92 protein-coding genes and 1 pseudogene (2 of these 93 running past the window's edge) are annotated in these 115,343 nt (G+C 72.8%); 47 read left to right on the forward strand and 46 right to left on the reverse strand.

From position 1 onward, the window contains the following. The 4 genes from Plo01_RS23975 to Plo01_RS23990 form a co-directional block, all read left to right on the forward strand. On the forward strand, nucleotides 1–212 hold the 3' portion of the coding sequence (locus Plo01_RS23975; protein WP_203892922.1) for a hypothetical protein. The gene continues 160 nt to the left of window position 1, outside the view; only the last 212 of its 372 coding nucleotides appear in the window; its start codon lies off the left edge, out of view; it ends in the stop codon at nucleotides 210–212. Nucleotides 213–323: 111 nt separating this feature from the next. Beyond that, entirely contained in the window at nucleotides 324–2,756 is a 2,433-nt protein-coding gene (gene secD / locus Plo01_RS23980) for a protein translocase subunit SecD (RefSeq protein ID WP_203892923.1), read from the forward strand. A gap of 185 nt (nucleotides 2,757–2,941) precedes the next feature. Beyond that, complete coding sequence (locus Plo01_RS23985) at nucleotides 2,942–3,142, forward strand: EF-hand domain-containing protein (RefSeq protein ID WP_203892924.1); 201 nt, start codon at nucleotides 2,942–2,944, stop codon at nucleotides 3,140–3,142. A gap of 117 nt (nucleotides 3,143–3,259) precedes the next feature. After that, entirely contained in the window at nucleotides 3,260–4,513 is a 1,254-nt protein-coding gene (locus tag Plo01_RS23990) for a PucR family transcriptional regulator (RefSeq protein ID WP_203892925.1), read from the forward strand. Here Plo01_RS23990 and ccrA read toward each other — a convergent pair. After that, nucleotides 4,494–5,804 carry a crotonyl-CoA carboxylase/reductase gene (ccrA, locus tag Plo01_RS23995; protein ID WP_203892926.1) on the reverse strand — a complete coding sequence of 437 codons (1,311 nt, stop codon included), beginning with the start codon at nucleotides 5,802–5,804 and terminating at the stop codon, nucleotides 4,494–4,496. The two genes, Plo01_RS23990 and ccrA, sit on opposite strands and share 20 nt — an antisense overlap. Then, nucleotides 5,801–12,529: a type I polyketide synthase gene (locus Plo01_RS24000; protein WP_203892927.1), complete on the reverse strand. Its 6,729-nt coding sequence runs from the start codon at nucleotides 12,527–12,529 to the stop codon at nucleotides 5,801–5,803. The genes ccrA and Plo01_RS24000 overlap by 4 nt, the downstream gene beginning before the upstream one ends. Before the next feature lie 256 nt (nucleotides 12,530–12,785). On the opposite strand from Plo01_RS24000, the gene Plo01_RS24005 reads away from it, so the two are divergent. After that, nucleotides 12,786–13,949 carry an alpha/beta hydrolase gene (locus Plo01_RS24005; protein WP_203892928.1) on the forward strand — a complete coding sequence of 388 codons (1,164 nt, stop codon included), beginning with the start codon at nucleotides 12,786–12,788 and terminating at the stop codon, nucleotides 13,947–13,949. Between the two features lie 74 nt (nucleotides 13,950–14,023). On the opposite strand, the gene Plo01_RS24010 is transcribed toward Plo01_RS24005, so the two are convergent. From Plo01_RS24010 to Plo01_RS24030, 5 genes are all read right to left on the reverse strand, one after another. Further along, entirely contained in the window at nucleotides 14,024–15,397 is a 1,374-nt protein-coding gene (locus Plo01_RS24010; RefSeq protein ID WP_203892929.1) for a hypothetical protein, read from the reverse strand. 95 nt (nucleotides 15,398–15,492) lie between these two features. Further along, on the reverse strand, nucleotides 15,493–16,710 hold the full coding sequence (locus tag Plo01_RS24015; protein ID WP_203892930.1) for a glycosyltransferase: 1,218 nt from the start codon (nucleotides 16,708–16,710) through the stop codon (nucleotides 15,493–15,495). After that, entirely contained in the window at nucleotides 16,707–18,227 is a 1,521-nt protein-coding gene (locus Plo01_RS24020) for an MFS transporter (RefSeq protein WP_239316926.1), read from the reverse strand. Before Plo01_RS24020 ends, Plo01_RS24015 begins: the two co-directional genes overlap by 4 nt. Continuing rightward, nucleotides 18,224–22,531: an MMPL family transporter gene (locus tag Plo01_RS40505; protein WP_239316928.1), complete on the reverse strand. Its 4,308-nt coding sequence runs from the start codon at nucleotides 22,529–22,531 to the stop codon at nucleotides 18,224–18,226. Before Plo01_RS40505 ends, Plo01_RS24020 begins: the two co-directional genes overlap by 4 nt. After that, complete coding sequence (locus tag Plo01_RS24030; protein ID WP_203892931.1) at nucleotides 22,531–24,285, reverse strand: fatty acyl-AMP ligase; 1,755 nt, start codon at nucleotides 24,283–24,285, stop codon at nucleotides 22,531–22,533. Before Plo01_RS24030 ends, Plo01_RS40505 begins: the two co-directional genes overlap by 1 nt. Before the next feature lie 226 nt (nucleotides 24,286–24,511). On the opposite strand from Plo01_RS24030, the gene Plo01_RS24035 reads away from it, so the two are divergent. After that, nucleotides 24,512–25,156, forward strand: a complete 645-nt coding sequence (locus Plo01_RS24035) for an IclR family transcriptional regulator (protein WP_239316930.1) — start codon at nucleotides 24,512–24,514, stop codon at nucleotides 25,154–25,156. A 67-nt stretch (nucleotides 25,157–25,223) separates the two neighbouring features. Here Plo01_RS24035 and Plo01_RS24040 read toward each other — a convergent pair whose 3' ends face one another. The 4 genes from Plo01_RS24040 to Plo01_RS24055 are packed head-to-tail and all read right to left on the reverse strand — an operon-like array spanning nucleotide 25,224 to nucleotide 28,856. Next, the gene (locus Plo01_RS24040) at nucleotides 25,224–26,507 is read right to left on the reverse strand and encodes an ABC transporter permease (RefSeq protein ID WP_203892932.1); all 1,284 of its coding nucleotides are present in this window, start codon (nucleotides 26,505–26,507) and stop codon (nucleotides 25,224–25,226) included. Beyond that, entirely contained in the window at nucleotides 26,504–27,265 is a 762-nt protein-coding gene (locus tag Plo01_RS24045) for an ABC transporter ATP-binding protein (protein WP_203892933.1), read from the reverse strand. Before Plo01_RS24045 ends, Plo01_RS24040 begins: the two co-directional genes overlap by 4 nt. Further along, on the reverse strand, nucleotides 27,262–28,326 hold the full coding sequence (locus Plo01_RS24050) for an efflux RND transporter periplasmic adaptor subunit (protein ID WP_203892934.1): 1,065 nt from the start codon (nucleotides 28,324–28,326) through the stop codon (nucleotides 27,262–27,264). Before Plo01_RS24050 ends, Plo01_RS24045 begins: the two co-directional genes overlap by 4 nt. Next, on the reverse strand, nucleotides 28,323–28,856 hold the full coding sequence (locus Plo01_RS24055) for a hypothetical protein (protein ID WP_203892935.1): 534 nt from the start codon (nucleotides 28,854–28,856) through the stop codon (nucleotides 28,323–28,325). The genes Plo01_RS24050 and Plo01_RS24055 overlap by 4 nt, the downstream gene beginning before the upstream one ends. Nucleotides 28,857–29,003: 147 nt before the next feature. Here Plo01_RS24055 and Plo01_RS24060 point away from each other — a divergent pair, with 147 nt between their 5' ends. Both Plo01_RS24060 and Plo01_RS24065 read left to right on the forward strand, forming a co-directional pair. Continuing rightward, nucleotides 29,004–29,657 carry a response regulator transcription factor gene (locus Plo01_RS24060; protein WP_203892936.1) on the forward strand — a complete coding sequence of 218 codons (654 nt, stop codon included), beginning with the start codon at nucleotides 29,004–29,006 and terminating at the stop codon, nucleotides 29,655–29,657. An 80-nt stretch (nucleotides 29,658–29,737) separates the two neighbouring features. Beyond that, nucleotides 29,738–30,910 carry a sensor histidine kinase gene (locus Plo01_RS24065; protein ID WP_239316932.1) on the forward strand — a complete coding sequence of 391 codons (1,173 nt, stop codon included), beginning with the start codon at nucleotides 29,738–29,740 and terminating at the stop codon, nucleotides 30,908–30,910. A 15-nt stretch (nucleotides 30,911–30,925) separates the two neighbouring features. Here the strand turns inward: Plo01_RS24065 and Plo01_RS24070 are convergent, their stop codons facing one another. Next, complete coding sequence (locus tag Plo01_RS24070) at nucleotides 30,926–31,102, reverse strand: hypothetical protein (RefSeq protein ID WP_203892937.1); 177 nt, start codon at nucleotides 31,100–31,102, stop codon at nucleotides 30,926–30,928. A 102-nt stretch (nucleotides 31,103–31,204) separates the two neighbouring features. Here Plo01_RS24070 and Plo01_RS24075 point away from each other — a divergent pair, with 102 nt between their 5' ends. Together Plo01_RS24075 and Plo01_RS24080 are read left to right on the forward strand one after the other, a co-directional pair. Next, the gene (locus Plo01_RS24075) at nucleotides 31,205–31,792 is read left to right on the forward strand and encodes a TetR/AcrR family transcriptional regulator (RefSeq protein ID WP_203892938.1); all 588 of its coding nucleotides are present in this window, start codon (nucleotides 31,205–31,207) and stop codon (nucleotides 31,790–31,792) included. 74 nt (nucleotides 31,793–31,866) lie between these two features. Further along, nucleotides 31,867–32,007, forward strand: a complete 141-nt coding sequence (locus tag Plo01_RS24080; RefSeq protein WP_203892939.1) for a hypothetical protein — start codon at nucleotides 31,867–31,869, stop codon at nucleotides 32,005–32,007. A gap of 41 nt (nucleotides 32,008–32,048) precedes the next feature. On the opposite strand, the pseudogene Plo01_RS41390 reads toward Plo01_RS24080, so the two are convergent. Further along, nucleotides 32,049–32,372: pseudogene (locus tag Plo01_RS41390) on the reverse strand (VOC family protein); the annotation flags it as partial. A 257-nt stretch (nucleotides 32,373–32,629) separates the two neighbouring features. Here Plo01_RS41390 and Plo01_RS24085 point away from each other — a divergent pair. Then, nucleotides 32,630–33,874, forward strand: coding sequence for an ATP-binding protein (locus tag Plo01_RS24085; protein ID WP_203892940.1), 1,245 nt, complete (start codon nucleotides 32,630–32,632; stop codon nucleotides 33,872–33,874). Nucleotides 33,875–33,920: 46 nt separating this feature from the next. On the opposite strand, the gene erm is transcribed toward Plo01_RS24085, so the two are convergent. Continuing rightward, nucleotides 33,921–34,757: an ErmE/ErmH/ErmO/ErmR family 23S rRNA (adenine(2058)-N(6))-methyltransferase gene (erm, locus tag Plo01_RS24090; protein WP_203892941.1), complete on the reverse strand. Its 837-nt coding sequence runs from the start codon at nucleotides 34,755–34,757 to the stop codon at nucleotides 33,921–33,923. Nucleotides 34,758–35,072: 315 nt separating this feature from the next. On the opposite strand from erm, the gene Plo01_RS24095 reads away from it, so the two are divergent. After that, nucleotides 35,073–35,936 (forward strand): alpha/beta fold hydrolase, encoded by an 864-nt coding sequence (locus Plo01_RS24095; protein ID WP_203892942.1) that lies wholly within the window; start codon nucleotides 35,073–35,075, stop codon nucleotides 35,934–35,936. A gap of 162 nt (nucleotides 35,937–36,098) precedes the next feature. Further along, nucleotides 36,099–38,639, forward strand: coding sequence for an ATP-binding protein (locus Plo01_RS24100; protein ID WP_203892943.1), 2,541 nt, complete (start codon nucleotides 36,099–36,101; stop codon nucleotides 38,637–38,639). Between the two features lie 62 nt (nucleotides 38,640–38,701). On the opposite strand, the gene Plo01_RS24105 is transcribed toward Plo01_RS24100, so the two are convergent. Further along, complete coding sequence (locus tag Plo01_RS24105; RefSeq protein ID WP_203892944.1) at nucleotides 38,702–40,333, reverse strand: histidine kinase N-terminal 7TM domain-containing diguanylate cyclase; 1,632 nt, start codon at nucleotides 40,331–40,333, stop codon at nucleotides 38,702–38,704. Between the two features lie 172 nt (nucleotides 40,334–40,505). On the opposite strand from Plo01_RS24105, the gene Plo01_RS24110 reads away from it, so the two are divergent. The 13 genes from Plo01_RS24110 to Plo01_RS24170 all read left to right on the forward strand — a co-directional run bounded on the left by Plo01_RS24110 (nucleotide 40,506) and on the right by Plo01_RS24170 (nucleotide 54,542). Beyond that, nucleotides 40,506–41,483: an aldo/keto reductase gene (locus Plo01_RS24110; protein WP_203892945.1), complete on the forward strand. Its 978-nt coding sequence runs from the start codon at nucleotides 40,506–40,508 to the stop codon at nucleotides 41,481–41,483. A gap of 186 nt (nucleotides 41,484–41,669) precedes the next feature. After that, nucleotides 41,670–42,839, forward strand: a complete 1,170-nt coding sequence (locus tag Plo01_RS24115; protein ID WP_203893039.1) for a homogentisate 1,2-dioxygenase — start codon at nucleotides 41,670–41,672, stop codon at nucleotides 42,837–42,839. Nucleotides 42,840–42,850: 11 nt separating this feature from the next. Continuing rightward, entirely contained in the window at nucleotides 42,851–43,630 is a 780-nt protein-coding gene (locus tag Plo01_RS24120) for a hypothetical protein (protein WP_203892946.1), read from the forward strand. After that, nucleotides 43,630–44,775 carry a fumarylacetoacetase gene (gene fahA / locus Plo01_RS24125; protein ID WP_203892947.1) on the forward strand — a complete coding sequence of 382 codons (1,146 nt, stop codon included), beginning with the start codon at nucleotides 43,630–43,632 and terminating at the stop codon, nucleotides 44,773–44,775. The genes Plo01_RS24120 and fahA overlap by 1 nt, the downstream gene beginning before the upstream one ends. An 88-nt stretch (nucleotides 44,776–44,863) precedes the next feature. Further along, nucleotides 44,864–46,030, forward strand: a complete 1,167-nt coding sequence (locus tag Plo01_RS24130) for a L,D-transpeptidase (protein ID WP_203892948.1) — start codon at nucleotides 44,864–44,866, stop codon at nucleotides 46,028–46,030. Between the two features lie 189 nt (nucleotides 46,031–46,219). Then, on the forward strand, nucleotides 46,220–46,654 hold the full coding sequence (locus Plo01_RS24135) for an NfeD family protein (protein ID WP_203892949.1): 435 nt from the start codon (nucleotides 46,220–46,222) through the stop codon (nucleotides 46,652–46,654). 6 nt (nucleotides 46,655–46,660) lie between these two features. Then, a complete protein-coding gene (locus tag Plo01_RS24140; RefSeq protein ID WP_203892950.1) occupies nucleotides 46,661–47,770 on the forward strand; it encodes an SPFH domain-containing protein in 1,110 nt (369 codons plus the stop codon). Nucleotides 47,771–47,940: 170 nt separating this feature from the next. Further along, nucleotides 47,941–48,969: an L-threonine 3-dehydrogenase gene (gene tdh / locus Plo01_RS24145; RefSeq protein ID WP_203892951.1), complete on the forward strand. Its 1,029-nt coding sequence runs from the start codon at nucleotides 47,941–47,943 to the stop codon at nucleotides 48,967–48,969. Beyond that, entirely contained in the window at nucleotides 48,969–50,150 is a 1,182-nt protein-coding gene (locus Plo01_RS24150; RefSeq protein ID WP_203893040.1) for a glycine C-acetyltransferase, read from the forward strand. Before tdh ends, Plo01_RS24150 begins: the two co-directional genes overlap by 1 nt. Nucleotides 50,151–50,272: 122 nt before the next feature. Continuing rightward, nucleotides 50,273–51,295, forward strand: coding sequence for a LysR family transcriptional regulator (locus Plo01_RS24155; protein WP_203892952.1), 1,023 nt, complete (start codon nucleotides 50,273–50,275; stop codon nucleotides 51,293–51,295). Between the two features lie 123 nt (nucleotides 51,296–51,418). Beyond that, nucleotides 51,419–51,967: a SigE family RNA polymerase sigma factor gene (locus tag Plo01_RS24160; protein WP_203892953.1), complete on the forward strand. Its 549-nt coding sequence runs from the start codon at nucleotides 51,419–51,421 to the stop codon at nucleotides 51,965–51,967. Next, complete coding sequence (locus Plo01_RS24165; RefSeq protein WP_203892954.1) at nucleotides 51,964–53,217, forward strand: hypothetical protein; 1,254 nt, start codon at nucleotides 51,964–51,966, stop codon at nucleotides 53,215–53,217. Before Plo01_RS24160 ends, Plo01_RS24165 begins: the two co-directional genes overlap by 4 nt. Nucleotides 53,218–53,336: 119 nt before the next feature. Then, a complete protein-coding gene (locus tag Plo01_RS24170) occupies nucleotides 53,337–54,542 on the forward strand; it encodes a cytochrome P450 (protein ID WP_203892955.1) in 1,206 nt (401 codons plus the stop codon). A 68-nt stretch (nucleotides 54,543–54,610) separates the two neighbouring features. Here Plo01_RS24170 and Plo01_RS24175 read toward each other — a convergent pair whose 3' ends face one another. Next, the gene (locus tag Plo01_RS24175) at nucleotides 54,611–55,177 is read right to left on the reverse strand and encodes a cysteine hydrolase family protein (protein WP_203892956.1); all 567 of its coding nucleotides are present in this window, start codon (nucleotides 55,175–55,177) and stop codon (nucleotides 54,611–54,613) included. Between the two features lie 163 nt (nucleotides 55,178–55,340). Here Plo01_RS24175 and Plo01_RS24180 point away from each other — a divergent pair, with 163 nt between their 5' ends. The 3 genes from Plo01_RS24180 (at nucleotide 55,341) to Plo01_RS24190 (ending at nucleotide 58,385) form a co-directional block, all read left to right on the forward strand. After that, the gene (locus tag Plo01_RS24180; RefSeq protein ID WP_203892957.1) at nucleotides 55,341–56,432 is read left to right on the forward strand and encodes a hypothetical protein; all 1,092 of its coding nucleotides are present in this window, start codon (nucleotides 55,341–55,343) and stop codon (nucleotides 56,430–56,432) included. A gap of 51 nt (nucleotides 56,433–56,483) precedes the next feature. Beyond that, nucleotides 56,484–57,071 (forward strand): TetR/AcrR family transcriptional regulator, encoded by a 588-nt coding sequence (locus Plo01_RS24185; RefSeq protein WP_203892958.1) that lies wholly within the window; start codon nucleotides 56,484–56,486, stop codon nucleotides 57,069–57,071. A gap of 108 nt (nucleotides 57,072–57,179) precedes the next feature. After that, nucleotides 57,180–58,385 (forward strand): cytochrome P450, encoded by a 1,206-nt coding sequence (locus Plo01_RS24190; protein WP_203892959.1) that lies wholly within the window; start codon nucleotides 57,180–57,182, stop codon nucleotides 58,383–58,385. Between the two features lie 8 nt (nucleotides 58,386–58,393). On the opposite strand, the gene Plo01_RS24195 is transcribed toward Plo01_RS24190, so the two are convergent. After that, entirely contained in the window at nucleotides 58,394–58,993 is a 600-nt protein-coding gene (locus Plo01_RS24195) for a TetR/AcrR family transcriptional regulator (RefSeq protein WP_203892960.1), read from the reverse strand. 90 nt (nucleotides 58,994–59,083) lie between these two features. Between Plo01_RS24195 and Plo01_RS24200 the strand changes: the two genes are divergently transcribed. After that, a complete protein-coding gene (locus Plo01_RS24200) occupies nucleotides 59,084–59,449 on the forward strand; it encodes a DUF4267 domain-containing protein (protein ID WP_203892961.1) in 366 nt (121 codons plus the stop codon). Between the two features lie 59 nt (nucleotides 59,450–59,508). Here the strand turns inward: Plo01_RS24200 and Plo01_RS24205 are convergent, their stop codons facing one another. The 5 genes from Plo01_RS24205 to Plo01_RS24225 all read right to left on the reverse strand — a co-directional run bounded on the left by Plo01_RS24205 (nucleotide 59,509) and on the right by Plo01_RS24225 (nucleotide 65,359). After that, nucleotides 59,509–60,252: a hypothetical protein gene (locus Plo01_RS24205; protein WP_203892962.1), complete on the reverse strand. Its 744-nt coding sequence runs from the start codon at nucleotides 60,250–60,252 to the stop codon at nucleotides 59,509–59,511. Between the two features lie 92 nt (nucleotides 60,253–60,344). After that, a complete protein-coding gene (locus Plo01_RS24210) occupies nucleotides 60,345–62,186 on the reverse strand; it encodes a GTPase family protein (protein ID WP_203892963.1) in 1,842 nt (613 codons plus the stop codon). Then, a complete protein-coding gene (locus Plo01_RS24215) occupies nucleotides 62,183–64,036 on the reverse strand; it encodes a GTPase family protein (protein ID WP_239316934.1) in 1,854 nt (617 codons plus the stop codon). Before Plo01_RS24215 ends, Plo01_RS24210 begins: the two co-directional genes overlap by 4 nt. A gap of 326 nt (nucleotides 64,037–64,362) precedes the next feature. Next, nucleotides 64,363–65,067: a response regulator transcription factor gene (locus tag Plo01_RS24220; RefSeq protein ID WP_203892964.1), complete on the reverse strand. Its 705-nt coding sequence runs from the start codon at nucleotides 65,065–65,067 to the stop codon at nucleotides 64,363–64,365. A 61-nt stretch (nucleotides 65,068–65,128) separates the two neighbouring features. Then, the gene (locus Plo01_RS24225) at nucleotides 65,129–65,359 is read right to left on the reverse strand and encodes a hypothetical protein (protein WP_203892965.1); all 231 of its coding nucleotides are present in this window, start codon (nucleotides 65,357–65,359) and stop codon (nucleotides 65,129–65,131) included. A 177-nt stretch (nucleotides 65,360–65,536) separates the two neighbouring features. Between Plo01_RS24225 and Plo01_RS24230 the strand changes: the two genes are divergently transcribed. Further along, on the forward strand, nucleotides 65,537–65,710 hold the full coding sequence (locus tag Plo01_RS24230; protein WP_203892966.1) for a hypothetical protein: 174 nt from the start codon (nucleotides 65,537–65,539) through the stop codon (nucleotides 65,708–65,710). Nucleotides 65,711–65,753: 43 nt separating this feature from the next. Here Plo01_RS24230 and Plo01_RS24235 read toward each other — a convergent pair whose 3' ends face one another. The 8 genes from Plo01_RS24235 to Plo01_RS24270 all read right to left on the reverse strand — a co-directional run bounded on the left by Plo01_RS24235 (nucleotide 65,754) and on the right by Plo01_RS24270 (nucleotide 75,865). Beyond that, on the reverse strand, nucleotides 65,754–66,638 hold the full coding sequence (locus tag Plo01_RS24235) for a bifunctional 5,10-methylenetetrahydrofolate dehydrogenase/5,10-methenyltetrahydrofolate cyclohydrolase (protein ID WP_203892967.1): 885 nt from the start codon (nucleotides 66,636–66,638) through the stop codon (nucleotides 65,754–65,756). A 182-nt stretch (nucleotides 66,639–66,820) separates the two neighbouring features. Then, complete coding sequence (locus Plo01_RS24240) at nucleotides 66,821–67,441, reverse strand: cyclodeaminase/cyclohydrolase family protein (protein WP_203892968.1); 621 nt, start codon at nucleotides 67,439–67,441, stop codon at nucleotides 66,821–66,823. A 105-nt stretch (nucleotides 67,442–67,546) separates the two neighbouring features. After that, on the reverse strand, nucleotides 67,547–68,938 hold the full coding sequence (locus Plo01_RS24245) for a sensor histidine kinase (protein ID WP_203892969.1): 1,392 nt from the start codon (nucleotides 68,936–68,938) through the stop codon (nucleotides 67,547–67,549). After that, a complete protein-coding gene (locus Plo01_RS24250) occupies nucleotides 68,938–69,660 on the reverse strand; it encodes a response regulator transcription factor (protein ID WP_275415417.1) in 723 nt (240 codons plus the stop codon). Before Plo01_RS24250 ends, Plo01_RS24245 begins: the two co-directional genes overlap by 1 nt. Before the next feature lie 20 nt (nucleotides 69,661–69,680). Further along, a complete protein-coding gene (gene lhgD / locus Plo01_RS24255) occupies nucleotides 69,681–70,883 on the reverse strand; it encodes an L-2-hydroxyglutarate dehydrogenase (protein WP_203892970.1) in 1,203 nt (400 codons plus the stop codon). Nucleotides 70,884–71,061: 178 nt separating this feature from the next. Further along, entirely contained in the window at nucleotides 71,062–71,268 is a 207-nt protein-coding gene (locus tag Plo01_RS24260; protein ID WP_203892971.1) for a cold-shock protein, read from the reverse strand. 321 nt (nucleotides 71,269–71,589) lie between these two features. Beyond that, nucleotides 71,590–74,409 (reverse strand): SCO7613 C-terminal domain-containing membrane protein, encoded by a 2,820-nt coding sequence (locus tag Plo01_RS24265; RefSeq protein WP_203892972.1) that lies wholly within the window; start codon nucleotides 74,407–74,409, stop codon nucleotides 71,590–71,592. 292 nt (nucleotides 74,410–74,701) lie between these two features. Next, entirely contained in the window at nucleotides 74,702–75,865 is a 1,164-nt protein-coding gene (locus tag Plo01_RS24270; protein ID WP_203892973.1) for a hypothetical protein, read from the reverse strand. Nucleotides 75,866–76,141: 276 nt separating this feature from the next. On the opposite strand from Plo01_RS24270, the gene Plo01_RS24275 reads away from it, so the two are divergent. The 4 genes from Plo01_RS24275 (at nucleotide 76,142) to Plo01_RS24290 (ending at nucleotide 79,736) form a co-directional block, all read left to right on the forward strand. Then, nucleotides 76,142–76,681 (forward strand): RNA polymerase sigma factor, encoded by a 540-nt coding sequence (locus tag Plo01_RS24275; protein WP_203892974.1) that lies wholly within the window; start codon nucleotides 76,142–76,144, stop codon nucleotides 76,679–76,681. Further along, nucleotides 76,681–77,832, forward strand: coding sequence for a CU044_5270 family protein (locus tag Plo01_RS24280; RefSeq protein WP_203892975.1), 1,152 nt, complete (start codon nucleotides 76,681–76,683; stop codon nucleotides 77,830–77,832). Before Plo01_RS24275 ends, Plo01_RS24280 begins: the two co-directional genes overlap by 1 nt. 77 nt (nucleotides 77,833–77,909) lie before the next feature. Next, nucleotides 77,910–78,614 (forward strand): class I SAM-dependent methyltransferase, encoded by a 705-nt coding sequence (locus tag Plo01_RS24285; RefSeq protein ID WP_203892976.1) that lies wholly within the window; start codon nucleotides 77,910–77,912, stop codon nucleotides 78,612–78,614. Nucleotides 78,615–78,767: 153 nt separating this feature from the next. Beyond that, nucleotides 78,768–79,736 carry an aldo/keto reductase gene (locus Plo01_RS24290; protein WP_203892977.1) on the forward strand — a complete coding sequence of 323 codons (969 nt, stop codon included), beginning with the start codon at nucleotides 78,768–78,770 and terminating at the stop codon, nucleotides 79,734–79,736. Between the two features lie 157 nt (nucleotides 79,737–79,893). Here the strand turns inward: Plo01_RS24290 and thpR are convergent, their stop codons facing one another. The 8 genes from thpR to Plo01_RS41070 form a co-directional block, all read right to left on the reverse strand. Further along, complete coding sequence (thpR, locus tag Plo01_RS24295; protein WP_203892978.1) at nucleotides 79,894–80,559, reverse strand: RNA 2',3'-cyclic phosphodiesterase; 666 nt, start codon at nucleotides 80,557–80,559, stop codon at nucleotides 79,894–79,896. Continuing rightward, on the reverse strand, nucleotides 80,513–81,790 hold the full coding sequence (locus tag Plo01_RS24300) for an MFS transporter (protein ID WP_203893042.1): 1,278 nt from the start codon (nucleotides 81,788–81,790) through the stop codon (nucleotides 80,513–80,515). Before Plo01_RS24300 ends, thpR begins: the two co-directional genes overlap by 47 nt. 350 nt (nucleotides 81,791–82,140) lie before the next feature. After that, nucleotides 82,141–82,596, reverse strand: a complete 456-nt coding sequence (locus Plo01_RS24305) for a MarR family winged helix-turn-helix transcriptional regulator (RefSeq protein ID WP_068927688.1) — start codon at nucleotides 82,594–82,596, stop codon at nucleotides 82,141–82,143. A gap of 176 nt (nucleotides 82,597–82,772) precedes the next feature. Further along, the gene (locus Plo01_RS24310) at nucleotides 82,773–83,234 is read right to left on the reverse strand and encodes a hypothetical protein (RefSeq protein ID WP_203892979.1); all 462 of its coding nucleotides are present in this window, start codon (nucleotides 83,232–83,234) and stop codon (nucleotides 82,773–82,775) included. Nucleotides 83,235–83,429: 195 nt separating this feature from the next. After that, nucleotides 83,430–83,624 (reverse strand): hypothetical protein, encoded by a 195-nt coding sequence (locus Plo01_RS24315; RefSeq protein ID WP_203892980.1) that lies wholly within the window; start codon nucleotides 83,622–83,624, stop codon nucleotides 83,430–83,432. Nucleotides 83,625–83,896: 272 nt separating this feature from the next. After that, on the reverse strand, nucleotides 83,897–84,814 hold the full coding sequence (locus Plo01_RS24320) for a nucleotidyl transferase AbiEii/AbiGii toxin family protein (protein WP_203892981.1): 918 nt from the start codon (nucleotides 84,812–84,814) through the stop codon (nucleotides 83,897–83,899). Between the two features lie 15 nt (nucleotides 84,815–84,829). Beyond that, nucleotides 84,830–85,456 (reverse strand): type IV toxin-antitoxin system AbiEi family antitoxin domain-containing protein, encoded by a 627-nt coding sequence (locus Plo01_RS24325; RefSeq protein WP_203892982.1) that lies wholly within the window; start codon nucleotides 85,454–85,456, stop codon nucleotides 84,830–84,832. A gap of 132 nt (nucleotides 85,457–85,588) precedes the next feature. Continuing rightward, nucleotides 85,589–89,575 carry a CHAT domain-containing protein gene (locus tag Plo01_RS41070; RefSeq protein ID WP_203892983.1) on the reverse strand — a complete coding sequence of 1,329 codons (3,987 nt, stop codon included), beginning with the start codon at nucleotides 89,573–89,575 and terminating at the stop codon, nucleotides 85,589–85,591. Nucleotides 89,576–89,854: 279 nt separating this feature from the next. Between Plo01_RS41070 and Plo01_RS24335 the strand changes: the two genes are divergently transcribed. Both Plo01_RS24335 and Plo01_RS24340 read left to right on the forward strand, forming a co-directional pair. Beyond that, nucleotides 89,855–91,285, forward strand: a complete 1,431-nt coding sequence (locus Plo01_RS24335; RefSeq protein WP_203892984.1) for a PP2C family protein-serine/threonine phosphatase — start codon at nucleotides 89,855–89,857, stop codon at nucleotides 91,283–91,285. Then, nucleotides 91,282–92,304: a cobalamin B12-binding domain-containing protein gene (locus Plo01_RS24340; protein ID WP_203892985.1), complete on the forward strand. Its 1,023-nt coding sequence runs from the start codon at nucleotides 91,282–91,284 to the stop codon at nucleotides 92,302–92,304. Before Plo01_RS24335 ends, Plo01_RS24340 begins: the two co-directional genes overlap by 4 nt. 102 nt (nucleotides 92,305–92,406) lie before the next feature. On the opposite strand, the gene cutA is transcribed toward Plo01_RS24340, so the two are convergent. Then, nucleotides 92,407–92,742: a divalent-cation tolerance protein CutA gene (gene cutA / locus Plo01_RS24345; protein WP_203892986.1), complete on the reverse strand. Its 336-nt coding sequence runs from the start codon at nucleotides 92,740–92,742 to the stop codon at nucleotides 92,407–92,409. Between the two features lie 152 nt (nucleotides 92,743–92,894). Between cutA and Plo01_RS24350 the strand changes: the two genes are divergently transcribed. Continuing rightward, complete coding sequence (locus tag Plo01_RS24350) at nucleotides 92,895–94,472, forward strand: ATP-binding protein (RefSeq protein WP_239316936.1); 1,578 nt, start codon at nucleotides 92,895–92,897, stop codon at nucleotides 94,470–94,472. Between the two features lie 74 nt (nucleotides 94,473–94,546). Here the strand turns inward: Plo01_RS24350 and Plo01_RS24355 are convergent, their stop codons facing one another. Next, on the reverse strand, nucleotides 94,547–95,938 hold the full coding sequence (locus Plo01_RS24355; RefSeq protein ID WP_275415418.1) for an NCS2 family permease: 1,392 nt from the start codon (nucleotides 95,936–95,938) through the stop codon (nucleotides 94,547–94,549). A gap of 222 nt (nucleotides 95,939–96,160) precedes the next feature. On the opposite strand from Plo01_RS24355, the gene Plo01_RS24360 reads away from it, so the two are divergent. Further along, complete coding sequence (locus tag Plo01_RS24360; RefSeq protein WP_239316940.1) at nucleotides 96,161–96,538, forward strand: DUF2530 domain-containing protein; 378 nt, start codon at nucleotides 96,161–96,163, stop codon at nucleotides 96,536–96,538. Nucleotides 96,539–96,606: 68 nt separating this feature from the next. Here the strand turns inward: Plo01_RS24360 and Plo01_RS24365 are convergent, their stop codons facing one another. Both Plo01_RS24365 and Plo01_RS24370 read right to left on the reverse strand, forming a co-directional pair. Further along, the gene (locus Plo01_RS24365; protein WP_203892987.1) at nucleotides 96,607–99,762 is read right to left on the reverse strand and encodes a sacsin N-terminal ATP-binding-like domain-containing protein; all 3,156 of its coding nucleotides are present in this window, start codon (nucleotides 99,760–99,762) and stop codon (nucleotides 96,607–96,609) included. 83 nt (nucleotides 99,763–99,845) lie between these two features. Further along, nucleotides 99,846–100,661 carry a DUF3027 domain-containing protein gene (locus tag Plo01_RS24370; RefSeq protein ID WP_203892988.1) on the reverse strand — a complete coding sequence of 272 codons (816 nt, stop codon included), beginning with the start codon at nucleotides 100,659–100,661 and terminating at the stop codon, nucleotides 99,846–99,848. A gap of 291 nt (nucleotides 100,662–100,952) precedes the next feature. Between Plo01_RS24370 and Plo01_RS24375 the strand changes: the two genes are divergently transcribed. Next, the gene (locus Plo01_RS24375) at nucleotides 100,953–102,659 is read left to right on the forward strand and encodes an MFS transporter (protein WP_239316942.1); all 1,707 of its coding nucleotides are present in this window, start codon (nucleotides 100,953–100,955) and stop codon (nucleotides 102,657–102,659) included. Between the two features lie 39 nt (nucleotides 102,660–102,698). Here Plo01_RS24375 and Plo01_RS24380 read toward each other — a convergent pair whose 3' ends face one another. Both Plo01_RS24380 and Plo01_RS24385 read right to left on the reverse strand, forming a co-directional pair. Beyond that, nucleotides 102,699–103,097 carry a cold-shock protein gene (locus Plo01_RS24380; protein WP_203892989.1) on the reverse strand — a complete coding sequence of 133 codons (399 nt, stop codon included), beginning with the start codon at nucleotides 103,095–103,097 and terminating at the stop codon, nucleotides 102,699–102,701. Nucleotides 103,098–103,207: 110 nt separating this feature from the next. Continuing rightward, nucleotides 103,208–103,825 carry an HAD family hydrolase gene (locus tag Plo01_RS24385; RefSeq protein ID WP_203892990.1) on the reverse strand — a complete coding sequence of 206 codons (618 nt, stop codon included), beginning with the start codon at nucleotides 103,823–103,825 and terminating at the stop codon, nucleotides 103,208–103,210. Nucleotides 103,826–104,098: 273 nt separating this feature from the next. On the opposite strand from Plo01_RS24385, the gene Plo01_RS24390 reads away from it, so the two are divergent. Further along, nucleotides 104,099–104,722 (forward strand): TetR/AcrR family transcriptional regulator, encoded by a 624-nt coding sequence (locus Plo01_RS24390; protein ID WP_203892991.1) that lies wholly within the window; start codon nucleotides 104,099–104,101, stop codon nucleotides 104,720–104,722. 74 nt (nucleotides 104,723–104,796) lie between these two features. Here the strand turns inward: Plo01_RS24390 and Plo01_RS24395 are convergent, their stop codons facing one another. Further along, the gene (locus Plo01_RS24395; protein WP_203892992.1) at nucleotides 104,797–105,882 is read right to left on the reverse strand and encodes a hypothetical protein; all 1,086 of its coding nucleotides are present in this window, start codon (nucleotides 105,880–105,882) and stop codon (nucleotides 104,797–104,799) included. A gap of 132 nt (nucleotides 105,883–106,014) precedes the next feature. On the opposite strand from Plo01_RS24395, the gene Plo01_RS24400 reads away from it, so the two are divergent. The 5 genes from Plo01_RS24400 to Plo01_RS24420 all read left to right on the forward strand — a co-directional run bounded on the left by Plo01_RS24400 (nucleotide 106,015) and on the right by Plo01_RS24420 (nucleotide 112,796). After that, nucleotides 106,015–108,519: a helicase-associated domain-containing protein gene (locus Plo01_RS24400; RefSeq protein WP_203892993.1), complete on the forward strand. Its 2,505-nt coding sequence runs from the start codon at nucleotides 106,015–106,017 to the stop codon at nucleotides 108,517–108,519. Between the two features lie 73 nt (nucleotides 108,520–108,592). Next, entirely contained in the window at nucleotides 108,593–110,170 is a 1,578-nt protein-coding gene (locus Plo01_RS24405) for a class I adenylate-forming enzyme family protein (protein WP_203892994.1), read from the forward strand. Between the two features lie 49 nt (nucleotides 110,171–110,219). Next, the gene (locus Plo01_RS24410) at nucleotides 110,220–110,771 is read left to right on the forward strand and encodes a hypothetical protein (protein ID WP_203892995.1); all 552 of its coding nucleotides are present in this window, start codon (nucleotides 110,220–110,222) and stop codon (nucleotides 110,769–110,771) included. 152 nt (nucleotides 110,772–110,923) lie between these two features. After that, nucleotides 110,924–112,570: a DNA repair helicase XPB gene (locus Plo01_RS24415; protein WP_203892996.1), complete on the forward strand. Its 1,647-nt coding sequence runs from the start codon at nucleotides 110,924–110,926 to the stop codon at nucleotides 112,568–112,570. 19 nt (nucleotides 112,571–112,589) lie between these two features. After that, the gene (locus tag Plo01_RS24420) at nucleotides 112,590–112,796 is read left to right on the forward strand and encodes a hypothetical protein (protein ID WP_203892997.1); all 207 of its coding nucleotides are present in this window, start codon (nucleotides 112,590–112,592) and stop codon (nucleotides 112,794–112,796) included. Between the two features lie 71 nt (nucleotides 112,797–112,867). Here Plo01_RS24420 and Plo01_RS24425 read toward each other — a convergent pair whose 3' ends face one another. Beyond that, a complete protein-coding gene (locus Plo01_RS24425; protein WP_203892998.1) occupies nucleotides 112,868–113,149 on the reverse strand; it encodes a hypothetical protein in 282 nt (93 codons plus the stop codon). A gap of 161 nt (nucleotides 113,150–113,310) precedes the next feature. Between Plo01_RS24425 and Plo01_RS24430 the strand changes: the two genes are divergently transcribed. Then, nucleotides 113,311–115,343 carry the 5' portion of a HelD family protein gene (locus tag Plo01_RS24430; RefSeq protein WP_239316944.1) on the forward strand. Its footprint extends 118 nt past the window's final position, so the window shows 2,033 of its 2,151 coding nt (coding positions 1–2,033); its start codon is at nucleotides 113,311–113,313; its stop codon lies off the right edge, out of view.

Below are 115,343 nucleotides of genomic sequence, written 5' to 3' on the forward strand. Positions count from 1 at the left end.
CCCCTCTCGGCGACCGGCACCACGTCCTGGCCGGCTCCGTCACCGGGATCGGATCCGGCGGCGGCCATCCCGTCGCGGCCCTCCCGCCGGACGCCCGCCACCTGTCGGTCTCCCCCGGCCACGGCACCGGTCCCGCCCGGGACGACGACCCCCGCCCGCTGGCGGCCCTGCTCGTCAGGCCGGGCCGCGCCCCTCCCTCCGCAGGCGCCTGAAGCCCCGGATCCCCTCCGGGCGCTTCACCGCGCGCCGAAGACCGTCTCCCGCTCCGGACTCCGGTCCGGCCGGACCTGCCGGAGCATCTCTTCGAGCCTGTGGAGGCTTTCATGACGCGTGCCCCCGTGGTGCGCGCGATAGCGGCGTTGGCCGTGATCGCGACCTCTCTCTACATCGCATTGACCATGACCCCGCGCCTCGGCCTCGACCTGCGCGGCGGCACCCAGATCGTGCTGGAGACCAAGGACTCCGCCACCGTCAAGGCCACCGCCGAGACCACCGACCGCGCCCTGGAGGTGCTCCGCCGCCGTGCCGACGGGCTGGGCGTGGCGGACGCGCCGCTGTCCCGCTCGGGCGAGCGGCGGATCATCGTGGAACTGCCCGGCGTCCTCGACCCGACCAAGGCGGCCGAGGTCATCGGCAGGACCGCCCAGCTGACCTTCCACCCGGTCGTCTCCCTCGCCGACCAGAACACCGAGCCCGGGCAGGGTGAGCGGATCATCGCCGACGAGGACGGCGGCCGGCTCCTCATCGGCCCGGCCCGGCTCACCGGGGACGGCGTCGGCGGCGCCCAGGCCGGGATGGACCCCGCCTCCGGCGGCGGCTGGTTCGTCACCGTCGACTTCCGCGACCGGGGCCGCCAGGAGTGGGCGAAGCTGACCGGCGAAGCGGCCTGCAACCAGCCGGGCGACCCCAAGCGCCGGGTCGCGATCGTGCTCGACGACAAGGTCATCATCTCGCCGCAGGTCAACGAGGGAGTGGCCTGCAACGTCGGGCTGCCGGGCGACTCCACCCAGATCACCGGCTCCTTCACCTTCGAGGAGGCCGAGAACCTGGCCGTTCTGATCAAGGGCGGCGCGCTGCCGGTGCCCGTCGAGATCATCGAGCAGCGGACCGTCGGCCCGACCCTGGGCGCCGCCGCCATCGCCGCCAGCGCCCAGGCCGCCGTCATCGGCGTCACGCTGACCGCGCTGTTCATCGTCATCGTCTACCGGCTGGTGGGGTTCATCGCCGCCTTCGCGCTGGCCTGCTACGCGCTGATCTCGTACGCGGCGCTGGTGGCCCTGGGCGCCACGCTCACGCTCCCGGGCCTGGCGGGCTTCGTGCTCGCGATCGGCATGGCGGTGGACGCCAACGTGCTCGTCTTCGAACGGGCCCGTGAGGAGTACGCCGCGGAGCAGTCACCCGGGGACGCGGGCAAGCGCCCGCGATCCGGCACGGCGGGCAAGGCCGCGGGAACGCGCGGCGGCGCGGCGACCTCGTCCGGGCACCCGGGCTCCGGCACGGCGAGCGGGTCCGGGAGCTCGCGCGGCGGTGCGGGGGCGAAGCTCCGCCCGGCGCTGGAGAAGGGCTTCCGCAACGCCTGGAGCGCGGTGGCCGACTCCAACGTCACCACGCTGCTCGCCGCCGGGCTGCTGTTCTTCCTGGCCTCCGGCCCGGTGCGCGGCTTCGGCGTGACGCTGTCCATCGGCGTGATCGCCTCGCTCGTCACCGCGATGGTCATCACCCGCGTCCTGGCCCAGTGGGCGGTGAACCGGCCCGCCGTGACGGCCCGGCCGCGGGTCACCGGCCTGTCCGACATCGGACGGGTCCGCCGGTGGCTCACCGAGCGCTCCCCCGACCTGATGCGCCGCCGCACGCTCTACCTCGTGGTCACCGCCGTGCTGGTGGTCACGGCCCTGGCCGGGATCGCGGTGCGCGGGCTGAACTTCGGGGTGGAGTTCACCGGCGGGCGGACGGTCGACTACTCGACGAGCCGGCCGATCACCGCGGACGCGGCCCGCGACCTGGTCAGCGAGGCCGGATTCCCCAACGCCGTGGTGCAGACCTCGGATGCCGGCGGCCCCGGCGGCTCGGTCATCTCCGTACGGACCGGTCAGGTCGGCAACGCCGAGGTGGCGCGGATCGAGGCGGCGCTGGAGCGCGGGGCCGGGGAGGCCACCAAGATCCGCGACGAGCTCATCGGCCCCAGCCTCGGCGACGAACTGCGGCGCAACGCCCTGATCGCGCTGGCCGTCGCGCTCGCCGCGCAGCTGGCCTACCTGGCCTTCCGCTTCCGCTGGACGTTCGGGCTGGCGACCGTGGCGGCCCTGGCGGCCGACGCGTCGATCGTGATCGGCGCGTTCGCGTGGCTGGGCAAGCCGATCGACGGGGTCTTCCTGGCCTCGATGCTCACCGTGATCGGTTACTCGGTCAACGACAAGGTCGTGGTCTTCGACCGGATCCGCGAGCTGTGGGGGGCCCGGCACAGGGAGCCGTTCGCCTCGGTGGCCAACGGCGCGGTCCTGCAGACCGTGCCCCGTACCGTCAACACCGGTCTGGGCGCGCTGTTCATCCTCGCCGCGCTGGCGGTGCTGGGCGGTTCCTCGCTGACCGACTTCGCGGTGGCGTTGCTGCTCGGCATCGTCGTCGGCACGTTCTCCTCGGCGTTCGTCGCGGCGCCGCTGGCGATCGTGTTCGAGAAGCGCAACCCCGCCCCGCCGCCGCGGCCCAAGCAGAAGCGCGTCGCGCGCCCTCGCGAGGGCTCCGGGGCCGTGGTCTGACCTGCTCCTCGGGACATGCCGACATATCCATATATGTCGGCATGTCCCGCCGGTCCACGGCGATGATCTCCCACTAGGGTGTGTCCGGCGGCCCCCGACGCGACGACCGCGGCGGGCCATCCGCCCGGCGCACCCCCGGTGCGCTCCGCGTTTGATCTCTCCGCATCAGGAAGGCGGACCCAGCCATGGCGAACGACTACGCACTGACCTTCAAGATCGTCGATGTCGACGACGACGGTCTGATCTCGGCCACCGAGCTGACGCGCCTGATGGAGGTGCTCGGCCAGCCCATCACCCCGGAGGGGGCCGCCGCGGCGATCACCAAGATGGACCACGACGGCGACGGCCTCATCTCCCTGGAGGAGTTCGCCGCTTATCTCGGATAGGTCTCAATCCCTCCCGTCGCGTGCGCGAGGTGTTGCCTTTGAGACAAGAACAAGCGTTTGCTTACTAACTCAGGTGTCAACACGTCAGAAACAGGACGCGCTCCGACGGGAGGGTCTATGCCGACGAAGGAACACACACGGGTGGCGGCCGCGGGTCTCAACGGCCGCAGGGGAAGGTCCCGGGATTTCTCCGATCAGCGCCTGTGGAGCTCCACGCCGACAGACACGGCCCGGCGGCTCCGGCCCGGGCTGGCCGCGGTCGCCGACCAGGTGATCGACGAGATCACACTTCGCATCCCCGAGTACGCCCGTCCCGCCGACTCCGTCTACATCAAAGTCATCAAGCTGGCCGTGGACGAGGCGTTGCGCCAGTTCGTCGACCGGATAGAGAACCCGAGCAGACCCTGGGAACCCGACGTGTTCCGCACGATCGGGCGGGGCGAGGCCAACGAGGGCCGCAACCTCGAACCGCTCCAGACCGCGCTCCGGCTCGGCGCGCGGGTGGCCTGGCGGCGGCTGACCGAGCAGTCCGAGACGCTCGGGCTCACCCCGCAGCACCTCTACGACCTGGGCGAGGCCATCTTCGTCTACCTCGACCAGCTCGCCGACGCGGCCGCGGAGGGCTTCGACGAGGCCCGGGCGCACGCGGCCGGGGAGATCGAGCGCCGCCGTCACCGCCTGATGGACCTCCTCCTCAGCCAGCCCCCCGCCTCTCCCGACGCCATCGCCGACCTGGCCAAGACCGCCGGCTGGCGGCTGCCCAAGACCGTCGCCGGGGTGGCGCTGGAGGATCACTCCGGCGGCTACCGCCCGCCGTCGCTCCCGCCGGACGTGCTCTCCGGCATCGACCGGCCCCACCCCTGCCTGATCGTCCCCGACCCCAACGGCCCCGGCCAGGCCCAGACGCTGGAGGCCGGGCTGCGGGGCTGGAAGGCGGCCATCGGCCCCGCCGTGCCGCTGTCGGCCGCCGCCACCTCGCTGCGCTGGGCCCGCGAGGCGCTGGAGCTGCGCAAGCGCGGCGTCCTCACCGAGGAGCGGGGCCTGCTGCGCTGCTCCGACCACATGGCCACGCTGATCGTGTTCAAGGACGAGGAACTGGTCAACGCCCTGGCGGAGGTACGGCTCGCGCCCCTGGCCCACCTGCGTCCCAGCCAGCAGGACCGGCTGGCCGAGACGCTGCTGGCGTGGCTGCGGCACGGCCGGGGCGCCGGCGAGGTCGCCGCCCGGCTCCACGTGCACCCGCAGACGGTCCGCTACCGGCTGCGCCAGCTGGAGGAGCTCTACGGCGACCAGCTCGCCGACCCCGACATCCGGTTCGAGCTGGAGATCGTCCTGCGCGCCCGGCGTCCTGTCACGCCCGGAACATCCTGATCTGATCCTCACCGACGCGCTCCCGCAGGGCGTGGTCCTCGATCCCGAGGTCCTCCGCGGGAGCCAGGCACAGCACGCCGACCTTGCCGACGTGCTCGTTGCGCTGCACGGCGCGGGCCGCGTCGCCGGTGCGGTCCAGCGGGTAGACCGTCGACAGGGTCGGCTGCAGCATGCCCAGCGAGAGCAGCCGGTTGACCTCGTGGCACTCCTGGTAGTTCGCCCCGTGCGAGCCGATGATGCTCTTGAGCTTCATCCACAGGTGCCGGTTGTCGTAGGTGTGGGCGTAGCCGCTGGAGGACCCGCAGGTCACCACCGAGCCGCCGCGCCGGGCCAGGTAGACCGACGCGCCGAAGGTGTCCTTGCCGGTGTGCTCGAAGACGATGTTCGGGTCCTCGCCCACCTGGCGGCGGATCTCCGCGCCGAACCTGCGCCAGGCCTTCTCGTCGTCGAGGTGGTCGAACTGCGAGCGGTCCACGATGTGCTCGCAGCCCATCCGGCGCAGCAGGTCCGCCTTCTCCGGGGAGCTGACCACCCCGACCGGGATGCCGCCGCCGTTCTTCACCAGCTGCACGCCGTACCCGCCGAGCCCGCCGGTCGCGCCCCAGACCAGCACCACGTCGCCCTGCTTCATCCGGGAGCCGTTCTCGCCGACGAGCATCCGGTAGGCGGTGGAGGCGCACAACATGTTGCAGGCCGCCTCCTCCCAGGTCAGGTGCTTGGGCTTGGGCAGCAGCTGGGTGGCCTTGACCACGGCGAACTCGGCCAGCCCGCCGTAGTTCGTCTCGAACCCCCAGGCGCGCAGGTCGGAGCCGAGCATGGAGTCGGCGTGGCTGACCGGGTCCTGCGAGTCGACGTAGGCGGGCGAGGTGACGACCCGGTCGCCGATCTTCCAGTGCCTCACGCCCTCGCCCATGCGGACGATCACCCCGGAGGCGTCCGAGCCGACGACGTGGAAGTCCTGGTCGTGGCGGGGGTCGGTACGGCCGAAGCGCTCCAGGAAGGCGAAGGTGGGGATCGGCTCGAACATGGCCGTCCACACGGTGTTGAAGTTGATGGCGCTGGCCATGACGGCGACCAGCACCTCGTCGGGCGCGAGCTCCGGCATCGGCACCTCGCCCACGTGGATGGACTTGGTGATGTCCTTGTCCACGCCGTCGACTCCGTGCGGGACGCGGCCGAACATGCCGACCTCTTCCTTGCGGGTGTGCGCGGCCCGGAAGGAAGAGGGGATCTCCAGCCGGGCGAGCTCTTCGGGATCGGCACCGTCGACGACGGCCTGGGCGAGGGTCATAGCTGGCCTCCTAGATCAGCTGCGATGACTTCGACGTACGGCGGGTCGAGCAGATTGAGGTGGTGCGATCCGGGAACGGTGACGATCTCCAGTCCCGGGGCGTGCGGGCCGAATCCCCTGGCGGGGTCGTCGGCGTGGGCGTACCGGGAGTCCTCGACCGCCCACGGCGTCGGTTCCGTGGAGCGGTAGAGCACCACCCGGCCCGCATAGGCCCCCGCCCGGTATCCCTCAAGGGCCCGGGTGTCCTCGTGCGAGGTGATCTGGTGACGCAGGATCGCCTCGCCCAGCAGTTCCAGCACCCCCGACTCGGTGATCCGGAGCCCGGCCAGGGCGAGCTGGCCGGGCTCGTCCAGCGCCGCCAGCTCCTCGTAGCCGAGCTCGACCCGCACCCCGTAGGTCTCCCGCAGGTAGGCGGCGAAGTCGGCGTACCTGCGGGCGGTGATCTCCGCCCGCTCCGCCGCCGCGGTCTCGTCCGGCAGCCCAGAGTCGATCATCGCGACCAGCTCGACGTTCTCCGCCCCGAGCTGCCGGGCGATCTCGAAGGCCAGGATCCCCCCGAACGACCATCCCCCCAGCCGGTACGGCCCCTCGGGCTGCACCTTCCTGATCTCCTGCACGTACCGGGCGGCGCGCTCCGCCACCCCCAGCTCCGATCCGAGCTCCCCCACCTCTCCCAGCCGCTCCAGCCCGAACACCACCCGGCCGGCCCCCAGCAACCCCGCCAGCGGCACGTAGACCCCGGTCGTCCCGCCCGCCGGATGTCCCAGGAACAGCGGCGTCTCCCCCGGCGCCCCGGCGGACGACGCCCTCGCGCCGTTCGGGCTCCCCCCGCCGGCGACCGCCGCGCCGTTCACGCCCGCCCTCTCGAGCGGCGTCGCGGCACGGCGGGCGGCCAGGTAGGCGCGGGCGGCCCCGGTCAGGGGACGGATGACGCCCTGGGCGGCCTCCTCCTCGTCGACCGCGCGGACCAGGTCGGCGATCCGGGCCCCGGTCAGCGTTCCCCCGGCCGCCGTCCCACCACCGATCTCCCGGCCGACCTCCCTGCCCAGCACGTCCAGCACGATCGGCACGACGTCCGCCGGGATCTCCTCGTTCACCCCGGGCTCGCGCCCCAGGACCCGGGCCAGCGCGGCCACGACCCGGCGCTCCGCCGCGTCCCTCGGCCCCACCGGCCGGACCCCGGCGGCGTCCGCGTGGATGCCCAGCTCCGCCGCCACCGCCACGGCCACGTCGCCGAGGGTCGCCCCCTGCAGCAGCAGCGCCGCCGGGACGCTCACCCCGAAGTCGTGCTCGATCGTCCCGCGCACCCGGGTCGCCGCCAGCGAGTCGAGTCCCGCCCCGGTCAGCACCGTGTCGTCCTGGAGCCAGTCCTCCTCGAATCCCAGCACGACGGCCGTCCGCTCCCGGATCTTGGCCGTGACCGCCGCCAGCGCCTGGCCGGCCTCCATCGCGCCGAGGGCCTCGACCCCCGTCCACGCGCTCCCCGCGCCCGCCGAGCCCGCCCGTCCGGCGGGATCCGCGAGGTCACGGAGTTCGGCGAAGTACGGCATGCGCGCGATGCCGGGGAAGATCGCCACCGCCGCCCCCGCGTCCAGCCGGACCACTCCCGCCGCCGTCACGCCGCCGCCCAGCAGCGCCTCCAGCGCCTCGACGCCCTCGCCCGGGGTGATCGGCGAGACCGCGGGCAGCACGGCCTGGCTCGCGCCTCCGACCTCGGCCCAGGTCCCCCAGTTGATCGTCGTGGCCGGCAGCCCTTCCGCCCGGCGCAGGTCGCACAGCGCGTCCAGCCAGGCGTTCGCCGCCGCGTAGGCCGCCTGACCCGGCGAGCCGAGCAGCGCGGCGGCCGAGGAGAACGCCACCCACCAGTCCAGCTCCGCGCCTCGCGTCGCCTCGTGCAGCGCCAGGCCCCCGTGGACCTTCGCCGACCAGACACGGCGCAGATCCTCGGCTCCGACCTCGGTGAACAGCCGGTCGTCCAGCACGCCCGCGGCGTGCACCACCCCGCGCAGCGGCAGACCGCCCTCGGTGACCGCGTCCACCAGCCGCCCGGCCACTCCCGGTGCGGCCAGGTCGCCGGTGACCACGCGGACGTCCGTCCCGGCCGTCCGGAGCCACTCGATGGTCGCGGCCCCCTCGGCGGAGGGACCGGAGCGCCCGCCCAGCACGATCCGCCCGGCGCCCCGCTCGGCCAGCCAGCGCGCCACCACCAGTCCCAGCCCGCCGTACCCGCCGGTGATCAGGTATCCCCCGCCGCGCCGCACCACCGCCCTGCCCGGCCGCGCGCCGGGCGGCGGGTGGACGGCGAGGCGGGCGGCGTGCCGCACCCCGTCACGCCAGGCGACTTCGTCGTCGAGCTCCGCGAGCTCCGCGAGCTCCGCGAGGCCGTCGGGCCCCACGAGGCCGTCGGGTCCGCCGGGTCCCCGGAGCTCGGTCATGATCGCCTCGGGGTCGTCCACGTCGACCAGGCGGGCGCGCAGGCCGGGGTGCTCGAAGACCAGCACCCGGAGCAGCCCGCGCAGGGCCGCGGCGCCGGGATCGCCCCGTTCCCCGTCCCGTACGGCCTGCGCCCGCTCGGTGACCAGATACAGGCGCGTCCCGGTCCCGCTCCCGTTCCCCGGCTCGGCGGCGAGGTCGCGGACGATGGCGGTGACGGTGAGGACCAGCGTCTCGGCCCCGGCCGGGTCCAGCCCGCCCGGCACGAGGACCACGACGACGTCGTCGCCGGCCCGGACGATGCGCCCGGCCTCGGGAGCGGTCGCCACGGCGTCGTGCAGGGCCGGGCGCTGGGCCGGGACCAGGAGGGACGTGCCGGGGCGGGCCGGGGCGACCCGGGGCAGGGAGGCCCTGCGGGCGTCGTGCCCGGCGGCGGTGAGGCCGGAGATGAGGCGCTCGGCTCGTGGGTCCCCCTCACCAGCCACGATCAGCCAACCACGAGCCGAGCGCAGAACTGATCCATTCCCGTCCGGCGCACTGCCGACACCTGAACCGGCCGATGTCGCGGCGACCGGGTGTCCCGCGTCCCCGGCCGGATCCTCGTCCCTGTCCCCGGCCGGGTCCGTGATCCTGTCCCCGGCCGGGTTCCCAGCCGGATCGCGGGCCGGGTTCCCGGCGGCGGCCGGGGCGACCGGCGTCTCCTTCCACACCCGCGCCACCAGCTTGTCCGCGAGCGGCACCGGCACCGCCGCGGCGGGGATGCGCTGGGTCAGCACGCCGGTGGGCGTGCCGTCCGCGGCGAGGTGCTCGATCTCGACCGGGATCTCGGCGGGATCGTCCGGGGCGTGGCCGTTCAGGCGCGCGGCCAGCTCCGCCGGGGTCGGGAGCCCGTCCACCGGGGCCGCGTCCACGGCGACGGTCGCGGTGCCGTACCGGGTCCAGGCTCCCGCGGCGTTCTTCGCGTCGATCACGACCTCTCCGGACGGGGTGAGGGTGACGGTGACCGTGGCGGGCAGCGGCAGAAGCGCGTCCAGGACGACGTCGGTCAGCTCGGCCCCGCCGTACACCTCGGCCGCCGCCGCCTGCGCCAGCGCGGCCATCGCGGCGAGCGGCAGGACCGGCAGGCCGTGCAGGAGCCGGCTCGCGGCGTCCAGCCGCCAGGGGGCGTCCGCGAGGTCGTCGACGGTCGTGGTCCACACGTGCCCGGCCGGGCTCTCGACGTGCACGCCGAGCAGCGGGTGGGCGCCCGGCGGCAGGGCGGGGCGCCGGGACGCGGACGCCCAGTGGCGCTCGTGCCGCCACGGGGACGGCGGCAGGTCGGTGACCGAGCCGTGCGGCGCGAGGGCCGGGGAGGGCAGCGCGACGGCGACCGCGGCCAGCTGGAGGGCGAACTCCTCGTCGTGGCCCCGGCGCAGGGAGTGGGTGACGACCGTGCCCCGGGGGAGCGTGTCGCGCAGCGGCGCGGCCAGGACGGGATGCGGGCTGATCTCGGTGAAGACGGTGTGCCCGTCCTCGGCGGCGGCCCGCAGGGCGGACAGCAGCCGGACCGGGCGGCGGACCCCGGCGGCCCAGTAGGCGGGCTCGAAGGTGGGGATCTCGCGGGGCTCGTCGAACACGGTGGAGTAGAACGGGATCTCGGGCTTGCCGCCCGCGATGCCGTCGAGCGCCTCGCGGAGCTTCGGCAGGAGCGGCCTGACCTGCGGCGAGTGCCCCGCGCCCTCGGCGGTCAGCAGCCGGGAGAGCAGGCCCCGCGCCGCCACCTCGGCGGCGAAGGCCGCGACCCGGTCCGGGTCGCCGGTGACGACGCACTGCCGCGGCGAGGCGTAGACCGCCACGTGCAGGTCGGCGGGGACCTCCTCGGCGCTCACCTCCAGCACGGCCATCGCGCCGCCGCCGCCCAGCGTGCCGAGCAGCCGGGCCCGGCGGCAGATCACCCGCACCGCGTCCGCCAGGCCGATCCCGCCCGCGACCACGGCCGCCGCGACCTCGCCCATGGAGTGCCCGATCACGGCGGCGGGCCGTACCCCGCAGGCCGTCCAGAGCCGGGCCAGCGCCACCTGCACCGCGAAGATCACCGGTTGCGCCGCGGCCACGCCGGCGGCCTCGCGCCCCTCGGCGACGATCTCCCGCAGCGGGATGCCCGCCTCCTCCCGGAACAGCGGATCCAGCTCGTCGATCGCCGCGGCGAAGACCGGCTCCCCGGCGTACAGCCGGGCGCCCATCCCGGCCCACTGCGAGCCGTACCCGGAGAACACCCAGACCGGCCCCGGCCCGCCCGTCACGGCCACGCCGGTAGGCGCTTTCCCCTCCTGTACGGCCCGCAGCCCGGCGACCAGCCCGCCCGCGTCCCGCGCCACCACGGCGGCGCCGACCCGCCCCCGCCCGGCGCGCCGGGCCAGCGTGTGCGCGACGTCCTCCAGCGGCACGCCCCCGTCCCCGTCCGCCGCCCAGTCCGCCAGCACTCCGGCGTACGTCCGAACCCGCTCGGCCGACGCGTCCGTCAGCAGGAACACCCGGGTGCGACCCCGCTCCGCGTCGCCGGTGGCCCCGCCGTCGGGGGACGACGTCCCGGCTTGCGCCCCGCCGCCGGCGGATGTTCCGGACCCGGCGGACACCCCGGACCCGATGGAGGCCCGAGATCCGGCGGACACCCCGGATCCGGCGGATGTTCCGGATCCGAGCGGAGCGAGGGCGCTGTGCCCGGCGCCGTCCAGCACGATGTGGGCGTTGGTGCCGCCGAAGCCGAAGGAGGAGACGCCCGCCCGGGGGTTCGCCCCCGGCCAGGGGGTGGGCGCGGTGACGACCTCCAGCCGCTCCCAGGGGATGTGCGGGTTGGGCTCGCGGAAGTGGACGCTCGGCGGGATCACTCCGTGGTGGAGCGCGAGCACGGTCTTGATCAGGCCGGTGATCCCGGCGGCCGCCTCCAGGTGGCCGAGGTTGCTCTTGGCCGAGCCGAGCAGCACCCGGTGGTCCGGGGACAGGGCCGCGTCGATCGCGCGGGCCTCGATGGGGTCGCCGAGGAAGGTCCCGGTGCCGTGGGCCTCGATGTAGTCCGGCGGTTCCAGACCGGCGTAGGCGGTGCGCAGCAGCTCTTCCTGCGCCTCCGGGTTGGGCGCGACCAGCCCGTTGGAGCGGCCGTCCTGGTTGACCGCCGTGGCGCGTACGACCGCCAGCACCCGGTCCCCGTCGCGGCGCGCGTCCGCCAGCCGTTTGAGCACCACGACGCCGCAGCCCTCGGCCCGGACCATCCCGTCGGCCGAGGCGTCGAAGGCCTTGCACCGCCCGTCGGGCGCCGTCCCCCCGCCCTGGTCGAAGGCCATGGTGACGACCGGCGAGAGCAGCAGGTTGACCCCGGCCGCCAGCGCCAGGTCGCTGTCTCCGGCCCGCAGGCTCCGCACCGCCAGGTCCGTGGCCACCAGCGACGACGAGCAGGCGGTGTCCACCGCCAGGCTGGGCCCGCGCAGGTCCAGCACGTAGGACAGCCGGTTGGCGGCGATGCTGAAGGCCGCCCCGGTCGCCGTCCAGGCGTCCACCCTGCTCGCGTCGGCGGTGGTCAGGTAGGCGTACTCGTTGCCGGAGATGCCGACGAACGCCCCGGTACGGCTGCCGCGCAGCGAGCGGGGCGCGATCCCGGCGTGCTCCAGCGCCTCCCAGGCCGTCTCCAGCAGCAGCCGCTGCTGCGGGTCCATGGTCTCGGCCTCTCCGGGGACGATCCCGAAGAAGTCGGCGTCGAATCCGGCCACGTCGCCGAGGAAGCCGCCGTGGCGGGTGGTCCTGGCCAGGGCCTCGGCCGTGCGCGGGGAGCCGTCGTCGAAGGCCTCCCACCGCCCCTCGGGCACCTGCCCGACCCCGTCCCCGCCGGTCATGAGCAGCCGCCAGAACTCCTCCGGGCCGTGAACGGGCCCGGGCAGGCGGCAGCCGACGCCGATGACCGCGATCGGCTCGTCGTGGCGGGCGGGCCGTACGGCCGGCGGGGCGGGCGCCGTACCGGACGGCAGGTCCCCCCGGCCGCGGGCCGCGCCGGATCCCGTGCCCTCCGCGGCGCGGGCCGCCCCGGCCGCCAGACCGCGGGCGAGGCGGTTGATCGTCGGATACTCCCAGACCAGCGTCGGTCCCAGTTCCCGGCCCAGCAGCGCCTCCAGCTCCCCCGCCACGGCGACCGCGTCACGCGAGGACAGCCCGAACTCCTCCAGGGGGCGGTCCGGGTCGACGGCGGAAAGGGGGGTCCGGCACCGGGTGGCGATCCGGTCCGTGAGGAAGCGACGGATCTCGTCTTCGCCGAGCAGATCCACGGGCGTCTCCCAACGACAGCCGAAGTGATCGGTCAAACTACCGAGACCGAAAGGCGTAAAGGAGACCTGACAACCCACAATCCACCAGGGCGTTTTGTCACGATTGTGATAACGGCCACACATGCGCAGTGATTTGTCCGCGAGGCTCAAGCGACCCCGGTTCTTTCGTTGCGGACACGCATAGCCACCTGCCGATCACCGGTCTACCCTCGCCTGCCACGGCCTTCTGTCGTCAGGCCGGATGGAGGGGAAAAGCATGCGATCTGTCCGGCATGGACTCCTGGCGCTCGCGACCGCGGGAGCCGTCGGCCTCCCCGCGACGGCGGCGCAGGCGACCCCGGTCCGGCCCATGGGCCCGGCGGGCACGACAGGCGCCGCCCAGCAGGCGCAGGACCCGGTCCCCTCCACCGGGAAGAGTCCCTCGGGTCCCTGGCGGGCCGCGATGCCCGGCGGCGCGCGCGTGGTCGCCGAGAAGTGGCTCGGCCCGCGCACGCTGGACATCCTGATCTCCTCGCCGTCGGTCAACGCGATGTTGCCGGTCCGGCTGCTGCTGCCCCCGGGCTGGTCGAAGAAGGCCGAGCGCACCTGGCCGGTGCTCTATCTGCTCCACGGCGGTGCGGACAACTACACGTCGTGGACGAGGATGACCGGCGTCGAGGAGCTCACCGAGAACGTCGGCGCGATCGTCGTGATGCCCGAGGCGGGTCGCGCCGGCAACTACAGCAACTGGTTCAACAAGGGTAAGGGCGGCCCTCCCGCCTGGGAGACCTTTCACACCTACGAGGTGCGCCGACTGCTGGAGGTCGGCTACCGGGCCGGGACCCGCAGGGCCGTCGCGGGCCTGTCCATGGGGGCGTACGGATCCATCAAGTACGCCGCGCGCCACCCCGGCATGTTCCGCTTCGCCGGCGCCTACAGCGGAGTCATGTCCACCCGCCTGCCCGGCATCCCCGACGTCATCATGAACGCCCAGGCGTCCGAGGGACAGGATCCCAAGGCCCTGTGGGGCGACCCGATCAGGAACGCCTCCGTCTGGCGGGCCAACGACCCCGCCCACCTGGCCAGGAACCTGCGCGGCGTGAGCATCTACATCTCCAGCGGCACCACCAGCCTGAACGGCGAACTCGACCCGCCCGGGACCCCCTGGCACCCGGCCCACCTGGGCGAGCCGGTCTCGGCCTACACCGCCAGGCACCTGATCGCCAAGCTCCGGCTGTACGGCATCAAGCCGGTGGTGAACCTCTACAAGAACGGCACCCACAGCTGGCCGTACTGGGAGCGCGAGTTCAAGCGCTCCTTCCCCATGATCCTGAAGGCCCTCGGCGCGAAGCGCTCCTCCCCGGAGAGCGAGGCGCAGGACGAGCAGGATCCCCCGTCCTCGTCCGAGCCCGAGGGCCGGGAGTGGAGCCCGCTGGACTAGGGCGCGCCTTCCGGGCCGCCCGGCCGGGACGCGTCGCCCCGAAGCGCCTCAGGCGGTCTTCGGGGCGGCGGTCCTCAGGCCGTGGTGAGATACACGTGGCCGAAGACCTCGGCGAACTTCTTGAGGTCGGCGGCGGTGTCCGTCTCGGGCGTGGCCGGGTTGTAGACGGCGGCCATCCGGCGCTGGATCGGGCCGAGCTTCTTCAGGGCGTCCCAGGCGGTCAGGTGCTTGACGCCGCCCTGGGCGTCCTGGACCCGGGTCCAGAGGTTGACCTGCTGGGCCCCGCCGTCCATGACCGGGGCGGAGACTCCGGCGGCGACCTCGTCGGTGGCGACGTCGCCGACCAGGCCGGTCTCCTCGGCGGCGATCTGAGCCAGCACGTCCCAGGCGCGGGCGCGGACCTGGATCCACTGGTTGCGCTGGGCCGCCTCGGCGTCGATCTTCCAGGTCTCGTAGCCGCCGCGGAACAGGCCGCTGTCCAGGGAGATCTGGTCGACGCCCCCGCCGGCCAGGTAGAGCTCGATCTTCTCGGGGGCGAGCAGCGGGTACCGCTTGGCCATCTCTGCCTTGCACGCCTCCTCGGCGCCGCACGCGAACTCGGGCACGACCGTGTGCACGCCCAGCTGCTTGCCGGGGGCCGCCTGGCGGAGCGCGCCGGACGCGCCCGCGACGAAGGCGGTTATCTCCTCCTGCGTCGTGAACGTCGTGTTGTAGCCGAGCTGCGCGGTGAACCGGATGCCGGCCACCTCGGGCCGCGCGGCCAGCGCGCCGATCCGCTTGACGGCCGCGGCGAAGGCCGCCGGGCCCGCCTTCCAGTCGTCGGCCAGCTCGGTGTCGATCCAGACGCGCAGGCCGGTGGCCCGCGCGGCGGTGACGGCCTGCCCCGCCGGGGTCTGCGCCGCGGCGGCGACCTCCTGCGCGGTGGGCGGCCGCGTCCCGGTCGCCACGGAGGGCTGGGTCACGGTGGAGGACCGGTTCGCCGTCGATCCCGGCCCGGTGAAGCTGCCGTCGTCGGGCACCGGGGACCCGCTCTCCCCGCCCTGGTCGTGCCCGTCGACCGAGCACCGCTGACCGGCCTCGCACTCGGGCGTGCCGCCGTCCTCGGCGCCCTCCGGCGCGGGAGAGCCGTCGTCCCCGACGGTCCCGTCGCCTCCCGGATCCTCGGGGCAGGAGACCCCGGGGTCGGAGCAGTTGGAGAACAGCCCGGGGTACGGGGTCGACTCCTTCATGTTGGCGCCGTCGTCGGCCAGCCAGAACAGCGCGGTGCCGAGTGCCTCTTCGGGCCGGTGCATCCAGGTGCACTGGACGAAGGCCGGGGTGTCCGCACCCAGCAGATCACGGCAGTCGTCGGCGTTGTCCTGGGAGTAGGCCGCCCCGACGGGAGCCACGACGCCGATCAGCGCGAACACGGAGCCGACGGCGGCGACTCGCCGCAGATTCAGTCGCATCACGGAACTCCCCGGTAAAGCCGGTCAAAATCCGACTCGACCTTACCCAGCGCACCACTGTCCGAACAGGTTCGGTAAGGAATTCGTCAAAAACGTCACGCCTCCAGGGCCTCGCACGCCCGGGCCACCCCGTCCTCGGCCCGCAGCCGCTCGCCCAGGCGCGCCGCCGTCGCCCGCATCCCCTCATCCCGCACGGCCCGCGCCACCCGCCAGGTCAGCGCCGCCGCCGTGAGCCTGCGCACCGGCAACGGCGCCGGCCCGGCTCCCAGCGCCGCCACCCGGGCGCCCCAGAACGGCTGATCGGAGAAGAACGGGCAGACCACTCCCGGCACCCCGGCCCGCAGCGCCGTCCCGGTCGTCCCGGCGCCCCCGTGGTGCACCACGGCCGCCGTCCTGGGGAACAGCCACGCGTGATCCGTGTCGCCGGCCGCGAACATGTCATCCGCCCCGCCGTACGGCAGGCCCTGGAGCACGCCGCGCACCCCGGCCGCGCGCAGGGCCGCCACCACGGTCCCGGCGGTCGCCGCCGGATCGCCCGGGACCATGCTGCCGAAGCCCACGTAGACCGGGGGCGGCCCGGCCGCGAGGAACGCCTCCAGCTCCGGCGGCGGACTCCACCCGCGCCGCAGGAACCAGTAGCCGGTCAGATGCACGTGCCCCGGCCAGTCCCCGGGACGGCCCACGACCGACGGGCTCACCCCGCACAACACCGGCACGCCGCCGGACCGCGCCCGCCGGAAGGGGTCCCCCCGCATCGGGCCGAGCCCGAAGACCCGGCCCCGCAGGCGGTTCACCATCCGGCCCAGCAGCAGCCAGCTCAGCCGCTCGACGAGCGCGTAACTGCCCCGGTTGCCCCAGCCGCCGAGCGTGCGCAGGGGGACCAGCGGGTTGGGGAAGGCCCGGGTGGGCTCGCTGGGCTGGAAGTGCAGCAGCGCGTACGGCATGCCGTACCGCTCGGAGAGGTGATGCCCGAGCCCGCCCAGCGCCGGGGCGAGCACCAGGTCCGCATCGGCGCAGGCCGCGTCCACCTCGGTGACGAGCCGCTCGGCGAGCGGCTCCACGACTCTGCGGAAGCCCCGGACGAACCCGGCGGGCCCGCTCCGCAGCCACGCCTGCCCCTCCTCGGACTCCACGATCTTCAACGGGTCCACGCTGATCGGGGCGTGCTCCAGGCCCGCCTCCCCGACCAGTCCGCCGTACCGCCCGGCCGCGACGACCGTCACCCGATGACCGCGCGCCACGAGCCCGGCCCCCAGCGCCACGCACGGCTGGGTGTCGCCTCGCGAGCCGAACGCCAGGATCGCGATCCTCATCGGAGGCTCACCAGGCTGACGGCGGCTCCGGCCGCGACGAGCGCGGCGGCGGTGAGCAGGCCGGTGGAGTAACCGGCGGTGAAAGTCGCGGAGCCGCTGACGATCACCCCGATGAGCGCGATGCCGAACAGCCCCGAGACCTCACGCGCGACGCTGAACACGCCGCCCGCGACGCCCGCCCGCGTCTCCGGCACCGCGCCCAGCACGGCCGAGCCCAGCGGCATGGTCAGCGCCGAGCCGATCCCGATCACGCACACGGCGGGAAGCAGCTCCGCCCAGCCGTCCCCCGGCCGCAGGAACGCCACCGCGACCATGCCCGCCGCCACCAGGACCAGTCCCAGGGCGACCGTGCGGCTCGCGCCGAGACGGCCCTCCAGCGCCGGGACCAGCGGCGTGACCACGACGACGAGCAGGGCCAGCGGCACGAAGGCCAGGCCCGAGGCCGTCGGGCTGAAACCGAGGACCCCCTGGAGGAACAGTGCCGTGAAGAAGAACACGCCGTTGACGCCGAGACCCCAGAGCACCTGGGCGACCACCCCGCCGGTGAACGCCCGCGCCCGGAACAGCTCCAGATCGACCATCGGATCGCGGCCGAGCCGCTCCACCGCGACGAAGACGACCGCCGTGACCGCGCTGACCGCCAGCGCGGCCAGGATCACCGGCGAGGTCCAGCCCAGCTCGGCCCCGAAGGTCAGCCCGAACGTCCCGGCCGAGAGCACGACGACCGAGGCCGCGACCCCGGGGACGTCCACGCGGGCGGCCGTGTCGTCACGGGATTCAGGTACGGCGACGGCCGCGAGGGCGATCACCGCGGCGCCGAGGGGAACGTTGAGCAGGAAGACCCAGCTCCAGTGGGCGTGCTGGGTGAGGTAGCCGCCGACCACCGGGCCGAGGGCGAGCGCGCCCGCGCCGGAGGCCATCCAGACGGCGACGCCGACCGACCGTCGCCGGTCGTCGTTGCCGACGGAGACGACGGCCAGCATCGCGGGCAGGATCAGCGCGGCCCCGCATCCCTGGACCAGACGCGCCGCGACCAGGGCGCCCGCCGAACCGGCCAGCCCCGCGGCGAGGGACGCCAGCGTGAAGACCACGAGCCCGGCGAGGAGCACCTTGCGGCGGCCGTACACGTCGGCCAGGCGGCCCCCGGCGAGCATCAGCCCGGCGAAGGTCAGGACGTACCCGGTGACGACCCATTCGAGGGTCGCCAGCGACGCGCCCAGCTCGGTCTGGATGGTGGGCAGAGCGACCGTGACGACCGTGTTGTCCAGGGTCGTCACGAACCCCGCCAGCCCGACGACCAGCAACAACAACGCACGCCGGACCGGCGGCGGGCCCGCGCGGGTTCGCCCGGCGGGGACCTGCCCCGCGCCGTTCGGCTCGACGGGGACCTGCCCCGCGTGAGTTTGCTCGGTGGGGACCTGCCCCGTGTGGGTTCGCCCAGCGGGGACCTGTCCCACGCGATTCGGCTTGGCGGGAACCGATACCGGGTCGGCCGGTCCCGCGGCGAGGTCGCTCACTCGTCCACCTCGACCCACATCCATCCGGATCCATCCGGCTTGGGCCGTACGACCCGGGTGGTCCGCCGTTCCACGGCCGCCCAGCCACCGGCCCGCTCCGGTCGACGGGACGCGGGTTCGGGTTGCGGCGCGGGCCCCGGCCGGGCGGCGGGCGCGGGCGCCGGTACCGGTTGCGGAGCAGCCTGCGGTATGGCCGCGGGGTGCTCTTCGACCACCGGCGCGGCGACCGGCTGCGGGACGACCGCCGCGTCGGCCGAGGGCTGGAACACCGGCGGCGGCGCGACCGGGGGCTGAACGACCGGGGGCCGGGTGGGCGGAGGTTGAGTGACCAACGGCGGGACGACCGGGGGCGGGACGACCGGAGGCTGAACGGGTGGGGGTGGCGCAGCCGGAAGCCGGGTGACCGGGGGCGGCACGACCGGAGGCGGGGCAGGTGGAGGTGGCGCAGCCGGAAGCTGGACGGGCTGCGCGTAGGCGACGGGCTGCGAGGCTTCCGGCTGAGCGACGACCGGGGGCAGCGCGATGGCCCGTACTTCTTCGACCGGTTCCGGATCGACTCCGGGGGGTCCGGTGATCGGAACGATCCGCTTGCCGCGCTGCGGCCGCACCGGCGGCTCCAGCTGGTCGATGAGGTGGTTGCTGATCCCCGGCCTGCTCCGCGCATGGCGTGCGTCCTCGGCATCCGCCTCGGAGCCGCTCGCGCGCGACACCGGAGCGGGAAGCGCGGGGCGCGCCTCGGGGGCGGGACGCGAAGGCGCCTCAGGGGCCGGGACCGGGGGCGGGGCGGGAAGCGGGTGGACCGCGGGCACATTCGGCGGTTGCGGCGGCGCCGCAGGCACAACAGGCGGCTGCGCGTGAACGACAGGCGCGGCTGGCGGTGGTGAGGGCGCAGCGGGCGGTTGCGGCGGCGCCGCAGGTGCTACAGGCGGCTGCGCGTGGATGACAGGTACGGCTGGCGGGGGCGCAGCGGGCGGGGCCGGTGGTCGTGGTTGGGCCGGGGGTGCAGTGGGGGGGTGGCCGTGTTCCCGCGGCGTCAGGTTCTGGGGGGCGGGGTGGGACGGTGGGACGGGGTCCTCCTCGTCCACCTCGGCCCAGTGCCAGCCGGGGGCGTTCACGTTCGGCTTGACGACCTTCTTCTTCCGGCCGCGCGCCGGACCGGCCGGAGCCGTCGGGGCGGCATGCTCCGCGGCCGTGGGACGGGGCTCGGGCTGGGGGGACGGAACCGGCGGCGTGGGTTCGGGACTGTAAGCCTGTGACATGAGCTCCGAGGCAGGGTGGAGGGAAGCCGAGGCGTCGGACGGCGCGACGGTGTAGGGGTCCGGCTGCTGCCGGGACGGAGGTCTGGGACCGGTGTAGGGCTGAAGCCCGTTGGCGGGCACGAGCCCCGCGGAGCCGTTGGCGGGAAACGGACCGGGAACGCCGTTGGAAAAACCGGGGTCGGCTGCCGCGGGAACACCGGTGGACGCGAGGTCGGACATGAGGTCGGACGCGGCATCCGGTGCGGGACGGGGTGCGGCGCCGGGTTCGGGATCGATTCCGGGATCGGACGCGTGATCGGGCATCCCACTGGTCGCCGCCACGGGCACGCCGTTACGACCGGGTCTGTACGGATCGTGATGAGCGGATCCGGACAGACCGCCGCGAGCGAGGCCGGGCAGATCATCGTGAACGAGTTCGGGCAGACCGCTGTGGGCGTGTCCTGGCAGATCATCGTGAACGAGGCCGGGCAGACCGCTGTGGGCGGGTCCAGGCAGACCGCCTTGAGCGGGAACGGGCAGGTCACCGGGGGCATGTCCGGGCGGACCGTCGTGAGCCGGGGTGGGCGGGTCACCCGGGGTGGGAGCGGGCTGACCGTCGGGGGTGTTGTGAACACCGTTGGAAGCGGCCGGGAGGGGGATGGCGGGGGTCCGGGGCGGCGGGAGGGACGCCTCCGGGCGGCGGGACCGGACGGCGCGGTGCGCGCCGGTTCCGGCGCCGATGCCGCGGCCGCGGCCCGTGCCGGCGGCGACCTCGCGCTCCACCGTCATGGAGGCCCCACCGGGAGGGAGCGCTCCAATGGGAAGGGCGTGCTCGCGGGGCTCACGGAGTTCGATCCGCCGGTGGAAGCTCCGCAGGCCGGCCGGCAGCCACCAGTTGGCGTTGCCCATCAGCCGCATCGTCGCGGGCACCAGCAGCGCCCGGACCAGCGTCGCGTCCACGACGATGGCCACGAACATGCCGACGCCGAGCATCTTCACCACGGTGATCCCGGCGGTGGAGAAGGCGGCGATGACCACCAGCAGCAGCAGGGCGGCGCTGGTGATCAGGCCGCCGGTCCGTTCCAGGCCGGCCGCCACGGCGGCGGTGTTGTCCCCGGTCCGCAGCCACTCCGCCCGCACCCTGCTGAGCAGGAACAGCTCGTAGTCCATCGACAGGCCGAACACCACCGCCAGGATCAGGACGGTGACGGTCGCCTCGATGGCTCCGGTCGGGGTGAACCCCAGCGGGCCCGCGAGGTTGCCGTCCTGGAACGCCCACACGATCACACCGAAGGACGCCCCCAGGGACAGGACGTTCATCAGGATCGCCTTGATCGGCAGCAGGATCGAGCCGAACGCGGCGAACAGCAGCAGGCCGATCATCAGGCAGACGACCAGGGCGGTCCACGGCAGCGTGGCGGTCAGGCTGGCCTGGAGGTCGAGCTGCGCGGCGGTGGGCCCGCCGACGACCACGTCCCGGAAGTCGGGGTCGCGGGGCAGGTCGCGGATCTCTTCGACCAGCGCGCGGGCCTCGTCCGACATGGGGTCCTCGTCGTAGCGGACCGCGAGCCGTACCGCGCCGTTGTTCTGCGAGATGCCCGTGACGGCGACCCCGGTGACGTGGTCGAGCCCCTTGAGCCGGTCGGCGAAGGCCTTCACGTCCAGCGGGCCGATCTCGGTGACGGGGCTGATCCCGGAGTTGCCGACCCCGACCGGGCCGACGCGCCCGCCCACCTCCGAGGGGAGCGCGCCCGGCGCGGCGGCGGTCATCGGCCCGACCAGGGTGCGTTCGACGAGCACGACGACCTCGATGGGCGACATCGCGTTCCTGGCGAAGTCCCGGTCGATCCGCTCGGCGACCTGGCGGCTCTCGAACCGCTCGGGCAGCACCCGGTGGTCCACGTTGCCGAAGCGCACGTGCAGGAACGGCGCGGCCAGCGCGAGCAGCACCACGCTGACGCCGACCAGGTAGAGCACGGGCCGCTTCATCACGCTGGAGGCGATCGCGTGCCAGGTCCCCCCGCTCCGGCGCATGCCGAAGTCAGGCATGATCTTGATGGCGTCGACCTTCGGACCGAGCACGGCCAGCAGCGCGGGCAGCACGATCAGCGCCGCCGCCATCGCGACCAGCACCACCGCCGCCGCGCCCAGCCCGAGCGAGCGCAGGAACATCTGCGGGAACAGCAGCAGCCCGCACAGCGAGGTCGCCACGGTCAGGCCGGAGAAGGCGACCGTCCGCCCGGCCGTCGCCATGGTCCGCACGACCGCCGTCTCCACCGGGGAGCCCCGGTGGACCTCCTCGCGGAAGGCGTTCAGGACGAACAGGGAGTAGTCGATGGCCAGGCCGAGGCCGAGCATCGTGACGACGTTCAGCGAGAAGACCGAGACGTCGGTGATCTCGGTGAGCAGCCGGAGCAGCGCGAGCGCGCCGATCACCGAGAGCAGCCCGACGACGAGCGGGAGCCCGGCGGCGACCAGGCTGCCGAAGACGACGGCGAGCAGGACCAGCAGGACCGGCATCGAGATCGCCTCGGCCTGCTGCAGGTCGAGGCTGGTCTGCGTGTTGAGGTCCTTCAGCAGCGGGATCCGGCCGCCGACCTGGACGGTGTACCCGGCCGGGGCCGCCCGGAGCCGCTTCTCGATCGCGGTGTAGCCGTTCTGCTTGGTCAGTTCGCCGCCGCGCAGGCTGACCAGCGCGTAGGTGGAGTGCCTGTCGGTGGAGACGAGCTCCCCGGCCTTGCTCGTCCAGTAGGTGGTCAGCTTGGTGACGTGCCCGGCGGGAAGCCCCTTCAGGGCCGTGTGCACGGCCTCCTTGAACCGGTCGTCGTCGGCGTCGATCTCCGGGTTCGTGTAGAGCACGACCACGTCGGGCGAGCTGCCGCCGAACCACTTCCCGCTCCACTGCGCGGCCATGGTGGACTCGGCCCCGGGGTCGTCGAACCCGCCGTCGGTCATCCGGCCGAACAGCCCCAGCCCGAGGTACCCGGCCACGACGGCGAACACCGTCCCCAGCGCCAGCAGGGACCAGCGCCCTCGGTAGACGGCCCGTCCAAGCGACTCGAACATCAGGCTCCGGCATCCTCTGCGGCGGGGTCCGGGGCCGCTCCGAAGACGCCGTCGAGGTAAGCCCGCGCGCACGCGCGCCGGGCGATCTTCCCGCTCGACGTGCGCGGTACGGCGCCCGCCTCGACCAGCACGAAATCGTGCAGCCGCAGGTCGTGGTTGCGGGCGACGGCGGCCCGGATGGTGGCCGCGATCTCGGCGGGGTCCCGGCCCTCGGCCTTGCGGGAGCGCTCGGCCACCACCACCAGCCGCTCGGTCTCCTCCCCCGGCACCGCGAACGCCGCCACGTGGTCCCGGCGGACGGCGGGGTCGGCCTCCTGCACGGTGACTTCCACATCCTGTGGATAGTGGTTGCGCCCGTCCACGATGATCAGGTCCTTGATCCGTCCGGTGATGTAGAGCTCACCCTCGTGGATCACGCCCAGGTCCCCGGTCCGCAGCCAGGTCCCCTCCGCGCCCCCGAGCACGTTGCCGAAGGTCTCCGCGGTGCGCTCCTCGTCGCGCCAGTAGGCTCTCGCCACGTTCGGCCCGCGCACCCAGATCTCGCCGACCTCGCCGTCGGGCCCGGCCGTGCCGTCCTCGGCCACGATCACCACGTCCTGGCCGGTCGGCACCCCGCAGGAGACCAGCTCGCTGACCCGCCCGGCGGGCGCCTGCCCGGATCCGCCGGACGGCGCCGCGACCGGCACGGCCCGCCCGGCGGTGAGCGCGTCCCGGTCGAACGCGGTCACCCGGACCGGCAGGCCCCGGTCCATCGCCGTGACGAACACGGTCGCCTCCGCCAGGCCGTACCCGGGGGTGTGCGCCTCGGGACGGAGCCCGCAGGCGGCGAACGCCTCGGAGAACCGGTGGATCGTGCTGCCCCGGAGCGGTTCGGCGCCGTTGAGCATGACCGCGACCCCGGACAGGTCGAGCGTGGCCTTCTCCGCCTCGGTGACCCGGCTCGCGGTGTACTCGTAGGCGAAGTTGGGGCCGCCGGTGAACACGTCGTCGTACTCGCTGAGCAGGCGCAGCCACCGGACCGGGTGCATGATGAACGCCACCGGGTCCATGAAGACCGCCTGGTTCCCGCCGACGATCGGCGCGGCGATCGTCGCGATCAGGCCCATGTCGTGGAAGAGCGGCAGCCACAGCACCGCCGTGGACGTGCGGGGCGCGGCGCGGAACGCCTCCCAGAGCTGCTCGGCGTTGGCGGTGAAGTTGCCGTGGCTGATCTCGACCCCGGCCGGGACGCGCGTGGAGCCCGAGGTGTACTGCAGGTAGGCCAGGTCGCCCCGGGTGATCGGCTCCGGCTCCCACTCGTCGGCGAGCAGGTCGGAGACCGTGTCCATGGTGATGATCGCCTTGGGCCGGGGCGCGGCCTGCCCGTCGATGAAGGCCTTGACGCTCTCCGTGGCGGGGGTCGTGGTGAGCACGCAGACGGGGTCGGCGTCGGAGTAGGCCCGGACCAGACGGTCGGCGTGACCGGGCAGGTCGGGGGCGAACAGCGGTACCGCGATCACCCGCGCGTACATCGTGGCGAGCATCGCGACCACGTACTCCAGCCCCTGCGGCGCCAGGATCGCCGCCCGGTCCCCGGGGCTGGCCACCTCGCGCAGCCGTACGGCCAGCGCCCTCGCCCGCAGGTCCGCCTCGGCCCAGGAGAGCGTGTGCCGGGTCCCCTCGGCGGAGTCCGCGTAGTCCACGAAGGTGTAGGCCGGTGCGTCCGGGATCTCCCTCGCCCACCGCGCGACTCGGAGGATCAGCGGCTCGCTCATGCTCAGTCCCCTCGCCGGAGTACAGGGAGTTAGCAACTTACGGCAGTGACCCACGCACTTCTTGCCAAAGCGCTGCACATTCCTCGTGGCCGCTTGTTACCGCCATGACAACCCGCGACCAACCGGGCGAACCACCGGCCGGGAGGCTCGTTTCCCGGGTTCGCCGCCCCTCTCCCCGGGCCCCGGATCCTCCCTTCCTCGATAATCGGGACATGCACCGCACTTCGTGGACGCCCTGATGGCGGCCGAGTCCTCGCAGACCCTCGACCGCGGCCTGCGCCTGCTCCGACTGCTCGCCGACGGCCACCGCGGTCGCACCCCCACCGAGCTCGCGACCGAGCTGGAGCTGAGCCGCCCGGCCGTCTACCGTCTGCTCACGACCCTGCAGAAGGAGGGCTTCGTCCGCCGCGACGGCGACGGCCGCGTCCACCTCGGCTTCGCCGTGCTCGTCCTGGCGCGCGCCGTGCAGCCCCTGCTGCGCGAGGGGGCCCTGCCCACCCTGCGCCGGCTGGCCGAGGAGGTCGGCGCCACCGCCCACCTGACCGTGTCCGAGGGCGAGGACGGCCTGGCGGTGGCGGTCGTGGAGCCGTCCTGGACCGACATGCACGTCGCCTACCGCGAGGGTTCCCGCCATCCCCTGTCCCGGGGCGCGGCGGGCCTGGCCATCCTCGCCCTGCGCGGGGGCCGGACCGGTTACGTCGCCACCGAGGGCCAGCTCCAGGAGGGCGCCCACGGCGTCGCCGCCCCCGTCCCCGGCCTCCCCTGGCTGGAGGCCTCCGTCGGCGTCGTCTCCTTCACCTCCCTCGATCCCGCCGTCATCGGCCCCCGCGTCGCCACCGCCGCCGAGTCCCTCTCCCGCTCCCTGGCCTGACCCGCTCCCCGGCCCGCCCCTCCCTCCGGCCCGGTCGCCGCGCCGCGCCCTCGCGCGCCGCGGCGGTTCAGCTCGTGGACAGGGCCGCGGTCGGGGACATGCGGGCGGCGCGCATGGCGGGGTAGATCCCGGCGACGGTGCCGATGAGCAGGGTGGCGCCGACCGCGCCGCCGACCGCCCACGGCGGCACGACGGGAGGCCAGTCGCGGGACACGGCGTAGCCGGCGGTGGCGAGGGCGCCCAGGGCCGTCCCGGCGACGCCGCCCAGGGCCGACAGCAGCAGCGACTCCGCCAGGAACTGGACGCGGACCTGGCCCCGGGTCGCGCCGAGCGAGCGGCGCAGGCCGATCTCCCGGCGGCGCTCCAGCACCGAGATCACCATGGTGTTCGCCACGCCCACCCCGCCGACCAGCAGCGCGACCGCGCCGAGCCCGAGCAGCAGGTTGGTGAAGGCGCCCGCCGCCGCGGCCCTGGCGGCCAGCGCGTCGGAGGGCCTGCTGACCTCGACCTCATTCGGGTTCTCCGGGTTGACCGTGCGGGGCAGCACCGCCCGTACGGCCTCCACCGCCTCCTCCGCCGAACGCTCGTAGATCGTCGTCGGGTGCCCGTCGAATCCCAGGAGCCTCTCGGCGACCGGGAACCCGACGAGGGCCGAGCGTTCGATCTCCGGGGCCAGCGGCATCGGCTCCAGGATGCCGATGACGGTGAACCACCGGTCGCCCATCCACACCCGGACGCCGGTCCTGGTGACGCCGAGCCGTTCGGCGGCCTTGGAGCCGAGGACGACGGCGGGCTGCCGTTCGGTCGCGGCGTTCAGCCAGGTCCCCTTCGCCACGCCGCCCTCCAGCGTGGTCAGCAACCCGCCGGTCGCGGCCTGGACGGAGATGCCGCCGGTCACGGCCTCGGGGATGCGGTCGGTGCGCCGGACGCTGGTGTCGACGTCGCCGGTGGCGGAGGCCGTGCGGACGGGACCGATGCGTTCGACCATGTCCAGCGCGGTGGTGGGCAGCCGGGCCTCCTCGCCGAACACGGTCTGCCCCGGGGACACCGTGAGCAGGTTGGTGCCGAGCCTGTCGAGCTGGCGCAGGAGCTGCTCGCGCGAGGAGGACGAGATGCCGATCACCGCGATCATGGTGGCGATCCCGATCGCGATCCCCAGCGCCGACAGGATCACCCGGGTCGGGCGGGCCCGCAGCCCGGACGCGCCCGCGCGCAGCACGTCGGAGGGGCTGAGCCGGGCGGGGGCCGGCCTCCGGGCCGGGGCCGGTCTCCGGGTGGGATCCGGTCGCCGGCCCGATCCCCGCCGCCGTCCGCGCGTCGTCTCCGGACCTCCCTTGTGACCTGCCGTCATGTCCGGACCTCCTTCATGGTCTCCGCGGGCCGGTCGGTGCCGTCGCCGTGGTCGCCGACGATCCGGCCGTCGCGGACGCGCACCCGGCGCGGGCACCATTCGGCGATCTCCATGTCGTGAGTGATGATCGCGATCGTCGTGCCCGCGGCGTGCAGGTCGCGGAGCACCCCCAGCACCTCGGTCCCGGCGGCGGAGTCCAGGTTCCCGGTGGGCTCGTCGGCCAGGAGCAGGGGCGGGTCGCCGGCCACCGCGCGGGCCACCGCGACGCGCTGCTGCTCCCCGCCCGACAGCTGGTTCGGCCGGTGTCCCAGCCGGTGGCCGAGCCCCACCCGCTCCAGTGCCGCGGCGGCCCGCTCTCTCCGCTCCCGCCGGGCGACACCGGTGTAGAGCAGGCCGTCGGCCACGTTGTCCAGGGCGTTCAGGCCGGGGTCCAGGTGGAACTGCTGGAAGACGAATCCGAGAGTGCGCCCGCGCAGGGCCGACAGCTCGCGGTCGGACAGGTCGGCGATGTCGTACCCGCCGATGCGCACGGTGCCGCCGGTGGGCCGGTCCAGGGTCCCGATGACGTGGAGCATGGTGGACTTGCCGGAGCCGGACGGGCCGACGATGGCCAGCAGCTCGCCGCCGGCCACCGTCAGGTCCACCCCGCGCAGCGCGTGCACGCCGCCGGGGTAGACCTTCGTGACGTCGCGGAGGTCCACGACGTGCGGCGCACCCGGGTCACGGGCGTCCCCGCCCCCGGTGTGAGGGACGCTCATGTCGCGGGCACCCCGACCTCCATGCCCTCCGCCAGCCCGGTGCCGCTGACCTCCACCATGCCGCCGCCGAACGCGCCGGTCTCCACCGCCACGACGCGGGTCGAGCCGCCCTCGACCACCTCGACGCCGAACCCGCCCTCGCGCAGCGCCAGCAGCGCCTCCACGGGTACGGCCAGCACGTTCTCGTGCCGCTCGCTCTCCATCTCCACCTCGACGGGAGCCTGGTCCAGCTTGGTCTTGGGCGTCTTGTCCAGCGCGATGTCGACGTCGATGGTGGTGGTGCCGTCCTCTCCCTGGCCGGAGGAGCCGCGCTCGGCCACCGCGCCCACCGAGATGATCTTCCCCGTGACGCGCTCGCCGCCGGGCAGCTCGACCGTCACCTCGGCGCCCTTGCGGGCCAGGGACTGGTCGGCGGTGTCGAGATCCACGTGCACCAGCCGGCGGACGCCGCTGACCGTGAAGGTCTCCCGTCCGGGGCCGATCCGGTCGCCGACCGCGACCTTGGCGTCGGTGACGCGGACCGCCGAGGGCAGGAACACCACCTGGGAGGCGTCCACCCGGCCGGTCTCCGGCAGCCCCCGGTCGTCCTGCCATTCCTCGACGGCCAGGCGGGTGGCGTAGCTGAAGTGGTCGTCCACGGTCAGGTCGTCGCCGTACCCGAGCGCCTTGAGGTTGCGCTCCAGCTGCTCCACGTCCGGCCCGTCCGAGACGCCCTGCCGCAGCTCCCGGTAGAGCGGGAGCTTGCCGTACATGAGCACGACCGGCTCGCGGTCGGCCTTGAGCAGCGGGCGGCCGCGACGGATCACCGCGCCCTCCTCCGCCACCCAGGTCACCGTGCCGGAGGCGCCGGTGCTCAGGCGGCGCTCGTCGGAGTAGGTGAGCACGCCGTCGACGCTCTTGGTGTCCACCAGGTCCTGCCGGGTGATCGGCGCCGTGGCCGGGACGGGCGTCGTGGCGGGCGTCGCCGCGTCGGTGCCGCCGTCCCCGAGGACGGTGATCACCGCCCAGGCGGCGGCCACCGCGAGCAGGCCCCCGCCGGCGAGGGTGAGCCCCTTCCTCATGACGGGCCACCGCCGGGCTGGAACTCCTTGCACGCCTCCTGGGCTTCCTCGACCTTCTCCTCCGACGTCCCCTGCGGGATCTGGATCATCATCTTGCCGTCGGCGCCGGGATCCTTCATGGGGATGCCGTGCTCGCGCATGCACTGGGCGAACTTGATCCCCTGGTCCAGCGTCTTCTGGTCGGGCTTCCCCGCCCGGTCGCCGACCGCGGCGTCCATGAAGTGCTTGCACGCCTCCTGGGCCTCCTGGATCTTCTCGCCCTTCCCCTTCGCCTTGATCCTGATCGCGCCGTCGGCGCCGGGGTCCTCCATGTCGACGCCGTGCTCGCGCATGCACTGGGCGAACTTCAGCGCCGCCTCCCTCGGGTCGGTGGAGGCGGAGGCCGAGGCCGAGGCCGACGGTGACGCCGCGGACGTGGCCGTGCCGCCGTCCGCGCTGGCCACCCCGCTGCTCTCGGCCGGGGCCCCGCACCCGGCCAGGGGCAGCGCGAGGGCCAGAGGGACGGCGGCCATCAGTAGCCGAACTTTCATGACTGTCGCTCCTTGACGCCGCGGGTCGTTCGCCCCCGGCGCGAACTCACTTCAGCGACTCCGGTGCTAAACGCGGATAAGCCAGTGCCTTATCTGCGGTTAACACCTGATCCGTCACTCTCGGGGGGCGGAGGAAGGGGGCGCGGGATGAGGGTGCTCGTCGTGGAGGACGAGGAGGAACTGGCCGACGCCATCGCGCGCGGCCTGCGGCTGCACGCGATCGCCGTCGACGTGGCCTACGACGGGCGGGAGGCGCTGGAGATGGCGGCCTACACGCCCTACGACGTCGTCGTCCTGGACCGGGACCTGCCCGAGGTGCACGGCGACGACGTCTGCCGCGAGCTGAGGGCCGGGAGCGCGGGCGGGCGGGTCCTCATGCTGACGGCGGCCGGGCAGGTCCGCGACCGGGTCGACGGCCTCTCCCTCGGCGCGGACGACTACCTGGTCAAGCCGTTCACGTTCGCCGAGCTGGTGGCCCGGGTCCGGGCGCTCTCCCGCCGCGCGTCGCGGGCGGCGCCGTCCACGCTGGAGCGGGCCGGGGTGAGGCTCGATCCCGCGCGCCGTACGGTCACCCGCGACGGGCGGGACATCACGCTGAACCGCAAGGAGTTCGACGTGCTGCACGAGCTGATGCGCGCCTGCGGGCGCCTGGTCACCTCGACTGAGCTGCGCAAGAGCGTCTGGGACGAGTACGCCGACGCGGGCAGCGGGGTGCTGCGCGTCACGCTCACCTCGCTGCGCAGGAAGCTCGGCGCCCCCTCCATGATCGAGAACGTGCCCGGCCGGGGGTACCGGCTGTGAGGGCCGCGCGCCGCGTCCTCCCCCGGCCCCTCCCACGGCCCCTGCCGCGCGTCCGCCCGTGGCACCGGCTGGGCCTGCGGATGCGGCTCACGCTCCTGTACGGCGGGCTGTTCTTCCTGGCCGGGTCGCTGCTGCTCTGGTCGACCTACCTGCTGACCGCCAGGGCTCTGGACCAGAAGTTCTCCCTGAAAATCATCGACCGGGGTCCGGCCGCTCCGACCGCGGAGCCCCTGCCCACGGAACCGGCCCCGAGTGACGTGCTCTTCCACCGAGTGGTGGGGGACGTCCAGCAGCGGGCCGGCGGCGTGCTCGACGAGCTGCTGCGCTCCTCGCTGGTCATCATGATCCTGATCGGGATCGTCGCGCTGGTCCTCGGCTACCTGGTGGCCGACCGGGCGCTGCGCCCGCTGGACCGGGTGACCGAGACCGCGCAGCGGCTCTCGGAGAGCACACTGCACGAGCGGATCGCGCTACGCGGCCCGCACGACGAGGTCAAGCGGCTGGCCGACACGTTCGACGCGATGCTCGACCGCCTGCACCGGGTCTTCGACGGCCAGCGGCGGTTCATCGCCAACGCCTCCCACGAGCTGCGCACCCCCCTGGCGATCAACCGTACGGTCCTGGAGGTGTCGCTGGAGGAACCCGACGCCTCGCCCGACCTCAAGGCGCTGGCCCGCGCGCTGCTGGCCACCAACGCCCGCTACGAGCGGCTCATCGAGGGGCTGCTCCTGCTGGCCCAGTCGGAGCAGGAACTGACCGCGCGCAAGTCCCTCGGCCTCGACCAGGTCGTGCGCGCCGCCCTCGACCAGCTCGACCTGCACGCTCCGAGCTCCCGGAGACGGCCCGTCACCGTCCACCGGGACCTGAGCCCGGTGACGGTCGAGGGCGACCCCCTCTTCCTGGAACGCGCCGTCTTCAACCTGGTGGAGAACGCGATCAAGTACAACGTGCGGGACGGGCAGGTGTGGATCTCCTGCGGGGAGGACGGCCTGGTGGTGGAGAACACCGGGGCGCCCGTCCCGCCGTACGAGGTGGACGATCTCTTCGAGCCCTTCAGGCGGCTGCAGGGCGACCGGGTGCGCTCGGCCCGCGGATCGGGTCTCGGGTTGTCGATCGTCCGCGCCATCGTGGACGCCCACGGCGGCACGGTCACCGCCGCCGCGCGCCCCGAGGGGGGCCTGCGCGTCGTCGTCGGCCTGCCCTCCTCCCCCGCCGTGACGGCCGGGGAGGAGGACACGCGCCGAGCCCCGTAGCCCTTTCACCGCGGGTCACCGGTTGCCGCCGGGCTTCGGCAGGGGCCTGGGCCGCGGGACGGAGCGCGGCCGCGGGGCCTGCCGCCGGGGCGCCGGCTTGGCCTGGGGGAAGGGGCGGGAGTGCGGCGCCGCGGCCCGCGACGTGACGGGCGGCAGCGCGAAGGTGATCTGGACGTTGAGCTGGTCTCGCATCGTTGCCCTCTCTGGCACTCTATTTGTAGTACTCCGGTTGGAGTGGTTAAAACGTAGTACTACGCTTAGAGTGGTGTCAACACCGACTCAGGAGAGATTGCGATGCGGCAGAATCCGGCACGACGGGCGGCGCTCCTCGACGCGGCCATCGAGGTCCTCGCCCGCGAAGGGGCACGCGGACTGACCTTCCGCGCCGTCGACGTCGAGGCCCAGGTGCCCAACGGCACCGCCTCCAACTACTTCAGCAACCGCGACGACCTGCTCACCCAGGTCGGCCACCGCTTCTACGAGCGGGTGGTGCCCGACCCCGGCGTGATGGCCGCCGGACTGGAAGGCCCCCGCGACCGCGCCAAGGTCACCGAGCTGATGCACGAGCTGGTGGACCGCGTCAGCCACTTCCGCTCCGGATACCTGGCCCTGCTGGAGCTGCGACTGGAGGCCACCCGCCGCCCGGAGTTGCGCCGCCTGCTCACCGAGCGCATCCGCGCCGACGTCGACGCCAACATCGACTACCACCTGAAGTCGGGCCTGCCCGGCGACGCGACCACCGTGGTCCTGCTCTACCTGGCGCTGAACTGGCTGATCGTGGAGCGGCTCACGCTGCCCGACGTCTTCCCCGAAGAGCAGATCCACGCCCTGGTCACCGACGTGGTCGAACGCGTCCTCCCCGACCCCGCCCGCTCATCCTGACGCCTGCCACGACCAGAAGTCCTCCGTCCGATCTCCTGACTTCCCCGGGCAGCAGGCGCGATTGTTCACGGATCGTGTTCGAAGGCCGACTCGCGGAATCCTCCGACGCCCCGCACAGAAAGGAGGACCTCGACGACGGTCTGGGACAGCCGCCCCCGCAGGCGCTTGCGCCGATCGAGGAGAACCTGTTCGCCTGCTCGGGTCTCTCCGACTGACCTACGACCTCCGCGGGGAGCGGCTCGAGGAACTCCAGGCGGTTGCCGTGGCAGTCCTCGCTGTGGAAGCGGCGCATGCCGGGGAAGTCATCGTCGTAGGTGACGGGATATCCGGCCTCGGAGAGGCGGCGGGCCCAGGCGTCGAGATCCTGGACCAGGAGGGCGGGGTGGGCCTTGCGGGCGGGACGGAAGTCGGCCTCGACTCCGAGATGCAGCTCGACGCCGTACCCCCGGAACCAGCACCCGCCCCGCGCGGCGAGCACCGGGGGCTTGGGGATCTCGGCCAGGCCGAGCACACCCGCATAGAACTCTCGGAGTGCGGCCTCACTCCCGGCCGGACAGGACAGTTGGACGTGGTGCAACATCGCAACCTCCGAAGATATCTCCACACCAAGATTCTTTAAGTCAAAGTATCAAGGAATCAGGCGCCAAGCCTGGGCACGACTGGGCTACCACATAGCACGGCGACCACTAGGCGATCTTGAAAGAGCGGCCGGGCACGTCGACAGGGCACTCATCCACCTCGGCAGATTGCATATTGATCTTCGGCAGATTGCAACTCATCGTCCGGCAGATTGCACATAAATCTTCGGCAGATTGCACATATCAGTAGGATGAGACGATGCGGAAAGCCGTCGACTATCGTCCTCGCCGGGCCTTCGACCTCGTCTCAGAGGCACTCCTCGATACCCGTGTCGTCGTCATCAACGGCGCCCGTCAGGTAGGGAAGAGCACCCTCGCAGAGCGCGTCGTGCATGAGCATGCCGACGGTATCTCGCGGTTCCTGGACCACCCACTGACGCGCAGTGCCGCAGAGGAGGATCCGATCCGGTTCATCGACCACGACGGGTTGATGCTCATCGATGAGGTTCAGCGGGTTCCAGACCTCTGGCTCGCCATCAAATACCTGGTAGATCGAGAACCTCGCCCAGGGCGGTTCCTTCTGACGGGATCAGCACGACTACTCAGCTTGAGCAGTCTTCCGGACAGCCTCCCAGGAAGATCCGAGACGATCGAACTCTGGCCGCTCTCTCAAGGGGAGATCGACGACGAGCCGGATGGTTTCATCGACGCGGTGTTCACGTACGGTGCCGCTCTCCAAACCGGACCGCGAGATCTACGCCGGAAGGACTACCTCGAGCGCGCGATCCGCGGGGGCTTTCCCGAAGCGGTCAAGCGAGAGACATCCCGGCGGCGTCAGCGGTTCTTCCAGAGCTACGTCGATGATCTGATCTCACGTGACGTCAAGCAGGTGGCGGACATCCAGAAGGCAGGAGACATGCGGCGTCTGATCTCCCTGCTCGCCGCACAGACCGGAGGACTGTTGAACGTCAACAGACTCGCCAGTGAGCTTGGCGTCTCCCGTCCGACCGTCCAGAGATATGTGGAAATCCTGGAGACCGTCTACCTGATCCGTCTCATCCCCGCGTGGTCGGCCAACACCACAACCCGCGCAGTGGCGACTCCGAAGGTGACCTTCGTGGACGCAGGACTCGCCGCATACCTCATGGGGCCGTTGACGGATCTCTCCGTCGGAGGGCTGATGGAGAACTTCGTCCTGGCCGAGATCGCCCGGCAGCTGTCCTGGTCCGATACGGACGCGAGAATCCACCACTACCGCGACCGTGACCAGAACGAAGTCGACGGCGTCATCGAGGACAACGCCGGCCGGGTCGTCGGCATCGAGGTGAAAGCAGCGGAGACCGTACGGTCGGCGGATTTCAAGGGATTGCGCCTACTCCAGGAGCGGCTCGGCCCACGGTTCCTCGCGGGGTTCGTCCTGTACTGCGGGTCACAATCGCTGAGCTTCGGGGACGGCCTCGCCTGCCTTCCCGTCTCCGCTCTCTGGACCACTCCCTCTCCGTAGCCCACTCGGCGGGGGACCGCGGGGGGGGCGGTCCCCCGCCGAGTGGTCAGCCGGCGGGGTGGAGGTGGTCGAAGATGATCCGCCACCGGTCGGGGTGGACGTACGCGACGACCGTCCCGGCATCGACCCCCGCCTCGGCGAAGGCGGCGTCGACACGCGCCTGCGGATAGCGCGGCAGCAGGGTCGCGTGCAGCGAGCCGCCCAGGCCGGTGAAGCCGTGGGCCACGAACTCCTCGTAGCCGGGCAGGTCGGGCCCGTGCGGGAGGCGGTCGATCCGCAGGATGGCGGAGTCGACCGCGGGCACGGGCCGGAACGCCTCGGCGTCGATGCGGTCCAGCAGCCGCCAGCCGTACCAGGGCCACGTCTGCACGGTCAGCATGCTCCAGCGGCCGAAGTCGCCGGTGCGCTTGCGGGCGTATTCCAGCTGGGTGAGCAGCGTGGCCGAGGTGAGGGACGGCGCCCGCAGGCACCAGTCGACGATCTTCGAGGTGATCCCGTACGGGATGTTCCCGGCGACCGCGAACGGCTCGCGCGGCGCGCGGGCGGCCAGGAAGTCGCCCCGGACGACGCGGATGCGAGGGTCGGTCCGGGTGCGGGAGGCCAGTTTCCCGGCCAGCAGCGGATCGACCTCGTAACCGACGACCTGCCCGCAGATCTCGGCGAGCGCCCGGGTCAGGACGCCCTCTCCGGCACCCGGTTCCAGGACCAGGTCATGCGGGCCGGCGGCCTTGACGAGCCGGGCGACGGCGTCCGGGTCGACGAGGAAGTTCTGCGACAGGACGCGCCGGGTCCGGTCACGATCGGTCCGGCCGGAGCCGGCACGGGCCTTCTGGGTGCGCTTCTGCGTGTGGGAGTAGTTGCCATGAGCGAAGGACTGCGCCATGGGTGTCGCCCTTTCGGGTCCGAGAGGAAGTGGTCTCGGAAGGCCCGGGGCACGTGTGGAGAAGGGGTGGATTCCCCGATGGGCACGGGTTCCCGTGGGGCGGGTTCCCGGACGGGGCGGATTCGCTCCGCCGATTCCCTCTCTACCGGCCCAGGACCGGGCCGCGACGGAGGCGGATCGAGAAGAAATGAGGCGCGTGGCACATCGTGGACATGCGGCTCAGGCCAGGAAACGCCGCATCCGGGGCACAACAGGTTTTCCCGCCGGGAGCGAACGTTCACTCCCGGCGGGGACGCCCCGGCGTAGGTTGCGAACATGACCATGATCGACTGCAACGGGGCACGGCTGGCGTACGACGAGGCCGGGCGGGGATCCGCCGAGACGCCCGCCGTGGTGTTCGTGCACGCGGGGATCGCCGACCGGCGGATGTGGGAGCACCAGTTCCGGGCGCTGTCCGCGAACCACCGGGTGATCCGCTACGACTGGCGCGGGTACGGCGAGTCCGGCGACGCCGAGGGCGAGTTCGCCCACCACGAGGACCTGCTGGCGCTGCTCGACGCGCTGGAGGTGGCGCGGGCCGTGCTGGTGGGCTGCTCGATGGGCGGGTCGTACGCCGTGGAGGCCGCCCTGACCGCCCCGGAGCGGGTGACCGGTCTGGTGCCGATCTGCTCCGGACTGGGCGGCCACGAGTGGCCGCCGGAGATGGTCGCGCAGGCCCGCGAGCGGGTGCACGGCTCCGTCCCGGCCGACCGGCTGGGCGCCTACCGCGCCCGGAGCGGCCCGGTCGATCCCGCCGACGTGGAGGCGATGGCCAGGGCCCAGGTGCTCTGGCAGGTCGCCGGTCCCGACCGGGGGCGGGAGGATCTCGCACCCGAGGTGTGGGAGGCGGCGGTGGAGATGTGCCGGGGCGTCTTCGCCCGGCTCTGGAGCGGCCCGGCCTCCGCCGAGCGGCATCTCGACCCGCCCGCCGGGGACCGCCTGGGCGAGGTCCGGCAGCCGACGCTGGTGATCAACGGGCTGGCCGACGTGCCGGGCATCCAGGAGGTGTCGGACCTGCTGTCGGCGGGCATCCCGGGGGCCCGCCGGATCGACCTGCCGGAGACCGGCCACCTGCCGCCCCTGGAGCGCCCGGCCGAGGTCACCGCCGCCCTGACCGGTTTCCTCTCCGCCCTCCGCTGACCTCCGCTGACCTCCGCCGGCCGGGACGCCGGGCGCACCGGCTCATCCGCCCGGAATGGATTGCTCGATCCCCTGGTGGGCAGACCGACAGGGCGGCCGGTCTCACGGGGGAGATCAGGGGGAGATCAGGGGGGAGCTGGGGCCGTGACGGCGGTGAATTCCGTGCGTGGCTCGCAATGGCTGGGGACGTTGCACGCCACCGGCCTGCTGGGCGCTCCCGAGACGCCCTCGCTGGACCGGCTGGTCCGGCTCGCGGCCCGGCTGCTGGACGCTGCCGTCGTGTCGGTCTCCCTGATCGACCACGACCACTGGCTGCTGATCAGCGCGGCGGGGCGCGCCGGACGGCCGGTTCTCCGGCGGCAGGACTTCCCGCCGTCCCCCCTCTGTCAGCACCTCGTCACCACAGGCGTCCCGCTGATCATCGCCGATGCGCGCGGCGACCGGCGCTGGAAGGGCGATCCCGCCGCCCAGGCGGTGGACCGGGAAGCGGAGGTGACGGCCTACGCCGCCTTCCCGCTCCGTACGGCCGACGGCGAGATGCTGGGCGCCATGTCCGTGATCGACACAGCGGCCGGCGCACCCGGCGGGTGGGACCGGGAGCGGACCGAGACCGCCGAGGGCTTCGCCGCGGCGGCGGAGTCACAGGCCACCCTCTGGCTGGCACACGCGGAGGCCCTGCTGGCCGGGGCGCGGCTGCAGATGATCCTCGAACGCACCCCCTACGCCTTCGTCTCGATCGACGCCACCGGCACGGTGACGGCGTGGAACGCCGCCGCCGAGCGGTTGTTCGGCTGGTCGTCGGAGGAGGCCGTCGGGCAGGACGTGGCCGATCTGATCATTCCCCCGTCGCTCCGGCAGGCGCACTACGAGGGCCTGCGCCGGGTGCGGGAGAGCGGCAGGTCGATCCTCGCGGGCCAGCGGCTGGAGCTGACCGCCGTCGACCGGAAGGGCCGGGAGTTCCCCATCGAGATGGTCCTGCAGGTCAACACCGAGCACGGCGAGTCGGTCTTCCACGCGTTCCTGAACGACATCAGCATGCGGCGCCGGGCGGAGACGCTGCGCGAGGCCCAGCACGCCGTGGCCCGGGTCCTGGCCGACGCCGCCTCCACCGCCCAGGCCGCCGTCGGCACGGTCACCGCGGTCACCGGGGCGCTCGGCTGGGCGTGCGGCGAATACTGGCGGGTCGAGCCCGACGAGACCGGCATCACCCGTGTCTGCTCCTGGACGAGGCCCGGCCTGGACCTGTCGGGCTTCACCGGCGATCAGCCGGTGTCGCTGCCGCCGGGACAGGGTCTTCCCGGGCTGGTCTGGGTCACCGGCCGCGACGCCTGGATCCGTGACCTGCCGACCGACCCCAAGAACTTCACCCGCAGGCACTCCGCCCTCCAGGCCGGTCTGCACACGGCCATCGGGCTGCCCGTGCACAGCGGCCGCCAGGTCGTGGGAGTGCTGACCTTCTTCGCGGAGACGGTCGAGGAGCCCGACGAGGACCTCGTGGCCACGCTCGACGGCATCTCCGCGCATCTCGGGCGTTACAAGGAACGCCGCCGCGCCGAGGAGCTCACCCTGGCCCTGACCGCCAGCCGCCGCCATCTCGACCGGGTCATCGGCCAGCTCAGCGACTTCGTCTGGACCATCGAGGTGACCGCCGAGCACCGGATCCTGCCGGTCTACACCAGCCCGGACAGCACCGGGGTGTTCGGCGGGGCGATCCCCCGCGGCGCCGACATACTCCAGCTCATCGGCGAGCACATCCACCCCGACGACATCCCGGCCTTCGAGACCTACCGGGCCACGCTCGCGGCCGGGGAACCGGCGGAGGTCGAGTTCCGCATCACCGGCGCCGACGGGATCGTGCGCTGGATCTGGACGAGGGCGATGCCCCGCCGTGAGGACGAGCGGCTGTTCATCGACGGCATCAGCACCAACGTCACCGAGCGCCACCAGCTCCTCGAAGAGCGCGAGCGCCTGCTCGCCCAGGAGCAGGAGCAGGTGCGCCGGCTGCGGGAACTCGACCGGATGAAGGACGAGCTCGTCGCCATGGTCAGCCACGAGCTGCGCAGCCCCATCGGCGCCATCCGCGGTTACGCCGAGATGCTCTTGGACGAGCCCGGCCTCCCGGACGAGCACCGCATGTTCGTCGACGTCATCGACCGCAAGAGCGCCCACCTGCAGCGCCTCGTCGACGACCTGCTGGACCTCGCGCGTTTCGACGCCGGACACATCAACCTCGACTCCCGGCCGATGTCCCTGAGCGAGCTGGCCTGCCAGGCCGCCGACGACCACCGGCCCTCGGCCGAGGCCAAAAACCTCGTCCTCGACACCGACCTGGTCGCCGGGGTGACCCTGCGCGCCGATCCGGTACGGCTGCGCCAGGTGCTCGACAACCTGCTGTCCAACGCGATCAGATACACGCCCCCCGGAGGCACCGTCTTCCTGACCGTCGGGTGCGACGACGAGGCGGTCGTCACCGTCGCGGACACCGGCATCGGCGTCCCCGCCGAGCAGTATCCGCAGTTGTTCGACCGCTTCTTCCGCGCCTCCACCGCCCTGGCGTCCGGGGTCAAGGGCACCGGGCTCGGCCTGGCGATCACCCGTGCGATCGTCGAGGCGCACGGCGGCACCGTCACGGCCCAGCCCCGGGAGGGGGGCGGCACCGTCTTCACGGTCCGCCTGCCGGCCGCCTCTCCGGAGGAGACGTAGGCGATCCCCGGAGCGGGCCGGGCCGGGTCAGGTCAGGCCGGGTCAGGTCGGATCGGAGCGGGTCAGGCCGCCGCCCCGGATCCGGCTCCGGCGGCTCCCGGCGGCCGGGGCACGCCCCGTTCGACGCGGTCCCGGCCCAGCCGCTTGGCCTCGTACAGCGCCTCGTCGGCGATCCGCAGCAGGTCGGCGGGGCTCCACGCCTCCAGGGAGAGGGTGGCCACACCGGCGCTGAACGTCACCGACAGCAGACCGCCCTCGACGCTGACCGGGGTCTCCTTGATGCGTTCGCGCAGCGCGTCGACCCGTTCCCAGGCGGCCTCCGCCGTGGCGCCGGGCAGGACGAGCACGAACTCCTCCCCGCCGTAGCGGGCCACCACGTCGTCGTGACGGACCTCGCCGACCAGCATCCTCGCGATCTGGACCAGGACGGTGTCGCCGTCGCCGTGCCCGTAGGTGTCGTTGATCTGCTTGAAGTGGTCGACGTCGATGAGCGCGAGGCTGAGCGGCGTGTACGCCTCCGTGGCCCGCCGGGTCTCCTCGGTCAGCACCTCCATGAGGCGCCGGCGGTTGTACAGCCCGGTCAGCGGGTCCCGTACGGCCTGCTCGGCCAGGCCCGCGCGGAGCGCCTCGATCGTCTCCAGCTGCTCGCGGAGCCGTACGTTGGCCTCCTCCGCCTCGTCCCGCCGCCGCCTGGCCTCGGTGACGTCGCGGGCCACGAGCACCCAGCCGATGCACTCGTCCCGACGGTCACGGAGGACGTTGGTGCGCACGTGCAGGTCGACGCCCCGGCCCATCACGTCGGTCACCTCCTGCTCGGTGCCGGCGTCCTCCGCCAGGAAGAAGCCGAAGCCCGGGATCTCGGCCAGCGACATCCCCTGGACCTGGTCGGGCAGCCCCGCCCTGCGCAGCAGGGTGCGGGCGGAGGCGTTGACGTTGAGGATCCGGCCGGACCGGTCGACCACGCCGACCGCGTCGCTGATCGTGTCGAACACCTGCTCAAGCGCCACCTGGATCTGCTGCTGCGGCAGCGAGCGGGTCAGCGCCCCGTAGGCGATGACCATGGTGACGGCGAGCCCGACCGAGGTCAGGTCCACAGTGGGGTCGGGCAGGGCCAGGGCCGCGATGTTGGCCGCGATCGGCGGGGCGAAGGCCGCGATCGTCCAGTCGTGGATCTCCCGCCGGTCCGGGGGCGCCTGCCGCCGGGCGCGCACCACCAGGACGAAACTGACCGTGAGAAGGCTGTAGATGTAGGCGCTGTGCAGCCAGAAGGCCCAGCCCAGGACGGGGAGGAGCCCTCCCTCCGGCCCTGCCGGGTGGAACCCGGTGAAGAAGTGGTGGTGCCACGGGTTGGTCAGCATCGCGACCGCCGTCGCGGCGGGTTCGATCGACAGCAGCGCGAGGGCCCGGGGGGTCACCCGCCAGGCGCGGTCCGCCACGGTGCGGGACAGGCAGAAGACCGAGGCCGTGACGGCGGTCGACGCCAGGCCGCCGGCGGTCGCGACCAGCCAGGCCGTCACCGGGTCGGACAGCAGGAGCTGGACCGTGTTCAGCAGGGCCAGCACGGCGGTGCCCGCCCCCATGAACGTGTTCACGCCGGAGAGCGGGGACTGCCACCGCCGGAGCCGGTGGACGACCGTCACCGCACCCGCCACGGCAGCCGACATCGCGAACGCGATGACGAGGAACACCGCCATGGACTCCCCTTCTTCTTTCCGTGACCGGTCCGGTGCGTATCGTGGTCCCCCATCGGCACGGACCCCTCCCGGATGAGCAGAAGCCGGGAGGAGTCCGCGCAGGTCCGGGCGGGCAGGCGGGCGGCGGGCCCGCCTCCGGTCCCGCGCGGGCGCCGGAGTTACGATCGTGCTCGTGAAACAGCACACATTGGGCAAAACGGGCAAGAAGATCGGTGTCGTGGGACTCGGCGCCTGGCAGCTGGGCGCCGACTGGGGCGAGGTCGGCGAGGACGAGGCGCTGTCCGTCCTCGCCGCCGCCGTGGACGCGGGCACGACGTTCATCGACACCGCCGACGTGTACGGCGACGGCCGCAGCGAGCGGATCATCGGGCAGTTCGCCAAGGACAGGCCCGGCCTGACCGTGGCCACGAAGATGGGCCGCCGGGTGGCCCAGGAGCCGTCGGCGTACACCCTCGACAACTTCCGCGCCTGGACCGACCGGTCCCGCGCCAACCTCGGCGTGGACACCCTCGACCTGGTGCAGCTGCACTGCCCGCCCACCCCGGTCTACTCCGCCGGCGCCGTCTTCGACGCCCTGGACACCCTCGTCCAGGAGCGGCGCGTGGCCGCCTACGGGGTGAGCGTGGAGACCTGCGAGGAGGCGCTGACCGCCATCGCCCGGCCGGGCGTGGCCACCGTGCAGATCATCCTCAACGCCTTCCGGCTCAAGCCGCTGGAGAGGGTGCTCCCGGCGGCGGCCGAGGCCGGGGTGGGCGTCATCGCCCGCGTCCCGCTGGCCAGCGGCCTGCTGTCGGGCAAGTACAACGAGTCCACCGTCTTCGCCGAGGACGACCACCGCACCTACAACCGGCACGGCGAGGCCTTCGACGTGGGCGAGACCTTCTCCGGCGTCGACTACGCCACCGGCCTGGCCGCGGTGCGCCGCCTGGCCCCGCTGGTGCCCGAGGGCCTGACCATGGCGCAGTTCGCGCTGCGCTGGATCCTCGACCAGCCGGGCGTGTCGGTGGTCATCCCCGGCGCCCGCAACGCCGCCCAGGCCCGCGCCAACGCGGCGGCGGACGCGGCGGCGCCCCTGCCGGAGGAGTCGCTGCGCGCCGTGCGGGAAATCTACGACGAGCTGATCCGGCCGCAGGTGCACGACCGCTGGTGACGGGAGGGAGGCGGCGGGCGCTCCGGGGGAAGGGGCGGTCCCGGCGGGCGGCGACGTCCCCGCGGACCGGCGGATCCGGCTCGATGTTTGACATCTCCCCCCGACGTGACGGATGGTTGTTCGTATAGAGGACGCTATTGTCCGATAAACGGACACCCTCAGGTGAACAGGGCGGGAGAGAAGCAGATGCCGTACTACCGCGTCGTGGGTGACGTACCCCGCAAGCGACACGTTCAGTTCCGGCGACCGGACGGCGGGCTGTACGCCGAGGAGCTGATGGGCGAGGAGGGCTTCTCCAGCGACTCCTCCCTCCTCTACCACCGCCACCTGCCCACCGCGATCATCAAGGCCGAGCCGGTCGAACCCTTCGCCGGCTCGGTCCTGACCCCCAACCTGCCGCTCTCCCCCCGCCACTTCCGCACCCAGGACCTCCCCTCGGGCGGTGACCTGGTCACCGGGCGCGGCCTGCTGGCGGGCAACGCCGACGTCCGCATGTCGTACGTCGCGACCGAGGCGCCCAGCGAGCTCTACCGCAACTCCATGGGCGACGAGTGCGTCTACATCGCGAGCGGCCGCGTCGTCTTCGAGTCCACCTACGGCGCCATGGAAGCCGCCGAGGGCGACTACGTCGTCGTCCCGACCGGCACGATCCACCGCTGGGTGCCCGACGGCCGGGTGACGGCCTTCGTCATCGAGGCCGCCGGGCACATCCGCCCGCCCAAGCGCTACCTGTCGAAGTACGGCCAGTTCCTGGAGCACGCCCCCTACTGCGAGCGCGACCTGCGCAGCCCGCAGGAGACGCTGGTCGTCGAGGGCGAGGAGGTGCCGGTGCTGGTCCGCACCCGCGGCGGCCTGACCCGGCTGGTCTACCGCAACCACCCCTTCGACGTGGTCGGCTGGGACGGCTGCCTGTACCCCTACGCGTTCAACATCAACGACTTCGAGCCCATCGTGAAGGGCATCCACGCCCCGCCCCCGGTCCACCAGACCTTCGAGGGCCCGAACTTCGTGATCTGCTCCTTCTGCCCCCGGCCGCTGGACTTCCACCCGGAGGCCGTGCCGATCCCGTACAACCACCACAACGTCGACTCCGACGAGCTGATGTTCTACGCCGGCGGCGACTACAGCGCGCGCAAGGGTTCCGGCATCGACGTCGGCTCGATCTCGCTGCACCCGGCCGGGTTCACCCACGGCCCGCAGCCCGGCGCGGTCGAGGCGGTCATCGAGGCGGTGCGGCAGGGGCACACCCGCACCAACGAGCTGGCCGTCATGGTCGACACCTTCCGCCCGCTGGACCTGGGCCCCGCCGCGCTGTCGGTGGAGGATCCCGCCTACGCGTGGACCTGGGCGCGGTGACGAGGCCGACGATGAGGCTCTTCCACGATCTCGTCGACGACGCGGGCCTGTTCCCGCCCACCGCCCTGCCGATGGACGAGGCGCTGGCCCGGCACCGCGGCGACCTGGAGGCGGGCCACCCGGTGCTCACCCACCGCTTCCTGTGCCCGGCGAGCCGCCTGCCCGCGCTCCGCGCCGGGCTGTCCTTCCCGATCCGGCTCGGGCTGATCCTCGACACCCCGGACCTGCCCCCGCTCGACGGCCTGGACGTCGAGCTCGTCGAGATCCCCGGCGCCCGGTTCACCACCCCGTCCGGGCGGGTCGAGCTCCCCGCCGGCCTGGGACTGCCCGAGACGAAGGCGCGCCGCTTCGTCGAGGTCACCGCGGCCCAGCTGCCGGTCCGCCTCCCCGCCGGCGCCGGCCTGAAGATCCGGTGCGGCGGGCTCTCCGCGGAGGCCTTCCCCAGCCCGCACGACCTGGGCGCCTTCATCTCCCACTGCGCGGAGCACGGCATCCCCTTCAAGGCCACCGCCGGGCTGCACCACGCCGTCCGGCACTTCGACCCGGCGCTCGGCGCCGACCGGCACGGCTTCCTCAACCTGGTCCTGGCGGTCTGCGCGGCCGCGGGGGGAGGCGACCCGGTGCCGGTGTTGAAGCTGACCGACGTGGGCGAGCTGGTGCGGCTGGCGCGGGCCGTACCGGACGAGACCGTGCGGCGGGCCAGGGAGCTGCTGGTGTCGTACGGCTCGTGCAGCACGGGCACCCCGATAGAAGACCTGCGCGCCCTCGGGCTGACAGAGGAGGACGACTGATGACCGCGAGCCCCTGGGGTCTCGACAACCTGCCCTACGGGGTGTTCTCCCGCGTCGGCGGCGAGACCCCCCGGGTCGGCGTCCGGTACGGCGACCACGTGCTCGACCTGGCCGGCGCGCTGCACGACGAGGTGTTCGCCACCGGCTCGCTCAACGCCTTCATGGCCCGGGGCTCCGCCGCCTGGCGCGACACCCGCGCGCTGATCCGCAACAAGCTGGCCACCGACCGGGCCGCCGTCGAGCCGCACCTGATCCCGCTGGACCAGGTCAGGCTGCACCTGCCCGTCGAGGTGGGCGACTACGTCGACTTCTACTGCTCGCTGGAGCACGCCTCCAACCTCGGCCGGATGTTCCGCCCCGACGAGGAGCCGCTGAAGCCCAACTGGCGGCACCTCCCGGTCGGCTACCACGGCAGGTCCGGGACCGTCGTGGTCTCCGGCACCCCGGTCGTCCGCCCGTCCGGGCAGCGCGGCGCCGGGGTCTTCGGGCCCTCCGCGAAGCTGGACATCGAGGCGGAGCTGGGCTTCGTCGTGGGCGGGCCGACCGCGCTGGGCGGGCGACCGGGCCGGTTCGAGGACCACGTGTTCGGTGTGACGCTGGTCAACGACTGGAGCGCGCGGGACATCCAGGCGTGGGAGTACGTTCCGCTCGGGCCCTTTCTCGGTAAATCCTTCGCGACCTCGATCTCCCCGTGGATCACCCCGCTGGAGGCGCTCGCCTCCGCCCGCGTCCCGGGGCGCGCGCAGGACCCCGAGCCCCTGGACTACCTGCGCCGCGCCGAGCCGTGGGGGCTCGACCTGGTCATGGAGGTCAGGTTGAACGGCGAGGTGGTCTCGCGCCCGCCGTACCGGGAGATGTACTGGACGCCCGACCAGATGCTCGCCCACATGACCGTCAACGGCGCCTCCCTGAGGGTCGGCGACCTGTACGCCAGCGGCACGGTCTCCGGCTCCGAGGCGGGTCAGCGGGGCTCGTTCATCGAGCTGACCTGGAACGGGAGCGAACCGATCAAGCTGTCCGACGGGTCGGTGCGGACCTTCCTGGAGGACGGCGACACCGTCACGATCACCGCGACCGCGCCGGGACCGGACGGGAGCGCGATCACGCTGGGGGAGGTGTCGGGAACCGTCCAGCCTGCGAGGTAAGTCCACGATGTGACTCGGCGTGCTTAAGAGCTCACGGAGCGCTAGCCTTGGCGCCGACTGTTCGTGAACTCCCCGAAGGCAGGAATCGATGCGGCGCGCCGCCGGCCCTCTCCCGATCCTTCTCCTCCTGCTCGCCCTGGCAGGCTGCTCCCCGACCGCCGACGGCGGCGGGGAACAGGGAGGGAGGGCGGCCGCGCCCGCGGTGCGGATCTATCCGAGCCCGGGTTCGGAGCGCGCCCCGACCGGCCGGGGCCTGACCGTCCAGGCCAGCGAGGGCACGCTGACCGGGGTGGTCGTCTACGCGGGCGGCGTGCCGGTGCCGGGCAGCTTCGACGCCACCCGGACCGTCTGGCGCTCCGACCGGCCGCTGGCCCCCGGCCAGGACTACGCGGTGAGCGCGATCGCGGCGGCCCCCGACGGCACCTCCTCGAGCGCCACGGGCAGGTTCCGCACCCTCGTCCCCGAAGAGACCTTCCGCATCGTGTCCGTCATCCCCTCACCCGGCGAGACCGTGGGCGTCGGCATGCCGATCATCGTCGACTTCGACGTGCCCATCCAGAACAAGGCCGCCGTCGAGAAGGCCCTGACGGTGCGCTCCGCCACGCCGGTCGAGGGCGCCTGGCGCTGGGCCGGGGACACCCGGGCGATCTACCGTCCCCGCCACTACTGGCCGGCCGGGCAGGAGGTCGGCTTCACCGCCCACCTGACCGGCGTCCGCGCCGGCAAGGGGATGTACGGCACCGCCGACCACGTCACCCGCTTCACCGTCGGACGCGCGCAGATCAGCACCATCGACACCCGGACCCACCAGATGGTGGTCCGGCGCGACGGCGACGTCGTCCAGCGCATGGCCATCAGCGCGGGCATGGCCACCACCGTGGAATACACCACGACCAGCGGCGCGCACCTGACCATGGACAAGAGCAACCCGGTCCGGATGGTCTCCCCCAACCGGAGCAAGGGCGACCCCGGCTACTACGACGTCATGATCAGTCATGCCGTGCGCATCTCCAACAGCGGCGAGTACGTGCACGCCAAGGGGAACGTCTGGGCCCAGGGCCGGGTCAACGTCAGCCACGGCTGCATCAACGCCCGACCCGACCAGGCCGCCTGGTTCTACACCACCTCCCTGCGCGGCGACCCCGTGATCATCCGCGGCACCGACCGCGAGCTCGAGTGGGACAACGGCTGGGGCTACTGGCAGCTCTCCTGGCCCGAATGGCTGCAGGGAAGCGCTCTGCGCCCCGGCTCCTGACCAGCCGCCTCCCGGGGATCCCCGGCTCCTGAGCGGCGAGGCGTCGCACCGGCGTGCCCGGCTCCGCCGTACGGCGAGAGCCGGTCCGTCGCCCCCCTGACAGCCGCGTCGATGGCGACATACCGTGGGAACAGGAGACATCGGAACCTTCCGGACGCCGGACCCGTTGCACTGGTAGGAGGGCGGAGCATGGATGACTGGATCATCTGGTTGATCCTCGCGGTGATTCTCGGCGTCGCCGAGATCTTCACGTTGACCACCGCACTCGGCCTGCTCGGCGGCGCGGCCCTGATCGCCTCTCTCGGCGCTCTCATCGGCCTCCCGGTCCCGCTCCAGCTCGTCGTCTTCGTCGGCTCCCTCGCCGCGGGGGTCGTCGTCGTCCGTCCCATCGCCAAGCGGCACCTCAAGCAGCCCCCTCTCGGCCAGCGCTTCGGCGTCCAGGCGCTCGTCGGGAAGACCGCCTACGTGACCAGCGAGGTGACGGGGCGGGAGGGCCGGGTGAAGATCGGCGGCGAGGAGTGGTCGGCCAGGGCCTACGACGAGACGCTGGTGATCCCGGCCGGGGCGACCGTCGACGTCATCGAGATCGAGGGCGCGACCGCCCTCGTCTACCCCAGGGAGTAGTGACCCATGGATCCGTTGCTGATCGTCGGGGTGCTCATCGTCCTGTTCGCCGTGTTCACGGTCATGAAATCGGTGCGGATCGTGCCCCAGGCGAGAGCCAGGAACGTCGAGCGGCTCGGCCGCTACCACAGCACGCTCAAGCCCGGCCTCAACTTCGTGATCCCCTACATCGACCGGGTCTACCCGATGATCGACCTGCGCGAGCAGGTCGTCTCCTTCCGGCCGCAGCCGGTCATCACCGAGGACAACCTCGTCGTCGAGATCGACACCGTGCTCTACTTCCAGGTCACCGACCCGCGCGCGGCGGCCTACGAGATCGCCAACTACATCCAGGCGATCGAGCAGCTGACGGTCACCACGCTGCGCAACGTCATCGGCTCCATGGACCTGGAGATGACGCTCACCTCGCGCGACACCATCAACAGCCAGCTCCGGGGCGTGCTCGACGAGGCGACCGGCAAGTGGGGCATCCGGGTCAACCGGGTCGAGATCAAGGCCATCGACCCGCCGAAGACCATCAAGGACGCGATGGAGAAGCAGATGCGCGCCGAGCGGGACAAGCGCGCCGCCATCCTCAACGCCGAGGGCCAGCGCCAGTCGCAGATCCTCACCGCCGAGGGCGACAAGCAGAGCGCCATCCTGCGCGCCGAGGGCGAGCGCAGCGCGGCCATCCTCAAGGCCCAGGGCCAGGCCCAGGCCATCGACGAGGTCTTCCAGTCCGTGCACCGCAACGACCCCGACCCCAAGCTCCTGGCCTACCAGTACCTCCAGGTGCTCCCCGAGCTCGCCAAGGGTCAGGGCAACACCTTCTGGGTCATCCCGAGCGAGGTCACCTCCGCCCTCCAGGGTGTCTCCCGGGCCTTCACCGAGTCCCTCCCCCAGTCCCCGGCCACCCGTGAGCTCTCGGGCGAGGACCGCTCCACCGCCGCGAAGGAGGCCGCCCAGGCTCAGCAGGCCGCCGCCGAGGCGGTGGCGGAGGCCGGCGAGGCCGAGACGGCCGCCGGCCCCCGTCAGCTCGGACCCGCCGCGGCCGCCCCCGGCGACCCCCTCGCCGACCTCGCCGGCCTCCAGGGACAGAGCGACCGGATCCAGGAGCGGCGCGACCGCACCCCCTGACCCGGGACCGCACCGCCCGCCCATGCCTCCCCGGCATGGGCGGGCGGTTGCGGGGCAGGACCGCAGCGAGTGTGAAGCCGAGCTGTGGGCGGGGTTAAGAAAACCGCGATGGACACCTCCGGAGCCGACCCGGCACAGTGCGTAAGGTCTGTACCGAGGGGGGATTCGCGATGAAGGCACTGGTCAAGGAGCGGGCCGAACCCGGTCTGTGGCTGACGGACGTACCCGAGCCGGCCATGGGACCCGGAGAGGTGCTGATCAAGGTGCTGCGCACCGGGATCTGCGGCACCGACCTGCACATCCGGAGCTTCGACGCCTGGGCTCGGCAGACCTTGAAGCTCCCGCTCGTCGTGGGGCACGAGTTCTGCGGCGAGGTCGTCGAGGTGGCCCCCGGCGTGGAGGACATCGCGGTCGGCGACCTGGTCAGCGGCGAGGGGCACATCGTCTGCGGCAAGTGCCGCAACTGCATGGCCGGGCGGCGGCATCTGTGCCGCAACACGATCGGGCTCGGGGTGAACCGTGACGGCGCCTTCGCCGAGTACGTGACGCTGCCGGCCTCCAACGTGTGGGTGCACCGGATCCCGGTGGACCCCGACGTGGCCGCGATCTTCGACCCGTTCGGCAACGCCGTGCACACCGCGCTGTCGTTCCCGATGGTCGGCGAGGACGTCCTCATCACCGGGGCCGGGCCGATCGGGCTGATGGCCGCGGCGGTCGCCACCCACGTCGGCGCGCGCAACGTGGTCATCACCGACGTCAGCCCCGAGCGCCTGGCCATCGCCGGCAAGCTCGGGGTCGGTCTCGCGCTGAACGTGGCCGAGACGTCCATCGCCGACGGCATGGAGCGGCTCGGCATGCGCGAGGGCTTCGACGTGGGCCTGGAGATGTCCGGGCACCCGCAGGCGCTCCGCGACATGATCGCGAACATGACCCACGGCGGGAAGATCGCCATGCTGGGCCTGCCCGCCGAGGAGTTCGCGGTCGACTTCGCGACGGTCGTGACCTCGATGATCACGATCAAGGGCATCTACGGGCGCGAGATGTTCGAGACGTGGTACGCCATGTCGGTGCTCCTGGAGAAGGGGCTCGACCTGTCCCCCGTCATCACCGACCGCTTCTCCTACCGCGACTTCGACGCGGCCTTCGACACCGCCGCGAGCGGCACGACCGGCAAGATCATTCTGGATTGGACGGCCTGATGTTCGACGACATCCGCGGCGACGTGCGCGCCACCCTCGACGAGATCGCCTCGGCTGGACTGCTCAAGCCGGAGCGGATCATCACCACCCCGCAGCGGGCCGGCATCGCCGTCTCCGCCGCGGGCGGGTCCCGCGAGGTGCTGAACTTCTGCGCCAACAACTACCTGGGCCTGGCCGACCACCCCGAGCTGGTGGCCGCCGCCAAGGAGGCGCTGGACCGCTGGGGCTTCGGCATGGCCTCGGTCCGCTTCATCTGCGGCACCCAGGAGGTGCACAAGGAGCTGGAGGCGCGGCTCGCGGAGTTCCTCGGCCAGGAGGACTCCGTCCTGTACAGCTCGTGCTTCGACGCCAACGGCGGGGTGTTCGAGACGCTGCTCGACGACCGCGACGCGGTGATCTCCGACGCGCTCAACCACGCGAGCATCATCGACGGCATCCGGCTGTGCAAGGCCCGCCGCCTGCGCTACGCCAACCGCGACATGTCCGAGCTGGAGGCCCGGCTCAAGGAGGCCGCCGACGCCCGGCGCAAGCTGATCGTCACCGACGGCGTGTTCTCCATGGACGGCTACTTCGCCCCGCTGGACGAGATCTGCGACCTGGCCGAGCGCTACGGCGCCATGGTCATGGTCGACGACTCGCACGCGGTCGGCTTCATCGGCGCGGGCGGCGCGGGCACCCCCGAGCTGTACGGCGTGCGCGACCGGGTCGACATCATCACCGGCACGCTCGGCAAGGCCCTCGGCGGGGCGAGCGGCGGCTACACGGCGGCCCGCAAGGAGATCTGCGAGCTGCTGCGCCAGCGCTCCCGCCCCTACCTGTTCTCCAACTCCCTCGCCCCGGTGATCGCCGCCACCTCGCTGCGCGTCCTGGACATGATCAGCGGCTCCAGCGAGGCCCGCGAGCGGCTGCGCGCCAACACCGAGCGGTTCCGCACCAGGATGACCGAGGCGGGCTTCGACCTCCTGCCGGGCCACCACCCCATCGTCCCCGTGATGATCGGCGACGCGGCCGAGGCCGGCGCGATGGCCGAGCGCCTGCTCGAACAGGGGATCTACGTGATCGGCTTCTCCTACCCGGTGGTCCCGCACGGCCAGGCCCGGATCCGGGTCCAGCTCTCGGCGGCCCACTCCACCGAGGACGTCGACCGGGCCGTGGAGGCGTTCATCGCCGCCCGGGGATAGCCGCGCCTCTGGACGGCGGAAGCCCCCCGGACGCCGAAGCCCCGGGCTCCGGAAGCCCGAAAGAGTCTCCCCGGGCTCCGGAAGCCCGGAGAGCACCGGCCGCCCTGACCGACAATGGAAGCGTGATTGACACGCGGCGGCTGCGGACCCTGCGCGCGGTGGCCGACCACGGGACGGTCACCGCCGCGGCGGCGGCGCTCCATCTCACCCCCTCCGCCGTCTCCCAGCAGCTGGTCGCCCTGGAACACGAGGTCGGCCACCGGCTGCTGGAGCGCGACGGCCGGGGCGTCCGGCTCACCGCCGTGGGCCGCATCCTGCTCGGCCACGCCAACGAGGTCCTCGCCCAGCTGGAGCGGGCCGGGGCCGACATCGCCGCCTACACGACCGGCACGGCGGGCGAGGTGAAGGTCGCCTCCTTCGCCACCGCGATCGGCCTGGTGGTCGCCCCGGCGGTGAGCGCGCTCCGGGAGAAGGAGCCGGGCATCCAGGTGCGGGTCCTCGACGCCGAGGGCGACCAGAGCCTCACCATGGTGCTGGACGGCGAGGTGGACGTGGCCGTCGCCGTCGAGTACCGCGGGGCCCCGGCCGAGGACGACCGCCGCCTGTCCCGCATCCCGCTGTACGCCGAGCCGTTCGACGTCGTCCTCCCGCGCGGCCACCGCCTCGCCGGTGCGCCGCTCCGCGCCGGGGGAGCGGCGGATCCGGTGGACGCCGGAGCCGTACGGGATCGGGGGGACGACCGCCCCGTCCCGGGACCGGCGGGCGCGCCCCCTCATGAGGAGCCGGTCACCGTCGCGGACCTGGCGGGCGAGACGTGGATCGGCCCCTACCCGGGCAACCCCTGCCACGACGTGATCGCCCTGGCCTGCGAGCACGCGGGCTTCGCCCCGGAGTTCGCCCACTCCTCCGACGACTTCAGCGCGGTGGTCGCGCTGGCCGGGGCGGGAGCGGGCGTGGCGATGGTGCCGCGCCTGGCGCTGCGCGGCACGGACCTGTCCGGCGTGGTGATCCGCCCGGTCGAGGGCCCGCAGCGCCGGGTCTTCGCCGCGGTACGGCGCGGCGCGGAGCGCCACCCGCTGCTCGTCCCCCTCCTGGACGCCCTGCACCTCGCCGCGGCGGCCCTGCGCCACGCTCCCTCGTCATGACGGCGCCCGCGAGGGGCGCCGCTCGCGGTTCCGGGCGGCCCCGCGGAATTCAGCGCCGCGAGATTCAACACTTCCGCCCCCGAATCCGTCTGGGAGGTGACGGACTCAGGAAGGCAGAGGTAAGTGGACGACGATTCCCGCTTTGAGGCCTTCGTCGCCGAGCGGGCCGACGCGCTGCTGCGCTACGGCTACGTCCTCAGCGGCAACCCTCACGACGCGGCGGACCTCACCCAGGAGGCGCTGATCCGGCTGCACCGCGCCTGGCCGCGGGTGCGCCGCAAGCACGAACCGGAGAGCTACGTCCGGACGACCATGGCCCGGCTGCACGTCAGCACCTGGCGGCTGCACCGCCGTGAGCGGCTTGTCTGGGACCCGCCGGAGGGCTCCCACCTGGACGCGCTCCCCTCCGGCGTCGAACAGGAGCTGTGGCAGGCCCTCGCGACCCTGCCCCGCAAGCAGCGGGCCGTACTCGTCCTGCGCTACTACGAGCAACTGACCGACGAGGAGATCGCCGGGGTTCTCGGCGTCTCCCGGGGGACCGTCCGCAGCCACGCGTCCCTCGGCCTGAACCGGCTCCGCTCGGCCGTACCGGAACCGGCCGGTCCCGGCCCGGCGGGCTCGGCCGGCCCCAGCGCACCGAACCCGACAGCCACCGGCGGGAGGACCCGATGAGCGACCACCTGGAAGACAGCCTCCGTACGGCCCTCGGCCACGCCGCCGAACACGCTCCACGGGCCCCGGGCGCCCTGTCGGCGCACGTCGCGGCCCGCTCCCGGCGGCGCAGGGCGCGCGCGCAGACTCTGCTCGCGGCCGCCGCCGTCGTGCTGGTGGCGGGCGGGGCCGGGATCGCCGTGCGCGGGATCGGGGACGGCCCCGTGACTCCCGCGACAGGCCCGTTCCCGGCGCCGAGCACCGGGAGCGCCTCCGGGACGCCGTCCCCCTCGGGCGAACCGGTGATGCCCGATCCGGTGGAGAAGGTCTGGCCGGAGGCGGTCTGGAAGATCCCGGCCGAGCTGCCCGGCGGGCGCGAATTCCATCCGCAGGCGTTCATCGACGACCGCACGCTGCTCCTGGAGACCTCGGAGAGCTTCGAGAAGGCCGACGCGATCTACTCCTACGATCTCGCCGAGCGCCGGATCCGCAAGATCGCCGACATCAGCACCCCGAAGGGGGTGTTCGCCTCCGGATACACGGTGGGCAACGGGCTGATCGTCTGGCAGACGATCGACGAGGCCGACGGAGACGAGAGCACCGCGCCCAGGACCACGGAGTTCTGGTCCGTCCCGGTCGAGGGGGGGCGTCCCACGGCCATCCGCACGGACCGCCCGCTGAAGGGAGGGGCCGGCAAGCTCACCGTGATCGGGGACAAGCTCGCCTTCTCCCTCGAACGGGGCGGGGTCTTCACGGTTCCTCTCGGGGGCGGGACCGTGGAGCCGGTGCCCGGGGCCGACCGCCACCACATCCTGCGCTGGCCCTGGGTGGGCACGCCGGGCAGGCATCCGCAGGACGGGGAGACCGCGTTCGGAGAGCTGTTCAACGTCGAGACCGGCGCCGTGGACGAGGCGGTCGTCCGGCCCGGCGAGCGGAATGTGAAGTGCGACGTGACGGCGTGCGTCGGCTCGAAGCCCGACGGCAGGTCCGCCTTCTTCCGCCTCCGCGACGGTTCCCGGGAACGCGACATCCCCGGAGAGTCGTTCGCGGGACTCGCCTCCGACCGCTTCCGCATCGTGCACCTGCCCGTGCCGCGGGGCGGTCAGTACCTTCACGACCCGATCACCGGCAAGTCCGGCGACCTGGGGATCCGCGCCGACGCCGACGGCTCGTCGATCGCCGTGCACGCCGCTCTGGGCGACGACCGCCTGGTCGCCTATCCGATCGAGGACGAGTACGTGATCATCGATCTCTCGAAGATCGGCGAGTGACGCTCCGCGGAAGGGCTCTTTACGCACGGCGGGCGGCGTGAAATATCGGAGAGTACGTCCACAGGAACTCCGACACGCCGCCCGGCCGCCGGGGCGCGCACCGGAAGGGGGCCGTCGGCATGCAGATCGACCTGCTTGAGGACACCTGGGAGCGCGGCGTCCCGCACGGGCAGTTCGCCCGCCTCCGCAAGGAGGCGCCGGTCTTCTGGCACGAGGTGCCGGACGACACGGGCTTCTGGGCCGTCACCCGCTATCACGACGTCAAGGCGATCAGCCGCGACCACCAGACCTGGTCCAGCGAGGCCGGCGGCACCTTCATCCGCACGCTGTCATCGCAGGAGATGGCGGTCGCGCGGCTGATGCTGCTCAACATGGACCCGCCCAAGCAGAGCCGCTACCGCAGGCTGGTCAGCGCCGGGTTCACCCCGCGGACGGTCGGGAAGCTGGCGGAGGCGATCCGGGCGCGCGCCGCGCGGATCGCCGACACGGTGGCGGACAAGGACGGGGAGGTCGAGTTCGTCGCCGACGTGGCCCAGCACCTCCCGCTCCAGACGATCTGCGACATGGTCGGGGTACCCGAATCGGACCACCAGATGATCTTCGACTGGTCCAACCGGCTGAGCGGCTCCCAGGATCCCGACTTCCAGAGCGGCCCGGACGACGGCGACGACGCCGGGGCGGAGATGTTCGTCTACTGCGACGGGCTGGTCGAGGAGCGGCGCGCGAACCCCCGCGACGACATCCTCACCGCGCTGATCAACGCCGAGATCGACGGCGACAAGCTCAGCCGCGACGAGATCGACGCCTTCTTCGTCATGTTGACCGTGGCCGGGAACGAGACCACCCGCAACCTGATCTCGCATGCCGTTCTGGCGCTGATCGAACGCCCCGACGTCTACCGCGAGCTGGCCGGGAGCCTGGAGGACGAGGAGCTGTGGCGCTCGGCCACCGAGGAGTTCCTGCGCTGGGGCTCCTCCATCCACAACTTCCGCCGCACCGCCCTGCGCGACACCGAACTGCACGGCCAGAAGATCACCGAAGGCGAGAAGGTCGTCACCTTCTACGCCTCGGCCAACTACGACGAGGAAATCTTCACCGACCCGCTCACCCTCGACATCCGCCGCATCCCCAACGACCACGTCACCTTCGGCGGCGGCGGCCCCCACTTCTGCCTCGGCGCGGGCCTGGCACGCGCCCAGATCACCGCGATGCTCCGCGAACTGCTCCGCCGCTTCCCCGCCGCCGAGTTCACCGCCCCGCCCCGGCGCATGCGCTCGGACTTCATCAACGGCATCAAGCACATGCCGGTCCGCTTCCATCTCTGACCCGGAACCGGCCCGGACTCCGACCCGGAGGACCCGCGCCCGCGCGCGGCCGGGCCGCCCGGGACGGCTCAGCCGGCGTCGTCCGCCGTGAAGGTCACCTCCGCCGTGCCGACGGTCCCCCCGCGGCGCCCGGGCGCGCTCTGCCACTTCCAGTAGAGATTGGTGTGCGCGATCACCTGCTCCGGGGGCGGCGCGCCGTACACGCTGAGGTCCTCGGTCGTGTGCGCGTCGCCGACCAGCGTCACGTCGTAGCCGCGGGTGAAGGCCCCGTGCATGGTCGAGCGGATGCACGCGTCGGTCTGGGCCCCGGTGACGACGAGCCGGCCCACCCCGCGCTCGGCCAGCAGCTCCTCCAGCTCGGTGGCCTCGAACGAGTCGCCGTAGTTCTTGTGGACGATCGGCTCGGAATCGCGGCGGACCAGTTCCGGGACGTACCGCCACTCGTTGCTGCCGCGCTTGAGGTCGTCGTCGGAGTGCTGCACCCAGACCACGGGCACGCCCTCCGCGCGGGCCTTGTCGAGCAGGACGTTGATGTTCGCGATCACGCTGTCGCGGTTGTGGGCGCCGCCCACCACCCCGTTCTGGACGTCGATGACGAGCAGCGCGGTGTTCGTCCGGTCGGGCAGGGTCGTCATGGGGGCCTCCCGGTTCCCGTCGAGGTCATGCCTGACCCCCACAGTAGGCCGGGCCGCCGACAGAAACCGGTCGCGGCCGCCCGGGCCCGGAGCTCCCGGGCTCACCGGCGTCTCGCCACCGCCCTTTACCGGCGTCTTATCACCGTGCTGCGAGATTCCGACCATGGGCGAGGACACCTCCGCGGCCCTGCCGGGCCGGCGCTGGGCGATCGTGATCCTGGGTCAGCCCGTGGTCTTCGGCCTCGCCGTCTGGCTGCTGGATCGCGCCGGGACCGCGGCTGCCGTGGAGAGCGTCCGGAAGCGGCTGAGCAATCTTCCGGCCGCGGACACCGGCACCTGGATCGGGTTCACCCAGTACGAGGAGGCCGCCGCCAGGATCCCCTTCCTGACCGCGGCCTTCTTCATGATGGCGGCGGTCCTCTTCGTCAACGTGGCCGCCCCGCTGTGGCACGGCTCGCCCCGGGCCGTCGCCGCCGCGCTCCTCTTCCTCGGGCTGACCGGCCCGCTGTACCTGACGGTCCTGGCAGGCATGGTGGTGACGGACGTGGAGGGGGATCTCCGCAACGGCCTCTGGTCGCCGACCGGGGACATCCCGGCGCCGGCCCCCGGCTGGTACGCCCCCGGCCGCGCCGCGACGCTGGGCGCCGCGGCCATGGCGTACCTGATGAGCGTGGTCCTGCTGACCAGGGCCGTGGCATGGCGGCCGGCGCCGGCCCCTCGCATGGCGCCTCTGATCCTGAGCCAGCTGCCGCTGCTCGGCCTGACCATACCCGTCCTGGATTTCGTGGCGATCGGTCAGGCGGGCCCACTCGCCGACGGGGAGGTGCGGGCCGCCCCCGATTACTACGCCGACGGGAAGTTCTACCTGGAGAACGCCGCCGGGTTCGCCTGGACCCACACCGCGCTGTTCGCCGTGGCCGGGGTGGTCGCGCTGATGCTGGCCCTGCTCATCCGGCGCTTCGGCGTCTCACCCGCGCTGCTGGCCGTCCAGGGAGCGGCCGGGTTCCTCTTCCTGCTCCTGCTGCTGGCGGTCTCGGTGGCCACGCCCTTCTCGCTCAGCGGCGCCGCCGACGAACCCGTCTCCCCGGTGCTGGGCTCCGGGCCGGACTGGTACCTCCCCGCCGTCCTCACCCAGACGGTCCTCTGCGCCGTCGCCTACACCACGACCGTGGTGTGGCAGATCACGTTCCTGAGGCGGGGCCCGGCAGGTGGAAGCCGGTCCGCCCGGCCTCTTGACGTACGGCGCACATCATGAAATATCGGGAAGTGAAGATATGTAGGAATCCTGATATTTCCTGAGGCGGATGTGGCGAGGACGCAGGAGCAGCGCAGGGCCGAGACCCGTGCCCGGCTGATCGAGGCGGCCTCCGACCTGTTCGCCGTCAAGGGGTTCCACGCCGTGTCGGCCGAGGCCGTGGCGGATGCCGCGGGCCGTACGACCGGAGCCCTCTACGACCATTTCGGCGGCAAGGAGGGCCTGCTGCTGGCCCTGCTGGAGGTGTGGAAGGACCAGGTCGCGGACGAGCTGCTCACCGCGTTCGGGGACAGTCCCGGGCTCGACGACCGGCTGTCCGCGGTGCACCAAGCGATCACCGACGGGAATCGCGGTGCGTCATGGCTCCTGCTGGAGATGGAGCTGTGGCTGCACGGCGCGCGCGACTCCCACATCGGCGACCTCCTCGCCAGGCGGTACGCCGAGATCCGGACCCTGCTGGCGGACGGCCTGAGCCAATGGGCCGAGCTGGCCGGGACGTCCCTACGAAGATCACCGGAGCACACCGCGGTCGCGGTGCTGGGTGTGCTCATCGGCTGCGCGATCCAGCACCGGCTGGATCCCCCCGCGGTCGAGACGCGGGCCGTCGTGGAGAGCCTGCGCGACCTGCTCGGTTTCTGAGCCCCCGATTCCGGCCGGAGCCGACGCTCCGGGTCCGGGGGTGCGGCGGCCGGGCTCCAGCCGTACTCGGACAACTCCTGGAAAACGCGCCGGAAGGGAGCCGTCGGCATGCAGATCGACCTGCTTGAGGACACCTGGGAGCGAGAGGTCCCGCACGGGCAGTTCGCCCGCCTCCGCAAGGAGGCGCCGGTCTTCTGGCACGAGGTGCCGGACGACACGGGCTTCTGGGCCGTCACCCGCTATCACGACGTCAAGGCGATCAGCCGCGACCACCAGACCTGGTCCACCGAGGCGGGAAGCACCTTCATCCGCACGCAGAAGCCGGAGGAACTGGAGGTCATGCGGCTGATGCTGCTCAACATGGACCCGCCCCGGCAGAGCCGCTATCGCAAGCTGGTCAGCGCGGGGTTCACCCCCCGCATGATCCGCAGGCTCACGGAGACCATCCAGGCGCGCGCCGCGCGGATCGCCGACAGGGTGACCGAGAAGGACGGGGACGTCGAGTTCGTCGCCGACGTGGCCCAGCACCTCCCGCTCCAGATGATCTGCGACATGGTCGGCGTGCCGGAGCCGGACCAGCCGATGATCTTCGACTGGTCCAACCGGATGGTGGGCTTCCAGGACTCCGACTTCCGCACCACCCCCGAGGACGGGGAGATCGCCGCGGCGGAGATGTACGCCTACTGCGACGGGCTGGTCGAGGAGCGGCGCGCCAACCCCCGCGACGACATCCTCACCGCGCTGATCAACGCCGAGATCGACGGCGACAAGCTCAGCCGCGACGAGATCGACGCCTTCTTCGTGCTGCTCTCCGTGGCCGGGAACGAGACCACCCGCAACCTGATCGCCCACGCCATGCGAGCGCTGATCGAACGCCCCGACGTCTACCGCGAGCTCGCCGACGGCATCGGCGATGACGACCTGTGGCGCTCGGCCACCGAGGAGTTCCTGCGCTGGGGCTCCTCCATCCACAACTTCCGCCGCACCGCCCTGCGCGACACCGAACTGCACGGCCAGAAGATCACCGAAGGCGAGAAGGTCGTCACCTTCTACGCCTCGGCCAACTACGACGAGGAAATCTTCACCGACCCGCTCACCCTCGACATCCGCCGCATCCCCAACGACCACGTCACCTTCGGCGGCGGCGGCCCCCACTTCTGCCTCGGCGCGGGCCTGGCACGCGCCCAGATCACCGCGATGCTCCGCGAACTGCTCCGCCGCTTCCCCGCCGCCGAGTTCACCGCCCCGCCCCGGCGCATGCGCTCGGACTTCATCAACGGCATCAAGCACATGCCGGTCCGCTTCCGGCGGTGACGGGCGCGTCAGAGTGAGTGGCCGGGACCCGCGGGCTCACGGGTGAAACACGCCACCAGGAGAGCGAGCCTGCGGTCCTGGTGCTCGCGCGGAAGCCTGCCGCCGCGCATCAGCGTCACCAGACCGTGCAGGGCGGCCCAGAAGGTCTCGGTCAGCAGACCCAGATCGGCGCCGCCCGCGTGCGGGCCGACGGCCTCGGCGAGTTCGTCGAACCCGGCGTGCAGAGCGGCCGGAGCCTGGGGGGTGGCGAAGGGCAGATCGACGTTCTGCCGGAACATGGCGTCGTAGAGGGCCGGTCTCCGGTCGGCGAACGCCAGGTAGGCGGCGCCGATCCGGGCGAGGGCGCCGGCGGGATCCGGCGCCGCGGTGCGGGCCGCGCGGAGCTCGGCGGCCAGGTCGGCGAAGCCCTCCAGGGCGACGGCCGTCATGATCGCGTCCTTGCCCTTGAAGTGGCTGTAGAGGACCGGCTGGCTGTACTCGACCCGCTCGGCCAGCCGCCGCACGGTCACCGCCTCCCAGCCCTCGGCCTCGGCCAGCTCCCGGGCCGCCGTGATGATGAGCTCTTCCCGCTGTGCGCGTTCGCGCTCCCTGCGCGCCTGAATCGACATGCTCCGAAATCTAGCATTGCTAGCACTTCTATCTATGCTCTGCTAGCGTCGTTCCCGTTCCTAGCAACGCTAGATTTATGGAGTCACACCATGCTCGTCACCGTCGCGTACGGCCTCGCCATCGCCGTCAACCTGCTGTGCCTGCTCATCGGAGCCCGCTTCCTGCTCGTGCCGTACGCCGCCGCGGCGGGCTACGGCGTTCCCGCCACGACCGACCGCGCCTACCTGACGATCAAGGGCCTGCGTGACGGCGCCTACGGTCTGATCGGCCTGGCTCTGCTGGCCTTCGCCGGCGCCCACGCCGAGGCCTGGTTCATGCTCCTCGCCGCCCTGCTCCCGCTCGGCGACACCCTGATCGTGCTGCGCAACGGCGGGACCAAGGCGGTCGCGTTCGGCGTCCACTTCGCCACCGCCGTGATCATGCTGCTCACCGCCGCCCTGCTCTTCGCCGTCTGATCCCCGCCCGGTCACCCACTCGATCGAGCACGAACGCGGGCCCACCGGCCGGGGAGGCCCTACGCGACCTTGGCGGAGGACGCCGTCCAGGTGTTGCACGCGCCGGGCCCGCCCGCCTTGTAACCCCGGGTGAACCAACTGACCTCGTTGGCGGTGGGCTTGTGCGTGAAGAACTTGCTGAACCCCTTGTCCTTGGGCTCGGGATCCTCGGCGTGCAGCAGGGGCTTCCAGTTCCTGGCCGTACGGCCCAGGCTCTTCACCGCCGCGCCGGACAGGCAGTACTGCTGCAGGTCGAAGCGGCGGTTCAGCTCCTTCTCCTCCTCCTCGATGTCGGTGCCCAGCGCCCACCAGGCCTCGCCGATCCCGGTCTGCCCCTGGACGACCCCGCCGAACGCCGCGGTGACCTGGAGGAAGACGGGGAGGTCGTCCTTGGCCTTGATCCAATCCGCGCCGAGCTGCACTCTGATGAAGGTTCCGCAGACGACGGCGTAGGAGTTGACCATCTCCGTCCCGCCGGTACACCGGTCGTCCTGCTTGCGCTTGATGTCCACGGAGACCGGCTGGTAGTCGTCGACGATCGGCTTCCAGGCGTCGTTCAGGCACCCGACCAGCTTCCTCAGATACTTCTCCGTGGAGGCCTCGGTCGTGCCCTTGCTCAGCTTGCAGGAGATCTTGGGAAGCTTGCCCTTCTTGTACAGGGGGTTGTGGGTGAGCTCGGGGACGCCCTTGACGGGATAGGCGGCGGCCGGAGCGGCGAGAAGCGCGACGCCCAACGTTGCCGCGGCGAACACTCTGATAATCATGAAAACGGATGTTAGGGGAGTGATACGAGAAAACTATAGGTTTCTTCTCTTGTCCGGCATCCGGTCAGCCGCGCCTCCGGAAGTACCGCCGATCAGCGCCGGGCGGTCGTGACCGCCTCGGTGAAGCGGTGATAGCGGGACAGTTCCTCCTCCACCGGTTCCAGCACGAGCGCGTGGCCGACCTCCGCCACGCTCGCACGCAGCGCCCTGGCCGCCTTCCGCGCCCGGCGGCGGCCGCCGAGCCAGGCGACGGCCCGGGAGAGCAGGGCGAGCACGAGGCCGAGCAGGATGCCGCCGAGCAGCAGCAGGGTGGGCCACGGGGCCTCGCCCGCGGTCGGCACCGGTGGTTCGGGCAGGCGGAGGTAGTCCATGGCGAACAGGCCGAGCAGCCAGAGCGCGCCCGCCAGCGCCGCCGTGAGCACCAGCCACTGGACCGTCCCCATCACCCGCCACCACGCCGGCCGCCGGGACGCCCCGAGCGAGGTGGTGGCCACCGCCCGGTCGAGCCGGTCCTCCAGCTCGTTCATCCGCGACCGGGCCGCGTGCCGTACGGCCGCCGCCCACGGTCCGGGGAGCCCCGCCGAGGCGGCGGCGGCCGTGTCGCGGATCGCGAGGTCCATCTGGGAGCGCTGGACGGTGGTGGCCGCCGGGATCGAGGTCCGCCCGACCACCGTTCCCGCCGTGTCCCCCGAGACGCTTGCGGACCCGGTTCCCGCCTCCGGCTCGGCCCGGGACCCGCCCGCGCCCGGGGGCGCGCCCAGACGGAGCCTGCGGAGGGGGTCCGGCCGGAAGCGGCGGATCCACCGGGTGACCGGCCAGCCGGTGGCGGCGATCGAGCGGTGCCGGTGCGCCCTGGCCACCGCGGCGATGACCAGGGGGACCCCGGCGGCCTGCGACAGCGCGGAGGTCAGCGGTCCCGCCAGGGCGTCCACGGACGCCTCCCGGGCCTTCACGAGGTCGGCCGCCTTCGGCCGCCCGGTCCCCGCCCGGCCGTCCTCGGGCCCGGCGGCCCGCCCGTCCCGTGTCCGCCGGTCGGCGCCGTCCCCTTCGGCCCCGTGCGCCGCGCCGGCCAGGACGTCGGCGGCGGCGCCCACGTCGGCGGCCAGGCGGGCGGCCCAGGAGCGCCGGTCGGCGACCCGGGAGGCCAGCAGGGAGCGCAGCTCCGGAACCCCGGTCCCGGTGCGCGCCGAGACGCCGATCACCGGCACCCCGGCCAGCCCGTCCTCGGCGAGCAGCCGCCGCAGGTCCGCCAGGCACCGTTCGGCCGCGGCCGGGGTGAGCCGGTCGATCTGGTTGAGGACGACCACCATGACGTCCCGGTGCCGGGCCAGGGGCCTGAGATAGCGGTCGTGCACGGCCGCGTCGGCGTACTTCTGCGGGTCCAGGACCCACACCAGCAGGTCCACGAGCTGGGCCAGCCGGTCCACCTCCAGCCGGTGCGCCAGCTCGATCGAGTCGTGGTCGGGCAGGTCGAGCAGGATCAGTCCGGCGGTCTCCCCCGCGTCGTCCTCACCGGATCCCCGGCCGTCACCACCGCGTCCCCCGGCGTCACCGCTCGCCGTACCGGATCCCGACCCGTCCACCTCGTGCCGGTTGGGGATCTGCAGCCAGTCGAGCAGCGGCCCCGATCCGGCTCCCCGCCACAGCGCGGCCTGCGCGGTGGAGGTGGTCGGCCGGGTCACGCCGACCGCGGCGAGCGTGGTGCCCGACAGCAGGTTGAACAGCGACGACTTCCCGCTCCCGGTGGCTCCGGCCAGCGCCGCCACCGTGTGGTCCACCGACAGGCTCCGCCGCGTCCCGGCCCGGGAGACCACGGTCCGGGCCTGTGCCACCGCCTCGGCGTCCAGCCGCCCGTCGGCCAGGTCCGCCGCCTCCGCCAGGGCCGCCAGCCGGTCGTCCAGGGAGATCGTGCTCTCGCGCCGCAGCAGCTTCACCGGTCGCCCGCCTCCCGGCCCGGCACGCCCTCCGCCGGAACACCCTCCGCCGGAATCGCGTCCCGGCCGTCCGGAGCAGCCTCCACCGCGGGCGCACTCCCGCCCTCGGGTACGGCCCCCGCCGGGATGCCGCCGCGGATCCCGCCGCCGTCCCGTACGGCCGACACGGCGGCGCGCAGGGCCCGGGCCGCTCCCTCCGGAGGCTCGACGGCGTCGAGGAGCCCGGTGAAGCGGGCCGCCTCGTCCCCCAGGATCTCCTCCACGCGCAGGCGCAGGTCCTCACGGGCCTTGGTGGTCAGGGTACGGACGGCCTGATCGCCGAAGACGGCCTCCAGCAGCTTCTGGCTCAGCACGCTGGTCCCCCCGGCGATGCCGACCTCGATCCCGGTCAGGCCGCCGGTGGAGGCGAAGACCGCGATCATGAGCAGCAGGCCGATCCCGTTGACGCCGAACGAGGCGACCCTGGCGGTGGTGCGCCGCTCCGCGCCTTCCTCCCTGACCAGGTCCAGCACGTACCCCTGCCAGCCCCGGACCGCCTCCTCCGCCGCCTGGCGCAGTCCCGCCGAGGCCCGGCCCAGCCGTCCGGCCGCCACCGCCCCGGTCCGCTCCAGCAACGCCCGCCCGGCGGGCAGGGACGACCATGACTCCAGCGCGCGCTCGGCCGCACCGTCGGCGGCCGCCCTGACCAGCGCCTCCACCCCGTGCTCCAGCGCCACCCGCAGCTCGCTCTCCGGCGCGGGCCGTCCGGTGAACAACGAGACGAGTCGGTCCCGCAACCGGCCCACCCGGCTCTCCAGCGAGCGCATCAGGTCACCGGTGCCGATGAAGTCCTGCCAGCGGGCCAGCACTTCGCCGCGGAGCAGCGAGCCGTCCAGCATGCCCTCGTCGAAGGTCGCCAGCCCGGCGGCGTAGGCGGCGTCGACCGCCGCGCGGAGCTCCCCGGCCCCGGCGCGCTGGCGGTCCACCGCGTCGGCGAGCGCGGGCACCCGCGTGGCGAGGCTGTCCAGCGCGCCCGACAGAGTCTGCCGGACCACGTCGGCCCGGGCCTGGGCGTCGGCCGCGATGCCGGTCAGCCAGTCGGCGACCGGCTGGACGGCGGCGCGGGGCAGCCGGGCGTTCTCCCGGGGGAGCTGCAGCTCCGGCACCTCGAACAGCCGCGTCCCGCCCAGCCCGTTGACCTCCAGCAGCCGGTTCAGGTCCCCGGCGACCAGGCCCAGGGCCTCCGGCGGGACGCGGGAGAGGATCACCGCCAGCGCCGTGCTCCGCTCGCGTGCCGCGCGCAGGAACCCCCAGGGCACCTCGTCGGCGTAGCGGGAGGCGGTCGTGGTGAACAGCCACAGGTCGGCGGCGGCGAGCAGCTGGGCGGCCAGCTCGCGGTTGGCGGCGACGACCGAGTCGATGTCCGGCGCGTCGAGCAGGGCCAGGCCGGGCGGGAGCGCCTCGGCGACCACCACCCGGAGCGTGCCCGGCTCGCCCTGGCCGCCCCCGGTGACGCGGGGAAGGCCGGGCAGGACGTGCGGGGAGACGAACCAGTCGCGGTCGGCGGGGCTGGTCACCAGCGTGGGGGCCAGGGTGGTCGGGCGCAGCACGCCGGGCTCGGTGACGTCGGCGTCGACCAGGGAGTTCACCAGGGTGGACTTGCCCGCCCCGGTGGAGCCGCCGACGACGGCCAGCAGCGGGGCGTCGATCGCGCTCAGCCGCGGGATCAGGTAGTCGTCGAGCTGGCCGGTCAGCTCCCGCAGCGCCCGGCGGTCGGCCTCCGCGTCGCCGACGGCGAGAGGGAAGAGGTCATGGTCGAGATGGCGCCGCAGTTCCCGCAGCGCCTCCAGCGTTCCGTCGTTCCCGCCCACGGGACCGATCGTTCCCGGCAGGACGGTCCCTAGACATGTCAGCGCAAAGGAGGCTGGTCATTCCATGAAACGGCGGGTGCCGGCGAGCACGCGCCGGACATGATTGTGCCCCACCGCTCAACCGGGTCACGGGGGCGAACTCGGTGAAGCGATGGGGCCTGTCCCCGGAGTCGGCGGCGGGCCGTTGCCGGACTCGCCTCCCCCGCAGCTGGAGGCGAATCCCGGATCCGCCGTGTCTTCCAGGGCGTTCTGGGGGTCATGCGTGCTCCATTGCACCCCATGAAGCTCAGGGTCAGATCCGGCGGACCTGAATATCAGCTGAAAGTTCAATCACCTTGCGGCGGCCGCAGAACGTATCCGACCCCGCGCAGAGTGTGGATCAGCCTCGGCTCGGCCGTGTCCACCTTCCTCCGCAGGTAGGAGACGTAGGACTCCACGACCCCCGCGTCACCGCCGAAGTCGTAGTTCCACACGTGGTCGAGGATCTGCGCCTTCGACAGCACCCTGCCGGTGTTGACCATGAAGTAGTGCAGCAGCTTGAACTCGGTCGGCGAGAGCCGCACCGCCTGGCCCGCCTTCCAGACCTGGTGCGCCTCCTCGTCCAGCTCCAGGTCGCCGACCTGCAGGCGGACGGGGATGTCGAGGTCCCCTCTGGTACGGCGCAGCACGGCCCGGATCCTGGCCAGGACCTCCTCCAGGCTGAACGGCTTGGTCACGTAGTCGTCGGCCACCTTCAGCCCCGTGACCTTGTCGTCGACGGCGTCCCGGGCGGTGAGGAAGACCACGGGCATCTGCCCGCCCATCTCCCGCAACCGCCCCGCCACCGCGAATCCATCCATGTCGGGCAGCATCACGTCGAGCAGCACGAGGTCGGGGCGGATCCGCTCGGCGAAGTGCACCGCCTCGCGACCGTCCCCCGCCGTCACGACCTCGAACCCGGACATGCGCAAGCTGGCGGAGAGGAGCTCCCGGATGTTCGGCTCGTCGTCCACCACCAGCAGGCGGGCCTCAACTCTGTCCAGCACAGACACGAGGTTTTCCCATCTCTCTGGGACGCGGCTCAACGTCACCTGAGTGTTTGCTGTAAGACGATCAGCGCTGACGGCCGGCGCCCTCGCTGATCGACGTGGCGGTCAGGGAGCCGTCCTCGCCCCGCGTCCCCTGGACGACGACCGTCCCGCCGGCCCGCAGATCGGCGACCTTCCCCTCCCGGGAGACCCGCACGGTCGTCTCGCCGGTGGTGTTCACCGTCACCACGGAGCCGTCCATGGTCTGGACGTAGACCTTGCCGTCCTCCACCCTCTGCACGGTGCCGACGGTCATACCGCCTCCCGAACCGCCCGGCCGCAGACCTCACCGAGCCCCTCCCGGCAGGCGGGCTGCCTCCCCACCGGCACGCCCGCGCCCACGGGCGGCCCGACCGGTCCGGCGCCCTCGGGCCGTCCCACCACGCCGGCCCCGTCCTCCCACCCCGGTGAGGTCGCCCCCGCGGGCGGCGGCATGGACGGTTCCGGCGGCGGGCAGCGGAGCGTGAAGACGGGCGTCCGGGGCGACCAGTACGTGGAGATCGTCGAGGGCCTCTCCGAGAACGAGCGGGTCGCCCTCCCGGACGGCGCGTCCGTCGGCGGGTTCCCCGACGGCAGCTGGCCCGGCGCCGCCCTCGGCGCCTCCTGAGGGCTCCGGCCGCACCGGACGATCAGGAACCCTCTCCCGACGATCAGCCGGACCCCTCTCTCCCGACCCGGGCGGCGGCTCCCCCGGTCCGGGCGGCGGCGCGGACGGTGTGCCGGAGCAGCAGCGCGGTGGTCACCGGGCCGACCCCGCCGGGCACCGGGGTCAGCGCCCCGGCGCGGCCCCGGACGGAGCCGGCGTCCACGTCGCCGACCAGGCCGCCCTCGGCGGTGGGGTTGGTCCCCACGTCCACCACGACCGCTCCCGGCCGGACGTGCTCGGCCGTGATCAGTCCGGCCCGGCCCACCGCCGCCACCACGATGTCGGCGGCGGAGGTGACGGCGGCCAGGTCGGCGGTGCGCGAGTGGCAGACCGTGACGGTGGCGTTCCGGTCCAGCAGCAGGTGGGCGGCGGGTTTGCCGACGACCGTCGAGCGCCCGACCACGGCGGCGTGCCGGCCGCTCAGCTCGATCGCGTGGTGGTCCAGGAGCGCCACCACGGCCTCCGCCGTGGCCGGGGCGAACGCCGGGAGCCCGGCGGCGAGCCGGCCGAGGGAGAGCGGGCTGGCGCCGTCCACGTCCTTCTCGAAGGCGATGGCCGAGGCGAGGTCCTCCAGCGCCGCACCGCCCGGCAGCGGCGTCTGCAGGATGACGCCGTGCACCACCGGGTCGCCGCTGAGCTCGGCGAGCGTCTCCCGGATCGTCCCGGCAGCGGCGTCGGGCCCCAGGTCGACGAGGTCGCAGACGATTCCCGCCTTCTCCGCGGCCCTGGCGATGGAACGGACGTACCAGGCGCTGGACTCGTCGGCGGTGGCGATCACCACGGCGAGCCGCGGGGGGATTCCCGCCGCGGCGAGCTCGGCGGCCTCGCTGGCGGTCTCGGCGCGGATCGCCTCCGAGAGTTCCTTTCCGGACAGGACGGCGGCGCTCATCGAACTCCTTCTGCGGTCGGATTCCCCGCCGGGCCGCTGGAAGGACCGGGCGGGGAGGTCGAGCGGGGATCTCCGGTCCGGGGGCGACGCGGACCGGACGCGGACCGGACGCGGGCACCGGCTCTCCGGGAGGCCGGAGTCCTCCGGGCGGGTTGCTCGGAACGAACGGCCTCAGAGCGGGATCAACCGGCGATCTCCGAGCGGACGGCGGCGGTGACCCGCTCGGCGCGAGCCTCGATCTCGTCGACCTGCGCGGTCTGGGTGGTCAGCTCCGCCCGGATTCCCTCGTCCCGGACACCGCCCATGTTGACCTCGACGTTCACGCGGGCGGTGGTCGCCGCCGCGCGGGCGGCCTCGGCCGCGGCGGCGACGTCCGTGATGACGTTGCGGTTGCCGATCGGCAGGAGCTCCTCGGCCAGCCCGATCACGCTCGACGCGACGCCGATGACCGCGGCCGGGGGCCTGCTCGCCTCGGTCAGCGCCGCGGCGATGGCGGCCGAGCGGTCGGCCTTCTCCTCCTCCGTCGTCTTGGGCAGCCGGTAGGCGTCGGTGACGGTGGTGAACGCCACCGCGTCCTGCTCGGCCAGGAGCAGCGCGGCGTATCTCAGCCCGTCCGTCTCCGCGATGACCCGCTCGACCGTCTTGCGGTGCTCGGCGTACTTCTCCCCGACGCTGTAGCGGGCCACCATGCCCAGCAGCGCGGCGGCCTGGGCCGCGTGCAGCGCCGCCGACGCTCCCCCGCCGGGGGCGGGAACCCGGTCGGCGAGGCTGTCCAGGAAGTCGCCGATCTTCTCTTCGCGCATGAACGCCTGTCCTCCCGATCGGGTGAGGTCACGTCACGCCGGAAATCCTTTCATGCGCCCTCCCCCCGACCCGGGAACGGGTCCGTATCGGGCCCGCCCGGCGGTCTAGCCGGCCTCGGCGGCGAGGGGGAGGCGGACGCGGAAGACGGCGCCCGCGCCGGGGGCGGAGTCGACCTCCACCGTGCCCCCGTGGGCGTCGACCATGGCCGCGACGATGGCCAGGCCGAGGCCGCTGCCGCCGCCGTTGGAGGAGTCGGGGCGGCCGCGGGCGGAGTCGGCGCGGTAGAACCGCTCGAAGACGCGCTCGCGCTGCTCGGCGGTGAGGCCCGGCCCCTCGTCGGCCACCTCGATGACGGCCGCCCCTCCCCTGCCGCGCAACGAGATCCGGACGGACGTGCCCTCCGGGGTGTGGGTGAGGGCGTTGGACATCAGATTGCCCACGACCTGGCGGAGCCGTACCTCGTCGCCCGAGACGATCAGCGCGGCGCCGTCGACCGAGAGCGTGATCTCCCGCTCGGGGGCCAGGATGCGGGCGTCGTGCACGGAGTCCGCGGCGATGGCGAGCAGGTCCACCGGGCGCATGGCCATCGGGCGCTGCTGGTCCAGCCGGGCGAGCATCAGCAGGTCGTCGACGAGCAGGCCCATCCGTACCGCCTCCGACTCCACCCGGCGCATCAGCGGCGCCGGATCGATGTCGGACGCCTGGCGGTAGAACTCGGCGAAGCCGCGGATCGACGTCAGCGGCGTGCGCAGTTCGTGGGAGGCGTCGGCGACGAACCTGCGCATCCGCTCCTCCGACCTGCGGGCCGCGCTCTCCGACTCCGACCTGGCCCGGAACGCGGCCTCGACCTGGGCGAGCATGAGGTTCAGGGACCGGCCCAGGCGCCCCACCTCGGTGTTCGGGTCGGCGTCCGGGACCCGGCGGCCCAGGTCTCCGGCGGCGATGGCCTCGGCGGTGCGCTCGATCTCCTCCAGCGGGCGCAGGCTCCGCCGGATGACCGCCACCCCCACCCCGGCGAGCGCCAGCATCAGCCCGCCGCCGCCGAGGACCTCCACCAGCGCGAGCTGCCCGATGATCTGCCGGACCTCGGCCAGGTCGACGGCCACGACGAGGCTTCCCCCGGTGTCCAGCGGGGTGACGCGGACCCGCCACTCACCGTTGTGGTACGGCTCCGGCCCCACGCCCGGGGGCACCGCCGGGCCCGGCCTGCCCTCCACGTCCGTCCCGTTGAGCAAGGTGATCATCCGGCCGTGCGGACCGCGGAGCTCCGCTCTCATGTCCGGCGGCAGGGTCTTGACCGCCGTGTCGAAGGGGACGGGGCGGCTCAGGCGGCGCAGGAGGTTGCCGGTGGTGATGTCGATCTGGGTGTCCACCCGGTCGACCAGGTAGCCCCGCATGATCGAGACGCTGCCGATCCCGATCAGGGTCAGCGCGATGCTCAACAGGACCAGGATGACCGCGATCAGCTTGACCCGCAGGGGGAGCCGGGTGAGCATCACGGGTCCGGCGGGAGGCGGAGCACGTAGCCGACCCCGCGCAGGGTGTGGATCAGCCTGGGGTCGGCGTTGTCGATCTTCCGGCGGAGCACGGACACGTAGGACTCCACGATCCCGGCGTCGCCGCGGAAGTCGTAGTCCCACACGTGATCGAGGATCTGGGCCTTGGACAGCACCCGCCCGGCGTTGGCCATGAAGTAGCGCAGCAGCTTGAACTCCGTCGGCGACAGCGCCACCACCCTGCCGTTGCGCCAGACCTCGTGGCTCTCCTCGTCGAGCTCGATGTCGGCGAAGGTCAGCCGGGGCGGCCGGGCCGGGGACTCTCCCCCGCCGGTACGGCGCAGCACGGCCCGGATCCGGGCCACGACCTCCTCCAGGCTGAACGGCTTGGTCACGTAGTCGTCGCCGCCGAGGGTCAGCCCGCGGATCCTGTCCTCGACCGCGTCCCGGGCGGTGAGGAAGAGCACGGGCGTGTGGGTGCCCCCGCCGCGCAGTCGCCGTACGACGTCGAAGCCGTCCATGTCGGGCAGCATCACGTCGAGCACGATGAGGTCGGGACGGTGCCGCTGGACGGCGGCGACGGCGTCGGTGCCGGTGCCCGCCGTGTTCACCCCGAATCCGGCGAACCGCAGGCTCGCGGCCAGCAGTTCGAGGATGTTGGGCTCGTCTTCGACGACCAGCAGGCGGGCTTCGGGTGATTCGCTCAGGGGAATTATCCTCACCCGCCTATATGAGAAAGCCGTTAAGAGTTCAGAACAGAGGTTATCCCTACAAGGTGCCTGGCTATTGCCAAGCTTGACGTCGCCGCAGGAGACGGGGCGTTACGGATCAAAGCGATCCGACCGTGCGTGTCGATCACGAAGTCGTCCACCATGCTCCCGTCCCGGGCCACGGCCTGCGCCCGGACGCCGCCGGCGGTCCTGACGAGATCGCCCCCGGTGAGGGCGGGCACGTAGCGGCGCGCGGCCTTCAGGAAGGACTGCTTGGCGAGGGAGCCGAGCACCTCCCTGACCCCGGTCCGCCAGTGCTGGGCGGCCAGCCTCCGGGTGCCCCGCCAGGCCGCGACCCGGCGCAGGTCGGTGAGATCGATATCACGCCAGGAGTAGCCCTCCAGGGCCAGGGCCATCACCGCGTTGGGGCCGACGAGCACCCCGCCGTCGATCCTCCGGGTCAGGTGCACGCCGAGGAACGGGTAGCGGGGGTCGGGGACCGGATAGATCAGCCCGCGGACCAGGTCTCTGGCGTCCCCGGCCAGGGCGTAGTACTCCCCGCGGAAGGGGACGATCCGCACGTCCCCGGCGACTCCCGCCATCCGGGCGACGGTGTCCGTGCCGAGCCCGGCGCAGACGACCAGCCCGTCGAAGCGCAGCTTGCGCAGACCGTCCGGCCCGTCGGTCAGCACCTCGACCCCGGCCGGGGTCTCCCGCAGCGCGCGGACCGGGTGCGAGAGCCGTACCGAACCGCCGGCCTCCGCCACGTCCCGGGCCAGGCGGCGGGCGACCGCCGGGAAGTCGACGATCGCGGTGTGCGGGGAGTGGAGGGCGGCCACCCCGACGGCGTGCGGCTCGATCTCGCGCAGGGCCAGCGCGTCCAGCTCGGCGAGACCGGGGACGCCGTTCTCCCGGGCGCGCCCGGCGATGGCCCGCAGGCCTGAGCGCTCGGCGGGGGTGGAGGCGATGACGAGCTTGCCGACCTCGTCGTAGGGGATGGCGTGCTCGGCGCAGTACTCCCGGAGCAGGGCAACGCCGTCCCGGCAGAGCTTCGCCTTCAGCGAGCCCGGCCGGTAGTAGAGGCCCGCGTGCACGACCCCGCTGTTGTGCCCGGTCTGGTGGGCCCCGACGCGGTCCTCCTTGTCGAGCACGGTCACCCGCGCGCCCCGGGTCAGCGCGAGTTCCCGGGCCACCGCCAGCCCGACGATGCCCGCACCCACAATCCCGATGTCCATGGAGTGACCTGTGACCTTCCGAGAGCTCCTCGTGACGCGACCCGGCCCGCGGACGCGCATCCCCGAAAGCTAGCGGCAACCCGCCCTCAGGAGAAGAGGGGCGTCTCCACAGCGGCGGGAAACGGATCAGGGCCCGCACCCTGTGGGGGTGCGGGCCCTGATCCGTGGCACTGCTTCGTCAGGCGGCGACAATGTTTTCGGCCTGCGGGCCCTTCTGGCCCTGCGTGATGTCGAAGGACACCCGCTGGCCATCGCGCAGCTCGCGGTAACCGCCCTGAGAGACGATGTTGGAGTAGTGCGCGAAGACGTCGGCGCCGCCGCCGTCCTGCTCGATGAAGCCGAAGCCCTTTTCCGCGTTGAACCACTTCACGGTGCCAGAAGCCATGTCGATCTCCTCTTGATTAGGTGCAAAGCCGGAATCTGCACTGCGCGGATTCCGCGTCGCCGAGATAGGCCCACACCCGGAGAAGACCGGAAAACAAAAAATGCACCTGAGGCTACATACCGTCAGGCGCACACAAGTTCATTATGGGTACCACAACTGCAACTGCTTCCCAGGCTAGCACATGTGCAGCTGAGGTTGAAAAGCGGGTGTTACGGCGGTTCGAGGACGAGGCCGCTCACGTTCGGCGCGCTGCCCGGCGGTCAGTACACCGCCTTCGGCCGCGACATCGTCCTCACCTCACCGGACGGGCGTCCCCCCGGGTCACCGCATCCGGCCGATGGTCTCCCGGAGACGGCGTATCTCCCGCAGGCGGGCCTCGTAGGTGGCGCCGACCACCACGAGGAGGAGCCCGCCCAGCGCCATCGGCGCCCATCGGGGCACCGCCACGACGATCTGCGCGATCCAGGGCGCCAGCTCGTGCAGGGCGACGGCGGCCAGGGTCAGGCCGCCGAGAACCGCCGGGGCCTGGAGCCGGAGGCGAGTCCCGATCAGGAGCACCGCGAGCGAGACCGTTCCCAGCAGCAGGGGGCGGACCCAGCCGGAGCCGGTGACCATCGCGATCGCGCTGGGCAGGAGGCTGGAGGCGAGCGCGGGGCCGTACGCGGTCCAGGAGGAGGTCGTCCCGGCCCTCGCCGTCCACCAGCCGAACCCCAGAAGGACCAGGGAGAACGGGACCGTATACGCCTCGATCACGGTGATGTCGGAGGCGAACAGGCGTGTCCAGGCCGCGAGCAGGAGGAATCCGGTTCCCGCGTAGGCCGCCTGCCGCCGGTCGGGGCGGAGCGCCGTCCCGGTCAGCATGAGGCCGACGACGGCGCAGGCCAGGCTGATCGTCGGCAGGTCGGGGCCGCCGGACGGCAGGCCGGAGCCGACGGGCGGCGCGCCGGAGGCGGCCAGCGCCAGCCCGCAGGCCGCGAGGACGTAACCCGCCGCCTCCAGCCCGGCCGCGGCGTCCGCCGCCCGCGATCGCCACGCACCCGTCATGACGTCGGTCATCCGTGATCGCCATGTGCTCGCGGCCGCGTCCGCCGCCTGGGACTGCCGTGCGTCCGCCGCGGCGTCCGCCGCCCGCGGCCGCCACAGGCCCGCCGCCGCCGTCGCCGCCAGGCAGGCCACGGCCAGCACGGCGAACGCCGCCTGCCGGGGCGGCAGGCCCAGCGACGCTCCGATCGCCAGGGCCTCCCCTCCCACGAGCAGCGCCGCGACCCCGGCGGCGACGGAGCGGAGATCACGGGTCCCGGCGACCGGGGCAGCGCCTCCCCAGGCGAGCGCGAGGACCGCGAGCGCGGCGTGGGTGGCGGTCCGCTCGGCCAGCGCCGTGGCGACGGCCAGAACGGTGACGGTCCCGGTCGCGCAGACGAGGACCCCCGCCCACCGGCGCCGGCGGGCCGCGGCCGCACCGGCCACGAGGACGGCCGCCAGGGTGAGCAGGACCGACAGATCCGCCGGATGGCTCCAGCCGAAGGCCTCCGGCACGAGGATCACCGCCAGCGTGCCGGACGACAGCGCGGCGACTCCCAGGAGCTCCCGGTGTCCTTGCGCGATCCTCGCCGCCGCAGCGGAGGCCGCGGTCAGCAGCGCGAGGACGACCAGCAGCGAGGTGGGCGCCGAGGGCCATTCCTCTGCGTGACCGCGGGCTCCCGACCAGATCCCGTCCAGGTGGGCGAACGGCTCGGCGAGGGTGTGGGTGATGTCGTAGTTGAACGGGACCACGGTCAGCGCCGCCAGGACGCCGCCGATGACCGCCATCGCGGAGCGCGTCCGCCCGCCCAGGCCCGGGAGGCGCAGCGCCGCGGCGGCGGCGACGGCCAATCCCGCGACCGTGTAGACGACCGCCGACCACGCCGGGCGGACGAGCGGGAGCCAGGGGGCCGCGAGCCCGGCGACCAGCGCGAACGTCGACGCGACAGTGAGCGCCGTGAACCGTCCCGCCGCGTCCCGCGACGCCACGGCCATCCCCGTCAGGGCCAGTACGGCCAGCAGCGCGCCCTTCACCGAGGAACCCGGCCAGTCCGCAGGAGAGAACCCCGTCATCAGCCCCAGTGCGGAGTCGAGGAACCCGCATCCCACGCCGAGCACCCACACGATCCCGAACGCGACCGCCACGGTCCCCCGGACCCCGCGCGCGGCTCCCGTGAGCTCGGACGCGGTTCCCGTGGGTTCGGCGTCCGCCGCTTCCCCATCCGGTGTCCCGGCGTCTTCCCGGACCTCCGCGGACCGGTTCCGCGCCGCGACGAGCAGCAGCAGGAGGGCGTCGGCCACGGCCGTCACCGTGAGCGCGGCGGTGAACCACGTCGCCGTCCGGTCCGCCGCGAGCAGGGGCAGCGGGAACTGGGCGAGGACGATCGCCGTCGGCAGCGGCAGCCTCAGCGGGAGCATCCTCGAATATCCCGCCAGGATGAGCGCCACCACGGCGAACACCCCGGCCGTGTAGTCGTTCCCGGCGAGGGCGTCGGCTCCGGCCAGACCGGTCCGCCGGGCGGCGTAGCCGTCCAGGAAGAGCAGGGCCACGCCGAGCATCGCGACGGTCTCCGCGGTGGCGTTCAGGCCGCGTGCCACCAGGACCTTCGGCACGGCCAGGGTCACCGCGGTGAACCCGGCCAGGACCGCCGCCCGCCCGCCGATGCCGAGGTTCCCCCAGCTCACGACCGTGAAGACGATGGCCGCGACGACCAGCAGCAACCCGCCGAGGGAGAGCAGCAGGTTCTGCACCGCCTTCGGCGAGATGTCCCCCCGCGACACTCCGGGGGTCTCGGGCTCCCGCAGGCCGCCCCCGGCCCGCTCCTGCGACCCTGTCCCCGTGCCGGGCTCCCCTTCCGGCCCCGCGCCGGACTCTCCGTCCGGTCCCGTCCCGGACCTCGCCCCGGCGGAGGTCCGTCCCGGGCGGTCACGCTCCTCCCGGAGGATGCCGAGCAACTCCCCGCGGCGGGCGAGCAGCCCGGCCTGCCTCGCCCGGACCTCGGCGAGCGCCCGGTCCAGCCGCCAGAGCTCAGCCGCCGCGGGTCCTTCGAGCGGCAGGGCGCAGCGCGGGCAACGGTCCCGGCGCTCGGTGAGGAGCAGATCGCAATCCGGACACCTCACCTCTCCCCGGGAAAGGGATGAACCCGGGTGCATGCTGTTGAACGGCATGTCCACAGGATTCCCCAACGGCTCTCCGGATCGCTTGCGGTGGAGTACTCAATCCGGCCTGAGTATCCGCGCCTCCCCAGGTCGCGCCCGCATCACCCGCCGTACGGCGGCGCGGGCCCGGGGGCGATGGAGGACCAGCGGATCCGGCGGGCTCCCGGGGGACCAGCGGATCCGATGGACGTCGGAGGATCAGTGGATCCGGCAGGCCCCCGGAGGACCAGCGGATTCGGCGGGCGACTGAGGATCAGCGGGTCCGGCGGGCGATGAGGGCGATGGCGCCGGTGGCTCCGACCGCCACGGCCAGCCAGAGGGCGATGGCCGAGAACGGGACCCCCGCATCCTCCTGGGGGTCCGCGGTCTCCGTACCGCCCCCCGCGGCCTCCCGGCCGGTCTCCGTCCCGGCGCCCGGCTCCGACGTGGGAGTGGGCGTGGGCGTGGGGGCCATCGCCTCCAGCACCCGCTCGGGCAGCGGCACCCGGTAGACGGGGCTGCCGGTCCCCTCGGTGCCGGTCAGCAGCGCCGTGCCGTCCGCGGTGTAGGCGATCGACTCGGCCTGCTCCAGCGGCGGCATCGTCACCTTGGACAGCTGCTCGCCGGGCGCGCTGTAGACCGTGGCGGAGAAGTACGTGCGGATCACGAAACTCGACCCGTCGGGGGCGTAGGCGGCGTCGGTCGCCATGACGGGGGCGGGGCCGACCCGGCGCAGGACGTTGACCTTGCCGGTGCGCAGCTGCTTCGGAGCCTGGTAGATCGAGCCGGAGAACTCCTTGCTCACGATGTACAGCCGCCCGGTGCGGGGGTGCACCATGATCCCCTCGGCGTTGTGCCCGCCGTCCTCGTAGCGGAAGCGGTAGCGCACGGCGGGCAGGGTGGCGTCCCGCAGCGAGGACGGCTCCTGCACCCGGTAGACGGAGATGTCGGGCCAGGCCCCGTCGAAGTTGTCGCCGATGTCGGCGAACCAGAGCACGCCGCGCCCGGTCCGCGGGTCCCGGGAGGCCGCCATGCCCTCCCAGTCGCGGGAGGCCGCGCCGCGCAGGGTGAACGTCGCGCGGGTCCGCCCGTCGCTCCCGGCCGCGAAGAAGACCGGCCCGGCCGAGCTGTCGTTGTGGGTGTAGTAGACGTCCTCGTGCGTGGGCGAGAGCGCCAGCCCGCTCGACTCGGTGATCCGCTCGTCCCGGAACCGGAAGAGGACCTCTCCCCCTTCCTCCCCCGGCAGGGTCGGCTCACCGCTCTCGCGCGCCTCACCGGTCGGCACGGCCTCCGCCCGGCTCCCGGACTCCGCACGGCTCCCGACCTCCGCATCCGCGAGGGTCCCGCCTCCCGCGCCCGCCCGCACCGCGGGCCCGCTGCTCGCCCACGCCCCGGCCCCGGACCCGGCGACACCGGTGAGACCCGTGAAAGCCGTCACCGCGACCACTCCGGCCAGGGCGCCCCCCCGAATGGCGAATCTCCGAATCAGGACATCCCCCGCTCTGCTCCGCATTCAGCAATCATGCCTCGCCGGCAGCTCGCGCAGGCGCCGCGGGAGCCGTTCATCCGCACTCCGCCAGGATGAAGGGCGGGATCGGGCCGACGGTCGTCGGCGAACCGGCCCCGGGCGGGCGCGGATCGAAAAACGCGGGAAGGGACGTTGGACGGCGGCGAAGAAGGGGTGTTCCTGTCCTCACCGCAGGGAGACCCTTGCATGATCACAGCTCCTGACGAGGTGTCGTCGATCACCGCCCCCGAGCGGTTCGGCGTCGTCTTCGACACCCACTACGAGGAGATCCGCCGCTACATCGGACGCCGGCTCGATCTCGACATCGCCGAGGACCTGGCGGCGGAGACCTTTCTGATCGCCTTCCGGCGGCGCGACCGGTTCGACCCCGCGCGGGGTTCGGTACGGCCCTGGCTGTACGGCATCGCCACCAACCTGGTGGGCCGGCACCGCCGGGCGGAGCTGCGCCGCTACCGGGCCCTGGCCAAGACCGGACCGCCCCCGGACGACGACGGCCACGACCAGCGGGTGGTGGACCGCGTCGCGGCGGGGGTGACGGTCGGCCGGCTCTCGGGGGCGCTGGCGCGGCTGCCACGCGGGGAACGTGACGCGGTCCTGCTCGCCGCCTACGGCGGGCTCACCTACGACGAGATCGCCGAGGCCCTCGGGGTGGCCTACGGCACCGTGGCCTCCCGGCTCAGCCGGGCCAGGGCCAGGCTGCGCGACTGGCTGGGAGTGGAGCTCTGATGAACGACTTCAAGATCATCGATGATGTGATGCCCGACGTCCCCCCGCCGGTGGTCGGCGCGGTCGCCGAGGCGAGGGCCCGCGTGTTCCGCCCCCACCGCCCTCACCGCCTCCGCCTCCGGTTCCCCGTGTGGGCGGGCGGCGTGGTGGCGGCCGCGGCCACAGTCGCCGTGATCGGCACGGCCGTCGCCGTCCCTCTCCTGGGAGACGGCGCGGGCGACAGGACGGGAGACGGTGCGACCGCCACGGCCACCGCTCTGGTCGACTCTCCCGGCGCCGAGGAGGTGCTCGACGCCGTCGCGGACCGGCTGGCCCGGCGGGAGGAGCCCGAACGCGCGAACTGGCGCGTGGAGACGGAGCTGATCGAGCGGTGGCCGTTCGCCGGAGATGAGTTCCTGGTCGAGAACCGGGACAGGGAGGTCCACTGGGCGGGCCCGGACGGCCCTGCCGTCGTCGAGGTCTCCAGGGTCGGAACCGAGCCCCTCACCGCCGCCGACAGGGCGGCGTGGGAGCAGGCGGGCTCGCCCCGGCTCTGCGGATCGGACAGCGACTGCGAGAACGACCAGGTCCCCTATGGGCGCACCCGGTACATCCCCGCCGACCCGGGTGATTATCACCTGTCCAGCGTCCGGCTGAGCCCGCAGGAGCTCCGCGAACTGCCTCAGGACCCGGTGGAGCTGAAGGAGGAGATCCTGTCGCGCTGGGCGAGGGCGCTGAAGGACATCGAGAACAGCGACACTCCTCCCGGAGGGGATGTCCCCTCGGACGGCGACGCGGTGTGGTGGGTGGGTCAACGCCTGCTCACCGAGGCCCCGACCACCCCGCAGACCCGGGCGGCCGTCCTGCGCATGCTGTCCACCCTGCCCGACGTGCGGATCACCGACGGCGTCCGGGACATCGAGGGGCGGGCGGGCCTGGCCCTCACGCGCGACACCGGCGGGCCGTACGCGGAGCGGATCGTGGTCGATCGGGCCACGGGCGACCCGCTGGCCGTGGAGGGGATGCCCACCGTGCCCGTGCCCCAGCTGAAGGGACTTCCGACCGGAAGCGCGGCCTTCTCCAAGCTGATCCGGCGGATGGGCTGGACCGACGAGGCCCCCGCCCTCCCCGAGGGCTGCACCCCGCGGACGAAGAAGGACTGCCTCCGCTAGGCCGTGTCCGGCGGATCCCCGTTCCTCGCCTGATTCATCCCTCTCGGGAGCCCACGACTGGGATAGCGTGGCCCGCCGTGACCGATTTCATCTCCTTTCCCTTCTACGACCTGTTCCACGAGAACGGGCACGTGCCGAAGATCCGTGAGAAGCTGCCCAGCCTGCTGACCGGCGTGACGCGGAGCATCGTGGAGATCGGCGCGGGGACCGGGCTGATCACCACGTCGCTGGCCGACTGCACGCCCGCCGAGATCTTCGCGCTGGAGCCCTCGGCGGGCATGCGCGCGGTGCTGCTGTCGCGCCTGGCCGGGCGGCCGGAGCTGCTGGAGCGGGTGACCGTGCTGCCGTACGACGCTCTGAGCCTGGATCTGCCCGAACCGGCCGAGGCCATGGTGATGATCAACGTGATGTACGCCCTGGAGCCGGACTACCGCAAGCGGATGTGGCCGGTGCTGGCGGAGCAGCTGGAGCCCGGCGGCCTGCTGGCGTTCACCTGGCGCGCCGGGGGCGCCCCGGAGGCGCGTGCGCTCCAGGAGGTGGAGTCGCGCCGGGTGGGCCGGCACACCTACCGGGTCCTGGTGGAGATCACCGAGGCGGGCGAGGAGACGTACGAGGCCCGCTATCTGTATCAGGTCGTCGAGGACGACAAGGTGATCACCGAAGAGGAGATCACCGGCAACGCCTACCGTCCCCTGTGGGAGACGATCGAGGCGGAGCTGACCGGGGCGGGCTTCGTCCAGGCCGACGCGCCCGAGGGGATGCTGGCCTGGCGGCTCGGCTGAGGCCGGGAGGGGAGCCCCGGCGGCGGCACGCCCCGGCGCTCCCCGGACGCCGCCCGACACTCCCCAGCACTTCCCGGACGCTTCCCTGCACCCTCCGGACGCTCCCGGAGCGGGGCTCGCCTGGAGTGCACTCCAGGTGCCTAGGGTGGGCGTATGGATTACACGCAGCTTGGCCGTACCGGCCTGAAGGTCAGCCGCCTCTGCCTGGGCACCATGAACTTCGGCCCCGTGACCACGGAGGAAGACTCCTTCGCGATCATGGACCACGCCCACGAGCTGGGGATCAACTTCTTCGACACGGCCAACGTCTACGGCTGGAAGAAGGGTGAGGGGATCACCGAGAACATCCTCGGGCGCTGGTTCGCCCAGGGCGGCGGCCGTCGCGAGAAGACGGTCATCGCCACCAAGCTCTACGGCGGGATGGGCGACTGGCCCAACGAGGACCGGCTGTCGGCCCTCAACATCCGCCGCGCCTGCGACGCGTCGCTCAAGCGCATGCAGACCGACTACATCGACCTCTACCAGGCCCACCACGTCGACCGGAACACCCCCTTCGAGGAGTTCTGGGAGGCCATGGACATCCTGAAGCAGCAGGGCAAGATCCTGTATGTCGGGTCGTCCAACTTCGCGGGCTGGCACCTCGCCAAGGCGCAGGAGACCGCCCGCCGCCGCAACTCCGTCGGCCTGGTCTCCGAGCAGTCGCACTACAACCTGATCGTCCGCGCCGCCGAACTCGAGGTCGTCCCGGCCTGCGAGGACTACGGGCTCGGCCTGATCCCGTGGAGCCCGCTCGCGGGCGGCCTGCTCGGCGGCATCCTCCGGAAGATCGACAAGGGTCGCTCGGCCTCGGAGAACATGGTCAAGGAGCTGGAGAAGCACCGGAGCAAGATCGAGCAGTACGAGGCGTTCTGCGACGAGCTCGGCGCGGACCCGGCCGACGTCGGCCTGGCCTGGCTGCTCCACCAGAAGGTCGTCACCGCGCCGATCATCGGCCCGCGCACGCTCGCCCAGCTCGACGGGAACGTCAAGGCCCTGGACGTCACGCTGGACGACAAGGCGCTGGCCCGCCTGGACGAGATCTTCCCGGGCTTCAAGACGGCTCCCGAGGAGTACGCCTGGTAGGAGCCGCCCCGGGACGGCTCTCCGGACGCGGGAACCCGCGCCCGGGAGCGGCGTTCGGGACGCTCAGGAGATGAGGGCGCCGATCACCACGAGGAGCACGAGCAGCGCGAGCACCGTGGGCAGCAGCCAGCGACGGGGACGATCCACGCCCTGGAGCCTAGCCCTGCCCGCGGGGTGCCCGCGCCCCGAGGGGCCACTCCGCGACGGGCTCGTAGCGGACCTGGGCCCCGAGGTGACTTCTCACCAGATGGACGGCCCCCGCCTCCCACGGGCTCCCGGCGAACGCCCCGAACGCCTCGACCAGGGCGCGCACGTCGGCCTCCTCGCGCGAACGGGCCAGGGTCAGGTGCGGCCGGAACCGCTTGCTCTCGTCCACCTGTACGGCTCCCGCCCGCCGGGCTCCGGCGGCCAGGGAGTCGGCCAGGCGGACGAGCGGGGACCGGCCTCCGCGGGTCCCCGTACCCTCATGCGGTTCCGCGCCCTCACGTGAGCCCGCGCCCTCGCGCGGAGCCGTACCCTCACGTGAGCCCGCGCCCTCGCGCAGACCGGTCCAGAAGACGCGCGCCCGGCGGGCCGAGGGGAACGCGCCCGCCCCGGTGAACGCCAGCGTCATCGGCGCGTACCGGGACGCGGCGCGCCCGAGCCGGACCTCCAGCCCGGGCAGCACCTCCTCCGGCACCTCCCCCAGGAACGCCAGCGTCAGATGCCAGTTCTCCCGGTCGATCCAGCGGAGCCGGGGCCAGGCGGCGCGGTGCGGCCCGAGCGCGCGGGCGAGCTCATCGCACACCGGCCGCGGCGGCAGCAACCCCACGAACAGCCGCATGCGACCTCCTGCCGATCATCTTGCTCAGCATTATCGCCGCGCCGACGCCGAGCAGGGTCAGCGCCCCGCCGACCATCACGCCCGCGCGCGGGCCGCCCAGGTCGGCGATCCAGCCGAGCAGCGGCGCGCCGATCGGGGCGCCGCCGGTGAACACCAGCACGTAGATGCCCATCACCCGGCCGCGCATCTCCGGCGAGGCGGCGAGCTGGACGCTGGAGTTGGCGCTCGTGTTGACCGAGATCAGCGCGATGCCGGCGGGGATGAGCAGGAGCAGGTAGAGCGGGTACGACGGGGCCAGGCCGGTGACGATCTGGAACACGCCGAACGAGACCGCGCCGCCGATCAGCAGCTTCCGGCTGGGCTTGGTCCGCCGGGCCGCCATCAGCGCGCCGCCCAGCGCGCCCAGCGCGAACATGCTGGAGGCCAGGCCGAAGGAGGCCGCGCCCGAACCGAAGACCTCTCCGGCCATCAGCGCTATCGACATCGAGAACGACTGCGCGCACAGCGAGACGAAGCCGACCAGCAGGATCGGCATGAGCAGCTCCTGCCGCTCCAGCACGTAGCGCAGGCCCTCACGGAGCTGGCCCTTCTCCCGGGGCACCGGCTCGGGGGTGGTCAGCTCCGAGGCGCGCATCATCACCAGGCCGCCGAGCACGGCCGCGAACGAGACCGCGTTGATCAGGAAGATCGGGCCGGTCCCGCCGAGCAGGGCGATCAGCACACCCGCGACGGCGGGGCCGACCACCCGGGCCAGGTTGAAGCTGGAGGCGTTCAGCGCGATGGCGTTGGACAGGTCCTTGCGGCCGACCATCTCGACCACGAACGACTGCCGGGTCGGCACCTCGACGCAGGCGATGAGGCCGAGCGCGAAGGCCATCACCCAGACGTGCCAGACCTGCACGACCCCGGTCACGGTGAGCACGCCGAGGGTGAGCGCGAGCAACCCCAGGAGCGACTGGGCGACGAAGAGGAGCTTCCGCTTGGGATAGCGGTCGGCGAGCATGCCGCCCCAGAGTCCGAACAGCAGCATCGGCAGGAACTGCAGCGCCGTGGTCACGCCCAGCGCGGTGGCGCTGCCCCCGGTCAGGCCGCCGCCCGTGGCGGCGCCGCCCGCGGTCAGGCTGAGGACCAGCAGGTCCTGCGCGGTGCGCTGCATCCACCCGCCGACGTTGGAGACGACGCCGCCGATGGCGAAGAGCCGGTAGTTGCGGTTGCTCAGCGAGCGGAACATGCTGCCGCGCGTCTCCGGCACCGCCTGGGCCGTCCCGGTCTCCGCGGCCTGCACCTCCCGGAGGGCGGCCGCGCGCCCGGCCTTCCGCCGCCGCAGCCGCGCCTTCAAACCCAGCTTCCGGCCGGGTACGGCGGGCCGCTCGGCGTTCCCGGGTACGGCGGTGGGCTCGGGAATCCGCGTCCCGATGCTCTCGGTGCTCCCAGTGCTTCCGGCGCTCTCGGGAACGGTCGGCGGCTCGGAACCGATCGACGACTCGGAAACGGTCGAGGACTCGGAAACGATCGAGGACTCGGGAGCTCGTGCCTCGGCCTCTGCGGGGGCGGCCGAGGCGCCGCGTTCCTCAGGTTCGGCTAGATCCGGCTGAGCTTCTCCAGAATCGGAGCCGCCTGCCGGAGCACCGCCCGCTCCTCGGGTGTCAACTCCTTCAGCCGCTGCGTCAGCCACGCCTCCCTGCGGCGGCGCTCCTCCTTCAGCAGCGCCGATCCCTCGGCGGTCACGCTCACGGTCACCTGCCGCCGGTCGGTCGGGTGCGGTGTGCGCGACACCAGTCCCCGCTCTTCCAGCGCGGCGATCACGCGCGTCATCGAGGGCGGCTGCACCTTCTCGTGCTCGGCCAATTCGCCGGGGGTTATCCCGGAATGCTGTTCCACGGCGACGAGCGTCGCGACCTGGGTGGGGGTCAGCGAGTGGCCCGTGCCCTGCCTGCGCAGGCGTCTGGTCAGACGTGCCAGTGACACGCGCAGCGCCGACGCCAGACCGGCGTCGCTGCGCAGGTTCGCGACGGGGTCCTTCCTGGGTGAACTCATTTGCAAGACTCATTACTCTTGCTAACGATAGCCAACCGCGTCACATTCCCTCCACCGAGTTTTTATTCCCGCGAGCCGTACAGCGTGCCAGACACACTCCTGATCCCCAACCCGCGGACATCGGCTCCGGGAGTGAGATCGCCCTCACTCCCGGGCGGCGCCGGGCGCGACCGGTCTCAGGGCTGAGGGTAGAGGCCGATCAGCTTGCTGATGAGCCTGCCGAGCGTGGAGTCGCGCATCGGCTTGTGATGGATCTTGAAGCTCCACCCCTTCTCGGGGTCGCGCTCCAGCTTGAACTCGGTCCTGATCGCGATCATCACCAGCGCGCCGACCCCGATCAGCGCGGGGTCGAAGCGCTCGGCCCTTTCGGTCGCGGCGATCTCGGCGGCCCGGGCGACCGTGTCGGCGTCGCTCTCGGCCAGATAGAGCAGCGCGGCCCTGGCCACGTCCCCCGGCGTGGCCTTCTCGTCCGGCACGGCCTCCGCCCGGACGTCCCGCCTGCCCGCCGCCTCCGCGACCCTGGCCTCGTCGGCCCGGAGCTGCGCGGCGTCCAGCGGCGCCCCCTGCTGCTCCAGGACCAGCCAGAGAGCCGCGACGGCGTCCCCGTCCGACAGCGCCATGACCCGGTTCCCGACCATGCGTCCCTCCAGATCTCGGGTTCTACGAGGAGAACGGACGGAAGACGGCGAGCGTTTCACCCCGGCCCGCCCACACCCCGTCCCCACCGCCGTGCGTCTTTTGACGGCGCCGGTACGGCGGGACGTGGTGCGGGCGTTTCCGGCGCCGCCGTACGGCGGGCGGCCCGGTGACCGGCTACGGGTGGAACGATCGGATCAGTCCAGGGAGTGGGCAGCGGTCGTGACGGCTTCGACGATCTGGCCGTAGGTGTGCTGAAGGGCGGCGGGGTCGGTGAGGGCGGCCAGCAGGTCGGCCAGGCGGACTCCGGGGACCTCCTCCACGATTCGGCACATCGCCGCCGCGTCGGCGGGCGCCTGGGCGGGGTCGTTCAGCTCTTGGACATCGGTCACGGCCGCCCGCAACTCGATCTGGGCCCCGCGCGGCGTGCACTCGCAGATATCCGCACAGATCGGTGAATGCCTCGTACCGTCAGTCCGCCGCATCCAGCCGCACGTCATGCCCGGCGACCGTCACCCCGCCGACGTCCAGCTCCCGCCGCCACGCCTCGGGGCTCCGGTAGTCGCACACGCGCAGGACGACGCTCACGCCTATCACCTCAGAAAAAGCGGAGTTCCTCCGAGCCCAGGTCGGTCCACTACGCCGTGCCAGGAGAAATCAGTCCTCAGCAGAGCCGTACCGAATCGTCCTCCCACGCCATGGCGGCGGGTTCCCAGCGTCCCGCCCGCACCCGGCCGTCAAGCACCGGATCCACCAGTGTCTTCGCGATCCGGAGCGCCTCGTCCAGATCCTTCGGCACGTCCGCGTCGCGGGCGGCGCTCGCGTACCCGGCACGCCAGAGCTTCTCATCCGGAACGTCGAGCGCGACGACCTCGGGCAGCGCGCGGCGCAGCCGTTCGGAGGCGAATGCCGCACGGAGATCCCGTGCCTGGAGCGGACAGTTCCATGCGACCAGCACGATGTCCACCAGATCACGAAATCGGGTGCTGGGCCTGTCCTGCCTGCGCTCACTCATCGCCGCGACCTTGTCCGCGACGGTGTCCACCAGGGGATAGAGCAGGTAGTCAGGCTGGACGACCCCGGGGACCGCCATCGGCACGAGCGGTGCGGCCGTCTCCGGGATTCCGGTGATGACGACGCCGGTCACCAGGTCGACACCGAACCGTTCGAACATCCGCGGTCCCAGCCGTGCCTCCACCGCCACCCGGACGCCTTCCACCCCTTGGACCAGGCGACGGGGTTGATCGATCACGAAGGTGAAGAAGTCACCGAGATCGGTGGCGGCTTGGTTGCGCAGAACCTCCAGCCCGGCCTGCGGAGAGTCCGCGCGGGCGACCAGATCGACGTCTGCGGAGTGCCGGGCCGCGCTCAGCCGGGCGAGCATGGCGACACCGCCTTTGAGGATCCAGCCGTCCTCCGGCTCGGAGAACAGGCGGGCGAGCAGCCGGTCGTAGGCGAGCTGCTTGCGGAGCTGGCTCATGGTGTACGGCGATGCGGTGGCCATCGTCTTGAGCCGGTCGGTGATGGCGGCGCCGAACGCCTGCGCGCTCCGGTAAGGGAACGCCTCCCGTGTCTCCAGCACCCCGGGTCCTCCTGTTCAGCCGCTCAGAAACGTGAGGAACTCCCCTCCGGCGGCGAAGCCGTACGCCTCCGCGTGCTGACCCAGAACGGCGAGCAGTGCCGCCTCATCCACCAGTTGCCTGGTCAGCGCATCGGCCACCACGCCTGACAGATGCTCTCCATCGAGGCGGATCCGACACAGGTCGGTCACAGTCCGGATCGGAGTCGTGACCAGGAGTTCATCGGCCCATTCCATCTCATCCGGGGAGAGTCCCGCCCGGTGAATGAGCACATCCGTTCGACGGCTCCGTACCCGGCGCGAAGGGGGGACGGTGAACTCGTGAGTGAGTGGTTCGAGTAGCCCGAGCTGATGGACGAGGGTGGCACTTTGGTGGGAGACGACACCGTGGCCCGCATTCCGTTCGTCCACGGAAAGTGCGGGGGCGAGCTTAAGCCAGGCTGCGCGGAGTTCCTCCCAGCGGGGCCGCGGCGATCCGGCGATCCGGTAGACGCCGTAGTCGATCCGTTCCAGAGCGCCGGCCGTGACCAGACGGCTGAGATCACGGCGGGGCACACCCAGCTGCTCCGCCTGGGCGGTCGTCACCATCCCTCGCTGCGCTTCAGCAAGGGAAGAAAGGCGTCCAAGGCTGCTTCCCATAGCCATGGCACAACTGTCTCATTATTGAGACAGTTGTGCCATCCATGCTCTGTCTTCGTCGACGCCGCCTGACTCGCCGGGCGTTTCCGGCGCCGCCGTACGGCGGGCGGCCCGGCAGGATCCGCGCGCCGAGGGAGGTCAGTCCGGGGAGTCGGAGGCGGCGTCGGTGTCGGCATCGGCGTCGGTGATCCTTCGCAGGAGCCGGTCGTAGTTCCGCCGGAGGGCGTCGGGGGCGGTGAGGGTGGAGAGCACCTCGGACAGGCGGACGCCGGGGACCTCCTCGACGATCCGGCACATCGCCGCCGCGTCGGCGGGAATCCGGGAGGGATCAGCCAGCCTCCGGACGTCGTCCGCGGCCTCCCACAGCGCGCCGTCCATTCCTCCGCCGCCGGTCACCGCGCACAGCAGCGCCGCCGCCAGGTGGTGCGCCAGCCCCTCCTCCGCCTGCCCGGCATGCCAGGTCAGGTAGGTGCCCAGGTTGTGGTGGCTGACCGCCAGCCCGGCCACGTCCCGCGTGGCGTACTTGTAGCGCAGCGCGTCGCGCTCCAGGCCGATCGCCCGCCGCCCGTGCCCCCGCTTGTCCTCCGCGTCGGCCAGCGCCGCCAGCACCTTGCCCAGCATCATCATGTCCTGATGGCGCTCGAACACCTCCCGGCAGTCCACCAGCAGCCGCCAGGCCTCCTCGACCCGCTCCAGCCGCAGCAGCGCGGCGTAGTCGGCGAAGCGGGCGGTCGCCACCGCCGTCTCGGTCGCGCCCCGCCCCCGCACCAGGGCGAGCCGCTCGGCGTTGAACTCCAGCGCCCGCTCCCACTCCTTCAGCTGCACCGTCGCCGATCTACCGACGTCCAGCAGGAGCTCCTGCACCTTCCACCTCGTCACCCCCTCGTCGGCACCGGCATGCGACGGCAACGACGCCGCCCGCTCCAGTAACCGCGACACCTCGGCCAGCGCCCGCTCGTCCTGACCCATCACGAGCAGCACCTGTGCCCGCAGCGCCTCACCCGCCAGCAGGGTCCACGGCCCCAGCCCGGCCCGCCGTGACAGCTCGATCTTCCGCTCGGCCAGCTCGAGCGCCTCCGCGGACCGGCCCGTCCCCAGATACAACCCCATCAGCTCTCCCATCGCCGCCGACGCGGTCCAGTGGTCAGCCCTGGCGTCCGCCCGTTCGGCCAGCTCACGGAACTGCGCTTCGGCCGCCTCCGGAGCCACATCCATCAGCGCCCGGGCGAGCACCCCCAGCGCCGCCGGCTCGTCCGGGCCGCCGCGCACCGCCTCGGCGATCCGCCGCAGGGCCGGCACCACCATCCCCACCACCTCGCGTGAGCCGTCCCGTTTCAGCACCCCCTCCATCAGCCGGCCCGCCTGCCCCCACTCGCCCAGCCGCAGCAGGTACGGCACCGCCGCCAGCCCCGCCCGCACCACTCGTGTCCCGTTCTCCTGCCCCCCGCCCTTCGCCAGGGTGAACACCATCCACCAGTGCATCGCCAGCGCCGCGTCCACCGACGCCTGGAACGCCTTCCCGGCCATCTCCCGGCCCGCCGCAGCCACCCCCGGGTGCACTCCCAGCCGCCCTCCGGCATCCGGCGCCGCCACCAGCCCCCGCGCCACCAGCGCCCCGAGCGCGCCCGCCAGGTCCGGCGCCGTCCCCTGCCGGGCCTGCCCCGGCCATCTCTCCTCCAGCACCGACCAGAGCCGATCCCCCTCCTCCAGGCAGCACAGGAAGTGGAACACGTTCCGCTCCGCCTCCGACAGGCCCTCGGCCACCACCTGCGTCCACCGCTCCAGCACCCGCAGGTAGTCCTCCCCCCGCGCCTCCGGCGGCTCATCGGCGTCCGTGAAGAAGTCCTCCGGCAGCCCGTCCTCGGTCTCCCGCCAGGCCTCGCCCCCCGCCTCCAGCAGCCCCCGCAGCCGCCCCGTGTCCGCCGCCTGGCCGTCCGCCAGCTCCAGCAGCTTCGGATGCCCGTGCGCCAGCTTCACCGCCCGTACGGCCAGCTCGCGGGCCTCGGACGGCTCCACCCCGCGCGTCCGGCCGTCCATCAGCGCCCGCAGCCCCGGCAGCTCCCGGGCCAGCAGCAGCGCCTCGGCCGCCGGGAGCGCGTCGATCGCGACGTGCGCCACCCGGGCGTCCAGCGCGGCGGGCCGGACCCGGCCCGTCACGACCAGCCGCGAGAAGCCGTCGTGCCCGGTCAGCGCGTCGACCGCCAGCCCCCAGCGGGAGTCCCGCCACCCGCCGTCCGAGGTCAGCAGCGACTCGGCGTTGTCCAGCACCACCAGCACCCGCTGCCGCTCGAAGAACTCGGTCAGCAGCGGCATCATCGCCCGGAGCCGGCCGACGTCCTCGGCCAGGTGCGCCAGCTCCAGTCCGGGGATCTTCCACTCCAGGTCCGTGAGGAACGCGGTGAACGCGCCGGTGATGTCGGCGCCCTCGTCCGGGGCCTTGTGCCAGGCCACGATCCGGAACGACTCGGCGTGGGTGTAGGCCAGCTCCAGCGCGCACGCGGTCTTGCCCGCGCCCGGCATGCCGTACAGCAGCACCCCCGTGAACCCGCTCCGGGGCGCCAGGGCCGCGCTCGCGTCCGTCATCACCTTCGTCCGGCCGACGAACCGCTTCCGCTGCGGCTCCAGCCCGGCCAGCTTCAGCGACTCGGGCCGGAAGCGCACCGGCTCGCCTTCCGGGGCCGTCAGCTTCAGATCCAGCGCGCGGGCGCCGAACAGCGCCGGGGTGGTCACCGACAGGGCCGGGCAGTCCAGGGTGGGCGGGACGGCGACCGCCGAGCGCAGGGCCATGCCGAGCGCGCGCGGCAGCGGACGCCCCTTCGCGACGAGCAGGCCGTACAGCTCGGCGGCCAGGTCGATGGCGAAGGAGTCGACGACCGGGTAACGCATGGCCAGCACCGCGCAGTCGAGACGGTCGGCGAGGTCGGTGGCCAGGGTTCTCAGCGCCGGCTCCGGACTTCCGGATCTGCGAGCTCCGGGGCCGGCGGATTCAGAGCTCGTGGGCTCCGGACCCGCGGGTCCGAGGCCGGTGGACCCGGAGCTCGCGGATTCAGAACTCACGGATTCGAGACCCGTGGATCCGGGGCTCACGGAGGCGGGGCCCGCGGGTTCAGAGCCTGCGGGCTCGGACCATCCGGCGGGCGGGGCGACGCCCAGCGCGCGCAGCTGGTCGGCGGCCTTCAGCGCGGCCGAGGAGCAGGCCGAGAGCGTGACGAGTTTGAGCCGGTCGGCGGTCAGCTCCAGCAGCCCGGCGAAGTCGTCGGCCGAGACCGGGTCCGGCGAGCCGTCCGGGCGCTCCAGCAGGAGCTCTCCCGGGCTGCCGTGCCCGGAGACGTGGACGACGTCCCAGCCCTCGCCGTCCTCCAGGATCTCGGTCAGCCTCTCGCGGGTCACCCCGTACTGCAGCACCCGCATCTCCACGGCCCGGCCGCGCACCGCGCCGACCTCGGAGAAGAGCGTGGCCAGCGCGTGCCGCTCCCGCCGCAGGTCGAGCACGCCTCCGCCGGTCGGCAGGCTGAACAGGCCCAGCACGCGCAGCCGCTCCCCGACCGGCTCCTTGCCGCCGGAACCGCCCGGACCGCCGGAACCGCCGAGGACGCCGAAGCCCCCGGGACCACCGAAGCCCCCGAAGCCCCCGGGACCACCGAAGCCCCCGGAGCCGCCGGGACCGCCGGAACCGCCGGGACCGCCGGAACCGCCGGAACCGTCAGACGCGCCGTCCTCCCCGCAGATCACCAGCGGGACGTTGTGCAGCGCCAGCGGCGTGCCGTCGATCCGGGCCAGCTCCAGCGGCCGGAAGGCGAGCATTCTGGCCTCGGGCGGGAGGATCACCCGGACCGCCGAGGGACGGGCCCGCACGAGCGCCGGACCGACCGGGCCGAAGACCTCGGCGCCGATCCAGTCGCCGATCTCGGCCAGGAGTTCCGCCTCCGCCTCGATCCGCCGGTCGGGGGCGGCGTTCCAGCGCAGGTACCGGTTCAGGTCGGAGAAGGCTTTGAAGCGCCAGTCGCCCGCGGCGAGCCGTACCTTGTGATCGGCCAGGAACTTCCCCCGCTCCTCGTGGAGCGTCCAGCGCCACCGCTCCGGGCCGTGGAAGTCGTGAACCTCGAGACGCAGCGCTCCGGGCATGGCATCACCTCGGGGAGAAGGCTTCTTCGTGATGCTAAATCTCCGCCACCCGGCATAAGCCGGATATCAGTGATGCACGAGGAAACACCATGCCGAACGGCATCCTGACCCTTTGGCGCCCTTCAGCGCCCTTCGACACCCCTCAGCGCTTTTCAGCCCCACGGAGACCGTCTCACCACGGTGATCGAAGACCCGTCCCGTGGGCAGCACTCCCCAAGAGCGATCCATCGCATGGAAGGTGGTGGATATGGTGGAGAGAAATCAACCGAAGGGCGCCGTATGTCAGGAACGTGCGCACAGGGCGACCCGGCCCGCTCCACCGCCGACCGCTCACCCTCCCCTCCTGACCGTCCCGCCCCGGTTCTCCCCGCGGACGCTCCCGCCCCGGTTCCTCCTCCTGGCCGTCCCGTCCCGGACGAGCAGCAGCGGACCCGCTTCCTGCTGGAGGTCGGGGCACGCCTGTCCGCCTCGCTCAACCTGCACCGCTGCGCCCGCACCGCCGTCGAGCTCGTCGTGCCGTTCCTGGCCGACGCCGCGCTCATCGTGCTGCCGCCCGGCGCCGCCGGCCGCTCGGCCTGGCTGCGCGCCGCGGACGACCGGTCCCGGCCGCAGGAGGGCGTGATCACGGCGGCCGAGGCCTCCACGGTGCCCGGCCTGGCCGAGGCCCTGACCGGTTTCCCGCCGGCGCCCAGCCGGTGGCTGGACCCCGCCCAGGCGCCCGGGTGGCTGCTTCCCGAGGGGTACGGCCCCGCCGGCCACCTGCTGGTGACGCCGCTTCCCGGCAACGGGGTGGCCGCCGGGGCGCTGGTGCTGGCCCGCCGGATCGGCACGCCCTCCTTCGAGGAGGAGACCGAGGCGCTCGTGCGCGTCTTCGCCGCCCGGGTGGGCGCGGCGATCTCGGCGGCCCTGCTCTACCAGGAGCAGAGTTCCGTCAACCAGGTCCTGACCACCGGATTGCTGCCGCCGCCCCTCCCCGAGCTGGACGGGGTGGAGCTGGCCGGGTCGCTGCGCGCCTCCCAGAAGGCCACCCGGATCGGCGGGGACTTCTACGACGTCTACCTCCCCGGCCCCGCCCGCAACGGCCCCGCCGGCGACGACCCCGCCGACCAGGACGGCGCCGCGGCGCTCGTCGCCCTGGGGGACGTGTGCGGGAAGGGAGCCCAGGCCGCCGTGCTCGCCGGGCAGATCCGCCACTCCCTGCGGGCGCTCATGCTCGTCGAGCGGCGCCCCGAACGGCTCGCCGAGCTGCTCAACCGCTTCCTCCTCGGCTTCCCGCCGCCCCGCTCCTTCGCCACCATGGTGCTGGCGGAGCTCCGCCCCGCCGCCGGACGCCTGCGGGTCGGCCTGACCGCCGCCGGCCACCCGCCGCCGCTGATCCTGCGCCGGGACGGCACCGTGGAGGAGAGCACCGCCCGCGGAACCCTGCTCGGCGTGTTCAACGAGGTCACCGCGGCCTCCGTCGCCGTCGACCTGGCCCCCGGCGAGCTGTGCCTGCTCTACAGCGACGGCATCACCGAGGCCTTCGGCGGCCCCACCGGCGAGGAGATGTACGGCGAGCACCGGCTCCGGGCCGACCTGTCCACCTGCGTCGGCATGCCGGCCCGGGCGGTGGCGGAGCGGCTGGAGCAGCTCAGCACCGAGTGGCTGGCCGACCACGGCGGAATCCACGACGACCGGGCACTACTTGTCATCCAGGCGAGGACGCGGTGAACCCCATCTCCGAGACCGTGATCGACCACTACCTGAAGCTGGCCGGTCTGGCCGACGAGTACGGCGCCATCGACCTGGCTCTGGATCTCCTCGATCGCGGCGTCCCCGCCGAGGACGTCCTGCTGGACCTCGTCGCCCCCGCCCAGGCCCGCGTCGGCGAACTGTGGGCCGCCGACGAGTGGTCGGTGGCGCGCGAGCACGCGGCCACCGCCGTCAGCGACCGCGTCGTCGCCGCCGTCGCCGCGCACGCGCGGCCCCGGCCCACCCGGGAGCGGATCATCGTGGCCTGCGCGGACGGCGAGTACCACGCGCTGCCCGCCCGGCTGCTGACCGAGGTCCTGCGCCTGCGCGGCTGGCAGGTCGATTTCCTGGGGGCCAGCGTGCCGGACGCGCACCTGATCACCTACCTCCACCAGACCGATCCCGAGGCGGTCGCGATCAGCTGCACCCTGCCCACCCGCCTGCCCCGCGCCCACGCCACGCTCACCGCCTGCCGGTCCGTCGGCGTGCCGGTCCTGGCCGGCGGGCGCGGCTTCGGTCCCGGCGGCCACCGGGCCCGGCTGCTGGGCGCCGACGCGTGGGCGTCCAGCGCCCGCCTGGCCGCCGACCGCCTCGACCGGGGGCTGCCGCCGTTCCCGCCGCAGCCTGCGGCCCTGGAGCACCTGGCCGACGGGGAATACACCTACCTGGCCGGCCGGCGCGGCGACCTGGTGGCCCGGGTGACGCGGACGCTGAGCGCCGCCTATCCGCCGATGGCCTCCTACGACGCCCGGCAGATGGAGACCACCGCCGAGGACCTCGCCCACTACGCCGATTTCCTCGCCGCGGCGCTGTACGTCGACGACGGCGCGCTGTTCACCGACTTCGTCACCTGGACGGCCGGGGTGCTGCGGGCGCGCGGGGTGCCGGACGGTGCCGTGCCGGCGGCGCTGGACGTCTTCGCCGGGGAACTGCGCGACTTCCCCCGCGCCCGCCGCTTCCTTGCCGCGGCGGCCGCCGCCCTCACCGGCCCGTCGTAGCCGCGCGGGCGATCGGACCAGCCGTCGCCGCAGCCCGTACGGTGCGGAGAGAATCGACGCCATCACCCTGCCCCGGAGCGGGCCGGGCCACGACGGGTCTCTCTACGACGGGGCGCCGTTCCGCTCCGTCTCTTCACTGATCCAGGTCAGATACCCGGCGCTTCCGGCGACGATCGGCGTGGCGATGATCTCCGGGGTGTCGTATGAGTGATTCGCCTTGATGTGCGCCTCCAGGGCGGGGAAGGCATCGGCCGTCGTCTTGGCGAGAAGCTGCCACTCCTCCGCCTCCTCCAGCCGCCCCTCCCACCAGTACACCGAACGGATCGGGCCGACGATCTGCACACAGGCGGCGAGTCGCGCCCCGGTGATGCTCCGCGCCAGCTCCGTCCCTTCCCGATGGCTCTCCACCGTCGTCAGGACCTGCAGATACGTCGCCATGGCTCGATCCCCCACACCATCGAAAAGATCACCGGGACGGCGTCCACCTTAACCGGGCAGCATGAGAACACGGTCATGCCCGGCATCCGGACCGACCCACCCGTCACGGACGGCGACGCAGGCGCCATCACCGCCCGTGCGGCACAGAGAAAGTGAAGCTCGATTCCGCCACAAACAATCCTCCTGTTTTGTATGTTTGGAGACATACAAAACAGGAGGTATTCATGACCACTCCTACGCGTCTCCTCGCCCGCGACGTGGAATGGTCCACTCTCACGAAGTTCGTAGCGCACCCCGATCCGCACCTGCGGCTGGGAGTCCTGTCAGGACGGCGACGCGTCGGCAAGAGCTACCTCCTGCGCGCGCTGGCCGATGCGATGGACGGACTGTACGTCTCCGCTGTGGCCGAGGAGGGTCCGGTAACCGCACGGCAGCGGTTCGCCGGTGACATCGCGCGGTACGCAGGCGTCAACGCCGCCCTCTTCCGTGCCGACGCCGACTGGGAGTCCCTGCTCGACGCGGCGATCGGCCTGACCGTCCAGCGCCGCGGCGTCTCCGGACTGCTGATCATTGATGAACTGCCGTACTGGATGGCTCATTCTCCGGAACTCCCGGGCCTGCTCCAACTGCTCTACGACCGCTCCCAGACAGATCACGGTCACACCGGCGGGCGAATCATCCTCTGCGGATCAGCGATGTCCGTGATGAACAACCTCCTGTCGGGCACGAAGGCGCTGCGCGGCCGGGCCGTCGTGGACATGCGTCTACGGCCGTTCAACCTGAGCACCACAGCGCAGCACTGGGAGATCGACGATCCCGCGACCGCCCTGCGGCTGCACGCCACGCTCGGCGGATCTCCCGGGTACCGCAACCTGACGTCACATCCCGCACCGCAGAACCTCCAGGAGTTCGATACCTGGATCTCTTCCACGGTCCTCAATCCCGGCCAGGCCCTCTTCTCCCGCAGCGAGGCGGAGTATCTCCTCCGGGAGGATCCGCAGTTCACCGGGAGCTCACTCCACTACGCGATCATCAACGCGGTCGCGGCTGGAGCCACCAGCCCGACGAAGATAGGTGGCTTGCTGGAGCGGGATCGCACGTCCCTGAGCCGCCCCATCGAGATGTTGACGAGCTCCGGCTATCTGGAACAAGCAGCCGACCCGCTCTGGAAGCGGCGCCCGGTGATCACCGTCGCAGACCCCGTCATCCGTTTCCATAACCTGATCACCGTTCCGAACCGGGATCTCATCGAGACGGGCGCTTCCCCGCAGGCCTGGCGCGAATCTCAGCCCACATTCGTCTCCCGCATCCTCGGGCCTCATTTCGAGGAGTGCTCGCGCGAGTGGCTCCGACGCCACGCCACTTCCTCCATCCTCGGAGAAACGAGGACGATCGCTTCAACGGTGATCAACGACCGCGGCGGGCGGGCCAAGCACGAGATCGACGTCATCGCCCTGACTCCGGGGTCCGATCGCGCCACAGTGGGTCTCATCGGGGAGGCGAAGGCCACTCTCGTACGGCGTGGCCCCGCAGATCTGGAAAGGCTCGAACGGCTCAAGACCGCCCTTCACGACCAGGGGCACGACGTCACCGGCGCCCGCCTCGGACTCTTCTCCATGGAAGGGTTCCATCCCGATCTCGTGACGGTCGCCCGCCGCCGGGGAGACGTGCTCCTGGTAGACCTGCCCTCCCTCTTCGATCAGGCGGAACCGCCCGTTCTCCCCGGCTGACCCGGAGACGCGATGGAAGAGCCGTCGTGGTGGCCACTCGTGCCGGTCACCACGACGGCTTCCGCTGACACCGATCAGGCGAGGCCGAGCAGGGTCTTGATGGGGCCGAGGGCGAAGTAGAGCACGAACAGGGCCGCGACCACCCACATCAGCGGGTGGACCTCGCGGGCCTTGCCCTTGACCAGTTTGATCAGGACGAAGGTGATGAACCCGGCGCCGATGCCGTTGGCGATCGAGTAGCTGAAGGGCATCAGAACGATCGTGAGGAACGCCGGGATGGCGATCTCGTAGTCGGTGAAGTCGATGTCACGGACCGAGGTCATCATCAGGAAGCCCACCACGACCAGCGCCGGGGCCGCCGCCTCGTGGGGCACGACGCCGACCAGCGGTGAGACGAAGATCGCCAGCAGGAACAGCACGCCGGTGACCACGCTGGCCAGGCCGGTGCGCGCGCCCTCGCCGACGCCGGCGGCCGACTCGATGTACGTCGTGTTGGAGGAGACCGAACCGGCGCCGCCGGCCGCCGCGCCGATCGAGTCGACGAGCAGGATCTCACGCGTACGGGGAAGCGTGCCGTCCTCCTTGACCAGCCCGGCCTGCCCGCCGACGCCGACGATCGTGCCCATCGTGTCGAAGAAGTCGGTGATCAGCAGGGTGAAGACGAGCAGCAGGGCGACGACGACGGAGACGGAGCTGAACGCGCCGATCGGGTCGAACTCCCGGAACAGCACCAGCGGGTTGGTGAACCCGAAGATCTCTTCGGGCCACGTGGGCACGACGAGCCGCCAGCCGGCCGCGTTGGGCGCGTCGGGCGTCCCGGAGCCGCCGACCTTGGCGACGGCCTCGACGACGATGGCGAGGATCGTGGTGGCGACGATGCCGATCAGGATGGCGCCCTTCACCCTGCGGGCCACCAGCAGGGAGATGAGCAGCAGGCCGGCGACGAACACGAAGATCGGCCAGCTGGTCAGGTTGCCGCCGATGCCGAGTTCGAGCGGAACGGCGGGGGCCTTGCGGACGAAACCGGCGTCCACGAAGCCGATCAGCGCGATGAACAGGCCGATGCCGACGCTGATCGCGGTCTTGAGCGGGGCCGGGATGGCGTTGAACACCGCCGTGCGGAATCCGGTCAGCACCAGCAGGGCGATGATGACGCCCTCCAGGAAGACCAGGCCCATGGCCGACTCCCACGACATCTGGGTGGCGATGCCGAAGGTGACGAAGGCGTTGAGGCCCAGACCCGCCGCCATGGCGAACGGGACCTTCCCGATGACGCCCATCAGGATGCTGAGCACGCCGGCCACGAAGGCGGTCCCGGCGGCGACCAGGGGCACGTTCGGGGCGGACCCGTCCCCGATGAACTGACCCTGGGCGTCCGGGGCGGTGGCGATGATCAGAGGGTTGAGCACCACGATGTAGGCCATCGTGAAGAAGGTCGCGAAGCCGCCGCGGACCTCCTGGCCCACGCTGGAACCACGCTCGGAGATATGGAAGAAACGGTCAAGGAAGGTTATTTTGGGCTTTTGGGATATCTGGGGTGCTTTAGCGTCACTCACGCACGCAGGGTGGCAGGGTGACTCCTGTGCCGGAAGACCCGCATCACGAATGGTGATTGGATCGCAACCGATCCGCGCCCTCACGCCGTCCGTTTTGCGAGTAGTGAGCTTCCGTCGCCTACCCTGGGTCGTGTGAACCAGCCTCACCGTCAGGATCTCCAGCCGCTGAAGACCAACGACACGGCGACGATCCTCGCGGGCATGGCCCTGTGGGCGGTCGCCCTGGTCGTGCTCCTCATCCTCCAGCCGGGCCCGGAGGACCGCTGGTGGATCTGGACGTGCCTGTCGGGCATCGGTCTCGGGGTGTTCGGTCTCTGGTACGTCAGGCGACGCGACCGCCGCGGCCCGCTCCCGCCCTCCCAGGAGCCGATCGAGCCCGCGACGGCGGTCTCGTCCCCGACCGCTCAGGAACCGGTCGGGCCGGGGGCGGCGATGCCGTCCGCGCCTCCGGCCCCGTCCGCCCCGGACACCGCCGGGTCGGCCTCCGACGCCGCCGGTTCCGCACCCTAGATCCGGGGTTCCGCCTCTTCCCAGGAGGCCGCGTTCCCAGGAGGCCGCGTTCCCAGGAGGTCGCGTTCCTAGGAGGTCGCGGCGGTCCAGCTGTCGAGGTCGGCCTCGGCGAGCAGCAGCGGCACCGCGGCCGGGTCGCGCAGGAGCGCGGCGACCGCGAGCCGGTCGCCCCACTGGCCCGCCGCCCACGCGAGTCCCCTCGCCAGGCCCTCCACTCCCGAGGCGTGCACCGTGCCCTCGGCGAAGCGCCAGGTGACCGGGACCCCGTCCACCAGGAGCTTCTCGTGCTCCATGTAGGTCGCGGGCGCGGTCGGCAGCAGCGACCGTACGGCGGGCGGGACCTCGCGCACCTCGCCCGGGGACGTCACCTCCCCGGCCGCCGCCTCCCCGGCCAGCGGCAGGTCGAGCAGCTCCGACAGCGCCTCGGCGAGATCGAACGGGGCCAGGATCAGCGGCCGGTCCGCGACCAGCGGCAGCAGGTCGGGCGCCTCGACCACGACCGGCTCGCCCGCCCCGGCGCCGGAGCCGGTGGAGTCGCCGGAACCGCTCCCGGAGCCGCCGGAGAGCGGACGCCCGTCCTCGGCGTCGGCGACGACGATCTCACCGTCGAGGACGGCGCGGACCGCCCGCGGGGGCGCGACGCGGGCCGGATCGACGGCGGCCAGGGCCACCCAGAGGGCCCGGAGCTGAGCCCGGTCCACCTCGACCGAGGGATCGGCCAGCAGGTCGAGGAGCTCGTCGGGACCGCCGTGCGAGGCGAGCAGGTCGGGGAGCGCGGTCCGGACACCGATCATCGCCAGGGCGGCCTCGTCGGCGGCGGCCGGGGCGTCGCCGTACAGGCCGAACAGCAGCGGGTCGCCGGTCGGCAGCCGCAGCTCCGTGGGGAGCTTCCCGCCGAGGACCGGGTGGGCGGACAACCACCAGGCGGTGTAGGACGGGACCTCCACGACCTCCCCCGCGGCCAGGACGCGCAGCGGGTGCAGGACCGAGCGGAGCGGCGGGCGGGAGAGCAGGGCCAGGGCCGAGGGCCAGTCGGCGATGTACTCCAGGTCGCGGACGGCGGAGAACTCCCTGGCCACCGGGGGGACGTCCAGCTCGGGCAGCAGGTCGAGCACGTGCTCCACCCACTCGTCCTCGCGGTCCAGGTCGTGGTCGCACTCGTCCGGGTCGAGCATGACGTCGGTGTCGTTGACCACGGCGAAGCCGTCGAGCACCCCGGCCGCAGCCAGCACCCGCGAGCCGTACCGCTCCACCAGGTCGGGCGCGGCCGTGCCGAAGTGGGTGCCGGGGTCCAGCAGCCCCGCCAGCGAACCCTCGGCCAGCAGCAGTTCCCCCGCCGGGTAGAGCTCGCCGTCGGTGCCTCGCAGCGCCAGGCCGGCCAGCCACGGGGCCTCGCCCGCGGTCAGCCCCGCGGCGTCGACCAGGGCCAGTACGGCCTGGGCCACCGGCTCGGGATCGGCGCTCTCCAGCGACTCGGAGACGGCCGCCCTGGTGAGCGGGTCCTCCAGCACGGTCCGGGGGGTCGCCTCGGCGGAGCCGAGACGCAGCAGCAGCGGGTGGGCGGCGTCGGGGTGGACCACGCGGAGCCCGAGCGGGCCGAGCACCGCCAGGTCGAGGGAGCCGCGCTCGGTCAGCATGAGCGTGCCGCGCGGCCCCCGGACCAGGCGGCCGTCGGCCAGCGGGACGGGCAGCGCGCCGAGCGCCTCGGGGTCGTCGCCGGGCAGCACCTCGTACAGCGAGCGCCACCAGGCCGGGTCCCGGTTCTCGCCCGCGCCGCCGGAGAGGTCGCCGGCGAGCATGTCCACGACGTCGGACAGCTCCACCCGCTTCACCCCGAGCGTGGTGATCGCGGGGTGCCGGGCCGGCCATCCGGCGGGCAGCAGGCCGGGGACCACGGGGGCGACCTTCTCCAGCAGCTCGCCCGGGGCGGCCACCACCGACGCCTGCCGTCCGGTCACGACCAGGGCGCCGGACCCGTCGCCGGCGGGCGCGGCGCCGGTGGATCCGGCGGCCCGCGCGGCATCGGCGGGTTCGGCGTCGGCGGGCGGGGAGAGCGCGGGCAGGAGCGGGGTGTCGGGGAGCCTGCGCAGGATCGCCCGGCGGATCCGGGCGTCGAGCTCGCCCCGGCCCATCAGGCCGGGCACGAGGTCGAGCAGCTTCGGCGTGCGGGGCAGGCCGGTGAGCAGTTCCAGGTAGGTCTCGGCGGCACGCTCGACCAGGAAGTCGGTGAGCGGGCCCATCGCCACGTGCCGCCGGTCGGTGGCCAGCGGGAAGGACGCGATCAGCAGGGCGGGCAGGTCGAGCGGCTCGTCACTGGGGGTCGGCGCGTGCACGACGGGCGGCACGTTCTCCGGCAGCGGCCCCGGCTCGCCGCCCCACGTCCCGTCCTCGGAAGCGGGCCGGGGGGAGAGGGGGACGGCCCAGCGGATCAGCCAGTGGGGGCGGGTGCGTTCTTCGGTCGGGCGGTCGGCGAAGAGTTCGGCCACCTGCTCCGGGGTGAAGTGGCCGGAGGCCGAGACGACCCGCCAGCCGCCGGGGGTGATGGTCCTGGTCTCGCCGTCCACGTCGATCTCGATCGACTCCAGGGCGGGCATGCCGATCAGCAGCGCGGGACCGGCCTCCCGGAGCATCGCCCGGACGGCCTCCGCCCCGCTCTCATCGCGGAGCGGGAGCCGTACGAGCGTGTCGAAGCCCTGCGGGATCTCCACCGGCCCGCCCGGGAACGGCAGGCGCAGCAGGGGCACGTGCCCGCCGCGCTCGGCGAGCTCCCCGGCCAGCGCGGGCTCGGCGGCCACCAGCGCGGCGGTCTGCTCGCGGGACCAGCGGACCACCCCGGAGCCGAGCGAGCCGATCACCGGCTCGTCGCAGACCGACACCACGGCCGCGAAGCCCACGCCGAACCGGCCCGTCGCCGCGGCCTCGCCCCGCTTCGCGGAGACCCGCAGGGTGGACAGGCTCTCGACGCCGGCGGTGTCGATCGGCGCGCCGGTGTTGGCGGCCGACAGCACCCCCTCGCGCAGCGAGAGGCGCAGGCGGCCGGGGACTCCCACCCGCAGGGCGGCGTCGGCGGCGTTCTGGGCCAGCTCGACGATCAGCCGGTCGCGGTAGCCGCCGAGCGCGAAGTCCTCCTCCGCGTTGGCGTCCTCGCGGAAACGCGCGGGCGAGGCGGTCCAGGCCGCGAGCACGGCGGAGCGCAGTCGGTCGGTGCCGAAGGTGTCAGTCACAGCGATGAATCCAAGGATCGGGGCCCGGAGGTCACCTCACGTGACCGCCGGACCGGAGGGGGTTCGAGGAGGAGAACCCCGGGTCAGGAGTGACCCAACGGCTCGTCGGAGGAGTCGTCGTCCACCGAACCCGCCAGGTCCGCCCCGGGGGTCTCCTCCAGGTCGTAGGCGTGGTCGTCGAGGATCGGGGCGGCCGGCTCGGCCTGGGGCGGCGCCACCGTGGCCTCGGAGTGCGCGCCGCAGCCGTGGTCGGCGGCCACCACCCGGCCGTCGTCGGGGGCGTACTCGTTGGCGCAGACGCCGAAGCCGGTGCGCAGCGCGCCCGCGAGCGGCCAGTAGAACCCGCAGGTGGAGCACTGGGCGGGGGCGGCGTGCGCGATGGGGGTGTGCGGGCCGGCCTCGCCGGCGTGCCAGCGCCGCACGGCCAGGTCGCGGCCGAGGGCGGAGAGCACCCGGGCGCGGCCGAGGCCGTACTCGAAGATCATCTGACGCTCGTTCTCGTCATCGGTCTCCGTGAAGCCCGGGGCGAGCCGGACGTCGTCGTCGGTGGCGGGCAGCAGGTCGCCCACACCGAGGTCGCCGGGGCGCAGCCGTTCGCTCCACGGCACCCACGGGGGCGCGAGCAGGGTGCCGGTGCCGGGCAGCAGCACGACCTCGCTGACCGTGACGTTGCGCGCGCGGGCGGCGCGGACGACGGTGACCGCCCAGCGCCAGCCCCGGTAGGCGCGGTCGAGGCAGGCGAAGTAGTGGGTGACCACCCGGTCGCCCTCGGCCTCGACGCCGAGGTGCTCGCCGATCTCTTCCGGCCTGACGTTCTCCTCGACCGCGGAACGGGCCAGGTCGACCGCGGCGGCGCACGCCTGGTCGAGAACTGCAGAGCGAGATCGAGTACGGGTCACACTTCATTCTCGCCCATACCCGGAGCGGACGGCACCTGTACCGGTCAACACCGCCGGGAACGGTGTCGCCGCCGACCGGCCCTCGGGGTGAAAAACGGCATTTACCGGGAATGTGCCGCGCCCCCGACGCGCCGGGCGGCGGGACCGAACGGGATCGAGCTAAATCGAGCGGGATCGAGCGGGATCGAGCAGACGCCGGACGGCGGACCGGGTCCGCGCCGGGTGGCGGAACCGGGTAACAGAACCGACCGGACCGGACATCGCGCCTGTCCTTCGGGTAAGACTGGATTCGTGGCAGATGGCTGGGAGCAGACTCGGCGAACCGCGGGAGAGGCGTCCCGCCGATTCGGCCGTGCCCTCGCCGGAGCGGGCCGGGCGACCGTACAGGCCGGGCGGGCGACCGCGCGGGGGGGCAAGATCGCGGGACAGGCGACCGCGCGGGCCGGACGCGGCGTGGCGGACGCGACGCGCGGCGCCGGCCGGGCCGCGCGGCGGCTGACCCACGCCCAGGGCGCGGGCCGTACCGGCCTGGGACAGCTGATCGAGCTGACCGCCGCGCACAGCGCGGGCGACGCGCTGGTGACCGCCGCGCTGGCCGGGACGCTGTTCAAGCTGCCGGTGAACGAGGCCCGCGGGCAGGTCGCGCTCTACCTGCTGATCACGATGATCCCCTTCGTGGTGGTCGCGCCGTTCGTCGGCCCGGTCCTGGACCGGTTCCGCTCGGGCCGTCGCTTCGTCATGGCGGGCACGCTCTTCGGCCGCGGCCTGCTCTGCTTCGCGATGGCGGCGGCGGTCGTCTCGGAGGACGCGTTCACCATCTTCCCCGCGGCGCTGGCCGTGCTGGTGTTGTCGAAGGCCTACAACGTCTCACGTGCCGCGATCATGCCGAGCGTGCTGCCCGCCGACATCGCGCTGGTCACCGCCAACGCCAGGGTCGCGCTGTTCGCGCTGGTCTCGGCGGGGGTGGCGGTCCCGGCCGGCGCGGGCGTCAGCGCCTGGCTCGGGGCCGAGTGGGTGCTGCGCGCGGCGATGCTGCTCTTCCTGTTCCAGGGGGTGCTGGCGGTACGGCTCCCGCGCCACGTCGACTCCCCCGACCTGGAGGAGCTGCAGGACGAAGACGACGATCGGCCGCCCCGCTGGCGCACCATGCTCAACGTCGGCCCGGTGGTCGCCGAGTCGATGAAGGCCAACGTCGCCATCCGCTTCTACTCCGGCTTCATGCTCTTCTACCTGCTCTTCCTTGTGCAGGAGAAGAAGCTGCCCGGCCTGGCCCCGACGGTCACCATCGGCGTGCTGGCCCTCGCCGCCGGAGCGGGCGGCCTGATCGGCGCGGGCGTCGCCTCCTGGGTGCGCAGCCATTCGCCGCAGATCATCGTGCTGATCACGCTCGCGCTGGCGGCGGCGGCCACGGTGGTGGCGGCCGTGACGTTCACGCTGTGGACCGCGGTGGCCGTCGCGCTGGTGGCCGCCTTCGCCCAGGGACTGGGCAAACTCGCGCTGGACGCGATCGTGCAGCGCGAGATCGGCGAGGAGGTGCGCTCGTCCACGTTCGGCGTGGTCGAGGCGTTCCTGCAGATCTCCTGGGTGGTCGGCGGTCTGGTCGGGCTGCTGCTGTCGCTGTTCGCCGCCGGTTCCGCCGGGCTCACCGTGATGGCCGTGGTGCTGGCGGGCTCTCTCGGCTGGCTGCTGGTACGGCGCCGCGTGCGGGTCCAGGCGCGGGACGCCAGGGTGGAGGCCGCCCGATCCGCGGAGACCGAGCCCGTCCCGCAGGAGGAGGCCGGAACGCGGCGGGAAGGACCGCCGCGGCAGGAGCCGGGGAAGGGCGGGCCGAGGAAGGGCGGATCGGGGAAAGAGGAGCCGCGGCAGGAGGCCGGGCCTCGGCAGGAGCGCCGGCCGCCGGCCCCGGAGGACCGGTCCGGGGGGACCACCACCGTCATACGGCGCGACGATCCCCCCACGGAGAAGCACACCAAGCCGCTGACCAACCCGCACGGCTGAGGGGGACGACCGGCCGCCGGTCACCCCTCGGACCGCCGGTCAGCCGTCCAGGTCGTCGGCCACGGCCCGGAGCACCGTGGCGATCTTCTTCGCGTGCACGGCCTCGGGGTGCTTGCCCTTCTGGTAGGACATGGAGATCGTGTCCAGGAGCTTGATCAGGTCTTCCACGATGACGACCATCTCGTCGGGCTTCTTGCGCTTGCCCTTCGGCTTGGCCGGTTTGGCGAGGGTCGGGGGCTGGTCGATCACGCGGACCGAGAGCGCCTGCTGTCCGCGCCGCCCCTCCGCCACGCCGAACTCGACCTTCTGACCCGGCTTGAGGGAGTCCACGCCGCCGGGGAGCGCGGACGAATGCACGAAGACCTCACCGCCGTCGTCGCGGGTGAGGAAGCCGAAACCCTTGTCGGCGTCGTACCACTTGACCTTGCCACTCGGCACAGGGGTGACCTCGTTCAGACTGTCGTGAAAAGGATGGAAGTAGGTTATGCCCATGGAAGGCGGAGGGCGACCGTGTAAACAGGCGCCGACCGGAGTGTCTTGAAACGGCCTCACACGAGCGCGGTCTGCGCCCGCCACCCGTCGAACCAGCCGGCGAACTGCGTCAGATCGCCCAGCACGACGTCAGCTCCGTGCTCACGCAACTCTCCTGCCGGATAGAGACCAGTGGCCACCGCCACGCTGACGGCGCCTCCCGCCCGCGCCGCCTCGATGTCGGCGACGTGATCTCCAACATAAGCCGCCGCGCCGAAAGTCGCGAGAGCCGGACCCTTGTCCGCTCCGAAAACCGACCCGGCGACCTCGTTCACGTCCAGACCGAGGAACTCCACCGTGCTCTTCGCGTCACGGACGTTCTTGCCGGTGACCACGATGACCTTGCCTCCGGCCCGCCGTACCGCGTCGACGGCCTCGCGCGCGCCGGGCATGAGGCTGGTGGCGGGGATGGCGAGCGAGGGGTACAGCGACCTGAAGACCGTGACGGCCTCGGGGATCTCGTCCGCGGGAAGCCAGTTGGCCAGCTCCCACTCCAGCGGCGGTCCCAGCCGGGCGACCACGGCGGCGCTGTCGATGGCCACTCCCATGCGCAGTGCCAGCTCGTCGTAGACGGCGGCGATCCCGGCACGGGTGTCGGCGAGCGTCATATCGAGGTCGAACCCCACAGATTGCATACTCCGCAGCATGCCAAACGCCGACATAACTGGGTAATCGCGGCTTATCCCTCGATTCGCCCCGCCGGTCTCTCCAGAGTCGGCGGCGCGGGGCGACGGCTCCGCATGCCGCCCGTGGCGGCGCTGTACGTGGTGACACCACTGTGGAACCCTTCAGGGAAGGAATTACTTACTGCACCGGAAAGTTGCCATTGCCACAGGTGGTGACGGGGCGAACCGACTCCCGGCGGGTTCCGCACTGGATAAGGTCGTGATGGAGGTATCGGAGCCGAAATGAGCAGATCGACGCGCGAGCGGATCATCGATGAAGCCCTGCGGCTGTTCGCCGAGCGGGGATACTCGGCGACCTCGGTGGCCGAGATCGAGGCCGCCTCGGGTCTCTCGCCCGGCGCGGGCGGGCTCTACCGGCACTTCAAGTCCAAGTACGAGGTGCTGGCCGCGGCGATGAACGAGCACGCCGCCCGGACCCGCGCGCAGATCGCCGAGACCCTGGCCGAGATGAGCGCCGTCGACGCCACCCTCGACGTGGAAGCCCGCCTGGCGCACCTGTGCAGGGCGGGGCTGGCCAAGGTCCGCGAGGAGAGCGAGCTGACGCGCGTCTTCTTCCGCGACCTGAGCCAGTTCCCCGAGCTCGTGGCGATCGTGCGCGAGGGGCTGCTGCAGCCCATGTTCGACGCGATCACCACCTGGTTCCGCGCCCAGCCCGAATACGCCGGAGCCGACGTCGACTGGCCCGCGATCGGCGCCGTCCTGGGAGGCGCGGTGGTCCACTACCGCCTGTTCCAGGAGACGGTGGGCGAGCCCCCCGGCCGCGCGGAGCGCGAGCGTTTCGTGGCCGCGTGGGTGCGGCTCGCGCTGGGCCTCCTGCCCCACCCCGCGGTGCAGACGGTGAGCTGAGCCGCCTTCCGGCCGACGCCGCCTTCCGGCCGACGCTGCCCTCCGGCCGGCGCCGCCCTCCGGCGGACGGCCGGCTAGCGCGGCCTCCCGGTGAACGGGGCGGGCGGGTTGAACAGACGGTAGGCCAGCCAGAGGACGCCCAGCACCGTGCCGATGATGAACATGGACCCGCTCACGTCCTGGAAACCGCTGAGCATCCGGCCGAGATCGCCCTTCGCGCGGGCGATCGCCACCGCCGCGCCGCCGATGGCGTAGACGAGCACCGGAGCGGCCACTCCGAGCACCTTGTCCCCGACCTCCCATCCCGGGCAGGACAGCACGACCACCGTCCCGACCGCCCACACGATGAACGGGATCGAGAAGATCGCGATCGGCGCGAGGGAGGCGGGGACGAGAAGCCCCGCCACGGCGAGCACGACGACCCCGACGACCTCGCGCGGGCGCGAGGCCAGGATCGACCCCGCGTCGGACCGCCATCCGCTCCCCCGGCCGCCGGACCCCGTCCCCCCGCGCTCTCCGTCGTCGAAGTCTCCTCCGCCCCTTCCGGCTCCGGGCATGCTCCGGCGTCCCCGGCCGCCCATGCCTCTCCGCCGGCCCCGGCGTCCCCGCCGAGCCCCCGGTTCCTCCGGTCCGGACTCCCCCAGCCCCAGGAGGTCGTCGCCCTCCGGGACGGCCGGGCCGCCGCGCGCCCGGCGCCGGGCGAGGCGCCCGCCGGTCTCCCGCCCGGCCAGCGTCTTCCTGGCCTCCTCGGTGAACCGGGCCACTCCCGGCGGCATCCCCTGCGACGGCCGTCTGCCGCCCGGCACCGGGATCTCCCCCGGGCCCGGCCGGGCCGTGGGCGGGGGCTTCGGCGCCACCGCGGGCAGCTCGCGGGTGACCGCCTCCGCGGAGGCCATGAGGGTCGGGGAGTCGTCCACCGGCGGAGCCTGGGTCTCCTCCAGCCGCCTGACCTCGCGCGCCACCAGGGCCGCCGGGTCGCCGAACACGGCGAGCACCTTCTGGACGGCGGCCAGGCTCTCCGCCCCCCTGCGCTCGGCGTCGATCCGCTCGCGCAGCCTCCGGACGAAGTCGAGCCGCTGGTCCTGACGCAGCACGCCGTGAGCGGCGTCGGCCACCTTGCTGACGTACTCCAGGACGAGCTGGTCGGCACGCTCGATCACACTGCCATCCTCCCTCGGCGCTTCCCCGCCCGCGACCCCTTCCCCGATTCAGTGCCGATCGGACGAGCGACGCCATTTCCCCAGCATTGCCCCAGAGACACATTGTCGGTAGGGCGTCTTACCATTGACGGAATGAGCACGGACTTCGCGGAGTGGCTGCGCGGCCGGAGCGACGAGCAGCTACGGGAGCTCGTCGCCCTGCGTCCTGAGCTCATCACTCCGGTCCCCGCCCACGTCGAGGGCCTGGCCGGGCGGGCGAGCAGCCCGTCGGCCGTCGGCCGGGTGCTCGACCGGCTCGACCGGTTCACGTTCGCGGTCATGGAGACCGTCGCCGTGCTCCCCTCGCCGATCGCCTGCGCGCCGCTCCGCGACCAGGTGGCCCGGGCGCTGCCGGAGCCCCCGGGGCCGGCGGACTCGCTGTTCGAGGCCAGGTTCCGGGAGACGCTCGACCGGCTGCGGGCCCTGGCCCTGGTCTACGGTCCCGACGAGGCCCTGGCGCCCGCGCCGGGCGTGCGGGAGGTGCTGGACGCCCCCGCGGGCCTGGGACCACCCGCGGCGGAGGTCTTCCGCCACCACCACCGGGAACGGCTGGCCGAGCTGATCGAAGACCTCGGCGGCGCCGGCGACTCCAAGGAGGAGCTCGCCGCGCTGCTGGCCTGCCGGGAGACCCTGGAACGGCTGCTGGAGGAGGTCTCGCCGCAGGCGCGCTCCGCCCTCGACGAGCTGGCCTGGGGCCCGGCCGGGGGCCGGGTGCCCAACGCCCGCCGCGAGGTGCGGGCGGCCACCGCCCAGTCGCCGATCGAGCAGCTCCTGGCCCGCGCGCTGCTGGGCGCGACCGGTGAGGAGTCCGTCGTCCTGCCGCGCGAGGTCGGGCTGTTCCTGCGCGGGGGCCGGATCCACCGCGACCTGTCGCCGGTCCCGCCGCCGCTCGGCGGCGTCGAGCGGGACCGCGCGCTGGCCGACCGGACCGCGGCCGGGCAGGCTTTCATGTTCACCCGCGCGGTGGAGGAGCTGTGCGAGCGGTGGAGCATCGACCCGCCCGGCGTCCTGCGCGGCGGCGGCCTGGCCGTACGCGACCTGAAGCGCGCGGCGACGCTGCTCGACCTGCCCGAGTGGGTGGCCGGCCTGATCGTCGAGGTGGCGCACGCGGCGGGGCTGGTGGCGGCGAGCGGCGCGGTCGACGGCGAGTGGCTGCCGACCCCCGTCTACGACGCCTGGAAGGTGCGCCCCGCCGAGGAGCGCTGGGTCGCGCTGGCCACCACCTGGCTCACCATGGACCGGGTGCCGGGCATGATCGGTGAGCGTGACGAGCGCGACCGGCTGCGCAGCGCCCTCCACTCCGACCTGCGCCACCCGGCCGCGCCGGAGGTCCGCACGACCACGCTGGGCCTGCTCGCGGCGGCCGCGGAGGCGGCTCCCGGGACCGCGGGGTCCGGGGAGCCGCGCGTGACCGGCGGAGCCCGCGGGGCTCGCGGGGCCCAGGGCCGCGGGGTTCGCAAGCCGGCCGGGGCGGCGACCGTCCTGGCCCCGACACCGGAGGCGATCCGCGAGCGCCTGGCCTGGGAGCAGCCCCGCCGCCGCGGCGCCCACCGCGACCGCCTGATGGAGTTCACGCTGCGCGAGGCCGAGCAGATCGGGATCACCGGTCTGGGCGCCCTGTCCGGTCACGGGCGCGCCCTGCTGCCCGCCGTGCCGGGCGGCGAGGGCGGGGGCCGTACGGCGCCCGCGGCCGAGCTGCTGGCGCCGCTGCTGCCCGAGCCGCTCGACCACGTGCTGCTCCAGGCCGACCTGACCGCCGTCGCCCCGGGCCCGCTCACCGGCGAGCTGAGCCGCTGGCTGGCGCTGGCCGCCGACGTCGAGTCCACCGGCGGCGCGACGGTCTACCGGTTCTGCGAGGGGTCGATCCGGCGGGCGCTGGACGCCGGGCAGGGCGCCGACGAGATGCTGGCCATGCTGGAGCGGCATTCGAAGACCCCGGTCCCGCAGCCGCTCGGCTACCTGGTGACCGACGTGGCCCGGCGCCACGGCCGCATGCGGATCGGCACGGCCAGCGCCTACGTGCGCTGCGACGATCCGTCGGTGCTCGACGAGGTCATGGCGGACCGGCGGGCGACCCCGCTCCGGCTGCGCCGCCTGGCCCCCACGGTGATCGCGTCCAAGACCTCCCGGGCCACCCTGGTCGACGCGCTGCGCGCGATGGGATACGCCCCGGTGGCCGAGTCCCTGGACGGCGACGTGATCATCACCCAGCTCGACGTCCGCCGGACCGAGGGCCCGCCGCAGCCCCGGGTCCCGGTGGTCTTCACCGGCCCGGACACCGACGTGATCGCGGCGGCGGTGCGCGCCGTACGCGCCGGAGACGCCGCCCACCAGGCCCGGCGCAGACCGGTGGACGCGCCCGCCGGTCAGGTGCCCCGATCCCCGGCGACCGCCACGATCAGCGCCCTGCGCGACGCCATCCGGCAGGGGTCCCAGGTCTGGATCGGCTATCTCGACTCCCAGGGCAACGCCACCAGCCGCATCCTCGAACCCGCCCGGATGGAGGGCGGTTACCTGACGGCCTACGACGAGACGCGGGCCGCGGTGCACCGCTTCGCCCTGCACCGCATCACGGGGGTCTCCGAGATCCAGGCGTAGCGGCGCAGGGGCGCGTCAGACCGGCGGCCCGATCCGGGTTGACGCCGTGGCCGTACCGGATCACGTTGGCCTTATGGGCGCTGAGCACACGCTGGGCCGGCTGGCCGAGGATTCGTGGAACCGGTTCGGAGACTTCGACTCGCTGTATTACGAGGGGACCTGGCACCGGGCGCTGACGCTCGCCGAGCGGGCACGGCGCGCGGCGGGCGGCTTCGGCGCGTTCGGCATCAAACCGGGTGACCGGGTGGTCGTCATGATGGCCACCTGCCCGGAGGTGCCGATCGTCTACCAGGCGCTCTGGGCCGCCGGGGCCGTGGTCACCCCGGTGGTGTTCCTGGTCGGCGTGGAGGAGCTGCGGCACATCCTCGCCGACAGCGGCGCCGCGGCGGTGATCACCTCCCCCGAACTGCTGGAGACCGTGCAGGCCACCGCCGAGCAGACCCCGGTGATCGTGGTGGGCGACGCCCCGCCGGGCACGACGCCGTTCTCCGAGATCGAGGCGGCGCAGGAGCGGGGCGCGGCGGCCCGGGACTCCGGTGACCTCGCCGCGCTGATGTACACCGGCGGCACCACCGGCCGGGCCAAGGGCGTCATGCTCACCCACGGCGGGCTCTGGCACGTCTCGAAGGCCGCCTGGGAGATGTCCCACCTGCCCGGAGTCGACCGGGCGATCGTGCCGGTCCCGCTCTCCCACGCCTACGGGCTGATCGTCACGATCGCGGGCATGCACGCCGTCGAGCCGCCTCAGGCCGTGCTGATGCGCTGGTTCGACGCCAAGGCGTTCCTGAGCCTGGCCGTCGAGCAGCGCGTGCAGTACGGCACGGTGGTCCCGGCGATGCTGCAGATGCTGCTGGCCGAGCCGCTGGAGGAGTTCGACCTGCCGGAGCTGCGCTATCTGACCTGCGGGGCGGCGCCGCTGGGCCGGGAGGTGCTGGAGGAGTTCGAGCGGCGGGTGCCGGGCGTGCAGATCCTGGAGGGGTACGGCCTGACCGAGACCAGCGCGGTCACCACCTTCAACCCGCCCGGCAGGCGCAAGGTCGGCAGCGTCGGCCTCCCGCTCCCGGGCTACACGATCACGATCCGCGACGACGACGGCGAGGAGCAGGAGATCGGCGACGTGGGGGAGATCTGCGTCCGAGGCGAGGCCCTGATGACGGGGTACTGGACCGGCGACCCCGGCGCGGCCGCCCCGGACACCGCGCCCGTCCCGTCCACGACGGCGCTGGTGGGCGGCGAGCTCTACACCGGCGACATCGGCTGCCTGGACGACGACGGATACCTGCACGTCGTGGACCGGAAGAAGGACCTGATCATCCGGGGCGGCTTCAACGTCTTCCCCCGCGACGTCGAGGACGCCCTGAACGAGCACCCCGACGTGGTGATGTCCGGCGTGGTCGGCCGCCCCGACCCGGTCCACGGCGAGGAGGTCGTGGCCTTCGTCCAACTCCGCCCGGGGGGCGAGGTCACGGCCGAGGACCTCATCGACTGGGCCCGGGTCCGGGTCGGCCGGGTGAAATACCCCAGGGAGCTGCACTTCACCGACTCGATCCCGGTCACCAGCGTCCTCAAGCTCGACCGCAAGGCCCTGCGCGCCCGCCTGGGCGAGCGCGAGGACCTCGGTGACGCCGGGACCGGTCCATCCCGGCCGTGATATCTGTTGAGTACACACACCCTTCCGCACAGGTGAGACGGATTCTCCAGTGAGCAGTGGCACCCCCGAAGGCCCCAGCACGAACCCGGGCGACTGGAAGAGCCCTTACAGCACCGGGCCCGGCCAGACCCCCGGACACGGCGGGCAGCCCTCCGGCGATGAGGCTCCGGGCTCCGGCCAGGGCGGCTACGGCCAGTCCTCCCCGGGGTACGGGCAGAACGATTACGATCGGACCTCTCCGGGCTACGGGAACCACGGTCCGTCCTACGACGCCTACGGGCAAGCGGGTTACGGACAGGGCGGCTACGGCCAGGGGTACGGTTACGGGCCTCCGCGGCATCCCAACGTCGACGGGGTCAGGACCCACGCGACCATCGTTCTGATCATCAGCATCTGCCTCGCGCTGAGCTGCTTCCTCACTCTCGGCGGCATCGCCGGGGTCGTCCTGTCGGCCATCGCGCTCAGCAGGGTCGATCAGGAGACCCATCGGGCCGGTTACCTGCTCAAGTGGGCCTGGATCAGCATCGGCATCAACGTGGGGCTGCTCATACTGGGAGCTGTCACCTTCATCACCGCGGGCGTCAACGGCGTCTTCGACTGAAGCCCGCCGGATCGGGGACTGTCCGGCCGCGTTCTCTTGTTGGATATGCGGTAGCCGTACCCGGGGTGTGTCCGGCGGCCTTCCCCCGCTCCGCGGACCGGACGGCCGGACGCCCCGTGAGGATCCATCAGACACGCCCGAGGGGAGATTCAGTGGCCGACGGCCCGCTGATCGTGCAGTCCGACAAGACCCTGCTGCTGGAGGTCGACCACGAGAAGGCCGACGCCTGCCGCAAGGCGATCGCGCCCTTCGCCGAGCTGGAGCGCGCGCCCGAGCACGTGCACACCTACCGGATCACCCCGCTGGCGCTGTGGAACGCGCGGGCCGCCGGGCACGACGCGGAGCAGGTGATCGACGCGCTGATCGGCTTCAGCCGCTACCCGGTCCCGCACGCGCTGCTGGTGGACATCGCCGAGACCATGGCGCGGTACGGCAGGCTCCGGCTGGAGAAGCACCCCCTGCACGGGCTGGTGCTGACCAGCACGGACCGGGCCGTGCTGGAGGAGGTCCTGCGCTCGAAGAAGATCCAGCCGCTGCTGGGCGAGCGGGTGGGCGACGACGGGGTGGGGGTGCACCCGAGCGAGCGCGGCAACATCAAGCAGCTCCTGCTCAAGCTGGGCTGGCCCGCCGAGGACCTCGCCGGTTACGTCGACGGCGAGCACCACCCGATCACCCTGGCCGAGGACGGCTGGGAGCTCCGCTCCTACCAGCGCGAGGCCGCCGAGGCGTTCTGGCACGGCGGCTCGGGCGTGGTCGTGCTTCCCTGCGGGGCGGGCAAGACCATCGTGGGCGCGGCGGCGATGGCGCACGCCAGGGCCACCACGCTGATCCTGGTGACGAACACGGTCTCGGCCCACCAGTGGAAGCAGGAGCTGCTGCGCCGGACGTCCCTGACCGAGGACGAGATCGGCGAGTACACCGGGACCAAGAAGGAGATCCGGCCGGTCACCATCGCCACCTACCAGGTCATGACGACCCGGCGGCAGGGCGTCTACCGGCATCTGGAGCTGTTCGACGCCCGCGACTGGGGCCTGATCATCTATGACGAGGTGCACCTGCTGCCGGCGCCGATCTTCCGGATGACCGCCGACCTGCAGGCCCGGCGGCGGGTCGGGCTGACCGCGACGCTGGTGCGCGAGGACGGCCGGGAGGGTGACGTGTTCTCCCTGATCGGTCCCAAGCGCTACGACGCGCCGTGGAAGGAGATGGAGAACCAGGGCTGGATCGCCCCGGCCGACTGCGTCGAGGTGCGGGTGACGCTCAGCGACGAGGAGCGGCTCGCCTACGCGATGGCCGAGGCCGAGGAGCGCTACCGGTTCTGCGCGACCACGCCGTCCAAGACCCGCGTCACCGAGGCGCTGGTCAGGCGGCATCCGGACGAGCAGGTTCTGATCATCGGCCAGTACATCGACCAGCTCGACGAGCTGGGCGAGCACCTGGACGCGCCGGTGATCAAGGGGGAGACCAAGGTCAAGGAGCGCGAGCGGCTGTTCCAGGCCTTCCGCGACAAGGAGATCCGGGTCCTGGTCGTCTCGAAGGTCGCCAACTTCTCCATCGATCTGCCGGAGGCGTCGGTGGCCGTCCAGGTGTCGGGCACCTTCGGGTCACGGCAGGAGGAGGCCCAGCGGCTCGGCCGGGTGCTGCGCCCCAAGTCCGGCGGGGGCGGGGCCCGGTTCTACTCCGTGGTCAGCAGGGACACCGTGGACCAGGAGTTCGCCGCCCACCGGCAGCGGTTCCTGGCCGAGCAGGGATACGCCTACCAGATCATCGACGCCGACGACGTGCTCGCCGGAGACTGACCCGTCCTGCGGGCGCCGCGTGGATGCGGAGGACGTGTTCGTGACGGATACGGAGGACGTGTTCGCGATGGATGCGGACGACGTGCTCGCCGCCGATGGCAGTCGTCTGGCGAACACGTCGTCACCTGGTCGTCACCTAAGTCAGATCCACGAGATACCGCGGGTCTTCGACAAAGAAACCACCCCCTCGCTGGGTCGCGATGACCAGTGGCGGCATACCCTATGATCTGCGTAATTCACCAGGTTTGCCCGCCTTTTTCGCGCTTCCGTGAAGAATGACCGAGAGTTACCACTCAGCTACTTGACGATCATTCCTCCGACGAACAACGTCCCCTCCGCCACCACCCAAGCGGCCATGGCGGCGCCGGTCAGATTCATGAAACGCCGCTCGTCGCCGCGGACCGCCGGGGAGAACCAGGCGACGGCCGTACAGCAGGCCGCGACGGCGGCGAACAGGCAGGACACCGTGGCGACGTCGTCCATCCGCTCGGCGCATCCCGCGTCGGAGCAGAACGCCTTCGTCCCCCAGCCCGCGAAGACCGACAAGCCCCACAGCAGGCCGAGAAGGGCATTGGCCACGGTCGGTATCACGAAGGGGATCCGCACGATCGTCGAAATACCCGGGCCGGACATAACTCACGCGGGCGTTAATCCTTTTGAGACCGCTGCGGAGCGTCAGTAAGCTGGTCGATTCGCTGCCTGATAACCACCTCCGTTTACCGAATGGGAGGCGCTCTCGCATGCCCTCACGTCAACTGGCCCCGAACATAACCACCGGCCCCTCCTCCGCCGCGCCCGGCGGCCCCGGGGGAGAGTCCTCCCCCGCGGAGACCTCCGCGGCCGGGGACCTCGCCGCCGGAGATCCGGCGACCGCGGACCCCACGGCGACGGACCTCGCCGCCGTAGACCCCTCGGCCGCGATCCTCGCCGCCGAGCGCGAGCACCTGGCCGTCTCCCGGGCCGCGCTGCGCGCGATGCGCGAGCACGCCCAGTCCCTCTCCTCCGACGCCGCCGGCGACTGGGTCTCCCAGCAGATCCTCCAGGCGCTGCTGGACCAGCGGGTGGCGGCGCTCGCCGACCACGCCGGAACGCCGCTGTTCTTCGGCCGCCTCGACCGGTCGGCCGACGACGACCTGCCCGGCACGATCCACGTCGGGCGCAGGCACGTCCACGACGACCGGAGCCGGCCCCTGGTCATCGACTGGCGCGCCCCCGTCTCCCGGGCGTTCTACCAGGCCAGTCCGTCCGACCCGATGGGCGTCTCGCTGCGCCGCCGGTTCGGCTACCACGGCGGCGACCTGACCGCCTTCGAGGACGAGCGGCTCGACCAGGGCCAGACGCTCCAGCAGTCGAAGATCCTCACCGAGGAGATCGAACGGCCCCGTTCCGGCCCGATGCGCGACATCGTCGCGACCATCCAGCCCGACCAGGACGAGATCGTCCGCTCCGAGCTGGGCCGCACGGTGTGCGTCCAGGGCGCCCCCGGCACCGGCAAGACCGCCGTCGGCCTGCACCGGGCCGCCTACCTGCTCTTCACCCACCGGGAGAAGCTCGCCCGCTCCGGCGTGATGATCGTCGGCCCCAACCGGGCCTTCCTGTCCTACATCTCCTCGGTGCTCCCCGCCCTGGGCGAGATCAAGGTCGATCAGACCACGGTCGCCGGCATCCTCGGCGACCACTCCGCTCCCGAGGATCCCGCCGTCTCCGCGCTCAAGGGCGACGCGAAGATCGTCCCGGTGCTGGAACGCGCCCTGTGGGCGCACATCGTCAAGCCGGCCGAGGGTCTGCTGGTCACCAAGGGGTCCAACCGCTACCGGGTCGCCGACTACGAGGTCCGCGAGATCGTCGCCTCCCTGCGCGGCACCACCCGGTACGGTCCCGGCCGCGCGGCCCTCGCCCAGCGCCTGGCCCACCAGGTGCTCGTCCGGATGGAGCAGCGCGGCGAATCCCCCGACGACCGGGTCCAGGACGCGGTCGCCCGCTCCAAGCCGGTCAAGCAGCTCGTGGACCAGGTCTGGCCCAAGCTCACCCCGGCCCAGGTGCTGTACCGGCTCTTCAGCGACGCCGAGTTCCTCGCCGCGGCCGCCAAGAACGACCTCACCGCCGACGAGCAGACCGCCCTGCTGTGGGCCAGGCCCGCCAAGTCGTTCCGCTCGGCGAAGTGGTCGGCGGCCGACTGCGCGCTGATGGACGAGCTCGCCGACATGATCGAGCGGACCCCTTCCCTCGGCCACCTGGTCGTGGACGAGGCCCAGGACCTGTCGTCCATGCAGCTGCGCGCCCTGGGGCGGCGGTGCCGTACCGGCTCGGCGACCGTCCTGGGCGACATCGCCCAGGGCACCACCCCCTGGTCGGCGCGGTCCTGGACCGAGGTCCTCGGGCACCTGGGCTTCGCCGACGGCGCGGTCACCGAGCTGGTGCTCGGCTTCCGCGTGCCCCGCGAGGTCCTCGACTACGCCGCCCGGCTGCTCCCCTCCGTCGCCCCCGGCCTGGCCGCGCCCCGCTCGCTCCGTCCCGGTGCGGGCTCGCTGTCCGTACGGCGCACGCCCGACCTGGCCGCGTCCCTGGCCGAGGCCGCCGGGCGGGCGCTGGCCCGGGAGGGATCGATCGGCGTCATCGTCCCGGACGCCTCGGTCGCGGCCGTCTCCGGGATGTTGTCCCACCTCGGCCACGGCGTGCTGGCCCCCGACTCCACCGAGGACCACCGGCTCCTGATCGTGCCCGCCACCCTGGCCAAGGGCCTGGAGTACGACCACGTCATCGTGGTCGAGCC

This window comes from Planobispora longispora (genome assembly GCF_016863135.1).
In the GTDB taxonomy this organism is placed as follows: domain Bacteria; phylum Actinomycetota; class Actinomycetes; order Streptosporangiales; family Streptosporangiaceae; genus Planobispora; species Planobispora longispora.

What these genes read in the sequence shown, in the direction of transcription:
- thpR (WP_203892978.1), bottom strand. Translation starts at nt 80,559, where the DNA reads ATGCGGCTGTTCGTGGGGTTGCTGCCGCCGCGGCCGGTGTGCGATGAG.
- Plo01_RS24275 (WP_203892974.1), top strand. Translation starts at nt 76,142, where the DNA reads ATGATCACAGCTCCTGACGAGGTGTCGTCGATCACCGCCCCCGAGCGG.
- Plo01_RS24260 (WP_203892971.1), bottom strand. Translation starts at nt 71,268, where the DNA reads ATGGCTTCTGGCACCGTGAAGTGGTTCAACGCGGAAAAGGGCTTCGGC.
- Plo01_RS24070 (WP_203892937.1), bottom strand. Translation starts at nt 31,102, where the DNA reads ATGCGAGACCAGCTCAACGTCCAGATCACCTTCGCGCTGCCGCCCGTC.
- Plo01_RS24390 (WP_203892991.1), top strand. Translation starts at nt 104,099, where the DNA reads ATGAGCAGATCGACGCGCGAGCGGATCATCGATGAAGCCCTGCGGCTG.
- Plo01_RS24405 (WP_203892994.1), top strand. Translation starts at nt 108,593, where the DNA reads ATGGGCGCTGAGCACACGCTGGGCCGGCTGGCCGAGGATTCGTGGAAC.
- Plo01_RS24300 (WP_203893042.1), bottom strand. Translation starts at nt 81,790, where the DNA reads ATGTTCCGCTCGCTGAGCAACCGCAACTACCGGCTCTTCGCCATCGGC.
- Plo01_RS24135 (WP_203892949.1), top strand. Translation starts at nt 46,220, where the DNA reads ATGGATGACTGGATCATCTGGTTGATCCTCGCGGTGATTCTCGGCGTC.
- Plo01_RS24325 (WP_203892982.1), bottom strand. Translation starts at nt 85,456, where the DNA reads ATGGCTATGGGAAGCAGCCTTGGACGCCTTTCTTCCCTTGCTGAAGCG.
- Plo01_RS24240 (WP_203892968.1), bottom strand. Translation starts at nt 67,441, where the DNA reads ATGCGCGAAGAGAAGATCGGCGACTTCCTGGACAGCCTCGCCGACCGG.
- Plo01_RS24310 (WP_203892979.1), bottom strand. Translation starts at nt 83,234, where the DNA reads ATGGTCGGGAACCGGGTCATGGCGCTGTCGGACGGGGACGCCGTCGCG.
- Plo01_RS24175 (WP_203892956.1), bottom strand. Translation starts at nt 55,177, where the DNA reads ATGACGACCCTGCCCGACCGGACGAACACCGCGCTGCTCGTCATCGAC.
- secD (WP_203892923.1), top strand. Translation starts at nt 324, where the DNA reads ATGACGCGTGCCCCCGTGGTGCGCGCGATAGCGGCGTTGGCCGTGATC.
- Plo01_RS24180 (WP_203892957.1), top strand. Translation starts at nt 55,341, where the DNA reads ATGGGCGAGGACACCTCCGCGGCCCTGCCGGGCCGGCGCTGGGCGATC.
- Plo01_RS24235 (WP_203892967.1), bottom strand. Translation starts at nt 66,638, where the DNA reads ATGAGCGCCGCCGTCCTGTCCGGAAAGGAACTCTCGGAGGCGATCCGC.
- Plo01_RS24140 (WP_203892950.1), top strand. Translation starts at nt 46,661, where the DNA reads ATGGATCCGTTGCTGATCGTCGGGGTGCTCATCGTCCTGTTCGCCGTG.
- Plo01_RS24305 (WP_068927688.1), bottom strand. Translation starts at nt 82,596, where the DNA reads ATGAGTTCACCCAGGAAGGACCCCGTCGCGAACCTGCGCAGCGACGCC.
- Plo01_RS41070 (WP_203892983.1), bottom strand. Translation starts at nt 89,575, where the DNA reads ATGCCCGGAGCGCTGCGTCTCGAGGTTCACGACTTCCACGGCCCGGAG.
- Plo01_RS24150 (WP_203893040.1), top strand. Translation starts at nt 48,969, where the DNA reads ATGTTCGACGACATCCGCGGCGACGTGCGCGCCACCCTCGACGAGATC.
- tdh (WP_203892951.1), top strand. Translation starts at nt 47,941, where the DNA reads ATGAAGGCACTGGTCAAGGAGCGGGCCGAACCCGGTCTGTGGCTGACG.
- Plo01_RS23990 (WP_203892925.1), top strand. Translation starts at nt 3,260, where the DNA reads ATGCCGACGAAGGAACACACACGGGTGGCGGCCGCGGGTCTCAACGGC.
- Plo01_RS24055 (WP_203892935.1), bottom strand. Translation starts at nt 28,856, where the DNA reads ATGAAAGTTCGGCTACTGATGGCCGCCGTCCCTCTGGCCCTCGCGCTG.
- Plo01_RS24400 (WP_203892993.1), top strand. Translation starts at nt 106,015, where the DNA reads ATGAGCACGGACTTCGCGGAGTGGCTGCGCGGCCGGAGCGACGAGCAG.
- Plo01_RS24085 (WP_203892940.1), top strand. Translation starts at nt 32,630, where the DNA reads ATGCGGAAAGCCGTCGACTATCGTCCTCGCCGGGCCTTCGACCTCGTC.
- Plo01_RS24120 (WP_203892946.1), top strand. Translation starts at nt 42,851, where the DNA reads ATGAGGCTCTTCCACGATCTCGTCGACGACGCGGGCCTGTTCCCGCCC.
- Plo01_RS24165 (WP_203892954.1), top strand. Translation starts at nt 51,964, where the DNA reads ATGAGCGACCACCTGGAAGACAGCCTCCGTACGGCCCTCGGCCACGCC.
- Plo01_RS24225 (WP_203892965.1), bottom strand. Translation starts at nt 65,359, where the DNA reads ATGACCGTCGGCACCGTGCAGAGGGTGGAGGACGGCAAGGTCTACGTC.
- Plo01_RS24280 (WP_203892975.1), top strand. Translation starts at nt 76,681, where the DNA reads ATGAACGACTTCAAGATCATCGATGATGTGATGCCCGACGTCCCCCCG.
- Plo01_RS24335 (WP_203892984.1), top strand. Translation starts at nt 89,855, where the DNA reads ATGTCAGGAACGTGCGCACAGGGCGACCCGGCCCGCTCCACCGCCGAC.
- Plo01_RS24170 (WP_203892955.1), top strand. Translation starts at nt 53,337, where the DNA reads ATGCAGATCGACCTGCTTGAGGACACCTGGGAGCGCGGCGTCCCGCAC.
- Plo01_RS24115 (WP_203893039.1), top strand. Translation starts at nt 41,670, where the DNA reads ATGCCGTACTACCGCGTCGTGGGTGACGTACCCCGCAAGCGACACGTT.
- Plo01_RS24385 (WP_203892990.1), bottom strand. Translation starts at nt 103,825, where the DNA reads ATGCAATCTGTGGGGTTCGACCTCGATATGACGCTCGCCGACACCCGT.
- Plo01_RS24205 (WP_203892962.1), bottom strand. Translation starts at nt 60,252, where the DNA reads ATGATTATCAGAGTGTTCGCCGCGGCAACGTTGGGCGTCGCGCTTCTC.
- Plo01_RS24010 (WP_203892929.1), bottom strand. Translation starts at nt 15,397, where the DNA reads ATGCGACTGAATCTGCGGCGAGTCGCCGCCGTCGGCTCCGTGTTCGCG.
- lhgD (WP_203892970.1), bottom strand. Translation starts at nt 70,883, where the DNA reads ATGGACATCGGGATTGTGGGTGCGGGCATCGTCGGGCTGGCGGTGGCC.
- Plo01_RS24015 (WP_203892930.1), bottom strand. Translation starts at nt 16,710, where the DNA reads ATGAGGATCGCGATCCTGGCGTTCGGCTCGCGAGGCGACACCCAGCCG.
- erm (WP_203892941.1), bottom strand. Translation starts at nt 34,757, where the DNA reads ATGGCGCAGTCCTTCGCTCATGGCAACTACTCCCACACGCAGAAGCGC.
- ccrA (WP_203892926.1), bottom strand. Translation starts at nt 5,804, where the DNA reads ATGACCCTCGCCCAGGCCGTCGTCGACGGTGCCGATCCCGAAGAGCTC.
- Plo01_RS24105 (WP_203892944.1), bottom strand. Translation starts at nt 40,333, where the DNA reads ATGGCGGTGTTCCTCGTCATCGCGTTCGCGATGTCGGCTGCCGTGGCG.
- Plo01_RS24290 (WP_203892977.1), top strand. Translation starts at nt 78,768, where the DNA reads ATGGATTACACGCAGCTTGGCCGTACCGGCCTGAAGGTCAGCCGCCTC.
- cutA (WP_203892986.1), bottom strand. Translation starts at nt 92,742, where the DNA reads ATGGCGACGTATCTGCAGGTCCTGACGACGGTGGAGAGCCATCGGGAA.
- Plo01_RS24065 (WP_239316932.1), top strand. Translation starts at nt 29,738, where the DNA reads ATGCGGCTCACGCTCCTGTACGGCGGGCTGTTCTTCCTGGCCGGGTCG.
- Plo01_RS24230 (WP_203892966.1), top strand. Translation starts at nt 65,537, where the DNA reads ATGGACGGTTCCGGCGGCGGGCAGCGGAGCGTGAAGACGGGCGTCCGG.
- Plo01_RS24195 (WP_203892960.1), bottom strand. Translation starts at nt 58,993, where the DNA reads ATGTCGATTCAGGCGCGCAGGGAGCGCGAACGCGCACAGCGGGAAGAG.
- Plo01_RS23985 (WP_203892924.1), top strand. Translation starts at nt 2,942, where the DNA reads ATGGCGAACGACTACGCACTGACCTTCAAGATCGTCGATGTCGACGAC.
- Plo01_RS24040 (WP_203892932.1), bottom strand. Translation starts at nt 26,507, where the DNA reads ATGACGGCAGGTCACAAGGGAGGTCCGGAGACGACGCGCGGACGGCGG.
- Plo01_RS24045 (WP_203892933.1), bottom strand. Translation starts at nt 27,265, where the DNA reads ATGAGCGTCCCTCACACCGGGGGCGGGGACGCCCGTGACCCGGGTGCG.
- Plo01_RS24245 (WP_203892969.1), bottom strand. Translation starts at nt 68,938, where the DNA reads ATGCTCACCCGGCTCCCCCTGCGGGTCAAGCTGATCGCGGTCATCCTG.
- Plo01_RS24095 (WP_203892942.1), top strand. Translation starts at nt 35,073, where the DNA reads ATGACCATGATCGACTGCAACGGGGCACGGCTGGCGTACGACGAGGCC.
- Plo01_RS24030 (WP_203892931.1), bottom strand. Translation starts at nt 24,285, where the DNA reads ATGAGCGAGCCGCTGATCCTCCGAGTCGCGCGGTGGGCGAGGGAGATC.
- Plo01_RS40505 (WP_239316928.1), bottom strand. Translation starts at nt 22,531, where the DNA reads ATGTTCGAGTCGCTTGGACGGGCCGTCTACCGAGGGCGCTGGTCCCTG.
- Plo01_RS24130 (WP_203892948.1), top strand. Translation starts at nt 44,864, where the DNA reads ATGCGGCGCGCCGCCGGCCCTCTCCCGATCCTTCTCCTCCTGCTCGCC.
- Plo01_RS24005 (WP_203892928.1), top strand. Translation starts at nt 12,786, where the DNA reads ATGCGATCTGTCCGGCATGGACTCCTGGCGCTCGCGACCGCGGGAGCC.
- Plo01_RS24200 (WP_203892961.1), top strand. Translation starts at nt 59,084, where the DNA reads ATGCTCGTCACCGTCGCGTACGGCCTCGCCATCGCCGTCAACCTGCTG.
- fahA (WP_203892947.1), top strand. Translation starts at nt 43,630, where the DNA reads ATGACCGCGAGCCCCTGGGGTCTCGACAACCTGCCCTACGGGGTGTTC.
- Plo01_RS24060 (WP_203892936.1), top strand. Translation starts at nt 29,004, where the DNA reads ATGAGGGTGCTCGTCGTGGAGGACGAGGAGGAACTGGCCGACGCCATC.
- Plo01_RS24190 (WP_203892959.1), top strand. Translation starts at nt 57,180, where the DNA reads ATGCAGATCGACCTGCTTGAGGACACCTGGGAGCGAGAGGTCCCGCAC.
- Plo01_RS24075 (WP_203892938.1), top strand. Translation starts at nt 31,205, where the DNA reads ATGCGGCAGAATCCGGCACGACGGGCGGCGCTCCTCGACGCGGCCATC.
- Plo01_RS24050 (WP_203892934.1), bottom strand. Translation starts at nt 28,326, where the DNA reads ATGAGGAAGGGGCTCACCCTCGCCGGCGGGGGCCTGCTCGCGGTGGCC.